Origin of the sequence: Pseudoalteromonas sp. SW0106-04 (assembly GCF_001293805.1) — a bacterium.
Classification (GTDB): domain Bacteria; phylum Pseudomonadota; class Gammaproteobacteria; order Enterobacterales; family Alteromonadaceae; genus Pseudoalteromonas; species Pseudoalteromonas ruthenica.
Map to the genome: position 1 here is coordinate 1 of NZ_BCAI01000008.1, position 115,343 is coordinate 115,343.

General features: G+C 46.8%; 101 protein-coding genes and 3 tRNA genes (1 of these 104 running past the window's edge). 68 read left to right on the forward strand and 36 right to left on the reverse strand.

Annotation, left to right across the window (positions count from 1 at the left end):
• Window positions 1-57: 57 nt before the first annotated feature.
• Together W04_RS10240 and ppc are read right to left on the reverse strand one after the other, a co-directional pair.
• Window positions 58-465, reverse strand: a complete 408-nt coding sequence (locus tag W04_RS10240) for a hypothetical protein (protein WP_053910757.1) — start codon at window positions 463-465, stop codon at window positions 58-60.
• A 454-nt stretch (window positions 466-919) separates the two neighbouring features.
• A complete protein-coding gene (gene ppc, locus W04_RS10250) occupies window positions 920-3,544 on the reverse strand; it encodes a phosphoenolpyruvate carboxylase (RefSeq protein WP_053910759.1) in 2,625 nt (874 codons plus the stop codon).
• Between the two features lie 359 nt (window positions 3,545-3,903).
• Between ppc and W04_RS10255 the strand changes: the two genes are divergently transcribed.
• Window positions 3,904-4,629 (forward strand): tetratricopeptide repeat protein, encoded by a 726-nt coding sequence (locus W04_RS10255; RefSeq protein WP_053910760.1) that lies wholly within the window; start codon window positions 3,904-3,906, stop codon window positions 4,627-4,629.
• Here W04_RS10255 and W04_RS10260 read toward each other — a convergent pair.
• Window positions 4,624-6,606: a serine/threonine-protein kinase gene (locus W04_RS10260; RefSeq protein WP_053910761.1), complete on the reverse strand. Its 1,983-nt coding sequence runs from the start codon at window positions 6,604-6,606 to the stop codon at window positions 4,624-4,626. The two genes, W04_RS10255 and W04_RS10260, sit on opposite strands and share 6 nt — an antisense overlap.
• Window positions 6,607-6,904: 298 nt before the next feature.
• Between W04_RS10260 and tagH the strand changes: the two genes are divergently transcribed.
• From tagH to W04_RS10445, 35 genes are all read left to right on the forward strand, one after another.
• Window positions 6,905-8,254, forward strand: coding sequence for a type VI secretion system-associated FHA domain protein TagH (gene tagH, locus W04_RS10265; protein WP_053910762.1), 1,350 nt, complete (start codon window positions 6,905-6,907; stop codon window positions 8,252-8,254).
• Between the two features lie 24 nt (window positions 8,255-8,278).
• A complete protein-coding gene (gene tssJ / locus W04_RS10270; protein WP_045980643.1) occupies window positions 8,279-8,740 on the forward strand; it encodes a type VI secretion system lipoprotein TssJ in 462 nt (153 codons plus the stop codon).
• A 22-nt stretch (window positions 8,741-8,762) separates the two neighbouring features.
• The gene (gene tssK, locus W04_RS10275; protein WP_045980642.1) at window positions 8,763-10,091 is read left to right on the forward strand and encodes a type VI secretion system baseplate subunit TssK; all 1,329 of its coding nucleotides are present in this window, start codon (window positions 8,763-8,765) and stop codon (window positions 10,089-10,091) included.
• 23 nt (window positions 10,092-10,114) lie between these two features.
• Window positions 10,115-11,440 carry a type VI secretion system protein TssL, long form gene (gene tssL / locus W04_RS10280; RefSeq protein ID WP_022944417.1) on the forward strand — a complete coding sequence of 442 codons (1,326 nt, stop codon included), beginning with the start codon at window positions 10,115-10,117 and terminating at the stop codon, window positions 11,438-11,440.
• Between the two features lie 16 nt (window positions 11,441-11,456).
• Window positions 11,457-14,978 (forward strand): type VI secretion system membrane subunit TssM, encoded by a 3,522-nt coding sequence (tssM, locus tag W04_RS10285; protein ID WP_053910763.1) that lies wholly within the window; start codon window positions 11,457-11,459, stop codon window positions 14,976-14,978.
• Complete coding sequence (tagF, locus tag W04_RS10290; RefSeq protein ID WP_022944419.1) at window positions 14,960-15,682, forward strand: type VI secretion system-associated protein TagF; 723 nt, start codon at window positions 14,960-14,962, stop codon at window positions 15,680-15,682. The genes tssM and tagF overlap by 19 nt, the downstream gene beginning before the upstream one ends.
• On the forward strand, window positions 15,679-16,455 hold the full coding sequence (locus W04_RS10295; RefSeq protein ID WP_022944420.1) for a Stp1/IreP family PP2C-type Ser/Thr phosphatase: 777 nt from the start codon (window positions 15,679-15,681) through the stop codon (window positions 16,453-16,455). Before tagF ends, W04_RS10295 begins: the two co-directional genes overlap by 4 nt.
• A gap of 124 nt (window positions 16,456-16,579) precedes the next feature.
• Entirely contained in the window at window positions 16,580-17,713 is a 1,134-nt protein-coding gene (gene tssA, locus W04_RS10300; protein WP_053910764.1) for a type VI secretion system protein TssA, read from the forward strand.
• 22 nt (window positions 17,714-17,735) lie between these two features.
• A complete protein-coding gene (gene tssB, locus W04_RS10305) occupies window positions 17,736-18,236 on the forward strand; it encodes a type VI secretion system contractile sheath small subunit (protein WP_053910765.1) in 501 nt (166 codons plus the stop codon).
• Window positions 18,236-19,726, forward strand: a complete 1,491-nt coding sequence (gene tssC / locus W04_RS10310) for a type VI secretion system contractile sheath large subunit (protein ID WP_053910766.1) — start codon at window positions 18,236-18,238, stop codon at window positions 19,724-19,726. Before tssB ends, tssC (W04_RS10310) begins: the two co-directional genes overlap by 1 nt.
• Before the next feature lie 45 nt (window positions 19,727-19,771).
• Window positions 19,772-21,295, forward strand: a complete 1,524-nt coding sequence (gene tssC / locus W04_RS10315) for a type VI secretion system contractile sheath large subunit (protein ID WP_022944424.1) — start codon at window positions 19,772-19,774, stop codon at window positions 21,293-21,295.
• Between the two features lie 20 nt (window positions 21,296-21,315).
• Entirely contained in the window at window positions 21,316-22,113 is a 798-nt protein-coding gene (locus W04_RS10320; RefSeq protein ID WP_053910767.1) for a type VI secretion system accessory protein TagJ, read from the forward strand.
• An 11-nt stretch (window positions 22,114-22,124) separates the two neighbouring features.
• On the forward strand, window positions 22,125-22,616 hold the full coding sequence (tssE, locus tag W04_RS10325) for a type VI secretion system baseplate subunit TssE (protein ID WP_045980635.1): 492 nt from the start codon (window positions 22,125-22,127) through the stop codon (window positions 22,614-22,616).
• A complete protein-coding gene (tssF, locus tag W04_RS10330) occupies window positions 22,613-24,439 on the forward strand; it encodes a type VI secretion system baseplate subunit TssF (protein WP_053910768.1) in 1,827 nt (608 codons plus the stop codon). Before tssE ends, tssF begins: the two co-directional genes overlap by 4 nt.
• Window positions 24,436-25,419 carry a type VI secretion system baseplate subunit TssG gene (gene tssG / locus W04_RS10335; RefSeq protein ID WP_052698305.1) on the forward strand — a complete coding sequence of 328 codons (984 nt, stop codon included), beginning with the start codon at window positions 24,436-24,438 and terminating at the stop codon, window positions 25,417-25,419. The genes tssF and tssG overlap by 4 nt, the downstream gene beginning before the upstream one ends.
• Before the next feature lie 17 nt (window positions 25,420-25,436).
• Entirely contained in the window at window positions 25,437-28,049 is a 2,613-nt protein-coding gene (gene tssH, locus W04_RS10340) for a type VI secretion system ATPase TssH (protein WP_053910769.1), read from the forward strand.
• Between the two features lie 273 nt (window positions 28,050-28,322).
• Entirely contained in the window at window positions 28,323-28,802 is a 480-nt protein-coding gene (locus W04_RS10350; RefSeq protein ID WP_022944431.1) for a type VI secretion system tube protein Hcp, read from the forward strand.
• Between the two features lie 77 nt (window positions 28,803-28,879).
• On the forward strand, window positions 28,880-30,712 hold the full coding sequence (locus W04_RS10355; RefSeq protein WP_053910770.1) for a type VI secretion system Vgr family protein: 1,833 nt from the start codon (window positions 28,880-28,882) through the stop codon (window positions 30,710-30,712).
• 1 nt (window position 30,713) lies between these two features.
• Window positions 30,714-32,219, forward strand: a complete 1,506-nt coding sequence (locus W04_RS10360; RefSeq protein WP_053910771.1) for an Mbeg1-like protein — start codon at window positions 30,714-30,716, stop codon at window positions 32,217-32,219.
• A gap of 84 nt (window positions 32,220-32,303) precedes the next feature.
• Window positions 32,304-33,011, forward strand: coding sequence for an ankyrin repeat domain-containing protein (locus W04_RS10365; protein WP_157576392.1), 708 nt, complete (start codon window positions 32,304-32,306; stop codon window positions 33,009-33,011).
• A gap of 334 nt (window positions 33,012-33,345) precedes the next feature.
• Window positions 33,346-34,314 carry a suppressor of fused domain protein gene (locus W04_RS10370; protein WP_053910773.1) on the forward strand — a complete coding sequence of 323 codons (969 nt, stop codon included), beginning with the start codon at window positions 33,346-33,348 and terminating at the stop codon, window positions 34,312-34,314.
• A gap of 186 nt (window positions 34,315-34,500) precedes the next feature.
• Window positions 34,501-34,896, forward strand: a complete 396-nt coding sequence (locus tag W04_RS10375; RefSeq protein WP_053910774.1) for a hypothetical protein — start codon at window positions 34,501-34,503, stop codon at window positions 34,894-34,896.
• An 82-nt stretch (window positions 34,897-34,978) separates the two neighbouring features.
• On the forward strand, window positions 34,979-35,272 hold the full coding sequence (locus W04_RS10380; protein WP_026111034.1) for a PAAR domain-containing protein: 294 nt from the start codon (window positions 34,979-34,981) through the stop codon (window positions 35,270-35,272).
• A 21-nt stretch (window positions 35,273-35,293) separates the two neighbouring features.
• The gene (locus W04_RS10385) at window positions 35,294-36,316 is read left to right on the forward strand and encodes a hypothetical protein (protein WP_053910775.1); all 1,023 of its coding nucleotides are present in this window, start codon (window positions 35,294-35,296) and stop codon (window positions 36,314-36,316) included.
• Window positions 36,307-37,170, forward strand: coding sequence for a hypothetical protein (locus tag W04_RS10390; RefSeq protein ID WP_053910776.1), 864 nt, complete (start codon window positions 36,307-36,309; stop codon window positions 37,168-37,170). The genes W04_RS10385 and W04_RS10390 overlap by 10 nt, the downstream gene beginning before the upstream one ends.
• 16 nt (window positions 37,171-37,186) lie before the next feature.
• Window positions 37,187-41,500 (forward strand): RHS repeat-associated core domain-containing protein, encoded by a 4,314-nt coding sequence (locus W04_RS10395; RefSeq protein ID WP_053910777.1) that lies wholly within the window; start codon window positions 37,187-37,189, stop codon window positions 41,498-41,500.
• Between the two features lie 452 nt (window positions 41,501-41,952).
• Entirely contained in the window at window positions 41,953-42,393 is a 441-nt protein-coding gene (locus W04_RS10405; RefSeq protein WP_053910779.1) for a hypothetical protein, read from the forward strand.
• Between the two features lie 85 nt (window positions 42,394-42,478).
• Window positions 42,479-43,246 carry a ChaN family lipoprotein gene (locus W04_RS10410; RefSeq protein WP_053910780.1) on the forward strand — a complete coding sequence of 256 codons (768 nt, stop codon included), beginning with the start codon at window positions 42,479-42,481 and terminating at the stop codon, window positions 43,244-43,246.
• Window positions 43,243-43,827 carry a hypothetical protein gene (locus W04_RS10415; protein WP_053910781.1) on the forward strand — a complete coding sequence of 195 codons (585 nt, stop codon included), beginning with the start codon at window positions 43,243-43,245 and terminating at the stop codon, window positions 43,825-43,827. Before W04_RS10410 ends, W04_RS10415 begins: the two co-directional genes overlap by 4 nt.
• 240 nt (window positions 43,828-44,067) lie before the next feature.
• The gene (locus W04_RS10420) at window positions 44,068-44,655 is read left to right on the forward strand and encodes a hypothetical protein (RefSeq protein WP_053910782.1); all 588 of its coding nucleotides are present in this window, start codon (window positions 44,068-44,070) and stop codon (window positions 44,653-44,655) included.
• Window positions 44,656-44,862: 207 nt separating this feature from the next.
• Window positions 44,863-45,447, forward strand: coding sequence for a hypothetical protein (locus tag W04_RS10425; RefSeq protein WP_053910783.1), 585 nt, complete (start codon window positions 44,863-44,865; stop codon window positions 45,445-45,447).
• A 67-nt stretch (window positions 45,448-45,514) separates the two neighbouring features.
• A complete protein-coding gene (locus W04_RS10430; RefSeq protein ID WP_231658114.1) occupies window positions 45,515-46,051 on the forward strand; it encodes a hypothetical protein in 537 nt (178 codons plus the stop codon).
• A gap of 400 nt (window positions 46,052-46,451) precedes the next feature.
• Window positions 46,452-47,072 carry a hypothetical protein gene (locus tag W04_RS10435; protein WP_022944450.1) on the forward strand — a complete coding sequence of 207 codons (621 nt, stop codon included), beginning with the start codon at window positions 46,452-46,454 and terminating at the stop codon, window positions 47,070-47,072.
• Window positions 47,073-47,221: 149 nt separating this feature from the next.
• Window positions 47,222-48,052, forward strand: coding sequence for an immunity 49 family protein (locus tag W04_RS10440; RefSeq protein ID WP_053910785.1), 831 nt, complete (start codon window positions 47,222-47,224; stop codon window positions 48,050-48,052).
• Between the two features lie 155 nt (window positions 48,053-48,207).
• Entirely contained in the window at window positions 48,208-48,540 is a 333-nt protein-coding gene (locus W04_RS10445; protein WP_022944452.1) for a carboxypeptidase-like regulatory domain-containing protein, read from the forward strand.
• 24 nt (window positions 48,541-48,564) lie between these two features.
• Here the strand turns inward: W04_RS10445 and W04_RS10450 are convergent, their stop codons facing one another.
• The 5 genes from W04_RS10450 to W04_RS10470 form a co-directional block, all read right to left on the reverse strand.
• On the reverse strand, window positions 48,565-49,941 hold the full coding sequence (locus W04_RS10450) for an aldehyde dehydrogenase family protein (protein ID WP_053910786.1): 1,377 nt from the start codon (window positions 49,939-49,941) through the stop codon (window positions 48,565-48,567).
• A 17-nt stretch (window positions 49,942-49,958) separates the two neighbouring features.
• The gene (locus tag W04_RS10455; protein ID WP_082342207.1) at window positions 49,959-51,971 is read right to left on the reverse strand and encodes a TonB-dependent siderophore receptor; all 2,013 of its coding nucleotides are present in this window, start codon (window positions 51,969-51,971) and stop codon (window positions 49,959-49,961) included.
• Between the two features lie 64 nt (window positions 51,972-52,035).
• Entirely contained in the window at window positions 52,036-52,314 is a 279-nt protein-coding gene (locus tag W04_RS10460; RefSeq protein ID WP_045979015.1) for a hypothetical protein, read from the reverse strand.
• Window positions 52,315-52,402: 88 nt separating this feature from the next.
• Complete coding sequence (locus W04_RS10465; protein ID WP_022944456.1) at window positions 52,403-52,654, reverse strand: hypothetical protein; 252 nt, start codon at window positions 52,652-52,654, stop codon at window positions 52,403-52,405.
• Between the two features lie 53 nt (window positions 52,655-52,707).
• Window positions 52,708-53,112 carry a DUF1761 domain-containing protein gene (locus W04_RS10470; protein ID WP_022944457.1) on the reverse strand — a complete coding sequence of 135 codons (405 nt, stop codon included), beginning with the start codon at window positions 53,110-53,112 and terminating at the stop codon, window positions 52,708-52,710.
• A 176-nt stretch (window positions 53,113-53,288) separates the two neighbouring features.
• On the opposite strand from W04_RS10470, the gene W04_RS10475 reads away from it, so the two are divergent.
• Window positions 53,289-55,316 carry a TonB-dependent receptor gene (locus W04_RS10475; protein WP_157576398.1) on the forward strand — a complete coding sequence of 676 codons (2,028 nt, stop codon included), beginning with the start codon at window positions 53,289-53,291 and terminating at the stop codon, window positions 55,314-55,316.
• A 61-nt stretch (window positions 55,317-55,377) separates the two neighbouring features.
• On the opposite strand, the gene W04_RS10480 is transcribed toward W04_RS10475, so the two are convergent.
• The 4 genes from W04_RS10480 to W04_RS10495 form a co-directional block, all read right to left on the reverse strand.
• On the reverse strand, window positions 55,378-55,902 hold the full coding sequence (locus W04_RS10480) for a response regulator transcription factor (RefSeq protein ID WP_053910788.1): 525 nt from the start codon (window positions 55,900-55,902) through the stop codon (window positions 55,378-55,380).
• The gene (locus tag W04_RS10485; protein WP_053910789.1) at window positions 55,883-57,160 is read right to left on the reverse strand and encodes an ATP-binding protein; all 1,278 of its coding nucleotides are present in this window, start codon (window positions 57,158-57,160) and stop codon (window positions 55,883-55,885) included. The genes W04_RS10480 and W04_RS10485 overlap by 20 nt, the downstream gene beginning before the upstream one ends.
• Window positions 57,161-57,247: 87 nt before the next feature.
• Complete coding sequence (locus tag W04_RS10490; protein ID WP_157576401.1) at window positions 57,248-57,655, reverse strand: DUF4440 domain-containing protein; 408 nt, start codon at window positions 57,653-57,655, stop codon at window positions 57,248-57,250.
• Window positions 57,642-58,949 (reverse strand): amidohydrolase family protein, encoded by a 1,308-nt coding sequence (locus tag W04_RS10495; protein ID WP_053910791.1) that lies wholly within the window; start codon window positions 58,947-58,949, stop codon window positions 57,642-57,644. Before W04_RS10495 ends, W04_RS10490 begins: the two co-directional genes overlap by 14 nt.
• Before the next feature lie 162 nt (window positions 58,950-59,111).
• Between W04_RS10495 and W04_RS10500 the strand changes: the two genes are divergently transcribed.
• Together W04_RS10500 and W04_RS10505 are read left to right on the forward strand one after the other, a co-directional pair.
• Window positions 59,112-60,182 (forward strand): ketoacyl-ACP synthase III, encoded by a 1,071-nt coding sequence (locus W04_RS10500; protein ID WP_026111037.1) that lies wholly within the window; start codon window positions 59,112-59,114, stop codon window positions 60,180-60,182.
• Window positions 60,183-60,277: 95 nt separating this feature from the next.
• Entirely contained in the window at window positions 60,278-60,655 is a 378-nt protein-coding gene (locus W04_RS10505) for an STAS/SEC14 domain-containing protein (RefSeq protein ID WP_053910792.1), read from the forward strand.
• Between the two features lie 38 nt (window positions 60,656-60,693).
• Here W04_RS10505 and W04_RS10510 read toward each other — a convergent pair whose 3' ends face one another.
• Entirely contained in the window at window positions 60,694-62,064 is a 1,371-nt protein-coding gene (locus W04_RS10510; protein WP_053910793.1) for a M17 family metallopeptidase, read from the reverse strand.
• Window positions 62,065-62,136: 72 nt separating this feature from the next.
• Between W04_RS10510 and thpR the strand changes: the two genes are divergently transcribed.
• Window positions 62,137-62,670, forward strand: coding sequence for an RNA 2',3'-cyclic phosphodiesterase (gene thpR, locus W04_RS10515; protein ID WP_053910794.1), 534 nt, complete (start codon window positions 62,137-62,139; stop codon window positions 62,668-62,670).
• Window positions 62,671-62,794: 124 nt separating this feature from the next.
• Complete coding sequence (locus W04_RS10520; RefSeq protein WP_053910795.1) at window positions 62,795-63,940, forward strand: glycosyl hydrolase family 28-related protein; 1,146 nt, start codon at window positions 62,795-62,797, stop codon at window positions 63,938-63,940.
• 36 nt (window positions 63,941-63,976) lie between these two features.
• On the opposite strand, the gene W04_RS10525 is transcribed toward W04_RS10520, so the two are convergent.
• Entirely contained in the window at window positions 63,977-64,378 is a 402-nt protein-coding gene (locus W04_RS10525; protein WP_053910796.1) for a hypothetical protein, read from the reverse strand.
• Window positions 64,379-64,582: 204 nt separating this feature from the next.
• Between W04_RS10525 and W04_RS10530 the strand changes: the two genes are divergently transcribed.
• Both W04_RS10530 and W04_RS10535 read left to right on the forward strand, forming a co-directional pair.
• The gene (locus W04_RS10530; protein WP_053910797.1) at window positions 64,583-67,165 is read left to right on the forward strand and encodes a TonB-dependent siderophore receptor; all 2,583 of its coding nucleotides are present in this window, start codon (window positions 64,583-64,585) and stop codon (window positions 67,163-67,165) included.
• Between the two features lie 108 nt (window positions 67,166-67,273).
• Window positions 67,274-68,773 carry a sulfotransferase gene (locus tag W04_RS10535; RefSeq protein ID WP_053910798.1) on the forward strand — a complete coding sequence of 500 codons (1,500 nt, stop codon included), beginning with the start codon at window positions 67,274-67,276 and terminating at the stop codon, window positions 68,771-68,773.
• On the opposite strand, the gene W04_RS10540 is transcribed toward W04_RS10535, so the two are convergent.
• On the reverse strand, window positions 68,706-69,611 hold the full coding sequence (locus W04_RS10540; RefSeq protein ID WP_053910799.1) for an alpha/beta fold hydrolase: 906 nt from the start codon (window positions 69,609-69,611) through the stop codon (window positions 68,706-68,708). The genes W04_RS10535 and W04_RS10540 overlap by 68 nt on opposite strands.
• A 250-nt stretch (window positions 69,612-69,861) precedes the next feature.
• Here W04_RS10540 and rlmF point away from each other — a divergent pair, with 250 nt between their 5' ends.
• Complete coding sequence (rlmF, locus tag W04_RS10545) at window positions 69,862-70,770, forward strand: 23S rRNA (adenine(1618)-N(6))-methyltransferase RlmF (RefSeq protein WP_053910800.1); 909 nt, start codon at window positions 69,862-69,864, stop codon at window positions 70,768-70,770.
• Here rlmF and W04_RS10550 read toward each other — a convergent pair.
• From W04_RS10550 to W04_RS10600, 11 genes are all read right to left on the reverse strand, one after another.
• A complete protein-coding gene (locus W04_RS10550; protein ID WP_053910801.1) occupies window positions 70,740-71,357 on the reverse strand; it encodes a thymidine kinase in 618 nt (205 codons plus the stop codon). The genes rlmF and W04_RS10550 overlap by 31 nt on opposite strands.
• A 92-nt stretch (window positions 71,358-71,449) precedes the next feature.
• Window positions 71,450-71,671 (reverse strand): hypothetical protein, encoded by a 222-nt coding sequence (locus W04_RS10555; protein ID WP_053910802.1) that lies wholly within the window; start codon window positions 71,669-71,671, stop codon window positions 71,450-71,452.
• Window positions 71,649-72,137, reverse strand: a complete 489-nt coding sequence (locus tag W04_RS10560) for a hypothetical protein (RefSeq protein WP_157576404.1) — start codon at window positions 72,135-72,137, stop codon at window positions 71,649-71,651. Before W04_RS10560 ends, W04_RS10555 begins: the two co-directional genes overlap by 23 nt.
• A gap of 143 nt (window positions 72,138-72,280) precedes the next feature.
• On the reverse strand, window positions 72,281-72,748 hold the full coding sequence (locus W04_RS10565) for a methylated-DNA--[protein]-cysteine S-methyltransferase (RefSeq protein ID WP_053910879.1): 468 nt from the start codon (window positions 72,746-72,748) through the stop codon (window positions 72,281-72,283).
• A 2-nt stretch (window positions 72,749-72,750) separates the two neighbouring features.
• Complete coding sequence (locus W04_RS10570) at window positions 72,751-74,100, reverse strand: DNA-3-methyladenine glycosylase 2 family protein (protein ID WP_053910804.1); 1,350 nt, start codon at window positions 74,098-74,100, stop codon at window positions 72,751-72,753.
• 92 nt (window positions 74,101-74,192) lie between these two features.
• On the reverse strand, window positions 74,193-74,807 hold the full coding sequence (locus W04_RS10575; RefSeq protein ID WP_053910805.1) for a superoxide dismutase: 615 nt from the start codon (window positions 74,805-74,807) through the stop codon (window positions 74,193-74,195).
• A 13-nt stretch (window positions 74,808-74,820) separates the two neighbouring features.
• Entirely contained in the window at window positions 74,821-75,318 is a 498-nt protein-coding gene (locus W04_RS10580; protein WP_040643068.1) for a hypothetical protein, read from the reverse strand.
• Between the two features lie 99 nt (window positions 75,319-75,417).
• On the reverse strand, window positions 75,418-75,909 hold the full coding sequence (locus tag W04_RS10585; RefSeq protein ID WP_053910806.1) for a GNAT family N-acetyltransferase: 492 nt from the start codon (window positions 75,907-75,909) through the stop codon (window positions 75,418-75,420).
• Window positions 75,910-75,940: 31 nt separating this feature from the next.
• Window positions 75,941-78,181 (reverse strand): aminotransferase class V-fold PLP-dependent enzyme, encoded by a 2,241-nt coding sequence (locus W04_RS10590; RefSeq protein WP_053910807.1) that lies wholly within the window; start codon window positions 78,179-78,181, stop codon window positions 75,941-75,943.
• Window positions 78,182-78,368: 187 nt separating this feature from the next.
• Window positions 78,369-79,472: an AI-2E family transporter gene (locus tag W04_RS10595; protein WP_022944479.1), complete on the reverse strand. Its 1,104-nt coding sequence runs from the start codon at window positions 79,470-79,472 to the stop codon at window positions 78,369-78,371.
• Between the two features lie 4 nt (window positions 79,473-79,476).
• Window positions 79,477-79,695, reverse strand: a complete 219-nt coding sequence (locus tag W04_RS10600; protein WP_053910880.1) for a sulfurtransferase TusA family protein — start codon at window positions 79,693-79,695, stop codon at window positions 79,477-79,479.
• Window positions 79,696-79,882: 187 nt separating this feature from the next.
• Between W04_RS10600 and W04_RS10605 the strand changes: the two genes are divergently transcribed.
• The 5 genes from W04_RS10605 to W04_RS10625 all read left to right on the forward strand — a co-directional run bounded on the left by W04_RS10605 (window position 79,883) and on the right by W04_RS10625 (window position 83,522).
• The gene (locus tag W04_RS10605; protein WP_053910808.1) at window positions 79,883-80,551 is read left to right on the forward strand and encodes a hypothetical protein; all 669 of its coding nucleotides are present in this window, start codon (window positions 79,883-79,885) and stop codon (window positions 80,549-80,551) included.
• A gap of 1 nt (window position 80,552) precedes the next feature.
• On the forward strand, window positions 80,553-81,998 hold the full coding sequence (locus tag W04_RS10610) for a M48 family metalloprotease (protein WP_045978996.1): 1,446 nt from the start codon (window positions 80,553-80,555) through the stop codon (window positions 81,996-81,998).
• Between the two features lie 176 nt (window positions 81,999-82,174).
• Entirely contained in the window at window positions 82,175-82,522 is a 348-nt protein-coding gene (gene arsC / locus W04_RS10615) for an arsenate reductase (glutaredoxin) (protein ID WP_053910881.1), read from the forward strand.
• Window positions 82,523-83,074 carry an NAD(P)H:quinone oxidoreductase gene (gene wrbA, locus W04_RS10620; RefSeq protein WP_053910809.1) on the forward strand — a complete coding sequence of 184 codons (552 nt, stop codon included), beginning with the start codon at window positions 82,523-82,525 and terminating at the stop codon, window positions 83,072-83,074.
• Window positions 83,067-83,522: a DUF2069 domain-containing protein gene (locus W04_RS10625; protein WP_045978995.1), complete on the forward strand. Its 456-nt coding sequence runs from the start codon at window positions 83,067-83,069 to the stop codon at window positions 83,520-83,522. Before wrbA ends, W04_RS10625 begins: the two co-directional genes overlap by 8 nt.
• Window positions 83,523-83,589: 67 nt before the next feature.
• Here W04_RS10625 and W04_RS10630 read toward each other — a convergent pair whose 3' ends face one another.
• Window positions 83,590-84,927, reverse strand: a complete 1,338-nt coding sequence (locus tag W04_RS10630) for an ankyrin repeat domain-containing protein (protein ID WP_053910810.1) — start codon at window positions 84,925-84,927, stop codon at window positions 83,590-83,592.
• 108 nt (window positions 84,928-85,035) lie between these two features.
• On the opposite strand from W04_RS10630, the gene W04_RS10635 reads away from it, so the two are divergent.
• A complete protein-coding gene (locus W04_RS10635) occupies window positions 85,036-85,224 on the forward strand; it encodes a DUF2897 family protein (protein WP_053910811.1) in 189 nt (62 codons plus the stop codon).
• Here W04_RS10635 and W04_RS10640 read toward each other — a convergent pair.
• Window positions 85,221-86,585 (reverse strand): YjiH family protein, encoded by a 1,365-nt coding sequence (locus tag W04_RS10640; RefSeq protein WP_053910812.1) that lies wholly within the window; start codon window positions 86,583-86,585, stop codon window positions 85,221-85,223. The genes W04_RS10635 and W04_RS10640 overlap by 4 nt on opposite strands.
• A 106-nt stretch (window positions 86,586-86,691) precedes the next feature.
• Complete coding sequence (gene bamC / locus W04_RS10645; RefSeq protein WP_053910813.1) at window positions 86,692-87,750, reverse strand: outer membrane protein assembly factor BamC; 1,059 nt, start codon at window positions 87,748-87,750, stop codon at window positions 86,692-86,694.
• A 344-nt stretch (window positions 87,751-88,094) separates the two neighbouring features.
• Between bamC and W04_RS10650 the strand changes: the two genes are divergently transcribed.
• Entirely contained in the window at window positions 88,095-88,628 is a 534-nt protein-coding gene (locus W04_RS10650; protein ID WP_045978992.1) for a glycine cleavage system protein R, read from the forward strand.
• A gap of 9 nt (window positions 88,629-88,637) precedes the next feature.
• Entirely contained in the window at window positions 88,638-89,114 is a 477-nt protein-coding gene (gene bcp, locus W04_RS10655) for a thioredoxin-dependent thiol peroxidase (protein ID WP_022944490.1), read from the forward strand.
• Window positions 89,115-89,186: 72 nt separating this feature from the next.
• Here bcp and queE read toward each other — a convergent pair whose 3' ends face one another.
• Complete coding sequence (queE, locus tag W04_RS10660; protein WP_053910814.1) at window positions 89,187-89,852, reverse strand: 7-carboxy-7-deazaguanine synthase QueE; 666 nt, start codon at window positions 89,850-89,852, stop codon at window positions 89,187-89,189.
• A gap of 94 nt (window positions 89,853-89,946) precedes the next feature.
• Here queE and queC point away from each other — a divergent pair, with 94 nt between their 5' ends.
• The 3 genes from queC (at window position 89,947) to W04_RS10675 (ending at window position 92,353) form a co-directional block, all read left to right on the forward strand.
• Window positions 89,947-90,654 (forward strand): 7-cyano-7-deazaguanine synthase QueC, encoded by a 708-nt coding sequence (gene queC / locus W04_RS10665; protein WP_268743718.1) that lies wholly within the window; start codon window positions 89,947-89,949, stop codon window positions 90,652-90,654.
• A 99-nt stretch (window positions 90,655-90,753) separates the two neighbouring features.
• Entirely contained in the window at window positions 90,754-90,984 is a 231-nt protein-coding gene (locus W04_RS10670; protein ID WP_022944493.1) for a hypothetical protein, read from the forward strand.
• Window positions 90,985-91,021: 37 nt separating this feature from the next.
• Entirely contained in the window at window positions 91,022-92,353 is a 1,332-nt protein-coding gene (locus W04_RS10675; protein ID WP_053910882.1) for a diguanylate cyclase domain-containing protein, read from the forward strand.
• Here W04_RS10675 and W04_RS10680 read toward each other — a convergent pair whose 3' ends face one another.
• The 3 genes from W04_RS10680 to W04_RS10690 all read right to left on the reverse strand — a co-directional run bounded on the left by W04_RS10680 (window position 92,354) and on the right by W04_RS10690 (window position 96,588).
• On the reverse strand, window positions 92,354-93,067 hold the full coding sequence (locus W04_RS10680; protein ID WP_197275958.1) for an ABC transporter substrate-binding protein: 714 nt from the start codon (window positions 93,065-93,067) through the stop codon (window positions 92,354-92,356).
• A gap of 131 nt (window positions 93,068-93,198) precedes the next feature.
• Entirely contained in the window at window positions 93,199-95,205 is a 2,007-nt protein-coding gene (gene uvrB / locus W04_RS10685; RefSeq protein ID WP_022944495.1) for an excinuclease ABC subunit UvrB, read from the reverse strand.
• 12 nt (window positions 95,206-95,217) lie between these two features.
• Window positions 95,218-96,588 carry an MATE family efflux transporter gene (locus W04_RS10690; RefSeq protein ID WP_053910816.1) on the reverse strand — a complete coding sequence of 457 codons (1,371 nt, stop codon included), beginning with the start codon at window positions 96,586-96,588 and terminating at the stop codon, window positions 95,218-95,220.
• Between the two features lie 719 nt (window positions 96,589-97,307).
• Between W04_RS10690 and W04_RS10695 the strand changes: the two genes are divergently transcribed.
• From W04_RS10695 to bfr (W04_RS10725), 7 genes are all read left to right on the forward strand, one after another.
• Window positions 97,308-97,384 (forward strand) — tRNA-Asn (locus W04_RS10695).
• A gap of 25 nt (window positions 97,385-97,409) precedes the next feature.
• Window positions 97,410-97,486: transfer RNA gene (locus W04_RS10700), tRNA-Asn, on the forward strand.
• A 20-nt stretch (window positions 97,487-97,506) separates the two neighbouring features.
• A tRNA-Asn gene (locus W04_RS10705) sits at window positions 97,507-97,583 on the forward strand.
• 403 nt (window positions 97,584-97,986) lie between these two features.
• Window positions 97,987-99,810, forward strand: coding sequence for an EAL domain-containing protein (locus tag W04_RS10710; RefSeq protein ID WP_373432701.1), 1,824 nt, complete (start codon window positions 97,987-97,989; stop codon window positions 99,808-99,810).
• 219 nt (window positions 99,811-100,029) lie between these two features.
• Window positions 100,030-102,123, forward strand: coding sequence for a TonB-dependent receptor (locus W04_RS10715; RefSeq protein ID WP_053910817.1), 2,094 nt, complete (start codon window positions 100,030-100,032; stop codon window positions 102,121-102,123).
• A 224-nt stretch (window positions 102,124-102,347) separates the two neighbouring features.
• On the forward strand, window positions 102,348-102,830 hold the full coding sequence (bfr, locus tag W04_RS10720) for a bacterioferritin (RefSeq protein WP_045978988.1): 483 nt from the start codon (window positions 102,348-102,350) through the stop codon (window positions 102,828-102,830).
• Between the two features lie 2 nt (window positions 102,831-102,832).
• Entirely contained in the window at window positions 102,833-103,297 is a 465-nt protein-coding gene (gene bfr / locus W04_RS10725) for a bacterioferritin (RefSeq protein WP_053910818.1), read from the forward strand.
• Window positions 103,298-103,376: 79 nt separating this feature from the next.
• Here the strand turns inward: bfr (W04_RS10725) and W04_RS10730 are convergent, their stop codons facing one another.
• Both W04_RS10730 and W04_RS10735 read right to left on the reverse strand, forming a co-directional pair.
• Window positions 103,377-104,930, reverse strand: coding sequence for a phospholipase D family protein (locus W04_RS10730; protein ID WP_053910819.1), 1,554 nt, complete (start codon window positions 104,928-104,930; stop codon window positions 103,377-103,379).
• Between the two features lie 91 nt (window positions 104,931-105,021).
• The gene (locus W04_RS10735) at window positions 105,022-105,216 is read right to left on the reverse strand and encodes a (2Fe-2S)-binding protein (RefSeq protein WP_022944621.1); all 195 of its coding nucleotides are present in this window, start codon (window positions 105,214-105,216) and stop codon (window positions 105,022-105,024) included.
• Window positions 105,217-105,590: 374 nt separating this feature from the next.
• Between W04_RS10735 and betI the strand changes: the two genes are divergently transcribed.
• From betI to W04_RS10760, 5 genes are all read left to right on the forward strand, one after another.
• Window positions 105,591-106,190, forward strand: a complete 600-nt coding sequence (gene betI / locus W04_RS10740) for a transcriptional regulator BetI (RefSeq protein ID WP_053910820.1) — start codon at window positions 105,591-105,593, stop codon at window positions 106,188-106,190.
• Entirely contained in the window at window positions 106,191-107,654 is a 1,464-nt protein-coding gene (gene betB, locus W04_RS10745; protein WP_053910821.1) for a betaine-aldehyde dehydrogenase, read from the forward strand.
• Between the two features lie 11 nt (window positions 107,655-107,665).
• Complete coding sequence (gene betA, locus W04_RS10750) at window positions 107,666-109,333, forward strand: choline dehydrogenase (protein WP_053910822.1); 1,668 nt, start codon at window positions 107,666-107,668, stop codon at window positions 109,331-109,333.
• Window positions 109,334-109,456: 123 nt separating this feature from the next.
• The gene (locus W04_RS10755) at window positions 109,457-110,674 is read left to right on the forward strand and encodes a BCCT family transporter (protein WP_022944617.1); all 1,218 of its coding nucleotides are present in this window, start codon (window positions 109,457-109,459) and stop codon (window positions 110,672-110,674) included.
• A gap of 8 nt (window positions 110,675-110,682) precedes the next feature.
• Window positions 110,683-111,384 carry a TorF family putative porin gene (locus W04_RS10760; protein WP_138542787.1) on the forward strand — a complete coding sequence of 234 codons (702 nt, stop codon included), beginning with the start codon at window positions 110,683-110,685 and terminating at the stop codon, window positions 111,382-111,384.
• A 29-nt stretch (window positions 111,385-111,413) separates the two neighbouring features.
• Here W04_RS10760 and W04_RS10765 read toward each other — a convergent pair whose 3' ends face one another.
• Window positions 111,414-111,944 carry an isochorismatase family protein gene (locus W04_RS10765; RefSeq protein ID WP_130145775.1) on the reverse strand — a complete coding sequence of 177 codons (531 nt, stop codon included), beginning with the start codon at window positions 111,942-111,944 and terminating at the stop codon, window positions 111,414-111,416.
• 240 nt (window positions 111,945-112,184) lie between these two features.
• Here W04_RS10765 and W04_RS10770 point away from each other — a divergent pair, with 240 nt between their 5' ends.
• Window positions 112,185-115,343 carry the 5' portion of an EAL domain-containing protein gene (locus W04_RS10770; protein WP_053910824.1) on the forward strand. Its footprint extends 1,356 nt past the window's final position, so 3,159 of the gene's 4,515 nt are visible here — the first part of the coding sequence; the start codon lies at window positions 112,185-112,187; its stop codon lies beyond the right edge, outside the window.

Sequence of the window (115,343 nt, forward strand, 5' to 3'; positions counted from 1 at the left end):
AAGAATGAGCGCAAGCCAAGCGTTTTGCGTCCAATTGCCATAATGGCCTTGTTATATTTACTTTATTTGCACACTCGTTGGTTCTTCATTTCTTAGTTCTGACAAATTTTTATCGAAGTCTTTTGATACTTTAGAATACCAATACTCGAGTAATTTAGAATTACAGTTGCTATCAAGAAGCGGTTGAATTGATTCTTCAGCCATTTCTAGCGTGAGTTCGGGATCGCCAATAATTGAGTTGAATTTTTTATACGATACCCGTGTTTTTTCTAAAGTTAATTTATTAATTTCTTCAACTTGCTTTTTCGTCAATGAGTAGGATGTACTGCATTTGGAGTCTACCAACGCAAAAGTAACGTCATACATGTTTAGGTTGCCAATATATTTGGCTAAACGAAGAGCTTGCTGATCTGCATGAGCACTCGATGCGATCATAAAAGAAAGTATAAATTGACTAAACTTCAACGGGTGAACTCCATGTAAACATAACAGCTTATTAGCGTGCATTTCGGGTTAAGCCAAAATTCAAACAACAAAAAGTTAGTCGCACACTTTATATTTATAAGTAATTCATAAAGTTACCAGAGTGGATTGATAATGTCTAAGCAGTATTAGTTTGTGGAAAACAAGCATTGAGATATCCGAGCATAAAATGGCACGATATACAAATATCGAACTTCAACACTTTCATAGGGTTAACTTTAATTTCTACTTATTCGAGCCAAAATTTGCTGTATATAACGAGCCTTATTTTATGCTCCTGGCCTATTTCCGCTCTGATGAGCACCCGCGTTATTTACACAAGGCAAGTAGCCTCTTTGATGGTCGCTCATCGAATATGATTCGGTGTGAATGATGGCCACTTACCACAATGGCGAGGTTCAGATGCGAGACGGCTGATACACCGCCTCACACCTAATTAACCGGTATTGCGCATACCCGCTGCGATCCCAGCCATGGTGACCATTAAGGCTTTATCTAATGCCTGCGAGCTATTAGTGCGGGCTCGTTTCAATAGCTCTACCTGCAGGACATTAAGCGGATCTGTGTAGGGGTTGCGCAATGCAATAGACTCACGCACCCAAGGCTGATGCCCTAATAAAGTGTGCTCTGGGCTTAGTTCTTTGATCAGCGCCACTGATTGCGCTAACTCTTGGCGTAAACGTTCGCCAAAGTGCTGTAACTGCGGCGCCACTAAGTGCTGATCATAATGCGCACTAAGCCAACTATCCGCCTTACAGAATACCATTTCCAACATTTCTAATCGGGTGCGAAAGAACGGCCACTGCTGACTCATAAGTTGCAATGTATGTTCACCGTATTCACTAATCGCCGCTCCTAAACCTTGATAGGCCCCCAACCAAGCAGGCAGCATCAGACGGTTTTGCGACCAAGCAAAGATCCATGGAATGGCCCTTAAGCTTTCCACCCCACCATTAGGGTTGCGCTTAGAAGGCCGCGATCCCAATGGCAACTTACCCAACTCTTGCTCTGGTGTGGCACTGCGAAAGTAAGGTACAAATTCAGGGTTCTCGCGCACAGTCGCACGATAATGCTGGCACGATGCGTCGCTAATTTTAGCCATAACGTCACGCCACTTAGGCTCAGGCTCTGGGGGTGGCAGCAGGTTCCCCTCAAGTACTGCGCTGGCATATAAATGCAGACTTTGCTTTGCGACACTGGCCAGTCCGAACTTGAAGCGGATCATCTCACCTTGCTCAGTCACGCGCAGGCCATTTTTCAAACTCCCTGGCGGTTGCGAGCGCAACGCTTGCGCAGCTGGGGCTCCTCCCCGACCAACAGTACCGCCGCGCCCGTGAAACAGCACGAGCTCAACGCCCTGCTCCTCACTAAGCTGCACCAGGGACTCCATGGCGCTATATTGTGCCCAGCCAGCGGCCATCATCCCTGCATCTTTGGCTGAATCTGAATAGCCAATCATCACATACTGATGGGTGCCTAGGTGTTGGCGATACACATCATCGCTATATAAAGCCTGCATCACTTCAGGCGCACGGTTGAGGTCATCCAGAGTTTCAAACAAAGGTGCAACCGGCATATTAAACTGGCAGCCTGCTTCTTGAAGTAATAACTTAACCGCCAGCACATCTGATGCCTGACGAGCCATGGAAATAATGTAAATGCCAAAGTTTTCGGCGCGATTTTGGGCAATCACTTTAAAGGTGTCGAGAACCTCTTGGCTTTGTTCGCTTGGTTGCCAATTGCGAGGTAATAACGGCCGCTTGCTGGCCAACTCTGCTTTGAGAAACTCTTGTTTGCCTTGCTCATCCCACTGGCAGTAATCACCTAGGCCTAGGTACTCTGTCAGCTCACCAAGCACCTGTGCGTGTCTGTCGCTGTCTTGGCGGATATCCAATTGCGAGAGCTGCAAACCAAAACACCGACAGCGGATCAGCGTATCGCGCAGCTGCCCCTGGGCGATGATGGCCATATTATTGGCCTCTAACGAGCGCTCACAGGCCTTTAACACATCCGTTATCTGAGTGATATCCGTGATGATGTTTTCGCCACGTGGCGACTGCCCAGTTATTTTGGCCTCGAGATACTCGTGAGTGAGTGTCAGCTTTTCACGTAGTTGCTTTAATACGGCACGATAGGGTTCATGGGCTCCTTCAGCCTGTTTAGCTAAAGCATCATCGCAGGCGAACATCGATAATTCACTGATCAGCAGGTTGATGTCTTTAATATACAGGTCCAATGCCATCCACCGGCCATGGTCGAGTACGCTCTGTGTCACACTCGACGTTACAAAAGGGTTGCCATCGCGGTCGCCGCCCATCCATGAGGTAAAACGAACCGGCTTAGCATCACTTGCTAAACCAACACCCAACTCTTGAGTCAGCGTGTCATCGAGCTCACGCACATATTCTGGCACCGCTTGCCACAGGCTATTTTCTATGACCGCGTAACCCCACTTCGCCTCATCCAAAGGCGTTGGCCGTTGTTGACGAATTTCATCGGTATGCCACGCCTGCGCTATTAGTTGGCGCATGCGCGCGTGGAGTTTTTGTTGTTCCTGCGGCAGCAAGTCGCCCAGCTCTAACAGGTTTAAGCAATCACTTAATTGCACGTGTTTGTTAATCAGTGTGCGCCGTGTCACTTCCGTTGGGTGCGCAGTTAATACCAAGTTGATATCTAGTCGTGCGATGGCCTCTTTGATGGTGTGCTCTTGCACATGGCTTTGCTTGAGGCGTAGCAAAGTCTGCTTTAATGGGTCAAGTTCGCAAAAACCCTGGTTACCCGAGCGCGACACAGTATGGTACTGCTCAGCAACGTTAGCGAGGTTGAGGAATTGGTTGAACGCACGCACAACAAGCAGTAACTCATCGTCGCTTAGGGATTGTAGCTCGCTGATCAACGCCTCACGCGCCTGCTCATCGCCACCGCGAGAAGTTTTTGCCAACTGACGAATTGATTCAACTTTGGCCAAAGCCGAATCACCCAATGCCTGAGCAATGGTTTGTCCTAGCATCTGCCCTAATAAACCCACATTACTGCGTAGTGCTGCGTATTGATCACTCATATCCTCACTCCTGTGTCTTTATTTTTATCTTTTGTAGCATGGAAGTGCCTCGCTTTGAAAGGCTAAGAAAAGGAGAAAAACTAATTTGATAATAATTCCTATTTGCACTTGACGCATTAATCTATGCTAGTAATAATCATTATCAACAAGACGAAACGGAGTCTTTTGCTTTCTCTTGGTCTTGTTCATACGCACTCAATGCGATGAAAACTTTACTTGCTACATTGCTCATATCGGTGACGGTAGATATGACCCCAAAAACCCAAGCCTTGCTTGGGTTTTTTTATGGCTAAGCTTTGGACCCATACCAATAAACAGGCTAGAATCATAAAGATACGAGCCATACGCGGAGAACACAGATGTTGCGATACACACTATGCGCACTGACACTGATCAGTGCACTTGCACTCGCGCCCGCAGCACATGCGGGGTTAGAAGAAGGCATTGCTGCGGCCAATGTGGGAGATTTTGAAACCGCCCTCAGCGAGTTTCAATATTTAGCAGACATGGGCTATGCCCCTGGAATCTATCAACTGGCGCAAATGTACGAAAGCGGCCACGGTGTAGCAAAGAATCAACGTAAGGCTGCTCAGCTATATCAGCAGGCCGTGGATAAAGACTATGCAGACGCGATGTTTTCCTTGGCGGTCATGTACCAAGAAGGCCGAGGAGTAAAGCTAGACTTGCAACGGGCGGTCAGTTTATTCAAAGGGGCTGCCGAAAAAGGGCTGGCTGCTGCGCAATTTAACCTTGGCGTTATGTACACCAATGGCGAAGGCGTTATTAAAGATTACCAAAGCGCAATCGATTGGTATCGTAAAGCGGCAGCGCAAAATTATACCTTGGCTCAGTTTAACCTTGCGCTAATGTACTATGAAGGCCTAGGTGTAGCTAAAAGTATCGAGAAATCTTATATCTGGAACACCATCGCGGAATACAATGGCAATGACGATGCCAGTACCAGCCGCAAACTCGACGAGAAAAAATTGCAGCCTGAAGAAATTGAGCGGGCAAAGCAAAAAGCCGACGACATCTATGAAAAGATCCTCGCCGGCCGTTATGCTGGAGAAGGTCGTCGCCTATAAATAAGCTGAGAGTGACTTGTTAATCGAGTCACTTCGCTCTATTAGCTTCTGCGCTGTACGATACATGCGCTTTTGCATTAATGCATGCGCCTTCGACAAATATGCAGAAGCGAGCGATTTCTTCAGTTTTACCATGGGCTGAAAATCTTCTGGTACTTTTTCTGCCAACGTGTTCACTTCTTCTTCCAGTGCAATCAGCTCTTTATGGTCATCCATATTGGTAATGGACACTTCCCAAGCATCAAACTGATCTTGGTAATACGCCGTGGCAGCCTCGTAAGGATACGGTGTATCCGGATTACTCTCACGTTTATTGAAGTACTGTGCTAGCACCGTCATGGCTTCGCGTTTCGCTTCACCTTGTTGCAATAACTGCGCAATTTGCTGGTTTTGTGCAAATACAGCCTCACCGACTTCGGCTAAGGTATCTAAAGTTGCAACGTCGTCTGCTTCAACGGCTGCTTGGTATTGCTCAAGGTATAAAGTAACCCCAGCTTCCATCGGTTGATAATCAAATTCAGGGGCAATGAAGGCTAGATCTTCAGAAAGCTTAACCAAAGAGTTGTCACCGTCCTCGGTTAGACGTCCTTGACTCAATAACAAGTCAATTTTTTCAACCACACCATCGAGCACCGATTGCTGCTCTGTTCGTGTATCTTGAATAAGTTCAGCCAACGCCAGTGAGTCAGGGAAACGAGGTTTGGCCTGATCGTACACGTTAATAATTGCAGTGAAGTTCTTGTATTCTTGCTCTTTATTCTGGCCTGCTAGCTTCGCTTGTTGCTCCAACTGTGCCAGTAACTGGGGCTGGTTTTTGACCACCAAGCCTTGTTTTAGTACTTGGTACTGTGGCGGAATTTCACCTAGTTTACTGAATAGGTTACTTGGCCCCCATCCCATCCACTGGTTAAGTTGCTCATTTTTGGCAACAGCATTGTCGTATTTAGCTTGCAACAAAGCGTAATCACTTTGCGCTTGGGTATGATAAGTAAACCCTAACCCTGCAACTACAGCTACAGTTGCCACCGCAGCCACTGCCGGCATGTGGTTGACAGTCAATAATTTCGACTTGAGTTCGCTAAAGCTCTTAAACCCTGGCTGCGAAATTGATAATGCTTTTTTCAGCGCGCCCCAACGTAGCATCGGCATCGACGCTGGCTTTTTCAGAGTATAAGTCGCTGGCACCTCATTGGCGGCAACACGGTCATAAGGGTGGTTACTCGAGATAAGTTCATAGGCGATACACGCGAACGAAAAAATATCATCTTGCGGTGTCGGCTCTTGGCCATCTAATTGCGATGCGCTGGCGTAAGCTGGGGTGTACCCGGCAACACCATCTTCTGCCTGAGCGCCTTGATAAGCGTAAATATCATCGCCGCGATGGGCGCGAGCAACACCAAAATCTAGAATTTTTACGTCACCTTGGCTGGTGACCATAACATTGGAAGGCTTCAGGTCGGTGTGCACAACACCGTGGGCGTGCGCATAAATTAGCGCATCAATCATTTGCGTGAGAATGGGTTTAGCGTTGGCAAATTTCATGCCCGTTGGCCGTGAACGCTTGATAATTTGCTCAAGTGTCTCGCCCTCAATCCACTCCATAACGATGTAGTGAATCCCGGCCACGCTTGCACAATCATAAACGCGGACAATATTTGGATGCGATAATTGCTGACAACGCTGGGCTTCTTTTTTCAACAGCGCCAATGCTTGCTCTGATTCTGCAAACTGAGATTGTAACACTTTAATAACGACGTGATGTTCGCCATCACTGGTTGAGAGGTGTAGGTCTTTGGCGCGGTAGATATCACTCATACCACCTTGGCCGACAAGTTCCTCCAGCAGATACCGTGCACCTAATTTCAAGCCCTGAAGGTTGGCACTTTGAGCATTCTTTTGTGGGGCGTTACCTGAGTTTGCGATACCAGCGATTTGCGTTTTATCTTGCTCGCTTGCATTTTGCGGCTTGTCATCCATATTGGCTGTCCTTTAATGCGTTCATCCATTCACTGAGCGTTAATATATTAGATTATTAAATAAAAGGCTATAACAGATTGCGGTTTAAATGACCTTTTATACGGTTCAATAGTATAACCACCAGTATAATTGCAAAAACCACCACAATCTCTTAAAGCCACTACAATGGTTACTTGAACTTATGCCACACCGGAGTAAATGTAGCGCTATTAGATACCGTCACTTTTATTGACAAAATCTAACTTAATATTTATCCTCGTGAGCTATTAACGTCGTCTTATGGAATAGAGTAAAGCAAATGGAAGCGACCTTTAACGTTATCAGCTACCACCGCCTATCCCCTGAAATAGAAACATCAAAGACTACCCAAGATAGCTTGGTATTTGGTCGTTCACAGGAGTGCGACTGGCACTTGCCAGATCCTGAGAAAATAATTTCCAGCACCCATGGCCGTATTGAGCGCTCTGGGTCGAACTTCGTTGTTCATGATTTATCAACAAACGGCCTATTTGTTAACCACAGTGTGACCCCTGTAGGCAAAGGCAATCAACAAGCGTTGCAAGATGGTGATGTGCTCAGTATTGGCGATTATGAAATCGAATTTAAACTGGCGCAAAGCGCCGTCGCCGCGCAAAGCGCACCAGTAGCTCAACCATCGCAGCCGAGTATACCTGCGCAGCAAGCTGCACCTGCTTCGAGCACGAATAACGATGATTTGTTTGCAACGCAGATGCAATCCGCAAACGAACTTGACCAATCTTTCCAGATGCCCGGTCTAGAAACACCAGCGAGCGCCCCAGCAACCGGCTCTCAATCCGCAGCCGAAACCATCCCCGAAGACTGGGGGTTAGACTTAGCATTCGGCCAACCTGAGAGCGCGTCCCCTGCGAGTCAGGCAGCGCCTGCGGCTCAGCCAGAGCCACAACCAGCTCCTGCTCCTACGCCGGCACCAACAGCGCAAACGCAACATAGCATCGCTCCGACCCCAGAGCCAAAGGCGCCACAGCAAGCTGCACCACAAGCTTCGGCTGCGCCGCAGCCAGCTCAAGCTCCAGCAGCTGCAGGGCAAGGTGAATTAGCAGCTGCTTTTTTGCAAGGCTTGCAAGTTGACGCGCAGCTTGCGAATGAATTAAACAACGCACAAACGTGGCAACAGATGGGGGAGAGTTTACGACTCCTATTGTTGGGCTTAGTTGAATCACTTAGACAACGCTCCTCGGTGAAACAACAACTGCGCTTGAATCACACTATGTTCCAAGCACAACAAAATAATCCACTGAAGTTTTCAGCAACTTTAGAAGATGTAATCCAGAACTTATACACCCGAAATAGCGCCAGCTTTTTAAATGCTGAGCAAGCTATTGCTGAGGCGTTTAAAGACACTCGCGACCACGATACGGCAATGATGGCCGGGACCGTGGGGGCCATTGAAGGATTACTCGATACACTTTCACCAGAGCGCCTGAAAAGCCAAGCAAACGAACAAGGCGGTCTGAAAAAGGTTTTACCCTATCAATTAGAAGCGAAAAGCTGGCGTTTATTTAGCGCTATGCACCAAGACATGGAAAGTGAAATTGAGCGCAAAGGCAGTGGCGCGCTCGCTGATGATTTTGTTAAAGCTTACGATAGTAAATTAAAAACGCTTTAGATTAGTTATCCTAGAGGAAACAACATGAACAACAAATTATTGTCCGTATTGGTCGTAATTTTTACCTTAGCACTGAGTGCGTGTACTGCGGTGAATAAGATAGTACCGCCCTCCACCGACGTCACCTTTAATGTCGCGGCTGATATCAACCCAGATATTAATCAACGTCCTTCACCTGTTGTGGTTAAAATCTTTGAGCTGAGTTCACGGACAGTATTTGATAATCAAGATTTCTTCACCCTTTATGAAGATCCTGAGTCGGTGTTGGGCCCTGATCTGTTAAAAAAGGACGAGTTAGAGCTACAACCTGGGAGCAAACTTGAGTACCCGATGTCGCTAGATAGAAATACGCGCTATGTCGGCTTTGTTGTAGCCTATCGCGATATTGACCAAGCTCGTTGGCGTGCAGTGTTAGCGGCCGATCCAACTGGCTATGATGATGTAACTGTTAATGTTGAGGAAATTGCTGTTTACGCCAAAGACTAAACAGCACTAAGAGGGAATTTACATGAGCGACCACAGCGCAATCGCATGGACCGAGGGGATGTTCTTACGTCCCCAACATTTTCAGCAAGCTGAGCGCAGCATTCGTCGTGCGATCAACCACAGCAGCCAGCATGTCCACCACTATCCGTGGGGAACTGTGTCGTTGGAAATAGACCAATCCTTGCTACCTTTAGGGCAAGTTCGTTTAAGCAAACTGACCGCCACCCTAGCTGATGGCACCGCCGTTGATATGCCTACGATCGACCCGCTACCACAAGCACTGTCGTTAACCAGCGAAGTACGGGATGAAGTTATCTATTTGGCGATTGCCAGTGATAAAACCAATGGCACAAATATCAGCGCTGATGGTGACGGTATGATCACCCGATACCGTTTCGCTGACCACACCTGTGCCGATGTAAGCTTAGGCAGCGATGCTCAGGAATCTGTGCAAATTGCCGCACTGCACAGCCAACTTAAACGCCATAACGATGATCGAGCTGGTTATATTTGTTTACCTATTGCACGGGTAATCGAAGTATCCGACGAGGGCAACATTAAACTTGATAGCAAGTTTATTGCTCCTACCTTGAATGCCAAAGCGGTTGCGCCATTAACCAGCGTGGTACGCGAAATTCATGGCATGATTAAGCAGCGTGCAGAAGCACTTTCTGCGCGATTAACTCAAGGGCAAGCAGGTTCCACTTCGGTGGCTGACTTTATGATGCTGCAAGTGCTAAACAAGTACCAACCGGTGTTTAGTAACTTTGAAAATATGGATATGTTACATCCATTTATGCTTTATAACCGGGTGATTGAATTAGTCGGTGAGCTCAGTACCTTCAGTACCCGTGATAAACGAGTTCCCGAGCTGCCCCATTACAACCACAGTGAGCTGACTGCTGTGTTTGGTAATTTAATGGTATTAATCAACCAAACGCTGAGCCAAGTACTTGAACAAACTGCACTGGAAATACCCCTTGAGAAAAGCAAGTTTGGTATTTATTTTGGCGCAATTAATGATAAGTCTTTACTTGATAATGCTCACTTTATACTGGCTGTAAAAGCGAACCTACCTAACGAAGAAGTACGTCAGCGTCTACCCGCACAGACGAAAATAGGTAGCGTCGAGACAATTCGCGACTTAGTGAATAACCAAATCCCAGGAATTACTCTTGCGACCTTGCCTGTCGCACCTAGGCAGGTGCCCTATCATGCTGGCTACCATTACTTCCAGCTGGAAAAAGGCAATGAGCACTGGCTTAAGTTAAGCAGTAGTGGTGGTATAGCACTGCATATTTCTGGCAACTACCCTGAACTACAAGTGGCACTTTGGGCCGTTAAGGGATAACTAACCAACAGGATACAATCATCATGGACAAGACGATTTTAAAGCCCCGTCCAGGAAGAAGAGGACTGGCACAAAATAATGGCGAGCCAGCTCCTGCAGGTGCTGGTGCTTCAGGCGCAGCGGCTAGTGCAGACACCTCTAGCGGGGATAAGACTGTAGTCAATGTGAACCAGTCAAAGCCTGTTGCTCGAGTGCAAGGGAACGCACCCATTTTTCAGTCCAAGCTAGTCGATTACGGTGCTGATATTTTTTCGCTGACAGTGGCAATCAATCGTATGAGTCATTGCGATGATGTCGATAAGCTTAAACAACAAAGCATTGATGCTGTTAAGAATTTTGAACAGTCTTTGCGTAACGAGCACCTCGATAGTCAACTTATTGAGTCCGCACGATATTGCGTATGCGCGCTGTTGGATGAGACCGTGCTCAATACGCCGTGGGGCAGCGAAAGTGTGTGGGTGAATGAAAGTCTCCTATCCATCTTTCATAAAGAAACCTTTGGTGGTGAGTACTTCTTCACTTTACTTGATGAGGCACTGCGCCAGTCGAGTCATAATATCGACCTACTCGAACTACAATATTATTGTTTGAATCTTGGGTTCCAAGGCAAGTATCGTGTCAGTGCACAGGGACAATCTGCGGTCGATGATTACCGTGATAAGTTGTATCGCGAGATAAGCCTGATCCGTGGCACTGGTTCAAGCCAGTTATCGATTAATTGGCGCAAACGCATTGCTAACGGCCTAGAGCTACGCCAGCAATTTCCACTCTGGGTTATATTAACCTTATTTGCTGCCCTCGCCCTGGTGGTTTACACCCTTTTTTCGTACCAACTGAATCGTTACTCCGATAATGTTTTCACAGAGCTTGATGCCTTAGTTCCCTATCAATTAGGCGAACAAACCACTGGTGATAGCATGGAAGCCAGTGTGCTGAACCAGTTGTTGCAGACAGAAATTCAACGTGGCGTGCTCAGTGTCACGTCACAATCTGACCGCGTACGTATTCGTATATCCAGTGAATCGCTGTTTGATTCCGGCAGTAATATTGTTCGTGCTGATATGAAGCCGATTATTGCTAAAATTGCCCGTGCCCTTGAAGGCACACAAGGTAAAGTGCTGATCACCGGCCATACCGACAACACGCCGATTTCAACGCCTGAATATCCTTCTAATTGGCACTTATCATTGGCGCGAGCAACGCAAGTTGCCAATGCAATGGCGCAAAATGCGTCGTTAAGTGGCCGCTTATGGCCAGAGGGGCGTGGCGAAGCGGAACCAGTTGAAAGTAATGATACCGCCGCACAGCGAGCCAAAAACCGCCGTATTGAAATTGATCTGCTGTTTTAGTTTCAAGGAAGAGATTATGTCTATCAAAGAAAAAGCGAGGCTGCTCTCGTACAAACTTAAATCTCGAGTTGTAGTAACAACTTTGGGCTTTTTAGCGCTTGCCTTATTGATATGGTTTGGCGGCCCACTCATTGCCATCGCCGGTGCCGTTCCTTTGGCTTCAGCAGCATGGCGGTTAGTGTTAATTTTATCCATTGTCGTCGTGTGGCTGCTAGTGACTTGGTCGAAACGAGTCAAACAGAACAAACGCAATGAACAAATGGCCAATGAGCTCATTGATGGAGATGCTGACGCCAACAGTGATGTGAACGAGGAAATCGACACACTGAAAAAGCGTATGAGTGATGCCATTGATACGCTGAAAACCGCAAAGCTATACAAAAACCAAAATGTATACCAGTTGCCTTGGTATATTATGATTGGCCCACCGGGTTCAGGTAAAACCACTGCTATTAACAACTCAGGTCTTGATTACCCACTGCGTGAGTCCATGGGTATCGACATGATCCAAGGGGTTGGCGGTACTCGCAACTGTGATTGGTGGTTCACCAATAAAGCCGTGCTCATTGATACCGCTGGACGCTATACCACACAAGACAGTCATGCCCGACATGATGCTCGTGCATGGCAAGGTTTTTTGGGGTTATTACGTAAAAACAGACCATTACGCCCCATCAACGGCGTAGTTATTTCCATGGGCATTAGCGAATTAATGCACCAGACCAAGACCGAACGAAATCTTCACGCCCGCGCCATTAAACAGCGTTTGCAGGAACTGCAAAACCAGCTTGGTATGTCGTTTCCTGTGTACGTTATTTTGTCGAAAGCTGATTTGATTGCAGGCTTTAATGAATACTTTGAGTATTTAACTGAAGAAGAAGCAGAACAAGTTCTAGGTGTCACCTTTGAATTGAATACAGCGGATAATGAACAAGCACCGGTGAATCACTTTAACCGGGAATTCCATGCGCTTATTTCTAACCTTGCAGCCAAGCTCAACCAACGCTTGATGCATGAGCGCGACCCGAAACGTCGTGGCATTATTTTTGAGTTTCCTCGTCAATTGCGTGTACTGCAGGGCATCGCCGACACCTTCCTAAAGGAAATTTTCACCCCTAACGCCTACGAGCAGCTGCCTATTTTACGGGGCGTTTACCTAACCAGTGCGACACAAGAAGGTGTACCTGAAGATTTATTGGCCCATAAGAAAGGTTACAGTGCTAACACAGGCGGTGAAAGTAGCCGCGCCTTCTTCATTAAGCGACTATTAGAGGAAGTGGTCTTTCCGGAGCAAAACTTAGCCTCAACTAACCGCCACCACGATAAACAGAACAAGTGGATGCGTATTGGTGCAATATCTACCGCCGCTTGTGCCACTTTAGCGCTGAGTATTAGCTGGTACCTTAGTTACTCATGGAACAAAGAACTCATCAAGTCAACGCAAGGCGCTATTGATGAGTACCAGCTTCTCACGGCTGGTGGGCTGAACGGACAAACCGATTTACTCACTCTCACAAAAGCGCTAAACCGCCTGCGTGATCTGCCTGCAGGATATAGCGACCATATTCCGCTCGCAGACCCATCAGCCGTAGGCTATGACAAAGGCAGCGATCTGAAACAACCATCGGTTGAGGCCTATAAGCGCGCACTATTCGCGCACCTCGCGCCTTATATGGGCGAAGCGATGACCACAGAGATGAGTGAGCACAAAGAACACTTAGGGTATCTGTATGAAACCTTACGCGCTTATCTTATGCTGTATATGCCAGAACGCTTTAAGGCCGAAGATATTCAGGCTTGGTTCGCCGCGTACATTGAGCGCGAGATGCCGGGCGATGCATATATTGCCGACCGACAAGCTCTTAACTCTCACATTGCAACGCTCTTAGCTGAAGGCTTTGAAGGTGTCGACCAAGACCTTGCTGCGGTTAAAAATGCCCGTGTAGAGCTGACTAAACTCCCCTTGGTTGATCGCGCCTACCAACGCCTAAAGACCGACTTTATCGACTCTAGCGTGGCCGACTTCAAACTCAGTGATGTGATCAGCTACAACAGTATGTATGCGTTTAGCTTTAAAAGTGGTCGCGACATAAACACAGGGATTCCAGGGCTCTATACCCACAGTGGTTTCCATGGCATTTTTAACATTGAGAAGAAGAAACTATTAAGCAACTTACTGCATGATAGTTGGGTGTATGGTGATAATCTCAGTGAAGTCGGTGACGATGCCAAAGCACGTATAGAGAAAGACTTAGAGTATCGTTATTTCCGCGACTATATCTACTACTGGGAAGAGTTTTTAGATGACTTAACGCTGCGCCCTTACAGCACCACAGAAGAAGGTGTGCGCGTTACAGAAATACTTTCTGGTCCAGAAGCACCCATTAAGAATATTCTTGCTGCCGTGCAAAAAAATGTCGCGCTCACCAAGATGCCGGTGTCAAAAAACCAAAAAGCAGCTGCGGCTGTAGCGGCTAATGCCGCCGATGTGGCAATGCAAAGCAAGACATCGCGATTAAAGCGCTTACTGCCCAATGAAATGCCAGATATTGAGATGCAACTCCCTGGGGCTGAAGTGGAACAAGCCTTTACAAAAATCCTCGAGGTTGACCCGGATTCGCTAGAAGATATCCAAACCAACTTGCGTAGCCTTAATCGCTATCTTGATAAGCTCGCCAATGGCGATCAGCAAAAGCTAAGCTTTAAAACTAAGGTCGCCAGTAATACCGACCCGAAATTTATTGCGACATTGCGCTCACAAAGCCGCTCTCTGCCCTACCCGTTTGATAACTGGCTAGAAGGCATGACTCACAATGCCGATCGCATTACCAAGGCAAGCGCTAATCAGCACTTAAATGAGATTTGGCGCTCGCAAGTGGTTCGTGAGTACCGAGTTGCCATTGCCGATCGCTATCCGTTTAACCCTATTTCTTCGCAAGAAGTACGGATGCGTGATTTCAGCCGCTTCTTCGGCCCAGATGGTACATTGGATAAATTCTTCAAGCGCTACCTCGCGGCTAATGTTGATACCAGTACCTCTCCGTGGCGCTTTGAGCGTGATATCGGTGTTAGTCAACGCAGCCTAGCGATGTTTGAGCAGGCCTCGAAAATTCGCCAAGCATTTTTCAGCGGAGGCAGTGATAAGCCCAGCCTACAGTTCGGGTTGAAACCTATCTCACTGGACAAAAAGGTCAGTAACTTCCGCTTAGAAATAGACGGGCAAGCGCTTAACTATCGTCATGGGCCGCTGCGTGTAGTCAATATGACCTGGCCAGGGGACAGTGCAGAAAGTGAAACACGCATCGTGTTTACGCCACCAGAGGGCGGGCGCTCAACGAATACCACCTACTCGGGTGAATGGTCACTGTTCAGAATGCTTGACGATATGAGCCAGAAACGTCCAGAAACTAAGGATGATCATCAGTTACATATCGCTTTAAGCGGTAACGAAGCTAAAGTGCAACTGCTACCTAGTAGCACCATTCACCCATTTTGGAGTGCCAACATAGAGAGTTTCAGATGTCCGACCAAGCTGTAAATATGGGCTATTGCGGAAAGGTCCCCTCCCGTGGGGACTTTATTGCGCATCAACTTGAGCGTAGTTTTCAGGTACCTTGGAACGAGTGGTTACAATCAGTGGTGGCGGTAAGTAAAGAGCAGCTTGGTGATATGTGGACTGAGCGTTACCTCACCTCCCCAGTGTGGCACTTTGCCTTATCAAGTGGTGCCTGTGGCGCTAATGCCATGTGTGGCTCGTTTATTCCCAGTGTTGATGCGGTTGGGCGTCACTTCCCGTTTACCGTCGCTGCCATTACCAATAGTAAGCCGCTGGATTGTTACAACAATGACTTTGCAACGCAAGAGTACGAAGATGCGGTGCTCAATGTGCTAGAGGATTCGGTTGATTTGCCCAGTTGGTTTAAATCAGTTAATGAGCAATATCAGCAACCTAAAGCAGACATTGAAGAGCTTTTGCTGACGCGCTCTGGCGATCCTAGCAAAGAGTCGTTAAGCGTCATGCTGGCTCCCAGTGCGGACGCTAACACCTTATTACACAATTTACTGAGCTCACGGTATGCGAACTATTGTCTATGGTGGACACATGGTTCCTGCTTGGTTGAGCCTTGCTTGCTGGTTACGCCCGGATTACCGGCGATAAGCCAATTTTCCGCCATGCTTGATGGACGATGGCAGCACTGGGATTGGAACCATAGTCAAAAATTAGACAGGGAAACTGCATGAGTATTACCAGTTACGCGCAGAGCCACCGTGGTGTAGTGCGAGAGATAAATGAGGATGCGTTAGTTGAGCTTCCACAGCACAATGTTTGGGTCGTCGCCGACGGTATGGGCGGCCACGCCGCTGGCGATTATGCCAGTCAGCTGGTTGTTGATGTGTTAAAGCGCCACCTCGATAGTGTGGGTAGTGGCAACGTCAATTGTAACGTCATCATCGCGGCATTAGAGGATGCCAATACTCAGTTGTACCAGCACAGCCAAGAAAATATGGACGGTAAAACCATGGGCTCGACAGCGGTGGTGCTATTTCTTCACGAACAAAGCTATTACTTCGTATGGGTGGGCGATAGTCGCGGCTACCTATTGCGTCGCGACCGACTCGAGCAGCAAACACGTGACCACAGCCAAGTGAATGAGCTAGTCGATGAAGGTGTTATTACCGAAGAACAGGCTGCCGTCCACCCACTGTCGAATGTTATTACTCGCGCTGTAGGTGTAGCCCCCGAAGTACAGCCAGAGGTTATGCAAGGCAAGTTACAAGATAAAGATGTATTCTTACTCTGTAGTGACGGGCTCACTGGAGAAGTCTCTGATCTCGAAATAGAGAGTTCATTATCCCCACTGAATATTATTGATGCCGGCATGGCACTTATGCACTCTGCGCTGGTGCGAGGAGCGAAAGATAATGTCACCTGCATTTTAGTGAAAAATAATGAAAATCATGTACAAGAGACGAATCAGTGCGATCAGGGTGACAAAACCGTACCGCTCTTCTAATATTTAACTATTGCCAAAAGATAAATAATCACATTTGTACTATATAACCTTGTTTTAGGCACACTTATTATTTATCATGCATAAGACGCAACTAAGTTAAGCAATCAAGGGATTTTGAGCGTATATGTCAGGGACCGATCTTTTCGATTTATCACCACTTGTTAACGCTATCAGCGACGAGCAGCCAACCGGGGTAGACCCGCGTGAGGATGTATCGCCAACGTCAACGTACTACACGTTAAAAGACTTACGTAACACGCTGCGCGCGAATGAGCGCAATGCCCTCATTGACGATGAAAGTATTATCGCTGTTGCGCGAGATTGGCGACCCTTACTTGAACAAATCCCCGACGTCCTTTCACAACAGTGTAAGGACTTAGAGCTAGTCGCTTGGTACATAGAAGGGCTTTGTCGCTTACATGGTTTTGCCGGTTTAAGTCATGGCTTTGAACTTGCCGCACAGCTGATCGAATTATATTGGGATACCCTCTACCCCACCCCTGATGAAGATGACATTGAAGAGCGTGTAGCACCGATTGTCGGTCTCAATGGTATTGACAGTGAAGGCGCACTCATCATCCCATTGAAGAGCATCGCCATGACCGAAGGAGTATCTCAAGGTCCATTCTCGTTATGGGAATATGAGCGTGCTGTTGATTTAGAGCGTCTAGATGAAGAAAAGCGAGAGCGCCGAGTTGAAGAAGGTGCGGTATCGCTAGAGCAAATCACGACCGCCGTCAAAGAAACTCCAACCGAGTACTTTGTTGCTCTTGATAAAGAGATTGATGACTGTTTACAGGCTTTCACGCACCTAAGTGAGGCCATGGACGAGAAAGTAGGTTCGCCCCAACCTACCAGCTACATCACTAAGACTCTCGAACAATGTAGAGCTGCTATCAAGCACCTGGCTGGAGATCGTATCGAAGCCGCAAATGCTGTCGATGAACCGGCTGATGATGAGCAAGCAAGCGATGGCGACGCAGCCGATAGCGAAGAACAGAGCACTTCTGGCGGCAGCAAAGACGTTATTCAGGCGAGCATTAACTCACGCCAAGACGCCATAAAACAGCTGCAAAAAATATCCGATTTTTTTCGTAAGACAGAGCCTCATTCGCCCATGTCTTACACCATAGAGCAAGTAATCCGCTGGAGTGAATTAACACTGCCGGAACTACTTAACGAACTGATATCTGACAATGATGCACGCACAGGTTACTTCAAGTTGTCAGGCATCAAAGTCGAAGATAGCGAAACCTAGAATAATCTGAAAGGAGTTCTCGATGAGTATCCATGATAAGTTGAAAAGAGTAAGGAAGCCTCGCGTCCACATTACCTATGATGTCGAAACTGAAGGTGCAGTGGTCAAAAAAGAGCTCCCTTTTGTTGTTGGTGTTGTCGGTGATTTTTCCGGCCACAATAAAGAGGCACTAAAGCCATTAAAAGATCGCCGTTTTATTCAAATTGACCGCGACAACTTTAACGATGTGTTGAAGCGCATGAGCCCAACGTTGAATCTTAAAGTTGATAACACTTTGGCTGATGATGGCTCCGAAATTGGTGTTGATCTAGAGTTTAAATCGCTGTCTGACTTTGAACCCGCAGCCATTGTGAACCAAGTTGACCCGCTGCGTAACCTTATGGACACACGTAACAAGTTACGTGACTTAATGACCAAAGTTGACCGCTCAGAGGAATTAGAAAACATCCTAGAAGACGTGCTGAGCAACACTCAAAACTTGGATAAACTAGCCAAAGAGTTAGACGTTGAGGAGAAAGAATAATGAGCACGGACGTTCAAGAACAACAACAGGAAGGCGTGGAAGAGCAAAGCTTTTCACTGCTAGAGCAGGCAATTGGCGCTACCAAGCAAACTGAAAGCTCACGCGCTCAGGAGCTTATCAAAACCTTAACTGAAGAAGCGCTAAAAGGCACAGTACAGTGGAATAAAAACCTGACTGTCACCTTTAATGAAGCAATTAAAGTCATTGATGAAGCGATTTCTAAGCAGTTGTCGGCCATTATGCACAATGATGAGTTTCAAAAGCTTGAAGGCTCTTGGCGTGGTTTGCACCACTTAGTGAGCAACTCAGAGACCAATGCCACACTCAAAATTCGTGTCATGAGCTTGAAGAAGAAAGAGCTGCATAAAGATCTCTCTAAAGCTGTTGAATTTGACCAGTCGCAAACCTTCAAGAAAATTTACGAGTCTGAATTTGGTACCCCAGGTGGTGAGCCCTATGGTGCTATCGTAGGTGACTACGAGTTTACTAACCACCCAGAAGACATCGAAACTTTAAGCTTGATGTCAAACGTCTCTGCTGCTGGCTTCTGTCCATTTATTTCAGCGTCATCACCTTCACTGTTTGGTTTTGACTCATGGACAGAATTAAGCAAACCGCGCGACCTTGAAAAAGTATTTGAATCGCTAGAATACACCAAGTGGCGCTCATTCCGTGACAGTGATGACTCACGTTTTGTGACGCTTACCATGCCACGTGTGCTAGCGCGTCTACCTTATGGCGAATCGACTAAACCAGTTGAAGAGTTTGGCTACGAAGAATTTGACGTCGATCCATCGACTTCTCGCTCTGGTAATACTGAGCATGATAATTATTGCTGGACCAATGCTGCGTATGCAATGGCAACAAATATGACCCAGGCCTTCTCAAAATACGGCTTCTGTACAGCTATTCGCGGTGCTGAAGGTGGCGGTAAAGTTGAAGGCCTTCCTACACATATTTTCACCAGCGATGACGGCGACCCAGATCTCAAGTGCCCGACAGAAATTGGCATTACTGACCGTCGTGAAGCTGAGTTAAGTAAACTAGGCTTCTTGCCACTGTGTCACTATAAAAACACCGACTATGCTGTGTTCTTTGGTGGTCAAACTTGTCAAAAACCAAAGGTTTACGATAACCCAGACGCAACCGCCAATGCGGCAATTTCTGCTCGCCTACCTTATATGATGGCAACCTCACGTTTTGCCCATTATCTCAAAGTCATGGCGCGCGACAAAATTGGTAGCTTCATGGAAGCAGAAGATGTGGAAATGTGGTTAAACCGTTGGATCCTCAACTATGTCAATGCTTCAGAAGGGGGCGGTCAGGAAATTCGTGCTCGTTACCCACTTGCTGATGCAAAAGTCAGTGTTAAGGAAGTTCCTGGGGCGCCAGGCTCTTATAATGCTGTGGCATGGCTCAAGCCATGGCTACAAATGGAAGAGTTAACCACCTCTTTACGTTTGGTAGCAAAAATTCCAGAGGTGGGCTAAGCCCTCCTCTATACAAACTCAGTATTTTTGCAAAGGATGATGTGAATGAGTGCTGGTGAGTTTTCATTTGTTAGTCAGGATGTGTTCGAGCAGCAGCAGGAATCTGCTTCTCGACGCCTGCCAAATGATGTCTTTATGGAGCGCTTCGTGCGCCAAAAAGATCCGACTCATGCTTTGCTTTTATGGCTTGAGAATGCGCCTAACGCTCCGCTTCAACGCAATAATGAAAAAGTAGTTGCCTACTTAAGTCGCACTATCGCACTGATTGATGAGCTGTTACAAAAGCAGCTCAATATCATCCTTCACCATCCCAAATTTCAAGCGCTTGAGTCCAGTTGGCGTAATATCAAATACCTCACAGAAGAGGCCGAGCAATACGACAAGGATGGTAAGGTCAAAATCAAACTACTTAATTGCAGTTGGCAAACTTTGACCAAAGATGTCAGCAAAGCCATTGATTTCGATCAAAGCGACTTCTTTAAACAAATTTACTCCAACGAGTATGATAATCCAGGCGGTGAACCTTTTGGTGTCATCATCGGAGATTATCGTATTTCTCATAAGCCACGACCCGGCGTCGCTGGCAACGACATCGATACCCTGCAAGAGATAGTGCGCACGTGCGCAGCTGCTTTCTCGCCTTTCATTACCTCTGCAGAAGCGAATATGTTTGGTGTCGATAACTTTTCCGAACTCGGTTTTCACGTTGACTTAAGCTCTCAGTTCGAGCAAATCGAATATATCAAGTGGCGTAAATTGCGTGATATGAATGATTCTCGATTTTTAGGAATTGCCGTACCCCGTGTATTGATGCGCGCTCCCTATGTTGAGGATGGTCAGCGTAGTGAGGGGTTCAAATTTCGTGAGGTGGTTAATAACCCTGATGAGGATAATCTCTGGGGTAATGCCGCTTATCCGTTTGCAGCAACACTTATTCGTGCATTTTGTAGCTCTGGTTGGTTCGGACAAATTCGCGGAATGCAGCCTGGTCAAATAAACCAAGGAGTAGTAACGAACTTGGCGCAGAGCCCGTTTGAAACTGACTTGTACCAAAAACAGCCGAAGCCTCCCGTTGATTTATTGATCACTGACCGAGCCGAAAAAGCACTCTCTGATAGCGGTTTTATCCCTCTCTCGCCACTGAATAAAAGTGGTAACTTGGTGTTTTTCAGTAACTCTTCCGTTCAACAACCGGCCAACTACGATGGTGTTGCTGCACGTATTAACGCCAAGCTGTCCTCGATGATGCAATATATTTTATGTGTTTCGCGCTTTGCTCACTACATCAAGGTGATGGGCCGTGACCGAATTGGTTCTTATGCGACTCCACAAGCCTGTGAGCGAGACCTGCAGTCGTGGATAAATAATTACACCACCGCATCAGACTCTGCGTCTGATGAAGTGCGCTCTCGTTACCCGCTTTCGAGCGCCCGGGTCAATGTTAAGGAACACCAGGCCAAACCTGGACATTATTACTCAGTGATGCAGCTTCAGCCCCACTTTCAGCTAGACCAGATGGTGTCTAGCATCAAGTTAGTGACCGAGCTCTCACCCACTCACTACGAATAAGGCAAATAGACAGGATTACTATGAAGGAAATATTCGATTACATTCAACAAGGCAAGCTACTTGAAGCGATCAGCTACTGTGAGCAACAGTTGAAAGATGATCCCGTGAACTTTGATATACGCAGCCAATTCATAGAGTTGCTTTGCCTTAACAATGAGCTTGAGCGCGCTGATAAACAGCTTGACTACATGGTTCAGAAAAACCCTGATTTTGCTGTTGGCGCTATGAACTTGCGTCAATTAGTACGTGCTGAGCAAGCGCGTCAAGACTTCTATCAAGGCAAAGCTGCACCAAAACTATTTCATGATAATGATGACCTAGATGCTATTTTCTTGGAGCTACGTATCGCCTTAAACGAAGGCGATAGTGATACTGCACAGCGCCTAGCCAAACAGCTCGAAGAGCAGCGTGCCAACCCTACCCTAGCGATCAATGACGCTCCTTGTACTGATTTTAGAGATCTTGATGATAGCCTGAATAACTACATCGAACTGCTCGGCACCAATGGCGAGTTTTACCTCGCTCGCAGTGAAGAAATTCTCAGCATCGAGTTTAAACAACCCGAGTCACTGGTTGAGCATCTTTGGTTACGCGTAGAAATTGATATTAAAGATGGCCCAAGCGGAGAAGCTCATATTCCTGCTATCTACGGTGGTGATAACAATGAAATCGAGCGTTTGGGACAAGCGACAGAATGGCAACAGTTAGGTGACGAGCTGTACATAGGTCGCGGTCTGAAAATGTGGTTTGTTGATGGTGAAGCCGTGGCTATTAATCAAATCACCACGGTGGCTCAACAACCTGAGCAAGCGGCCTAAAGGAATAAACGATGCGCGTTCGCAGTGACCATCAGCTACAAGCTTCTATTTTAGACAGACTCATCGATGATGAGCCTGATAATCAGCTGAGCACTAGCCGTGGAATGGCAATTAATCTAAAGACTCTACGCGCCAGTGTGCGCCGAGACTTAGAAGCGTTGCTGAACGCGCGGATCCATTGGCATACGTGGCCAAGACAGTATGAAGAGCTTGCCACCTCAGTGTTGACCTACGGCTTGCCTGATTTTTCAAACATGCCTGTTAGCAGCACCGAAGGCCGAGAGCTACTGTGCCAAAAAGTGCGCGACACGATTTTACGCTTCGAACCTCGCTTTATTGAGGTCGAAGTAAGCTGCCTAGAAGATGACTTGCCGCTGGATAGAATCATGCGTTTGCGCATCAATGCGCTGCTTTGGGCAGAGCCAGAACCAGAGCTCATTAGTTTTGACTCAGAAGTGGAACCGATTAATTTGGGAATGACAGTCCAAGAGACCAGCTTATGAATGACGAATTACTAAAGTATTATAATCGTGAACTGGCCTATATTCGTCATATGGGGGCCGACTTTGCCGACAAATATCCAAAGATTGCCGGGCGTTTAAAGCTTTCTGAAGAACAGATTGAAGACCCGCATGTATCGCGCTTGGTTGAGTCTTTTGCATTTATGACTGCACAGATCAGGCAAAAACTAGACGACAGCTTCCCAGAATTAACTGACGCCTTGATGGGTCAACTCTACCCTGATTATCAAGCCCCTATCCCGTCAATGTCTGTCATTAAGATGACTACTGAGAACCTTTCAACAACCGGGGTGGTGCTACCGCGCGACAGTGATGTTGAGTCTGATGTTGAAGGTATGAAAACCTGTCACTTTCGCACCTGCTATGACAGTTATTTATGGCCGGTCGAAGTTAATAACGCGCAGTTTAACAACGCCCCTTTTAGTGCTCCGCGCCCAATTTGGTCTACCACTGCCAAGTCTGTAGTAAAAATTGAACTACAGGGTGAATACAAAGAGGTCGGCCTTAAAGAAACCGAATTAAACAAGCTACGGTTTTATATTAATGGTCAGTGGCACCATAGTTTGAGCATTTATGAATTACTCTTTAAAAGTGCTATTGGCTTTGCCATCGAGGCTGAGGGTCATGAAGCTAAATTCTTCTCAACGCGTCACCTCCAAGAGGTCGGTTTTAGCGACCAACATGCCACCATTCCCTACAGCGACAAATCAGCGACTGGCTATCGCCTGTTGGCAGAGAACTTTATTTTCCCTGAGAAGTTTCTATTCTTCGACTTAGAGGATATCAACCAGTTTCTACCTGAAGATAAAGCAAACTGTAATCTTTACATCTACTTCGATGAAAGCTCTCAAGAGCTTGAGAAACAACTCGGTAAGCAACATTTTCAACTCGGCTGCACGCCCATTGTTAACCTGTTTGAACAGGAGCTAGAGCCTGTTCGCGTATCACTCAGCCAGTACGAGTACAAACTGGTACCGCGCTATATGGACGCGGATATCTCAGAAGTGATTCAAGTTGGTGAAGTCAACGCCTACGACCACAAAGATAACAGTTATCAGGTAACACCTTTTTATGGGCAAACTCACCCGGCTTATCGCGATCAAGATCGACTTTTTTGGCATATTCGCCGAGAGTCTGCATATTGGGCTGGCGGCTTCACCGAGCAAGGCACCGACACCTTTTTCAGCTTGGTTGATAGAGAGTTTGAACATTTTGAGCCAGACAGCGAACATGAAAGTTGGTTAGTTACGATAAAAGCACTGTGCAGTAACCGCAACTTACCGGCCAATTTGCCTTTCGGCGGTGATGAACCGCAGATGCTCGTACCAGAGCGTGCGGATATTATAAAGAAAGTCCGTTGTTTAGTTGCTCCCACGCATGCAGTTCGCCCTGAGCTTAGCGATGCTACACGGTGGCAGTTAGTGTCCCACTTGTCTTTGGACTATTTCTCTGGCCCTGATGCGCTTCGCAAGTTAAAAGAAACGTTACGCCTGTATGATTTTAAGAATGCACCTGAATCGAAAGCGCTTATTGACAATATCCATGGTGTCAAGATTGAGATGACCTCGGCGCGGCTTGTGCAAGGTGGGCGTACGTGTTTTGCCAGTGGCAGCGCTATTACGTTGACCTTTGCAAAGGATGACTTTTCCGGCAGCGGCATGTTCTTTTTTGCTTCGGTGTTGGATCATTTCTTCGCGCAATTTGCCGCCATTAATAGTTTTACTCAGTTGCGGATACGGTTTAAGGATCAAGACAGTATCTATCATAGCTGGCCTCCTCGCTCGGGTAAGGTGCCGCTGTTATGAGTATCGATAGCTTATATAAAACCCCCGGCCAATTTGACTTCTATCAAGCGGTGTTTATGTTGCAAAACCGTGCTGGAAGTCGTGGTCAGAAAGTAGGAGCTGATGCCTTACCTAACCAAGAGTTAGTGCGGTTCAAGTCTGTACAGCACTTAGGCTTTCCAGGCTCCCCTGTTGCTAAAGTCAAACCAGTCGCTTGCGAACAAGGCGGACAGTATCATCAAGTGGATGTGACTTTTATGGGGCTCACAGGCCCAAGCGGAGCGCTGCCTCAGCACTACAGTGAACTGGTGCTTTCTCGTATTAAGCAAAAAGACACCACAATGGTGGACTTTTACGACATGTTTAATCATCGCTTAGTGTCTTTGTACTACCGCGCCTGGGAGAAATATCGCCAAGCAATCAATTACTCTACGCATAGTGAGCATTTTGACCCATTTACTCGCGTATTAGGTCACCTCAGTGGCGGCAATGCACCTTACCGTTTGCATATGGCGGGTTTATTTAGCCGCCGAGTGCGCAGCGCGGTACAGCTAGAGCGTTTGCTCACTCACTATTTAGAACTTGATGTCGACGTAAAACAATTTGTCGGTACCTGGCGACCATTAGCGTCATCAGAGCAGACACGCCTAGGGACAAGAGAAAACCCCGAAGGGCAATTTGCTCGCCTTGGCTCTGAGGCTGCGGCCGGTAAATCCGTATGGGATGTAAATAGCGCCATTGATATTACCTTCCATTGTAAAGATAAAGCCAAAGCACGCGCACTGTTACCACAAGGCCCGTTAAATGGGTTACTCAAAGATATGCTCCATAGCTATTTAGGCTATGCCGTCAAAGCTAACATTAATGTAAAAACGCAATTAAAAAACCTACCTGTTATGAGGTTGGGACAACAGTCTTCAGCCTTGGGCCATGGGGGCGTAACCCTCGCTCGGGAACGGGTACTATCGCGTGATGTTTGTATTCAATTACGCGGACAATAAGGAAAAGGAAAACACCTATGTCATCTATGACCCTCAATAAACTCGTAGAGAAGCTCTCGCCAGAATGTCGAGGCTCCTTAGAAGCAGCGGCTGCGCTGTGCCATAGTCGCAGCCACTTTACCGTGGAGCTTGAGCACTGGTTGCATGCCATGCTGGATAAAAAACTCGATGATGTGCGTATCATATTGGCGAGTTTCAGTATTAATGCTGACAGATTAATGGCCGAGCTAAACCAAGCTTTGGAAAGCTTTAAAACCGGTAACGAGTCTGCACCCAGCTTATCACCACATGTGATCTCTTTATTGCGTCAAACCTGGCTTAACACCAGTATCGAGTTTAACGATACGCAAATACGCAGCGCTTATTTACTTTACACGCTGGTAAAAGACGACACGCTTGGTTCTTTAACAATGCGCCATGCACCGCAATTGGAAAAAATTGACCCTTCTCAATTACTGCATGCGTGGCCCGAATTGGCCGGTCAATCAAATGAAAGTAATCAGCTCGCTGCGTCTACATCAAACTCTGACAAACCGGCAACGCAAGCTTCGGGTAAGACGCCAAGCTTAGATCAATTCACCATTGATCTTACTGCGCAAGCAAAGTCTGGCAAGATTGACCCTATTCTAGGGCGTGATGACGAAATTCGACAAATGATCGATATCCTGACGCGTCGCCGTCAAAATAACCCTATTCTGACTGGTGAGGCAGGTGTGGGTAAAACTGCTGTTGTGGAAGGGCTTGCGCTTCGCATCGCCGAACAAGATGTGCCAGAAGCAATTAAGAATGTGCGTATTCATACACTGGATCTCGCGCTCCTTCAAGCTGGCGCAGGAATGAAAGGTGAGTTCGAAAACCGCTTAAAATCACTAATTAGTGAAGTGAAAAACTCGGCGCAGCCCATCATCTTATTTATTGATGAAGCCCACACTATGATCGGCAGTGGCGGTCAGGCAGGTCAAAATGATGCCGCCAACTTGCTGAAGCCCGCGTTAGCGCGCGGCGAGTTGCGCACGATTGCGGCAACGACATGGGCCGAGTATAAGAAATTCTTTGAAAAAGATGCCGCCCTAACGCGACGCTTCCAAGTCGTCAAAGTCGATGAGCCTGAGCCAAGCAAAGCCATCGCCATGTTGCGCGGACTTGTACCCGTCATGGAAAGCCACCATAGCGTCTTCATATCTGAACAAGCACTGGAAAGTGCAGTGAATCTATCGCACCGCTATGTAAGTGGCCGCCAACTCCCCGATAAAGCCGTTGGTTTGCTAGACACAGCCTGTGCTCGCGTTGCGATGAGCCAAGCTGCTACGCCTGGCCCGGTAGAAAACTTAAACCGCAAAGTGCAGCGCCTTGATGATCAAATGGCCATGTTGACGCGCGAAGCGAATGCGGGCTTAGACCATAGCGCTAAAATTTCCGAATTAGAACAACAAAAGACGGATATCGAAGCGCAGTTAGCCCCGCTCAAAGAGCAATGGCAGCAAGAGCAACAAGCTATAGCCCGTGTTGGAGAAATTCTCAGTGAACTACAGCAAGAACAAGCGGATAAAGAGACGCTCGTTGCTGAGCTCAATGATATTAAGGCCAACCTGAGTGAATATGAGCAAAATATGGTTCACTGGCAGGTCGATGAAGCTCTCATTGCCCAAGTTATTGCTGATTGGACAGGTATTCCTGTCGGTAAAATGCATGAAGATGAGATTAATGCGGTACTTAACTTAGCCGACAGCATGAAAGAACGTGTGGTCGGCCAAGATCATGCGCTTGACCTTATTGCTAAAACCGTTCAAACATCGCGTGCGCAACTTGCTGATGAGAACCGCCCCAATGGTATTTTCATGCTTACCGGCCCAAGTGGTGTAGGTAAAACTGAGACGGCGCTTACACTAGCAAGTGAAGTATATGGCTCAGAAGAAAACGTCACCGTTATTAATATGTCTGAGTTCAAAGAAGAGCATAAAGTGTCATTGCTATTAGGCTCACCACCGGGCTACGTTGGCTATGGCGAAGGCGGTATTTTGACCGAGGCGGTGCGTCGCCAGCCATACAGTGTGGTACTACTTGATGAGATGGAAAAAGCACACCCTGGAGTACAGGATATTTTCTATCAAGTGTTTGATAAAGGGATGATCAAAGACGGTGAAGGCCGTGACATCGATTTTAAAAATACCATTATCATCATGACATCAAACGTCGGCACTGACACCACCATGAACTTGTTCGACGATCCGGAAACAGCCCCATCTATCAAAGGACTGCAAAAGGCGCTACGTGATGATTTACTAGAAGCGTTTAAGCCAGCTTTCTTAGGAAGAATTAACATTGTTCCTTATGTACCTCTGACTGATGAAATGCTCATCGACATTGCCAAAATCCAGCTCGCGAAAGTCGAAAAACGCGTCGCTAAAAACTACGGTGCAGAGTTTAGCTTCGAAAAAGAGCTTACAGATTATATCGTACAACGCTGTCATGAGCCTGGTTCAGGTGCTAGGAACATTCATAATATTCTACAAAATGAAATATTACCGAAACTGAGTGAAGAGTTACTCAACAGCATGACCAGTAAAAAGGACATTAATTCAGTATCATTGACTATCGAAGGTGATGAGTTAGTGATTGAGGTGGCGTAAACCACCTCAAATCGAATTGCAAAAATCAGAATAATATAATTTCTTTATCAATTATATTCTTGTGTTAGATATCGCAATTAAATATAATTTACTCAGCGCATATAAAGATGCACTAGAGAAGGAATTATTTTTTGCTGACAAAGGGATTTATCAGTACCCACCCTTTACTTGCAGTTCAAAAGATAATGAAGTCGAAGCTATAAATTTCCGGTTCGCCGGGAAGTACCCTATCCATTTATGGATGTTAGTAAAATGCAAAAAGGAGCATAAGAAATGCAAGCAAATACTTATCTAAAGTATGGTTCAATTGTAGGCGAAACTACTGCTGAGGATTTCAAAGACAAGATCACTGTTTTGTCTATGGATTGGAATATTAGCCGTGAAATTTCAGCTCACACTGGTACCGCTATGGACCGTGAAGCAAGCGCGACTCGCCTTGGTGATGTAACTATCACTAAACTTCAAGATAAAGCGTCTCCAGACCTTTTCAAAGAAGCAACGATTGGTAAAGGTGTCCCAGCCACTTTCCACATCACTAAGCAAGGTGACAAAGTAGAAGAAATCATGAAAATCGACCTTACTGATGCCATGATCTCTAGCTACAGCGTATCTGTACAAAACGATCGTCCTATCGAAACAATCACCATCAGCTACACAGAAATGATGATGACTGTTAAGCCTACAGACGACAAAAACAGTGTTACTGCGCCGCTTGTATACGGCTACAGCGGTGTTAAAGGTCAACAAATGTAATTTATTTGTTGCCCAACTCAGCTTCGGCGCTCACGCGTCGGAGCTTACTGTATTTTGGATAACAATTGAGGCATGGAATGCAAAAAGCGACACAAGACAAAAATGTAATTAAAATCACCACAGCGGCTGGCAAGGATGCGTTTTACCTCACTAGCTTTAATGCTGCGGAGAGTATGTCCGAGCTGTTTGTTATCTCTGCCAATATGTTTACCATTGGCTCGCAAGTAAGCCATGATGCCGTAGTAGGTAAAGCGGCTGTTATCGAGTTACGCAATGCTAAAGGCGGCGGTGCGGCTCGCCACTTTCATGGTATCGTAAGTCAAATGGTGTCCTTGGGCACACGCACAGCTGATAAAGATGAACAAAAAAATTACATCGATTATCAGGTTACTATTGTGCCTGTTGCTGCGACTATGCAACATCGCCAAAATTATCGAATCTATCAGCAAAAGAAGGTTACGGAAATTGCCGCTGATTTATTTGGTCAACATGGCGTTGCTTTTAGCGATAAAACTAAAAAGAGTTATCCAAAGTACGAGTATTGTGTTCAATATCAAGAGAATGACTTGGAATTTATCCAACGCTTATTCCAGCAAGAAGGTATTTACTTCTATTTTGAACATTCACAAGGCAATCACACTTTAGTTTTCGCCGATGATGAAACCGTCTATGCTGATGTAGCAGACTCACCCGTAGCCCACTCCTCGGGCCATCTTAGTGAATCTCATATCAGCGCTTGGCAAGGTGGCCTCTCGCTGGCTCCGGGTAGTTATAAACGTTTAGGTTATGACTTTGAAAAGCCGAGCAAATACCCAGACGGTGAACAGAAAAAGCCTGAGCTGCCGACACAAAGTAGCGGCGAGGTATTCGAGTACACCGGGGAGGCAGAGTGCAACAAGCGCGCCTCGGATCTCGCTTCAATTCAACTGCAAGCATTACAAAAAGACATGAACCTGAGTAGCGGTAAAAGTGACTGTCGCTCGTTTGTGCTCGGTGGTATCTTTGCCTTTAAAAAGCATGAAGACCCCCGCCTAGAAGGTAAAAAGTTTGTTGTTACAAAATTACGTACCTCTGCCAATGTTCCTAACCAATCAGGTGCTGGCCAAAGTGAAGGCTTAGTCTACTCCAACAGCTTTAGCTGCGTACCTAAAGATACTGTTTATCGCCCTACCCGCAGTTACCAAAAACCCTTAGTTCAGGGTATACAAACTGCACTCGTAACCGGTGATCCAGGTGATGAAATCCATATCGATAAGTATGGCCGCGTAAAGGTGCAATTTGATTGGGACCGCGAGGGTAAAAAAGACTCCAAGAGCTCATGTTGGATCCGTGTAGCTCAAAATTGGGCGGGGAAAAAGTGGGGTGCGTTCTTTTTCCCTCGTGTTGGACAAGAAGTCTTAGTTGAATTTATTAATGGCGACCCTGATCAACCGATTATCAGTGGTGCGCTCTACAATGCCGACTTGATGCCTCCTTATGCATTGCCTGCGGATAAAACCCAAAGCGGTATTAAATCAAGGTCCACCAAAGAAGGTGGTGCCGATAACTTTAATGAAATACGCTTTGAAGATAAAAAAGGCAGTGAACTCCTCTACTTACAAGCAGAGAAAGACCATCACTTACATGTTAAAAACGATCAGAAAGACACCATACTCAATGACCGTTTAAGTGATATAACCAACAACGACACGATCAAAGTCGGCAAAGATCGCAGTACAGATATAGGTAAAAACGACACCCTGAAAGTAGGTGACGCACTTAATATTGAAGCTGGTAAAGAGATTAATATTAAAACCGGCGGCGCGTCTATCACCATGAAAAGTGATGGCAGCATTGATATTAAAGGTACCAATATCAAGATCAATGGCAGTCAAATTGCCCTTAAAGCTGGCGTGATTAAGTTGAATTAATATGGACGCTTACCTTAGCAGCCACAACCAAGAAGCCTTGTTTTCACAAGGTATCGTGGTGTACTGCTGTTTTGGCGAGCCTCACTTAATATGTCGTCCAGAGCATACCCCTGATGATCCTATGCTGGCGCCAGCAATGGCCGAGTTCAGTGCGGGGGTAGTGTTTGCAGAGCAGTTCCTTCAAGACTTGGACCCGTGGCGAAATAATCACCTTATCATTAGTGCGCTTTACGACTATTTAAACTTAACCTTACTAAATGGCGGGTCAAAGCCCCTGCATGTACAGTTGTGCGATGTGGCGCAGGCGATGACAGACGGCCGACTAGTTGTTTATCCACTAGAAGATATTGCCCAGCATCCAAGCGTTGTAAAACGTCAGCTGCAAAAATCTGACAAGACTCGTTCACAGCAATCCAGCGCTGAGCAACCAAAACGTAGTAGTGGTGCAGATTTGGCCAGCCCTCAAGGTAAAAGCACACCTTCTAGCTCAAAAGCTGCGGTTCCAGCCTCAAGCTCGGCCGGTGTAATAGACGGGCCTTCGACAAACACCCCATTACCCCAAGTGGCAGAGGTCCCTGAGCAGTTTGATGCTGTCGCAGCTAGGCAACAACGTTATCAGCAAAGAAAGACTTTAATTGCCGATACCCGCTCGCTACCTGGAGCAGAGCCTGCAGCGCAGCGTCTTGACTTTAATAATGACAATGTCGTTCGTGCTGAGGCCGCTCAATATGTTTATCGCGTTGATGAATACAACCGAGGACATATAGACACGCTGCCAGAACCGCCTGTGGGTTTAAAACACCTCAACGCAGAAAATACACCAGAATTAGCGGACGCGGTATTTACTGATAATGATTCGGGCTTCGGAGCCGCGTTATTTGAATCTGATATTACTGGCGAAAAAATGTTAACGTTCCGAGGAACGAATAACGGTGTAACCGGTGCAGCAGATTGGAAAACCAATTTTATGCAAGGCAGTGGTATGGAAACGACCCAGTACAACCAAGCGATGGAACTTGCACGAAGAGCTGAGCAATTATATCAAGATGATGTCATTATGGTCGGTCACTCTCTCGGTGGCGGGCTGGCAACATCCGGTGTGGCTGTATCGGGAAATAAAGGCTATACCTTTAACTCCTCAGGCTTACACCCGAAAACGTCGGCACGTGAACAAGGGTTGCCTTTAGAAGAAGTATCAAAACTGATTGTTTCTCAAGCGGTTGATGGTGATGTCCTCACCATGGCGCAGAGCTTGCCAGTAAAAGGCATACTCACTGGCGCTGCGGGATATCTGGGGGGCCCTGTCGCGGGCCTTGCTACAGCTGCGGCAATTGCCGGTTTAGACCTAATCCCTAAAGCGTCTGGTGATATGCGCAGTCTGCCAAGCCTTCAAGGTGGCACACCCATAGACCGCCACGGTATGGACCAAGTAGTTGAGGGAATTGAGTCGCAGAAGCAAGAAGATATAAACACCCTTAATACCATTAAAGACAATTACTTAGGCTAGGTGAACATGAAGCTTCTTTTTATTGCTGTGCCTTTGGCACTGATACTGATAGCCTGCATGGCATTGCCTACTCAAGGAAAAAATATGAAAGCTGAACAATTTTTTGAGCCCTCCCATGTAAAGTTGCTCAACGCCATTAAAGCGGGAGATAAGCAAGCCGCGCAAGCTATCATTGATAATGGCGCTGCACTGGATGTACGCGGTGAACATGGTATTACGCCACTATTTTGGCTCGCTATGGAGACGGACAAAGAATCGTTACAGCTTGCGCTAGAACTCGGCGCGAATCCCGACTACCCGGCCCTAGTTAAAAAAGACCGTAACGAACCAAAGAAAGAACAGCTCCTCGCAGCTTTAGCGGGCAGCGACAAAACAGATATGATGGAGGTTTTACTGGAGCATAATGCCTCTCCCAACGGCGTTGATGCCCATAAAAAGCCAGCTATTTTCAATGCTATTGCCAACGATAAAGACGACCAAATAGAGTTACTGCTAAAGCATGATGTTGATCTTAATGCCACAGATGCGATGAACACCAATGCCGCCAACTATGCGGCGCTCATGCTAAAGTATAAATACGCTTTACTATTTATTGCCAAAGGAGCCAACTTCTCTGCGCCCTCAACCACAGGCGGCACGGTTGCCAACAGTATAGAAAAAGACTTGCGTAAGAAATTGGTTCGCCCTGGCACTGATAACTATGAGTATGTAATGGAAATCAAAGAACTACTGATAGAAAAAGGCGTTGCTTTTCCTCCGCCTTCACCGAAAGAGGTAAGAAATAATAACTAAAGACTTTTTAAGAGTAATAAAGGTTCACTTCAATTGATTAGGCAACACTGCAAAAAATGAGAGCGACTTTTTAATTTTTAATAACCAAACCCACTTTCTCATATGTTTTTAACAAAAACTCACTGGACAGCAACTAAACATAAAATAAACCTATTAAAGTCCCATATTAATCAACAATACAGATATATTAAAAGCTACAAATAGGAAAATAAAAACAATATACTCTGAGCACATCCTAGATTCGGAAAAGTTATAAACTTAAGTTTAGGTTTTAAATAATACAATTAAACCATGTCATAGAATGACATCAATCGTAAACAAGGAGAAATAAATAATGTCCCAAACGATCGCACTTTCAGATTTAATAAGTGGCTTGGATGCAACTGAGTTCGCACCTGAAATACCATTTGAGCTAGGTGGTGATTGCCCCTTGGAGAAGGTGTCAGCTTTTCGTCTTACAGATCCATGCGAACATTGGCTATACATAACAACTGGTCTCGCACAGTTTGGTCAAGAGCTTACTTTACGCATTAAATCTTCCGAAGAAGCAGCACCTGAATGGCCTTTCGAGCTGCTTAAAGCTGTAGCACGTCGTGCTTTCGGTCGCGAGGAGCCTATTGAAGCAAATAGTTTCTTACCATTGGGTAGCCCAATTGTTCGTGAAGCAGATTGCTTTTTAACAACACTATTTTTTACTCAAGACTGTGAATTAAAGGGCATGGATAGCATTGACTTTTTGCAGGTTTGTGCCATCACTCATGACGAAGAAATGGCTGCCCGTGGTTGGAAATTAGATAAGTTTGCACAGTTACTAACCCTGCAGGTTCCAAAGAATATTATTGATCTTAAGCGTTTCTCTTTATTAAAGAACGAAAATATAAAGGCGGCATTTCAACGCGGCCGTGATAAAGACGGTTCAGATACACAGTTAGTTCCCTGCGGTCAGATTATGTTTCAAGTAACTGACGCAACCACTGCTTATATCCAAATTGATGCGCTAGCAGCTGAATACCTAGAATCTGTGTTGCCTGGACGTTTACCCCACGGTCAAGATTTAATCATAATCAGTGAAGAACATAACATAAAATTAATCCCTAGCGACACAGCCATGGTTAAAGGTGTCGATGATTGCTGGGCAGAAATATACCTCACTCCGAGCATGTACCAACAAATGATGGAGCAACTAAAACTTCGGGTTCAGGCGTTCTTCTTTGATGAATTTGAGAACATACGTTTTAGCATTAATGACTACCGTATCAAAGACACAGAAGGCAGAACTGTCGGTGTGAAACAGTGGCGTTAGGATTTGCTTTATAGGGGCTACCACAGCCCCTATTCTATATGTTAAGTAAGAAATTATCATAGTAAGCCCACTATAAGAGATCTGTCTAAACTTTAAATCCTGAGCTGTTATTCTCGATGACTCCCCCCAGCTCCCTTTCTTATGTGTTAACCTAGCAACCAAAACCATTATATAGGGACATAAGCTATGGGCATTGATATTAAATATTTACAACGAATCGTCGATGAGGTGCTGAAAGCGTCAGCACTAAAAGACATTACCTGGTCAACCTTAGCCTTGGTTCTTACTCAAGAAGATAAGGGGTTTGCAAATGCTGGCTTCTACTACCAAGACGATGGTTCAGCCACGCCATTTTACGTCAACTCTAATGAGCATTTGGTTCTCTCAGACATGGTGCAGGATATGCAGCAGGAAATTACTCGCCAAGGCCCCTTGCAAATTCAGCAATTATTGGTACAAATTCAACAAAAAAGCGGCTTTTTCAAAGCAGACTTCGAATTTAAAAACCATCAGCGCTGGGACTTTAATACCACGGATCTTGAGCCATTGCAGGCCTTGTTGAAACCTGACTTTTCAGAATAATCAAGCTGGGCATTCAATATACTTGTCGACGCACTATTAATCGGCGATAATATAGCCTTTCAGCGATTAAAAGGATGTGATCATGGGAAAACCCGCTTCCACTTTGACTCATATGCATGTATGCCCCAAGACTAATCCCGGCCCAGTTCCCCATGTCGGTGGCCCTATAATCATGGGCTCAGGCAATGTATTGATTGGTGGTCTGCCAGCAGCCAGAAAAGGCGATAAACTTATTTGCGTAGGTCCGCCGGATACCATTAATTCAGGCTCAGGTTCTGTAAAAATCAATGGTAAACCCGCCGCACGTATGGGCGATGGGACCGCTCACGGCGGGAAAATAGTAGTTGGTAATCCAACTGTATTGATTGGTGGCTAGGCTAAAGGATTGCACTCACGCATGGAAGCTTTGAATACCGCTCAACGTTTGCAAGAACTGGTGTGCTTACAATCACATCCTCTGGCTAATCGTGCCAGCTTTTTAAGCGCCGTTAACCGCTTCACCGTCGAATTGCGCCAGGCCAGCGCGGGTTTGCGAGATTTTTCTGATCCTCATTGCCCTTTTTCACTGAGCATCGGCAGCAAAACGCTGCTCGATGCAGCTTTTATAGTTAGCGATGAAACCAACTTCGAGCAACGAGTGCTTTTTTGCCAGCTATTGATCAGGCTACAACGATTAAGTCTGAAATCTGCACTGAATCAATTGTTACTTAGCGAATCACCAGAGCATCATGTCATCGCTTTAGAGCTGGCTTGGCGAGAGGGGGTGTTAACACATATTCCCGAGTCGGTGTTGCAGCAAATCGACACGACAGACCACAGCGACTATCGCGCGTTGCTCACCGGGCGAACCTTAAGTTGGCAAGCAAACGACAAGCAAGACATATTGACTGCTTGCGAAGAAATACTAGCCCGTTATTCGCTCACGCACCCTTTAGCCCAACTATTTTTCTTGACCTGTTCCAATGATGATATTCAGCGTATTGCCAATACCTGGTCAAAAATCCACGGCCCACAAGACATTGCACACCTATTCATGCTCGCGGGGCTGACAAAGCAGCTTCCTTTGATTTACCAATTACTGTGTGAGGAGCCCAATAACGAGCTTATCAACACCTTCATGAACTGTTACGGCGAGCATGTAGAAACGCTATTTACGCAAGAGCAACTGACCGAAGCTTGGCTTGCTCCCGATACCTTGGGCAACTTTCAAGAGCAACTATCAACAAAGTGGCCAACCTTTTGCGAGCAGGTCAATTTTGCCAATCGACTACTGGCAGGGAAAGACATCTACACGCACCCGCTTAAAGACTATCAGTTCGATGCTATTACGCCTTACTTGGTGGCGCAGCTGTTTAATTTAATGCACAAAAAAGAGAGCCATATAGTTCATCCACTCTCCTTGGGGGTCACATGGCAATAACACTTACAGAGTTCGATATCGCCCTTCCTGGGCTCGAAAGTACCGAAGCAGCACTTCTTCTTAGCGAGCCTATGCCTGTAAGCGAGCAGTCGCAACAGAGCGAGGCAATGCCCTGGCCTATTTCTCTTATTGCACCACTAAACCAGTTTTTAGCCCGCTTTGAGTTTGACCCCGAGGAGCCTATTTTTTGGCTGCTGCCTAACCTCGCTTATGATGAGCAACGCCTAAATACGCTTATTTCAGCCTTAAACGAAGTGGCTCCCAATGGCCGAGCGCAACCAGGCCACTCCCACCCAGTAAACGAGTTTTTCGCGCATGGTGAATCGGCATTGCACTGCGCACTTATTAAAGCGATGCAGCTTGCTAAACATGTCACATTCATTGCCTTAGATGAGCAGATTTTACATCTAAATGAAGGTATCACACACAATAATGGCGCCGCATTCGCATTAGCACGAATACAGTTTAGTGAAACAGGGCTGCACGTGCCCTTTTGTCATGGTGAACCTTGCTTCGATATCGAACAACACAACCCCTTCCCTACTTTACTCAGCCAAGCGGTAAAAGAAGTGCCCGCCCCAATAGAGCACATTGTAGCCCCCGCCTTAGGGGAAGAGCCTTGGCCTAGTGCCTGGCTTGAGGGGTATTTACAACTAAACGGTAAAGTGGTTGAGCAACCAAAGGTGACGCAAAGTGAATACGTTCATGGTCAGCTCGGCGCAGTGTTTGGCCTTTATTCATTTATTGGTATCTATAATGACTACAATTCGAGCATGCATCGTGATATTATTTTACACCTTGGCAGCACGCCCAAGCTCTACCAAGCAACTTCTGTGTATCAATGGATTGATTAAGGAATAACGTAAGAATATGGATATTCGTTCAATTGCCTTTCGCTCAAAACGCGGCTCAGTATTAATTACCCTAGCCAATGATAAAGCCCCTGGTGGCTACGATCCGGTGGCGATAGACACCCCAGATGCGGCAGGCGCCCAAGTCAATCTATTGGCCGAAGATCTGGTCGGCGATATTCATAAACGAATTCAATGTGTGCATATGCTGCGCGCTGCGGGCGTGCATTCGGTTAACACCGCCACCGCGCGGGAAGTCGCCCATGGCCTAAGCTCGGCGTTAGCATCAGGCTCCTTACTTTGTTATAACCAAAAACCGAAACGCAGTATTCAAGTTAGCGACAATACCAACTCGGCCAGTGCCAGTGGCGGCGCCAAAGCACAAAAAGATAAAAAGTCCCAACCTAGTGTGGTTAAAAAAGGCGGTCAATCCGAGGGCAACCCTAACAAAGCCCAAGTCAATGACACGGCCACTGAGCAAAGTGTAGATGAGCAAGAGTGCCGCTCTGATCCTATCTCCATGCTAAGCGGTGAAGAAATTCTTCCGTTGGTCGATTTTACCCTTAACGCACCCATGCCTTTAAAGTGGCAACGCCTATACCGCTCCAGCAAAAGCGATACCAATGTGGGCTTGGGTTTTGGCTGGCGCCATCACTTTGCTCTTAGCATTTTTGAGCGCTACGAAGCGCCACCCAAAGTTGGCCCGAAAACACCCGGGCGCTACTGGCTAGAACTCGTTGATGAGCAAGGCCGCATACATGAGTTTGAGAAAGTAAAACCAGGGCAAACCAGTTACCAGCTTAGCTCACAACTTGCTTTACACTACCAAAACGATGGCAAGCAAACCTTAGTACGCCCTGATGACAGCCATTACACGTTTTTTGCTGGTTCCAAGGCCTGGTTACTCGATAAAATAACTGATGCCAAGGGACAAACACTCAGCTTTTTCTACGATGCCAACGAACGCCTAAGCCGTATTGCTATTAATGATAAGCGCGGTGTAGTACTGCAATATAACGGCGATGATTTATTAACCAAGGTTGCCGCTTATCACATGGATGACAAAGATAAACGTCACATCCATGAGCCGCTGCTTGCTTGTTACCAATACAATGACGCTAAACAACTGGTGGCAGTGACCGATAGCCAGGGCAATATCGAGCGTTACAGCTACCGTGGCGATAATGTTATTAGCAAGCGTACCCGCGCCAGTGGCTTTAGCCACCACTTTGAGTGGCAAGGTGCAGGCGTTGATGCAAAATGTATTCGCCAGTACGGTGATAGCAACACCTACGAATACAGCTTTGAATACCCACGAGAGGGAGTGAGTAAAAGTACCGATAGTCGCGGTAATACCGAAACCTTTGTTCACAACAGCGACGGTAAGCTGGTTGCATACACCGATGCGCGGGGCCACAGCTGGCGGTACCGCTATGATGCCTTCGGCAATCGTACTCATACCCAGCATCCAGATGGCAGCGAAGAGCGCAGCGAATACAACGATCGTGGCCAAAAAGTGGCCCAGTACGATGCTCAAGGCAATAAAACCACCTTTGCTTACAACCAACTGGGGCAGCATGTACTGACTCGCTATGCCGATGGCGGCGAACTCAAGCGCGCGTTTACTGCCATGGGGCTGCTGCAATCGCAAACTCTGCCCGATGGCCGCACCAGCCATTATCAATACAATGATAATAATCAATTGACCACAGTGGTGCATGGCGATGGCCGCAGTGAACAGTTTAGCTGGAGTGCCCAAGGCGAGCTCTTAGCACATCAACAAGGCGATGTCCTAACGCGCTTTAGTTACGACGAACTAGGCCGTGTTAATGCAACTCTAACCAACACTGGTCTATTAACCCAATTCGAGCGCAATGCCGCCGGCCAACTGAGCGCCAAAGTCATGCGCCAAGAAGGCGACGAGCACGTGGCGATTCGTATTGAGTACCATTACGATGCTGCTGGTCGCTTAACGGCGACCACCAACGGTAATGGCGAGCAAACCAGCGCTGATTACGCTGGATTAGCGCAGCCCGAACAAGTGCGTTTTGCCGATGGCAGCCACTTGCGCTACCGCTATGATAAAGAGCGCAACCTGATCGGTATTACCCGCAGTGATGGTGCAGAATACCGCATTGATTACGACGCTAATGAAAACCCAATTCGCACCACGGGCTTTGACGGTCGCGTGCAGCGCTTTGAATTTGATGCTCATAACCGTGTGGTCGCACTCAACGATGCCGACGAGCGCTTTATTAAATTAAAACGAAACGCGCTCGGCCAAGTCATAGAACAACAGGCTGCCCACCCCAATGCCAAAGACAGCACCCTGTGTAACCTGTCCAACTATTTTAGTTATGACAGTCAAGGACGCCTTCAACGCGCCCATAACGGTGCCACCACTCTGACACAAGGGTTCGATCAAGCCGGTAAACTACTGGTAGCGACCCAGGGCCAGCATACCCTTAATTACAGTTATGATGCCTTTGGTCGGCGCAGCGCCTTAACTTTAGCCGACGGCCAAATTCTTAATTATCATTATGACGCCCAAGGCCAATTGGCGCGCATCGAGCTCAATGGGCACACCCATGTCGAGCTCAGCCATCGACATGGTCAACTCAGTGAAATTCACTACGCCAATAACATCACCACCAAGCAAGAGTTTGATTGTTTTGGCCGTCTTTGCGAGCAAGAGTTATCGCACCCAGAAAATGCGCTCTATGCTAAACAAATCTACCAATACGATGGCAACAACCAACTTATAGCTAGTCAGCGCGAGAGCTCATGTAGCGAGCTAAGTAGTGATAAGCAATATCAGTACAACGCCATCAGTCAGCTTATTGAGGTCAACGGCGATCAATCGGCGCGCTACCACTGGGACAGCTTTGGCAACCCGGAGCAAGCAACGGCATCTGATGAACCAGCGCTGCGCCCAGTTGATAAAGAGCACACTTCCCCTGCCCTTAATAACAGCGCCGAGGATGTCTTTACGGGCACAGCCTGTATTGATGACCGCCTATACCACCTTGGCCAGGACGAGTTTGACTATGATGCCTGTGGTAACCAGGTGCACGTGCTTGGCAAAGGGCAGCGCCAACGCTTGGAATACAACGCCTTAAACCAGCTCGCAAGCTTTTATCATAACGATCAGCTGACTCGTTATGAATATGACCCACTCGGTCGACGCTGCGCCAAACTGACCGAGCAAGGGCGCATTGACTATATTTGGGATGGTAACCAACTCCTCGGCGAGTGCCAAAACGGCCAGTATACCTGGTATGTATCACTGCCAGGAGAGTATCAGCCATTACTGCTAATCAACGACAGTGGTGTGTATTATTACCATTTAGACCAACTCGATACCCCGCAGTTTGTGACCAACGCCCATGCCGAGGTGGTGTGGCAAAATAATACCGATGCCTTTGGTTACAGTGAGCAAATCGAGCTCAGCCCAGAACACATTACCCAACCCCTGCGTTTTCAGGGCCAGTACTTTGATGAAGAAAGCGGCTTGCACTATAATCGCTACCGCTACTACAGCCCCAAACAACAGCGCTTTATTAACCAAGATCCGATTGGCTTGGTAGGCGGTATTAACCACTACCAATATGCACCCAACCCCATTAACTGGGTGGACCCACTGGGATTGAGTTGTAAGGAGGGAAAGTGGTCCCAACTCAAACAAGGGCTCGGTAAAGCAATGTTAGTAGGCGCATTTGTGGCCGGAGGTATTGATGCTTCAGTTCAATACACCTTATATGGAAACATAGATCCAGTATCGGTACTAGCATCAGCCGCAGTAGGTTCTATAGCAGGTGGGGGTAGTTCTGTATTTGCAAATGCTGCATCGCTTGGTTTAACCTCTTCAACGAAAGCCGTTGCCTACACAGCTAGTATCTCAGCCATTGCTAATGTTAGTGGTACTGTCACCACAAACCTTATTAAAGAAGAAAGCACAACTTATACAGAGTTAGCAGTGGCTGGAGTAACAGGTTTTGCCGGCGGGGCGATCTCATCAAAGCTTTCTGTATCAACAGCAGAAACATTAGAAAACGGTTTTGGTAACTTAAATAGTGTAGTATCTAATACAACAAGAACCTCAATGGTTGGGAGAACAGAGCTAGCCGGGAAGTCAGCTGGTTATATAGAAGTGCTCAAATTTACTGGTGACTCTTTGTCTAACTATAGTCAAAAAGAGATAACCCAAGCACTAGAGACTCCTATACCTCCAAGCTTGCAAACAGATTCAGATGTAAGTGATACAACGGACGGCATAGTCAATAATTTAGCACTAGAAAACGAGTCAGACTCAGCAAATAAACAGAGTGACTAGAAAGTCATAAAACTCATTTAAAGCACTAGAAATAGATTTAAAATAAAAAATAGCAACCTTCATTTGGTAGGAATAGAAACATGACAAGAGCCGAAAAGGTAAGGTATTTCATAAAGCAAGAGCTAGCGTATTTACCACTTTCAATAATACTATCACTTGTAACACTTTTAAATCATGACATAAACACAGCGGCTAGGATGTTTTTAAATACTTTTTTGTTTTTTCAATTAGTTATAATCATATTAGGCTGGAAGGTTATAACTAAAAAATAAAAATAATGCCTTAGAAATTTGATAACGTCAATTTAAATTACAAAAGCAGGAGACTGGTAAAGCAAGCCCATATACGAATTTACTATTTCACCCCCATGCCATTAGCATATAATTAGTGGCTAAACATTAAAAAGATAATAGTTTTCTATAGGGCATAAACTGATAGTTATGGTATGAAGCATGGCGATAGAATCGGTGGTTATAAAGATGGGGAGTGCTGGCTGTTTGTTATTCGCAGCTTCAAGCCATGCCGCTGTAAGTCATGTACAAGTTGTCTTTGATTGCCGCGCAGACAACCCAACCCCAATTTATGTCGTTGCGAGCAAGGTAGATGACACCTATGCACTCACCCATTTTGAGCACCCAAAATTAAAGCTCGATATTGGGTCTACTGCTGATAGTGTTAATAAGTCGAGTTATCACCGTGCTTTGGTTTCGGACCACAGTATGCATTTTAGTTATGATGAAACTAAGGTTGTTATCAGCGACTATCACAGTGAAGAGCTTGGAACGCTAACCCAAGAGTACTCGGTGACATTCACCCAAAGTGATAACAAGCAATACTGGCTTTGCAATGACAAAAGTGAAAGCACACTTCCAGCGATTGAGGATTTCGACTAAACAATGACTAAAAGACCACAGAAAGTGCCAACCTAAATTCACTTCAGGAAGGCATAAGTAAGTGATAACTATATAAGGAAATAGCATGAATAAAATAAACAAGGATGTAGATTACAAAAAAATGGCAGGGAGCGCTCGTTTGGTGATGCTCGGCGAATCAAGCCATAATCCCGCAATCTATAAGTATGAAGCCATTAAAGCCCTAAGACAGCTAAAAGCTGCAGGCTTTACTCACTTTGCAATAGAAATGCTCCCCCGCTCCATGCAAGAGAAAGTAGAGTTTTATCAACGTACTGGTAAAGGGTTTGGTGAAATACAAAAGTACTTTGATGATAATTGGGCTTGGGGATATACAGTACCTGCTGCTTACGGTGAGCTAGTCAAATCAGCTCGTGACATAGGCCTTAAAATCGTTGCTCTTGACTTAACTTTAGACGAAATGGACAGCATCGACTCATCATGCCCTCCTGAACTAGCTAAAGAAAAAGATTGCTTGGATAGTCACTCTAATAGAAACCAAGCGTGGGTCCAAAATATAAGCACTATTTTGAGGCAAGCTAGTAATAACCGCGTAATTGCGTTTATGCATCGATGGCATGCGCTGAGAGCCACTCCCTACCAAGAAGGCCTTGATACCTTAGTCGTAAAAGAAGGGATATCAAAGATAAGATATATAGATTTTATTGGTGGCATAGCATGTTATTCAAAGCGCAGTTGCGAGGGTCTTTCAGACGAGCAAGGGCGCTTAAAAAGCGAATATTTTTACAGAGAAAGTACTTCGTTTGAAACAGCAATCAAAACCTATCAAGTGCATTTGCCTGAGAAGAACTTAATGCTTGAGGGAACAAAATGATGAAATACTTAACTTTTATGGCCCTTGTGCTTAACTTTAACTCCTACGCTGGTACTTTATTCCCAGATCATGATATCAACGACCCGAGCTTATCCAAGGCCACCGTTATGTTGCAATGTCAAAAAAGCTTAATGTATGCGCCTAGACAGCTAGAGGCTTGGTGCGAAAAAGCGTATGAACTGGGTTATTGGAGCGCTCTTCAGTTTATCGGCTTGCATACTGGAGATGGTAGCCGCTATATCGCGGAAGCGAGAAAACATGCTCAACAAGGCTCTCCTGAAGGCATTATCGCGCTTGCCTATGCCTATAAATTAGGGCGTTTTATTGATAGAGATCTCCAAAAATCTATTGTGTTATTTAAACGATATTTAGATGAATACGGTGATGTCGAGAGTGAGAAAATGAGAGTGGGTAGCACCCATGAGGAGCTGCTTGCTATTTATAAAGAGCTCGGAAATTCGGAAAAAGTCGCTGAGCATAAGCGTTATCTTGAGCAAAGCAAATACGCTGAAGCTAAAAAAGCCATGTTTAAAAGGCAGCTAGAAGAGGCCGGTATTTCTTTGGGCGAGCAAAACCAGTAGTCGTGTCAATAAAGCAAGAAAGCTGCCTTTACTCACGTAAGCTGTACTTTCATTACTAATATGGCCTCAAGTAATTTCCGATAACATTTATCATAAAAACGCGTGGTCGACTCCCGTGTGATTATAGAAAGCTTAGTTGGCTTGCCGATTAAATAGGTTCAGGCGTATAGATTATAATGACGGTTTAGCTTGCTTGAGCAAAAGCTATTGTGAAGGACAATCGGATGAAAGAGCTCAACCATGATAAAGGCAATAGCGGTGCTGCTAGCATTAATATCTAGTACTTTAATCGCAGCAGGCCCTCGCTGGGATCACTCTATCAAGATTGACGATCCTGAACTCACCGTCGAAGTGGCCGCACAGCAGTGCCACAAAAGTTTGATAAATGCACCAGAACTCTTAGAAGCATGGTGCGAAAAAGCCTATAAGATGGGTTACTGGTCGGCTCTGGTACCTATAAGTTTGCATACAAGTGACGGTACTAGGCTGGTAGCAGAGGCCAAAGAAAGGCTAAAAAATAAAGAGCCAAAAGCATACACAGTGTTGGCTTGGCTCTATGGCTCAGGGCAGTTTGTAGAGGAAGATATTGAACGCGCAATATCTTTAAATAAAGAGCTGCTAAATCTAGCTAATGCCGGAGTTACACCAGCAAGAAGAACCTCTGCTCATAAAGAGTTAGCCGATTTATATCAGCTACAGGAAAATTGGCCTGCGGTAATCAAACACGCTAGCTACGTCAAAAAGCACAGCCGCTTTAAGTTTGATATTGATGCTGCTCAAAGACAAATAGCCAAAGCGCAAAAACATACCCAACCAAGCACTCAATGACAATGTAATTTATCGCAGTACTTACTCATACTTAGCTAGTATCCTCGCTTGATTTTTGTAAACAAGAGTCAAGCGAATCACTCCATATTTATTCATAACCGAACAGTATGTTGGAGGCTCAAAGAAATAAGTGGGCAGGAAAAGCGTAAGATACAAGTTGTACACTTTATCGTTATCTATTGGTTACTAAGACAATAAGGCTTTCACATGGTAGTAAACGCTCCTTGGGTAACAGTACCCTTGCTCTTTATTTCGTGTTTAGCGCAAGCAAATTGGCAAGAACCTGACGAAAATGATCCAACACTCACAGCCGACAAACTCATGAGGCTATGCGATAAAAGCTTTTATTATCGTCCCGACAGGGTGCTTTTTTGGTGTGAAAAAGCAGCCGAGGCTGGATTTGCACAGGCACTGCTTAATATTGGTTACCACACCAAAGATGGTTCGCGTTATATTGAAGAGTTAAATAAACGCATTAAGGCAGGTGACTCCGTTGCCCTACTTTCACTCGCTTGGCTTTATGAAAGTGGTACGTTTGTGCTGCGGAACGAGAGTCGCTCCTTAGCTCTTTATAATGATTACCTAGAAGGTATTGATCCTTCACAGCCATGGTATGGGCAAACTCATCTGGATTTAGCCAAAATATATCAAAAGCAAAACAATTGGTCTCTCACTCTAAAACACGCAAGTGTTGCGGCCAAGTATATAAACGATAGTAAAAAACGAGAGTATGCAGCCTCTATTATTGAAGCAGCTAAAGCTAAAATACACAGTCAAAAAGATATCAACTAAGGCCTGTAGAATGTCACCTTCACTAGTTCTCTGTATTATTTTGTTCGCATTATATACGCATATAGCTATGGCAGCAGGCCCTCGCTGGGATCACTCTATTAAGATTGACGACCCTGAGCTCACCGTCGAAGTGGCCGCACAGCAGTGCCACAAAAGCTTGATCAACGCACCAGAACTCTTAGAAGCATGGTGCGAAAAAGCCTATGAGATGGGTTACTGGTCGGCTCTGGTACCTATAAGTTTGCATACAAGTGACGGTACTAGGCTGGTAGCAGAGGCCAAAGAAAGGCTAAAAAATAAAGAGCCTGGCGCTTATACTACGTTAGCTTGGCTTTATGGGTCAGGCCAATTTGTGAAAAAGGATATCGCTAAAGCAATAGCACTTCGTGAGGAGTTACTGGTCTTAGATAAAAGTTTTACCCCTAATCAAATTGCCTTGAACCATATGAAATTGGCAGATTTATATATACAAGAAAGGAACTGGAAGAAAGTAGCTATCCACGCTAAACATGTTCTAAAGCATACCCAATCAAACTTTCAGAAAAAGTATGCTAAGAGACAGCTGGAATCTGCTGAGCGGCATTTGTCCTCAAACGAGCTCTAACTTTTTATGAAGCACTTTCCCCTGCTAGTGTGGCGTGATAAACGCTTAGCTAGCAGGGTACACTTAGTTTAACAGCTAATATAATACGCATTTCATTATTTCAGGCGCTAAGTTAAGCATTCACAAAGAGATAACCTAAACACGACTTATGGCTGAGCGTTTATATAGTAGTCACCCAAATAGTAAATCTATAAGTCTGCTCTATCGTCATCAGTATATAGCTTGTATTTGCCCGTGCACTCAGAGCTAAGCCTTCCATTACCTCACCCATTATTTGCGCTAGATCAAAGTCTTTGCTGAGCAAAGTCTTCAGCGGGTCTGGACCTGATATAGATCAAATTTTTACTGGCCGTATTTGCTAAAGTTTGACCAATACATATAAGAACTCCAAGGACAGACAATGGCGCACTCAGACTTTCATACCCCAGTTGAACCTATGCCGCAGGCTACCGTAACCCCTATTGGCCAAAGTAGTGGCGAGCCTTCCCTGAGTGAGCAACTGCACCTTTACAAGCAACTGTTGCAAGAAAAAGAGCGGCAAATTAAACAGCTAGAACAAGCTCATGCCCCTTTGGTTCAGCAGATAAACCAAGCGGAATCATTAAATAAAAAAGCCCTTGCGCACATGGATAAAATGGCAGAGCAGATGCAGCAAGTGCAAATGCAGGCTAAACGCGATGTGCAAATTGAAATGGCCGAGCTTGAACAGCAACTCGAGGAAGCGAGCACCAGTAAGCATGTAATGAAGCATCATTGCCGTGACTTACAAGAGCGCAATAAAGAATTACATGAGTTACTTAAAGCGTCGAACAGCCAAGTTGATGAACTACAAAGCCGATTAGATAGCCAAAGTATTGATGTAAAAAACCTGCGTGAAGAAAAAGTAAAACTGAGCATGCAAGTCATTGAACAAAGTGAACAGCTTAAACGTTGCGAACGGCAATTAAACGAGGCACTGCACGGTTATTACTCGGGTGTAATGAATAAGAATAAAAAACTCAGTAAAAACTTACCAAGATAGCTAACACGCCCCCGATAAAGGCTCTTGCGGTCATTACCTACTTGATGGCTAAAAGAGCCTTTGCTATTTAAAGTACAGTTGCGTTACTGCGATGGTGTTGTTTACAATAGCGGCTTAAGGATAAGTTCACCCCCGAACAAGGATATGTCATGCTAAATATTGAGCGCCCTACTACAATTTCTGAAATTGACGAGAAGATAAACACCAGCCGCAAAAAGTACCAAGACACCCTAAACTTCGTGCATGTGCAGCGCGATAACCTGATGTGGCTCGCTAATCACGCGCTCACTTTAGCGCAGTACCTTTCATATGAGCAAAGCCCAGAGCACAACGCAGAAGCGAAACAAGCCATTGCTCACTGTGCGCAGGCCTATGCACTATTATTTAGCCTCGCGAACGACCCTGAACGTATTGTAGAGCTAGAATTTAACGGTGAACAGCACGATACCCAGTACAACGGCGTCGGCCTAGTTGAACAAGGCCGGATCAATGCACAGAATTGGCAAGAAGCCGTCTTTTGTGCACTCACAGTACGCGACCACGATGCCCTTTCCTCACTATTAGCGTTTGATTTGTCTCACCTAAGAGAAAGCCGTGCCGTGTGCCCGGAGGTTGAGCTTATGTTGGCCGAGCTGCTGCAAAAAGTGTTGTTGGACAAAGAGGTCTCGCAACCAGAAATCATCGCCCTGAGCCAGCAAATTGCCGCCGACACTAACCCGCTAGTTCAACACTGCACTAACGCCAAATTAAGCCTGATCAATAATGCCTTGATCAGTAAAGCAACTGATTTAGATGAGACCTTCCTGGGTGCATTAAATCACTATTGGCAATACCAAGGTCAGCACCTTTACGCCGACCATGCCCACACTAACTTCTACATGCCTATTGAGCTTTTAGGCACAGCCTGTTTAGTGCAAGACCAAGGCCGCAGTGTAGATATTGATACCGATTTTATGCCACGTTTTTATATTGTTAGTTAGCGTATATTTTTTTGGATTTATCTCAACTGCGTTGACTATATCGCTGTGAGTAAGCTACAGTGCGCAGCTGTATCTAAAATTAAACCATTAACGAAGAGATCCCTGAAAGTTCGTACGAACCTACTAGGAAGTGAAGCCACAGTTAAGGAAAATCCATGAAAAAGCTATCTGTCCTTGCCCTGAGTTTAATGCTTGCAGCGTGTCAAAATACCCAAGCGCCAGCACCTGCTGAGCCACAGACTAATACCGAGCCAAAAGAGCAAGTTGTTGAGGTAGTCAAGCCTGAGATCACGCAGTTAACCGTGAATACCACCCCTTCGGATTCACGCGTAAGAATTATGAATATTCGTCCGAAATACCACGATGGGATAGAGCTGCAACCTGGTGAATATGAGGTTGAAGTGAGTAAACCCGGCTACGAAACCTTCCGCGAATGGGTCATGGTAGAGAATAACACCGTGATTGATATCGAAATTAAACAGCTATAAATACGCTTAGGAGGGGTAACCCTCCTATTTTTTTAAGTAAAGCCAAGTCACTATTTTTAATAACCAAGGCGAGCGATGTAACAACAACTTCGCACGCGGCCACCAATGGGGTGTTTTGAGAACCGAGCGCGCATGGGAAAAAGTATAAAACCCCTCAATACCATGATACTGGCCAAATCCCGATGCTCCTACCCCGCCAAAAGGTAAATCAGTTGCACTGACTTGCATTAGGGTGTCATTCACCGCCAACGTACCACTTTGTACTTGCTCACTCACTTTTTGCCAATGGGCCCGCTTGGTCGCGAACAAATACAATGCCAATGGTTTGGGCTGCGCTTTTAACGCTGCACAGGCGTCTTCAATATGCTCATAAGTTTGGATAGGCAATAACGGCCCAAAGATCTCTTCTTGGCAAACACGCATGCTATCATCGACATTTAAAAGCAGGGTTAACACATGTTGTTCCCCCCCATTAATGAGCTCCAACGCCTTGGCTCCTTTGCTGAGGGCATCCTCTTTTAACGCCTTTAGGCGATTAGCCTGAGCCTGATTAATCACCTTCGTTGGGCGATGGCCTAACTGCGCCACCTCGGCTTTGATGCAAGTGATAAAAGAATCTAATTGTGAGGTATGTAAAAGGACAAAATCCGGAGCTACGCATATCTGCCCAGCATTAGTCGATTTACCAAAGGCAATCTGAGTTGCCGCATGATTGACCTGCGCACAAGGCAACATCACCGCCGGCGACTTACCGCCGAGCTCTAGAGTTAAAGGTGTGAGATTTTCAGCAGCGCTGCGCATTACCTTTTTGCCGATATGACCGGAGCCGGTAAACACAAGGTGATCCCAAGGCTTAGCGCTAAACGCGGCCCCTACTTGTGCATCTCCTTCAATGAAGGCCACATGGCGCTTCAACTCAGAGCTAAGCAATGTTTTTAATACTTGATTCACAGCAGGCGTATATTCGCTCAATTTCACTACCACTCGATTACCCGCTGCTAGGGCAAAAGCAAGGGGCGATAACGCCAAATTCACTGGATAATTCCAAGGCGATACAACGCCCACCACGCCTTTGGCCTCATAATGCACGTGTAATGACGAGGGAAAGTGCGCAAAACCACCCTGGCGCTTTTCCGGTTTAGCCCATTTAGCGAGGTTTTTACGGCAGTAGTCCAATGCCTCTATCGTAGGAAGAATGTCGCTTACCAAGGTGTCAAAGCGCTCGCGATAGCCAAAATCTTCGCTGGCTGCTGCAATCAATGGCTCTTGTGCATCAAGTAGTGCATGCTTCAGCGCTAATAGCGCCTGCTTGCGCTTTACAAGACTCATTATTGGCTCTTGTTCATGGGCTTGTTTAAACTGCGAAAACACCTTATCAAGCACACACAACTGCTCGCTCACTAGAATATCCCTGCTATTTAAAACTGATAAGTATAGGTTAGGCTGGACTGACGTCCGTACCCGGGTACGCGGCCATCAAACACGCGCGCATCGAAGGTATCGTAATCTTTATCGGTAAGGTTTTCTACTTTTAAGCTCAGCCGCGTATGTTCATCCATCTGCCAATGCAGCGCTGCGCCGAGCAACACATACGCACCTTGATAAAAGCGCTTATCATTAGCACCGAATACTTCGACACTATCGCGCCACAGGGCATTCGCGCTAAGTGTCAATGTCTCAAGCTGCATATTCACCGCCACACTGGCAAAGCGCTTAAAGCTTGGACTAATGGGATCATCAAATAGCTGGGTATAATTGATTTGCACATCACTATATTGGCCGAGTTGCGATTGAGCACTCATCTCAATACCCTGCATAGTGGTGCTGAATACATTCGCGAAGGTAAAAGCTTGCTGCTGCTCGTTGACCATCACCAAATCAATAAAATCCTCTAGGGCGTTATCAAACAGCACCACTTCGCTTTTCCACTGTGTGCCTTGGGCTAACCACACCAACTCGGTTGTTTTGATCACTTCAGAGGATAAATCGGCATTACCAGAGGTGATATCATCGTTAGAGTAAAGCTCATTGGTGACCGGAGTACGAAACGACTCGCCGTATTGCGCTTTTAAAACATGGCGAATGTCGCCGCTGGGCAGCTCGTAAATAAGCGAGGCTCGTGGTGACCAACGTGCATCAATACCATTGACATGATCATAGCGCGCCCCGAAAAAGGCAGTGAGCCCGAAATCCGGAAGCTGTTGTTTCACTTGCACATAGCCTGCTTGGGCATCAAAGCGATGCTCTAAATCACTGAACTCACGATAGCGGCTCAGTACTCGCGAGGGGTTTTCATAATACTCACTATTGAGCTCAATAAAGCCTGATTGATCATTGAAATAGCTGGTCACAACGCCGGCTTGAGTTTGTTCGTCTCGGCGCAGCTCTACACCTGCAAATAACATACTGTTGGCATGAAGCTGATGCTGATAATCGCTGACAAACTTAAGCTCAGAGCTTTGCCAGTTAGGACCAACAAAATACGGCATGTTTTCAGGTAGATTAAGACCCTCCACTAAGCCTTGCGCTTCAATATGGTGCTCGGCATAACTCAACTGGGAGGATAAATCGTGATCGCCTTGCAACCATTGATAGGCAACACTGGCGGCGTAATTATCACTGCGATGGCGATTATCAGGACTATACCCGCCTAAATTCAAAAATTCATTCAGCTCAGTACGCTGATAGCGCGCATTGATGGTTAAGTACTCGGTACTAAACTGGGTATTAGCAAAAACAGAATACAGTGGATCACGGACATTATCGGCAACGTCGTAATCTTGACCATTGGTTTTTTCCACCGCGATATTAGCAGAGAATTGCCCCAATGACGTCGCTTGATGCCACTGCCCAGTTAATTGCTGGCGAGCATTCTCACCTATGCCAACACTCAAAGCATTGTTATCTTTACTCAGGATAATATTCATCACCCCTAAAAACGCATTGCTGCCATACAATGCAGAGCCAGGACCGCGAATAAACTCTACTCTTTCAATTAACTGCGCCGGAATATAAGGTGTGTACACTGAGGCCTTACCGAAGGAAACTTCATTTAAGCGCTCACCGTTAATCATCACCAGAATATTGCCACTGTCCAAATGCACGCCGCGCGCATGCTCTTTTGGCACGGCCCCGACCCAGTCGCCCCGAGTCAGCTGCATGCCGGGCACATAATTCATTAATTGATAAGCATTGTGGACACCCAACTGGGCAATTTGTTGGCGGGTAAATAAGGTCACCGAAGAAGGGGCCAAAGATTGGCTTTCTGCACTTTTTGATGCGATATCTACTTGAACATCAAGCAGTTGTTCAAAGCTTAGAGAAAAGAGCTCATCGCTGCTCGCTTGTTCAGCCAAGGCTGGAAAGACAAACGAGCCTACGAGCGTAAAATAGAAACAAAAACGGAACATCGCACATACGGTGTAAATCACTCATAAATTAAATAATTACACCATATTTACATAAAAACAAATGAAGTTTCACGCCAAGGTGTGTTTATGAGGCAGAATGCGCCGCTGCAAGCTTACTGGCTTTACGCGCTTTAATGTATTTATAAATACCAATGAGTGACGCCGCTATCCAGAAAATTTCGATAACGAAGCTGGCCAAGTTAAAGTTATAACAAAGGCTTATTAGCAATAAAATGGCGCCTGATAGGTTCATTAGGTTGTAACCTAAGCCAGTTGCAGGCAGCTTATTCAACTGCAACAAAAAGAATGCACCTACCACTAAAAAGGTGCCCGACATGCCAATAACATCGAACAAAATATCCATTGTTTACTCCAGATGAAAACCAAACCGGGCGAGCTTAACAGTGGCCATTCATACACTTTAAGGACAAATGCCCGTATCCTTTGCAGGCTTATTTCATAAATACTTTTTGGCCAATCATTTTCAGTGCGGGGGTGCCCCTGATCATAGTCTCTCGAGCGAAAACCTGCTGACATTGCGGACAGGTTGCGAGCTGCTCAGTGAAGTCCTCAGTTATGCGTTCGATAAAACATTTAATAAGCGCGCCCTTGCCGCCTTTGCGGTACTTGTAGAGTTTAGTGCGGCACTGCGAACAATGAATATTCACGGTGCGAACGGGGCCCTTTTTGTTCGGTTTAGCCATGCTCCCTCCCTTAAGACAACACAGCCTAGTCTACCATTGTCAGGCGCGATGCTCTAATGCCATAAGCCCAGAATAAGCCCCATCAAGGTAAACTGCACAGTATGGTATCCGGCATTAACTAAAAACAGCTTTAGAGGTCGCTGCTCGAAAACATAGCTAATCCCAAAGGACGTAGCCACCCACCCTAAACCCGCAGCAAAGCCTGCACCTACCGCAAACCCGAGCTCGGGCCGAGGGCCTAAAAATAACGCAAAGATAAAAGCAGCCAAAAGAGAGAGTATAAAGGCGATGGTAAAGACCTTTCCCATTGCCGCATTTTGCAAATCTATGTCCGTTAACCCGCACCCATCTAACCAAGCATTTTTAAACATCAGTGGTGAATACCACACGCCACCTAAGATAAACGTGGCAAGGGCTGCAATTAGCACCGCGATAAAATTAAAATCTGCAAAATTCATAGCGTGGCTCACAAATAATACACTCTACTAAGCGTAGCTCGCGAACACCGTACCAGCAAAATTCGTGCGTTGTTCACTGGAGTGCGACATATTGCCGCACTGTGGCGGTTTGCTATTGCACCTCGTCCCTAAGCAATTGAAAATTCAGACATGCTTTTCAATTCTCAGTGGATATTATGAAGATAAAATCAGCCCTTGGCGCAACCATCACCGCACTTCTCGCAGTCAATAGTCAAGCCATGGAAGTGATCACCGTGCACTCGCAACACCATGATACAGGTGCCCGTTTAATGCAAATACCGGCACAAAAGTTTGCAACCGACACGGCCGATTGGCTCGATGGTGTTGTTGGTGCGGGTGTAAACAAAAATGGCCCGATAACAGGGTTAGCGCAATACCGTGGTATGTTTGCCCAGCGCATTAATGTTGCCAGTAATGGCTTCAACTTTAGTGGTGCAGGCCCCAACTCAATGGATACACCGCTCAGTTACACTCCCGCTATCATCATTGCGAACATGGACATCTATCGTGGTATTGCCCCGGTCAGTGCCGGTATCGACACGCTTGGCGGGGCCATTGACGTAAACATGCGCCGCGCTGAGCTCGATAGCCCATTGACTGTAAATGGCCGCATCGATGCGCAAGATAATGGCTCAGGATTCAATGCGAGCCTCGCTGGGGGCGCTGGCAATAGCCAATTTGCTTGGCTTGCCTACGCAGATACGCGTAACAGTGATGAACAAGACGCCAAGGAACGTGCAATTCCGAACAGTGATTACCAGCGTCACCAGTATGGTGTGCTTACCACGTCGGCCCTAAATCAAGGGCGCCTCTTCGCCAATATTCATCGTACCGATACCAAACAAAGCGGCACAGCCGCGCTGCCTATGGATATTGATTACATCGACACCACACGATTTGAGGTATCGGGTGAGCACGAAATCAGTGACACAACGCTATTATGGGGTGTGGGCTTTCAAGATGGCGAGCATGGTATGGATAACTACCAACAGCGCGCCCTTAGTACCGCGCAAAAAGCACGTTATACCTTGGCTTTAGGACGCAGTACCAGCCTCTTTGCCCACATACAAAAAGGGGCTTGGCTATGGGGCTATGATGGCAGTATCAACCGTCATGATGCAGACGTCACTAATCCAAACAATGACGCGTTTTTCGTGGAAAACTTTAATAATGTAGCTGATGACCGCCATAGCCTATTCACCGAGTACACTTTTAGCCACCGCAAGCTCAACACAACAGTAGGCGCACGATTGAAATACAATGTTGCCGATGCCGATAAGGTAAGCTCCACCATGGCCATGATGATGCCAGCGGTTGCAACCTTACAAACTCGTTTTAATAATGCAGACAAAAGCGTCAGTGATACCACCTTCGATGTAGTCATCAATAATCGCTATACGTTGAATTCACACTCAGACCTCAGTTACGGTGTCGCTATCAAAGAGCGGGCTGCGAGCTATCAAGCGCGTTATTTATGGCTTCCCATGCAAGCAACCGGGGGCCTTGCGGATGGCAAAACCTATGTTGGTAATATCAACCTTAAACCTGAAACGGCGTACCAAACGAATGTGGGTTGGTCATACACCAATGAGCGGCTCTCGATAAAGCCTCAGCTATTTTATCAACGAATTGATAATTACATCCAAGGCACCCCCAGTGAAGACAGTGTGGTGAATATGGTGGCGATGATGATGTCTGGGCAAGGCGCGCTTCGCTTTAGTAATATTGATGCTCACCTTTACGGGGCTGATATGAGTGCTGAGTATCAACTCTCTCGGCAGTGGCAAGTTAATGCTCAGCTTAGTTATGTGCGCGGTAAACGCAGCGATGAGGTAAACGACAATCTCTATCGTATCAGCCCACTTAACGGCCAATTGAGTGCCCATTACTATGCCAATGATTACCAAGTGGCTGCGCGTTGGCGTTTCGCCCAGTCGCAAACGCATGTGTCGCACTATAACAACGAGCTGAGCTCACCCGGCTATGGTGTTGTTGATGTGAGTGTAGATTATGATATCAACAGCCATTGGCAGTTCAATGCAGCGGTTAACAACCTGTTTAATCATAGCTATGCGCCACATCTCAGCGGCATAAACCGTGTTGATGGCCGGGAATTAGATAAAGGCCAGCGTTTACAGGCACTGGGCCGTACTCTCCATCTAGGTGTTAGTTTCTCTTTGTGATAGCTACCAAAGGCCACGTTGTTATTGGCCTTTTTTCTTTTCTAAAGTCTCCTCAGCGAGGTTAATTTGCCACTGGTTTTTTCTGCAACTTACGTTGCAAGGTACGTCGGTGCATGTTGAGTTGACGCGCTGTTTGCGAAATGTTGCCATTGTTGCGCGTCAACACCGCTTGAATATGCTCCCACTCCAAACGCTCAGGAGACATGATCTCATCGTCGTGCGAAACGTGTGAATGCACAATATCATCCTCCAAAGTTGCCAGTAAAAGTGCCATAGACACAGGCTTAGCGAGGTAATCATCAGCGCCGAGCTTCACTGCTTTAACAGCAGTGGCAATACTGGCAAATCCAGTTAGCAATATGATTCGTGCACTCGGCAGCAAAGCGCGCAGCGGAGCAAGCAGTTGCAGTCCAGACTCATTATTTAAATTCATATCCAAAATAATGTGGCTCGGGCGCAACTGTCGTGCTTGGAACAGGGCACTTTGCACACAATCAGCATGTGCCTGCGCTTGGGTGTGCGCTTCTAGGCGCCGCATGAGTGTTCGCGCAAAGGCCAGGTCATCTTCAATCAGTAACAGCTTCATAGCGCCTCTTAGGAATAGTGATATCAATGCATGCACCGTGTTCATTGTTGGCCAATGCCAAAGTGCCACCAATGCGCTCTATCGTGGCGTTGGTTAGCCACAGCGCCACACCAAAACCATCACTGCTCGCTATCACTGCGCTGCCCAAGGAGGCCTGCATCTCAGCGCTAAACCCTCGGCCTTGGTCCTCAATTCGCCAATGAAGAGCAGAGTCAGAGTCGCGAATGGTAATCGTGATACGCTCTGCCCCAACCTCTTCGTTTGCCCGCACAGCATTGGCCAATACGTTGATCACAGCGGCGCTCAACAATGGGTCACTAATAATTTCAATATGTTCACCTTGATGTGGGAGCTGGCAATGCAGTTGCTGAGACGGATAATTCAGCGTGAAGGCTTGGCGTATCTCATCAACGAGCTGTAATAGCGGCTGGTAATGTGGCGCTCTTTCATGAGCATCACGCAGTTGCTGCGCCCGAGCACGAAACAAATCCAACTGCCGCTGACACTGCGTCAAAGGCACCGCCATATCATCAACCACAGGCTGTAACGTCGGACAGTCGGCGCTTAGCTCCCTTGCTTCATCATGCAACAGCGCCAAATTTGCAAGCGGTGTGGCTAATTGGTGGGTCGCTTGCGCTGCAGCGCTGCCCAAAGACACAAGCTGCTCAGCGCGAAGCTGCTCTTCTCGGCTTTGGGCAATAGCGCGCTGTTGTTTTGCCAAAGTGCGAGATAATGCGCTGACTAAAGTGGCGACCACAACTGCACTGAGTACAAAGTTTATCCACATGGCGATAAAATGGTGGCGCATTTGCATGCCATGCTCACCTTGATGATGCAATGGCATCATCATCACTAAGGCCGAGTAAGCAGCAATTGCAATCACGGTTAACAACACCGTTAAACGCCCAGGTAAGGTCACAGCAGCAATCATAACCGGCAACAGCAGCAACGACACAAAGGCATTGGTCGCCCCGCCACTGTGCATAAGCAGCAAGGTTAAAAACAAGATATCAGCTAATAATTGCCACACTACGGTGGCGGCGCCCACCGGTGCGCGACTATGGATGCGTTGTCGTAGCACCACCACACTCAGCAGCTGAAATAGCGACTCCACGGCGATGATGCTCAACAGCGGCAAAAGTGCTAACGCAAAATCAAGCACATAGTAAGCAATGAGCACCGCCAGTAATTGCAGTGCAATGGCGACACTGCGTAGCAATAACACACGGCGAATACTGGATTGTAATAGCAGGTCCAAAATAACAGCGCTAAGAGGGGATGAATAACGAAAGTCTATCGTTATTCTGGCGCTGAGAAAAGCAAAGAGTGGGTGACTACGGCGACGTTACCGGCTTAACTGGAAGGCCTCACAAGGCGTGCCTTGGTGGTAAACTAAACGCCAATCTTGGTTGCTATTCAGACACCATATCGACATCCTTACAGAGTAGTGCCATTGCCCTCCTTTGATGCGTCTAAGCGCACCTCGGTAAGAAAGCTGGGCGACATCAGCGCCCAACATGCGCCCTTCAAAATCTTGATTGTGAAAGGTGGGTTTTCGTCCCTTGGCTTGCTCTTTTGGTAGCCGAGCAAGCACATTGTCCTTATCAAAGCGCCGGCCGTCGGCCGACACCTCGATAAAACGTTCATCAAGCAATTCATTTAATCGCGAGGCATTGCTGCGCACCTCCTCACTCATTAAAGTTCTTTCTAACTCAATTAGTTGCGCCAACGTTTGCGCTTTAATCTTGCTCATGATGTTTGATGACTTTCCCTTCTTTCATGACAAAGGTCACTGCGCTTAGTTGCGAAATATCCTTTAATGGCGACTGCGCAACAGCAATTACATCAGCGTAGTATCCGTTTTGCAATTTGCCAACTTCCTTACCCATATTCAATAGCTTAGGCGCTTGCTCTAAACTAGTCGCCAACGCTTCACGGGGCGACATACCATACTCAACTAACAATGCAAATTCGCGGGCGTTATCTCCATGGCGGGATACCCCTGAGTCGGTACCAAATGCGATATTCACGCCTTCATCTAAAGCCCGTTGGAATGATGCTTTCACCACCGGGGCGACCTGCGTTATTTTGTCTACTATAGCCTGAGGAACCTTATGATTGTGCTTCACTTCCTCACTCACAGAGATCCCTGCTAACAATGTCGGCACTAAGTAAGCACCCGTACTTTTAAACAGCGCCACCGTTTCATCACTGGCATAAGAGCCGTGTTCGATAGAGTCGACTCCGCTGCGAAGTGCAGCTGCAACACCTTGGGCGCTGTGTGCGTGAGCTGTCACAGGGCGACCAAGGTTATGAGCAGTATCAACAATCGCCTTCATCTCCTCGTCAGTCAGTTGCTGATTGAGCCCCGCCTGAGTGTTACTCAATACCCCGCCGGTGGCAGTGATTTTGATAACTTGCGCCCCGGCTTTAACTATCTCGCGCACCGCCCGTGTGCAATCATCGGCGCCATTGCACACGCCCATGCGTGGAGCAAACGCATCAAGCACCTCTTGTCTATACCCATGTAAATCACCGTGGCCGCCCGTAGGAGTCACCGCCTCACCTGCAGCAATAATACGTGGCCCCTGTATCACGCCATTTTCTACTGCTCGTTGCAGCGGAAAAATCACCTCGTTATAACTGCCTAAATCACGTACGGTAGTGAACCCCGCGTTGAGGGTATTGCCAAGGAATTGCGTAGCACGTAACGCCTGATCGGCCTCGACCTCCTTCAACCACCTTTCAGGGTCAGCCTGGGGATCACGTTCAAAACTAATATGCACATGCAAATCTATTAGCCCCGGCATTACAAATTGCTCTTTAAGGTCAATAATATGCGCGTCGGCCAAGCCTAACGTCTGAGCACTGACATAGCCTTCATGAATGCCCTGGACACGACCGTCTACTACTTCCAGGGTTTGCCGCTCAAGAACATCGGCATTGGCCGCTGGGAGTAATTTACCGGCATAAATCAATGTACTTTGCGCCCAAGCGCTTGCGCTTGATAACGCCAAAAGTAAGCTTGCACATGTGATGAGTTTCATTGTTTTTCCTTGGTTATTATTTTCTTTTACCTGAACATACTTTGCCGGTGCAAACCAGTATAACTCGACCAAAACGCTGCATTTTGGTATAAAGTTGCCATAGCAAAGAGATCGGGCCAGATGAATAAACAAACGTCCGACGCAGCAACCTTAGGAAGTTTTATGCACTATGCAGAGATCACTGGCTGGGGCAAATGTATCCCACCAGCACGCATTACTAACGATGACATTGCCACCGTGGTTGATACCTCAGATGAGTGGATCAGCTCTCGCACCGGTATTAAAGCCCGCCATATTAGCCACGTAAGCACTGCTGAGCTTGCAACCGTGGCCGCCCAACGCGCGTTAGATTGTGCTGGCGTTGACGCCGAGCAGCTTGATCTCGTGCTGGTTGCCACCTGCACACCAAGTACCATGGTCGCCAACACAGCCTCGGAAGTGCAACAACGCTTAGGCGCCAAAGGAGCCGCTACGTGTGACAGTAACGCCGCTTGCTCTGGTTTTTTATATGCGCTGCAAATGGCCACGGCACAAATCCAGGCAGGCATGATTAAAACCGCTGTTGTAGTCGCCGCCGAGCGCATGCTGTGGTATGTCAATTGGGCCCTGCGTGACAGTGCGGTGTTATTTGGCGATGGCGCGGGTGCGGTGGTGTTGCAAGCCAGTGAGCAACCATTAGGGTTACTCGCGAGCAAAAGTGGCTGTGACAGCAGCGACCGTTCAATTTTGCATATTAGTAACTTTGGCACCAACGTGAACAAATACCAGACCATTGGCGGGTCTGATTTAAACTTTGTTGGCCCGGAAATCTTCAAACGTGCCGTCAAAGGCATGAGTGTAGCCTGCGACGATGTGTTGAGTCAGGCACAACTTAGCCTCGATGACATCGATGTATTAGTACCACACCAAGCGAACTTACGAATTATCCAATCAATTCAGCAGCGCTTAAAAGTAGACGATGACAAAGTGATGGTTAATATCGATGAATACGGCAATACCTCCGCAGCAACCATTGCCATTGCCTTGTGTGAGGCTGTAGAAAGAGGGATGGTCAAACCTGGCGCGAATATCATGTCAGCCGCCTTCGGCGCAGGCCTGACTTGGGCAGCCAGTTACATAAAGTGGGGTGAGCGTGTAACTCCAGTGCGTGACAGTCAAGCGGCTTTACCTGAGTGCTCGCAAACTGGGTTAGAGCTCATTGCCGAGGCGGTAACGGCCTGCCAACAAGGTTAATGCGACTATGGGCTGCAATGGCGGCCCAATTACTTTAAAACTTTCATAAATGCCGCTATGGTTACCTTGAGCGTAAGCTATATAGGAACAGTGTTATGGCTAAAGACGGTTTGAAAGTAGATATAGAGCGCCACCAGCAGCGCATCTATATCGCCTTAGTACTGACCGGTACGTTGAATCATGAGCATTATCAACTACTGACGCCATTATTCGCTTCGGCCTTGGCTGATATTGACGAGCCCATTGTCGATGTTTTCATCGACGCCAGTCAGCTAGACGGTTTTACAACACGAGCTATGTGGGATGACTTCAAGTTAGGGGTTATTCATCGTAAGCAATTTAAACGCATAGCCTTGTACGGCCATAAACGGTGGCAAAGCTTCGCGGCAAGTGTTGCAAATTGGTTTGTTAGTGGCGAAGTTAAATATTTCGACGACCCTCGCGCGGCAATCGCCTGGTTATCTGAACATTAAAAAAGGCCGCTTACGCGGCCTATTGTGTAACTTTTTTCTTAGCTACCAAAGCGCTGTTGCAACATGGTGTATGCAGCACGAATACCATAGGCCTCACCACCAACCGGGCGACCTGGTAGTGCGCGCACATTCCACGCCATAACATCAAAGTGTACCCAAGGTGTTTCTTTGGCAACAAACTCTTGCAGGTAAAGCGCTGCGGTTATGGCGCCGCCAAATGGGCCTTGTGAGCAGTTGCTCATATCCGCCACGTCGCTTTTCAACAAGTTTTTATACTGAGCAAACAGTGGCATACGCCATACTGGGTCTTGGCTTTGATAACCAGCCTCTGTCAACGCCTGAGCGATGTCATCATCGCTACTGAAAAAACCGGGTAACTCGGTGCCAAGAGCAATTCGCATAGCGCCGGTGAGGGTGGCGAAATCCATAATAAGATCGGGGTTATCTTGCTGCGCTTCATCAAGCGCATCGCACAACACTAAGCGACCCTCGGCATCGGTATTGTCAATTTCAACGGTAATGCCTTTACGAGTTTTAACCACATCACCTGGGCGAAACGCATTACGTGATACCGCATTTTCGACTGCAGGAATTAACACCCGTAGCTGCACGTTTAACCCAGCTGCCATGATCATATTAGCAAGGCCCAATACATGCGCTGCACCGCCCATGTCTTTTTTCATTAATCGCATACCCGCCGCAGGCTTTAAATCTAGACCGCCGGAGTCAAAGCATACGCCTTTGCCTACTAAAGTGATTTTGGGCGCTTTTTTATCACCCCAGCGCAAATCAAGCAATCGCGGCTTGTTTTCACTGGCACGACCGACCAAATGAATGGTCGGATAGTTTTGCTCTAATAGCTCATCACCGATCCACTGTGAGAATTGGCCATCGTAACGCTCAGCTAAGTCGCTCATGACTTCACTTAAGTGTTGAGGCATCATATCCGCCGCAGGCGTATTAACAAGGTCGCGCACTAAGTTTGTCGACTCAACACTGGCTATCAGCTCATCGAACAACGCCTTATCGGTTATGAGTAAACGCGCTTTCGGTGAATTCGTTTGTTTATAGCCAGTGAATTGATAGCCACCGAGCGCAAAACCCAGGGCAATATCACGTTCGTTGGCGCAGTCAGTCAGTTGATAATCGCCCTCTGGTAACTTGTTCACACTGTCTCCAGCGGCCCACACACTTTGCTCATTATCGCTGACTAAGACTGCCAGTTTAGGTTCGCCATTGTCGGTATTTGGTACAACACATAGACCTTGACCTCCACCGAGTGAACGCAATACCCAAGTTCGGGTAAAGTCGTCCTGTTGCTCAGACCATGTCTCTAAGTTGTTTTGATTGATAACATAAAAAGGGATTGGCGCGTTATCCTTACGCGGCGTATTTACCAAAAGATTCATTGCAGACTCATCGTTGGTTGCTGATAATATTCAGCATATCAAGTTCGCCTTATAATTGGTATAGGATGAGTAATGGCGTCTTCACTTTCCAGCCGACGGTTGTTTTTTGCTCTGGGCTTAAGCAACGAGGCAAAGTCTTCACTCGCGCACTGGCTACAACACCATGTCATCGCCGATAAAGCCTTTACGCAACCACGAAACTGGCACTTAACCCTGTTATTTCTTGGCAATACCCCTTCGAATACGGAGGCTGCGCTGATTAAAGAAGTGAGAGCTCTGCAGCTTAGGAAGTTTAACTTAAAGGTGGCAGACATCGATTGGTGGCCCAGTAATGGCATTTTTCACCTTCGCCCCAGCTCACCACCTAACGCGTTATTCACACTGCACAATGGCCTCAAAAAGATAGCACAAAAACATCATATTAAAGATCCGCACCGGCGCTATCGCCCCCACATCACCCTAGCAAGAAACTGCAAAGCGATGCCCACAGTTGCTCAACCGATGCCAGCTTTTGACATGCAAGTGCATAGGTTTACATTGTTTGAGTCGACCCGTGATGAGCAAGGCTTGGTCTATCGCCCGATTGAACATTTTACGCTGTATTAGCGTGCTTTTAAGCAAATACATTGAGACTCTGAGGATGGCACACTATGCTAAAGGTAACCGGTTCCCTACATCGCATTACCAGTCAGAACCACGACTTTGAATTATCTATTTTCAAGGATCCATCATGACGCGATTTATTTACTTTCTTTTACTTTTTTCTTTCGTTGCCCAAGCAGAAAATGTGCATGTCGGCGATTTTGGCGCCACAGCCAATGATCAACAAGATGACAGCGTAGCGATACAAAGCGCCCTCGACTCACTGGCCAAAGGTGACACGCTTATCTTTGCTGAGGGCACGTACGATGTGTGCGCCACCTTAGTGTTGCAACACAGTGAGCAAATCACTTTGCGCTCTTTTACACAGAGTAAATTAAAAAAGTGTGCAAACTTTTCTGGAGAATACTTGCTTTACGTTAAACCAGCGCAAGACTTCACCTTGAGCTCGTTACATTTTCAAGGACTCCATAACGGTCACCAAGTTAGCACCTGGGGCAAACAAGGCGTGTATATCGCCTCGGCTACAAACGTAAAAATTATCGGCAATGAGTTTAGCAACTTTGGTGATGCCGCTTTGCGAGTGACTTCCGGGCCTGAAGCCGATTATTTCACTACCAATACCCGTGAAGTCATGATCGCCAGCAACCGCTTTAGCCAGTGTCGGCAAGTGACAACAACACAAGCACAGACAAACTCTTACGTGGGAGGGGTGAATGATATTGTGGTGTTGGACAATGAATTTGAGAGTTGTACCCTTAAGCTTTCAACTCGTGCGCCAGCACAAACTGCGAATGTGTTGTTCAATACCTTTAAGGATATTAACAAGACCGCATTTGAGGTGAGCTACTACTCAGATCTGTGGGTCGCTCATAATCGCTTTATGAACATTGATGGGTTTGTTATGAACTTATACCCGAACTCTCAAGCTCCCCGACAAATTCCATGGGATAATATTATGTTTGAGAAAAACTTTATTCATAACACCCGATTTGGTCTGCGCCTAAATAGCCTTGGCAGAGAGCAACTGCGCCCTGTGTATGCGTTGACCGTGCGCGATAACCGTTTTGAGCAAGTTCACTTCGCCGAGGAAACCAACTGGCGTGATATTGTGCGAACCTACAGCTACTCTGATCACGCTTCTTTCGATGGAGTACATATTTCTGGAAACGAATATGAACTCGCCCCGGACAGCGATTTTCTTTACATTGATCCCCTTAGTCGCAATGTGTATATCGACAACAACACAGCCCTGCCCACCCAACCGGGCAGTTAGCTGAGCGCCGCCTAGTTGGGCACGTCAGTGTCTAAACTAGCCCTCGGGAGGGGGACTGTCGTCGCAGCGGGATGAATTCTTAGCAGGTGGTTTAGGGTGACTGAACGAGCTAGGTAACACCTCAACCCCTACCAGCTTGGCAATTTTAACAACAAGGGGGATGGTAATAGGAGCAAATGGCAGTATTGCAAACACGCCTAAACCCAGCCCCTTTAAAATATCTACAAACTGTTCATTTGCCACTTTGAGTTCATGCTTAGTGGCGTTACCACGCGTGTAGCGTCGGTAAATATCCAGCATCTCTTTTGTTTCTTGGCGTTCTTGCGCCAAGGCCCACTTCACCGTCACCATCGCGCGACGTAATTTCAATTTTTGTCGCCGCCGAGAAATAAGCAGCACGCGGATTGGAGCGCGATGGAATAAACGATAGATGCGCATAAGGTCTTCACTAAGTAGTTACTAAATGATTGTCACACAGATAACCCCTAGACGCTAGCACCATACAATTTCTCCCACTTAGGTCTAATATTTTGTAACAAAAGTTATTGTTGTGTTGAATCTATTGTAAACAACATGTATAGATACCTTATACACAATGACAACAAAGAATCATAAATCTGTATACTAACTGGGGGATACAATATGAAGTTGAAATACAGAACTCTGCAAGCAGCCGTTCGCTGCGCACTTCTTTCCACATCAACGGTAGCGCTGCTACACACCGGTAATGCACTTGCTGAAGACGAGAGCAATGCTGAAAAAACGAAAAATATTGAAAAAATCGCCGTCGTAGGGTCACGTGCTGCACCACGCTCTATCGGTAGTTCTCCTGTTCCGGTTGACATTATCGGCGGTGAAGAGCTCAGTAAGGTGGGTAATTCCGATATGTTAGAAGTGCTTAAAGGCACTGTTCCATCATTTAATGTACATAGTAATCCTATCAGTGACGCAGCAACGCTTGTGCGCCCTGCCAACTTGCGAGGTCTCCCCTCTGATAGCACACTAGTCTTACTCAATGGCAAACGCCGCCATCGCGCCTCGGTCATCGCATTTCTAGGCGGTGGTATTAACGATGGTGCACAAGGCCCTGATATTTCAGTGATCCCAAGCATCGCGCTGAAACAAGTAGAAGTATTGCGCGACGGTGCTGCGGCGCAGTACGGGTCGGATGCAATTGCTGGGGTAATGAACTTCGTGCTTAAAGATGCCAGCGAAGGGGGTACGTTTGAAGTACGTCATGGGCAATACTACGAAGGCGACGGTGATAGCACTCAAATTGCCGGTAACATTGGTTTACCGTTCACTGATAACGGCTTCGCTAACTTAAGCTTCCAATATAAAAATGCTGACGCGACAAGTCGCAGTACTCAGCGCGCTGACGCGATTGCGTTAACAGCGGCGGGCGTGCCGGATATTGACGACCCAGCACAAATTTGGGGTACCCCAGAGATTGAAGACGACATTTCCATTTTTGGTAATGTTGGCTTAGAGCTAACCAATGATGATGAGTTCTACATGTTCGGTAACTATTCTGAGCGTGATGTTCGTGGTGGCTTCTATTATCGTAACCCGCATACACGCCCAGGTGTGTACTCCAACGATGGCGGTGAAACGCTGCTGGTGGGTGATTTAACTGGCGATATGAGCGGCAACTGTCCAACCAATATCCAAATCGACGATAACGTACTGGACAACCCAGAGTACATTAATGGCGTAGCTAATAACCCAGATTGCTTTGCCTTTAATGAAATTCTGCCTGGTGGTTTTACGCCAAACTTCGGCGGTAATATCGTTGACACCTCATTCACAGCAGGTGTGAAAGGTGAGTTTACCGATGGCTGGCTCAAAGGTTGGCTCTATGATGCCAGTGGCTCAGTGGGCTATAACGCCTCACGCTACTTCCTCTATGACACCGTAAATGCCTCTTTAGGTCCGCAAACACCGCGCGATTTCTCACCAGGTAAATACGAGCAGTTAGAGAAAACATTTAACTTCGATATCACCCGGACCTTTGATTGGGGCTTGTATTACGATGCCAACGTTGCCGGTGGTATTGAGTGGCGTGAAGAAACCTTCACCGTGATCGCTGGCGATGAAGATTCATTTGAAATCGGCCCGCTAACAGAGCAAGGCTTCAGTATTGGTTCTAACGGCTTCCCTGGCTTTAAGCCTTCACAAGCCGGTGAATTCACACGCCGCAACTATGCTGCCTATATTGATATCGAAACACCATTCACTGAGAACTTTTTAATGGGTTGGGCGCTGCGCTATGAAGATTACGACAGCTTTGGTTCAACAACTAACTACAAAGTAACGGGTCATTACACTATTAACGACATGTTCTCATTGCGTGGTTCATTAAGCACTGGTTTCCGTGCGCCTACTGTTGGGCAAGCGAACGTTAGTAACGTGCAAACGAACCTAAGCAGTGGCGTGTTGGTTGATTCGGCGCTGTTACCACCAACTAACCCGATTGCGGTTCAGCTCGGTGGTGAAGAACTACAGCCGGAAGAGTCTGATAGCTATACCTTCGGTGCGGTTTACCAAAACGGTGATTTCTATCTAACCATGGATTACTACAACATCGATGTAGAAGACCGTATCAGTCAATCAGAAAAAATCGTGCTTAGCGATGAAGATAAAGACATCTTAAAACAAGCAGGTGTGCCGAATGTCGACCAACTTGCACAGGTCAGTTTCTTCACCAATGACTTTGACACCACCACTGAGGGTGTTGATATAGTAGCCAACTACAGCACTGATTTACTCGATGGTTTCTCAACCTTTAGCTTGGCGTACAACTGGAATGAAACTGAAGTGACCAGCTTCAGTGATATTACCGGTGACTTTAAAGTACAACGCCTAGAGGAAGACCTACCTAATCATCGTGGTACAGCAACTTGGTCACAACAATGGGATTCATTCTCTGGCTTTGTGCGCGTGAATTACTTCGGTGAGTACCAAGGTGTTCATGTTGACTTCGACCAAACAGCTAAAATGGCCGATGCCGCAGTAACAGTTGATGCGGAGGTGACTTACTACCCCACCGAAGCCATCGGTCTATCTGTGGGTGCACAAAACATCTTCGACCAAGAGGCAGAGCCTTTAGATTTCGAGGACCGTACAGGTATTCCTAATAACAATTGGGGTGGCTTGTACTATGAAACCTCGCCGTTTGGTTTCAATGGTGGCTATTACTACGTAAAAGCGACTTATAGCTTCTAATAGAAGCACATTAACCACATCACAGGCGGGCATAAAGCCCGCCTTTTTTATGCTTGCGTCGACACAGGCCGCACGGTATGTTGAATTAAAAAGCTTTACCGAATCACTATGACTATTTTAGAGCGCGCTAATCAGCTGCTAAGTGAAAACAAACTGAAGGAAGCCGAGTTTCATTTTAAATCGGCGCTTGAAGCCGACCCGAATCAAGGCGAAGCACTGTTTGGTTTGGGTCGCATTGCCATCCGCTTAGAGAAATACCCTCAGGCAGTCTATTTGCTACAAAAAGCCTGCCAAAGGCTCCCTAAAGTACTCGACCCTTTATTTGCGCTTGCCGATGCATTTGACGGCCTAGAGAAACGAAGTGATGCTTATGAAGTACTGCACTACTGCACCAAAATTGCTCCTCATAACGGCGAGTCCTTTTATCGCTTAGCCCTGCACCATCTTACCTATGGCTATATCAAAAAAGCTAAGCAGGCTCTGCTCAATGGCTTGGGCTGCCCAGATCACCCGGTCACCCCATACATATACTATGAGTTAAGCCAACTGAAAGGTAATAATGTTACTTCTAAACAGATTGCTCATATGCACACTCTGCTTAGCGCAAGCCGTAGCACGCAAGCCAAAGTGGTGCTGCATTACAGCTTGGCAAAAAGCTATCATAACAGTGGTGACAAAACTCAGGCCTTTGCTCACTATCGTTTAGCCAATGAAATGCAATATACCTTGTGTACGCCTTTGGGTGAGGGCTTCGAGCAGTACATCAACATGCTTATAGCGCAGTTTTCAACAACCTTTATTACTGAGCAACAAGACACCTTAAAAGCCAGCTTTATTCCGGTGTTTATTGTTGGCATGCCACGGACGGGTTCCACCCTGTTAGAGCAAATGTTGTGTCAGCACCCAAGCATAGCAAGCCTAGGTGAAAACGACGTTATTAGCGCCAAACTGATGGCTTATTTGAGCGCGGTCAATGAAGCTCCTTTCCCACAATGCATGGCCAATACAAACACCGATAACACCGATATTCGTAACCGGCTGCGACAGATGTACGTTGATGAACTCACCAAGCATCAACTCGCTCACCGTGTCGTGATCAATAAACTCCCCGCTAACTTTCAGGCTCTCGGAGCTATTCAAGCACTGATGCCAAATGCCGTGTTTATCGATTTGAGACGTAATTTCCAGCCCATGGCTTGGTCGGTATTTTGTCATTACTTTGGCGCCAATGAACCCTTTTTCTGCCATATGGACACCTTAGCTCGTTACTACGAAGGCTATGATAACTTGATGCAACACTGGCGAGACACATTGGGGGAAAACCTGATCACGATACATTACGAACAATTAGTGCAAGAACCTGAACAGTACCTACGTAAAATATTCAGTAAACTGGAGTTAAGTTACACACAACAATGCTTGCGCTATTTTGAATCACATCACGCGGTGACGACCTTGAGTCGCCATCAAGTGCGTGAACCCGTCTATAAAGATGCGAACAAAGCTTACAAAGACTATGAGCAAGCCTTTAGCGAATGCTTTAGCCGTAGCGTGAAAACCAGGCCAGTACATCCTGAAACTGATCCCGCTGCGCTTGGGGATGAGTAAGCATGTCAATATGGCCATAGTCATGGTGATGGCCATGACTGCGCCCGTACAACTTAAATTCTTGGATGCCACAACCTGACTCTTGCATAAACTTCTTTATATCTATGGGTTGTGCCAGCGCTTTATCCTTAACCCCTGCGATGTGCAACGTTGGCGGTAACGCCAAGCGTTTAATGGCATGGCCATAATCAAAACCATCGTCGCTATCAATCCAAGGCCTTACCTTTGCCCACTGCATACTTTGATAGTGTGATTTAACGGTTTCATCATCACTGCCCCACTTCAGTTTACGCGCAGGCAAATAGCCATATTTCTTCGCTTTTTTTGGTGCCAACCAATACCACACCAAATTACCTTTAAGGAATTTACTAGGGTGACGGTTATACAATGAGCGCTTGGATCCAAAGTACGCACAGGCGCTGACTTTCTTTATATACTCAGGAAAGCGAGCAAAGACACTGTTGAATAACACTCCGCCCCAAGAGTGAGCGACCCAAAAACGAGGGAATTCACCGGCATGCTTCGTTATTTTGCTTAAAAACGCTGGGATTTCATGACATATGGCCTCGGTTTGCCCATAACTGGCCCCAGGGCCTATTGATGGCTTACTTTCGCCACGACCACATAAGTCGGCGACATAACATCGATATCCATGTTTAGCTAAAAAAGGCGCTAATCCTTTATTCGAATGCGTATAAAAAATCTTGCCATTTTCAACAGCACCATGCATAAAAAAGATGGCTGGACCTGTGGCGTTATCTTGCGCAATATAACGCAAATGCAGGGTTTGCTGCTCACTGTAATCAATATATACCGACTGTTGAATAATATCGCTCATACTTGATATTGCTTATTCTTTTTTACTCATCGTACCAGCATCAAATGTTATCAACAAGTAACATAATTCAGTCACTATTTAGCCACAACAGCTATGCTCGCATGGTGAATAAGTCTGTAGTGTAAAGAAAAGTCATGAAACTAAAAATGAGCAATATGAGCGTATGTAACGCTCTTAGTCCATCACAAAGCACTACAGCAACAAGGTGATTTTCTCTATAATGGGGCTTTTAGCCGAATAGAGTTTGCCCTTGCATCCGAAGAACCGTCACGCCAACGGCTATGATTTCGACGCCTTGTGTCGAAGCTTACCTAGTTTAGAGAACCACATTATTACTCGGCGCGATGGCCAGCCAAGTATCGATTTCAGCGATCCGAACGCGTTAAAAACACTCAACCAAGCACTGCTTAAGCACCATTATCACATTGATATATGGGATTTACCCAGCGGCTTTTTATGCCCCCCGGTTCCCGGGCGAGCCGATTATGTGCACCACTTACACGACCTACTTGCCAACGACAGCGGCTTAGATGTCGCGCATCATAAAGTAAGGGTATTGGATGTGGGGACCGGCGCATCGCTCATTTACCCTATCTTAGGTCATAAACTATTTAACTGGCAGTTTGTTGCCAGTGATATCGACCCCCAGTCTGTCAAGCTCGCTAAGCAGTTAGCACAACTCAATCAATTACCTATCAAGGTACAACAACAAAAACGTCCAAGTAGTTATTTTAACGGCATAGTTAAAGCCCAAGATACCTTAGTCGCCACCCTGTGCAACCCACCTTTTCACGACAGCGAACAAAGCGCACAGGCCGGAAGCGAGCGCAAATGGCGTAATCTGAAAGGCCAAGCAAAAGGGGCGCACCTCAACTTTGGCGGTCGTGCCAATGAGCTATGGTGCCAAGGTGGCGAACTTGGCTTTGTGCGCGATATGATTTTAGAAAGCAGCCATTATGCCGAGCAGGTACTGTGGTTTAGCTCATTGATTTCAAAAAAAGACAACCTCAGGGCCCTCAAAAACACCTTGCGTAAGGCTGGGGCCATCAATATTGAGGTGGTGAATATGGCCCAAGGGCAAAAAGTCAGCCGCTTTCTTGCTTGGAGCTTTATGCCACAGAGTGAACGTCAAGCACGCTTAGAACAATTGCTTTGCTGAGTGGTACTCGGGTCATTGAGCGCTTGCTTATAATGTTTACGACACACGGAAACATAGCGCTCGTTACCACCAATTTGCACTTGGTCGCCACTGGCAACCACCGCTCCTTCGCTGTCATAGCGCAATACGTGGTTGGCTTTGCGGCCGCAGTGGCATACGGTTTTTAGCTCCACCAGCTTATCGGCCCAGGCTAATAAATATTGTGAACCGACAAAAAGTTCGCCAAGGAAGTCACTGCGTAGGCCATAGCATAAAACGGGTATGCGTAACTGATCGACAACCTCGGTCAGCTGCCACACTTGTTGCTTCGACAAAAACTGGCTTTCATCCACCAACACACAATTTACCGGCTGGATTTGGTGCTGCTGTTGGATAAGTGCAAACACATCAGACTCACCGTCAAAGACATAGGCATCGGCCTGCAAGCCAATTCGCGATGCAACCTTCCCAACACCTGATCGGTCGTCTATCGCGGCAGTCATAATCATAGGGCGCATACCGCGCTCACGATAGTTAAAAGCCGATTGCAATAACGTTGTGGACTTTCCAGCATTCATCGCCGAGTAGTAGAAATAGAGTTGAGCCATAGTGATTGTTATCCATTTTTTTCGCGCGCCAAGCTTACACTAAGGCTTTAGGAAAGTCATATCTCCTCTTAGAGAGCTTTAAACAACAAACACTAATCGCGAATTTGTAGATAGCGTCGGTAAATAGCCGTGGTATCCAAGCCTTTTAGCGCATCCCATATACGTTCCACTCGGTGAGGGTGTGCCTGGTAAAATTTTGGTGCGAAGATAAGATAGCCATAGTGCACATCGAAAGGCGGATAAAGTGGGCTCACCCCTTGGATATCGGCGGGCTCAACGTATAGGTTCTGATTACCGACTTGGCAAAAATCCATCACTGCGTGTACACGCCTGTTTGCCAATAGCCGGTAAGCGTCTTGCTGCAAAAAAAACAAAATGCACAAAAACTGGCTGATCGTTTAAGCGCTGAGCTACAGCGTAACCATGCGGCAAGGCAATCGCCACGCCTTGCTGTTGCAAATAGTGTCTTCTTGGCCAGAACTCATGAAATTCACGATTGCCAATAAAGCAACTACCCACTTTACTCAGTGCACGACCTGTATCAACGTCATTGTTAATCATAGGATAACGCAGCCGAGAGAGTCGTTGCTTTCGATAGCTGCCTATTAATGCTTGCGCTTCGCCCTTTTCGACCATATCTAAACAGCGCTTCCAAGGTCTGCGAATAAATGCAAAACGCACGTTCTCTAGGCGTGACTGTAATTGTTGGATCACTTCGATATTAGCACCGGGGTTGTGGGTAGGCACCTCTCGGGTTTGTCCCATGTAAAACGGCACCACCTCTTTGTCCTCATAACAGAGGGTTATTCGCAGATTGCTGTTAGCTGCCAATGCGACGCGGCAACAAACAACTGTTATAACCACCATAAAAAGGAGGAACCGGACCATTTAAGACCACTTAGCTGGATTAATTGTGTTTTAGTTTAGCCGTCGCAGTGGGCCTGTTCAAACGCTAGCAACCATTGTTTCTTGTCCACCCCACCGGCATAGCCAGTCAACGTGCCGTTACTGCCGATAACGCGATGGCAAGGCACGATAATACTGATAGGGTTTTTGCCATTCGCCGCGCCGACGGCACGCACTGCATTTGGGTTATCTAATAACTTGGCAATATCACCATAGCTGCACGTAGTCGCATAACTTATCGTCATCAATGCATTCCACACCTGATTTTGAAAATCAGTGCCGGCGACATCAATAGCCACATCAAATTTTTGCCGAGTACCATCAAAGTACTGCTGTAGCTGATAGAGTGCTTGATTTAGCAAGTCGTTGTTGCAACTAAGGCCATTTTGGGCACGGCCCATATCAAAACCGACATAGCACAGGCCATGATCGGTCGCTTGGATTAACAAGGCGCCTATCGGCGTCCCTAGCGTTGTTTGGTACATAGTCATAATTGTTGCCATAGCTGAAAGGTTAAATAAGAACGAAACGGTGCACAGGCCTCGGGATTTATGTTCGGCAGGTGTTGCAGCGCTTTTTTGACCCCCAAGTCCCCCCCTAAATAGATATCAGGGTCGCTCAGACCACGCATCTTCGCATAGTTTACAGTCCAAGGGCCGATACCTTTTATGGTTAACCAAGCGTCTATATCGTCAATACCATGGCTGCTCACATGCCGGGCTAAATCAATAATCGCCTGTTTACGCCTTGCTGGCATTTTAAAAAAGCTAAGCTCACTTTGCGCCACTTGGTGAGCCCTTGGAAAATAGCGCCCTTCATCACCGAGCGATGCCACCAAGGTTTTGCTTAACTGTCTTGCAGCACTCACGCTGACTTGTTGCCCTAACACCGCCCTGATGCCCGCTTCGAACGGCTCCCAAATGCCTGGCAGCCTGAGCCCTTGTTTAAGCGGCAGACACTCCCCGAAAGCACGATGCAGTTGCTGATTGATCACCTCGGTATCGGCATCCAAATCTAAAACACGGCGAATGTTCGCCACTACAGCCTGTAAATGAGACCAATCCGTGAGGGTAATATCAACCCAAAAGCCCTGTTTCGCCCGGTCAAAAACAGCATTAAACTGGCCTTTACAGGATGCATACTCAAAGGTGCGACCATAGCTGTTAGAATCAACCCACTCTACAGGGTCGACCGCCCGCTTTGCTAAAAACTGTTGCATGGCAGGCCAGTCATAAGGCGGGCGAAAACTTAAAAACAAATTAATATGCTGCTGCGCAGGCGACGTTCGACTACGAATATCACTCGGAGTGAGCTTTAGAAGCTGTTTAAATGCATCATTGAAGCGCCGAACACTGTTGAAGCCTGAAGCGAATGCAATGTCAGTAATTTTTAGCTGTGTTTGCTGCAATAGCTGTTTGGCAAACTGGCACTGAACAAACTGTGCGTATTGGCCAGGTGCGATACCATAATGTCGTTTGAATAATTGACTTATATAACTTTGCGACACCCCTAGGCGCGCCGCCAGCGCGGGTAACCCGCCCTCACGCCATTGCCCTTGATCAATTAACTTTTTGCCACGCAGTGCGGTTGTTTGCGCGCCCAGCCAAGGGTAACTGCCTGGGCTGGCATCGGGGCGACAGCGCAAACAGGGTCTAAAGCCGGCTAAGGCTGCCTGATGTGCATGCTGATAATACTGCACGTTATGCTCTTTTGCCGCAGGGGCTGGGCAAATAGGCCGACAATAAATGCCGGTACTACGCACTGCAACGTAAAAGAGCCCATCAAAGCGCTTGTCACGGCTCATCCGGGCTGTTTGGCAGATATCTGGGGGATACATGCTTTACACTCACTTTACTTTAAGTCTTGTGATCAGCTTATCGTAAAATGCGTGAATACCTAGCCAGATTTTACACTCAATATAAAATTAACTTAGCGCCCTGTCGCTTGATGAAAAAGCGCCTCCACCGCTGGCCAATCGATGACCTCATAAAAGGCTTCAATATATTCTGGTCGGCGGTTTTGGTACTGTAAGTAGTATGCATGCTCCCATACGTCCAAACCTAGAATAGGCGTTAATCCATCCATTAGTGGGCTATCTTGATTGGCACTGTTGACCACTTGAAGTCGATGGCTACTATCAACCACCAGCCATGCCCAACCACTTCCAAACTGCGTTAATGCCGCCTGCGTAAACTGCTTTTTAAATGCCTCCCAGCTCCCTAAGTCACTTTTGATAGCCTGAGCTAACGCACCTTGTGGCTGCGTGCCACCTGAGGGGCTCATCACTTGCCAAAACAAACTGTGATTGGCATGCCCACCGACGTGATCACGGATCGCAGGTCTCAGTGCCTCATCTATCTTAGCGATGTTATGCAACAACCAATGTGCCCCTTTGCCCTCATATTCGCTGTCTTTCAAAGCGTCATTGGCCTTATTGATGTAGGTTTGGTGATGTAAAGTATGATGAATTTCCATGGTACGGCCATCAATATGAGGCTCCAGGTCATCATAGCCGTAAGCTAATTCTGGAAGTTGAAATGCCATCGTCACTCCTTATTTAGTGAAAAGTGGGGTGTGTAACACTGTGCTGATTAAGCGCGTGTTGTAGTTGCTTATGAGTTTCAGGGTTGGGGCCATAGAGCTTGGCGAAGTGCATCAGTTGCGCATACGTTTTATCACTATGGATAGCACCGATGTGCATGACACTTGGGTCAGAGTGCTGACGCAACGCCAGCATATTGGCATGCACTTGAGTAAGAGTGTGTGCAGCGCCACTTAGGTTACCAAGGCGAATGTAAGTATCTGCGAGGTTGTGGGCAGCCACTACCATAGCAGGGCTACATTGCGCCAATGCTTGGCAACGCACGCCCTCATCTTTTAACGTTAAAAATTGCGCCATCAAGCGATAGCTAAGTTGGTAAGCAACAGTGTATTTATCTCTGGCGAGGTGCCACTGCTTAGCGTTGAATGCGTGATTACCGGCTTGAATATCGACTTGCCAAGGGGTGAGTGCGGATTGCACCCAAGGCAAGTCAGTTAATGGAGATTGGCTCATACTGATTTACATTCACGTCACTGTGGGTCATACCACTACCTTAAACACAGATAAACGTTAATGCAAATCATTTTTATTTATGGGTTTAATTTACTAACCTCATTGCGCAAACTGGTGCAGCTGCTCACCATCTAAGCGATAGATAATCCACTCACCTTGTGCTTGCGCGCCGATACTCTCATAAAAGTCAATCGCTGGCTTGTTCCAATCGAGCACCACCCACTCAAAACGGCCACAGTCTTTTTCAATCGCGCGACGGGCAAGAAATTGCATCAATGCCTTGCCTGCACCTCGACCTCGCTTATCTTCGCTAACATATAAGTCTTCAAGGTACAGGCCATTGCGGCCCAACCAAGTGGAATAATTGAACAAGTACACTGCAAAGCCGATTGCCTCAGCATCAGGCGCCTCACTGTCAAAGCAAATCACACTATGGGCGGTCGCTCCTTCACCGAACAATGTGCGCTCAATGTCCTGCTCAGTGGCAGTGACCGCGTCCGGCTCTTTCTCATAAATAGCGAGTTGATTGATAAAATGATAGATAAGCGGCACATCATTGATCACCGCATCGCGGATAAACACTTGACTCATAAAGGTTCCTTGGACTGTGAATACCCTTCCATCATACAAGCGCGAGCCCACCTTGCAAATTATACACGTGCTCAAAACCCAAGGCTTTTAAGTTACTGATAGCCTGCCCAGAGCGATTCCCTGTACGGCAGATCAATACATAGTGTTTACTTTTGTCCAGCTGTTGCGTCAACAACGCATTCGCGAGCCGACTAAGTGGGATATTAATGAGCTGTTCTGGCGCTAACGTAAATAGGCTGCGAATATCCGTTGCGCCGTGTTCATAGGGTTCACGTACATCAAGTACCACAGTACTATCGCTGTGCTCATGCAGTAACTGCTGCAACTGCTGTGCGCTCAGCTGTGCCCCACTTGCCTTGGCGGGCGCTAGGCTAAAGCCACATAAGGCGCCGCATTGCTCGCCTTGGCGTTGATCTAACTGATTTTTACGCAAAGCAAACTGCTCATGATCAATATCCCCTAGCAATAAGGCTGCCAACAGCTCACTGGCTTGGCACTGTGCCTGCCAGGTCATGGCAAAGCACTGTTCGTAGTCGTGCGCTGGGCAAATAACCGTGTTTTGTTCAAGTAATTGACTGAGCAATTTCAGCGACTGCGCCATTTGCTCGCAACTGGCATCGTCAAATTGAGTACTGCCCAGCCCACCCCAAACAAGCAAATCGCCACAGAAACAGGCTTCAATATGCTCGTTTTGAGAAAGTAAATAACTGACACTGTCACTGCTGTGCCCTGGCGTGGTCACACGGCTTAATTGGTGTGAGCCAAGAGCAATAGTATCACCATGAGACCACCCAAGCTCGCCACTTGCATCGACTTCTAGGCGCTGAGCCAACAGCGAGCGTGCGGAGTCTTTATCTTGATGTCGGTGAGTTTCTAGTACGGCTTTGACCCGCAATTGCTGCTGCTTAACTAACCGAGTCAGGCGAGGCACCAATTCAACAATGGGGTCGATGATTACTGCGTCATTATTGTCAGCGACAAATAGCCAACAACAACTGCCTTGATGGCGCAATTGTGTAAGCCCCAGTGCACAGACCTCTTGCTCTGGCTGATGAGCATCAGAGACGACGAGACAATGATTAGTAAGCACTGGTTTTAACGCACAAATGCGCTCACAGGCCAAAGCGATATCTGCAGCGCTGGCAGCTGGACCAAAAGACATACGAATGGCGTTTTCGCTTTGCCAGTCGCTAACACCCATGGCATCAAGTACGAAACTGCGCGATGCCCCAGAGCTACAGGCTGAACCACCACTAACGCGGATCCCCGCAGCATCGAACAAATCCATCACCTCTTTAGAGGTCAGGCTATTAACGCAAAAGTTCAGTGTCGTCGGCACCGTTGATGCTAAAGGCGCATTAAAGGTGATATCACCAAAGGTTTGCTCTAAGGCACTAATAAGTTGGTCGCGGTATTGATGCAAGGTGCACAAAGGTTTGAACACCGCTTGCTTGGAATCTAGCAGTAGTTCAAATAGTTCATACAAACCGGCGATACCGGGTAGGTTCTCTGTTCCTGAGCGCATACCACTTTCTTGACCCCCTCCGGCGATGAATGGGGTATAGGGGCTATTTTCGCGAATATACAAAAAGCCTATTCCCTTAGGTGCGTAGAGTTTATGCCCAGAAAAAGGGGCATAATCAATTGTGGTATCACTTAAGGCCAACGATTGTTTACCAAGAGCTTGAACGCAGTCGACCATCCAAGACACGTGCGGATTATGCGCTCGGATCACTTTCTCGAGTGCACCTAAGTCTTGATATACGCCGGTTTCATTATTCACCGCCATAGTACATATCATTAATGCTTGGCCCACGTGCTCTGCAATAAATTGGCTATCTAGCAAGCCATCTTTGTCCACCGGAATCGCCAAGACTTTTGCCCCAAGCCCTAATACTTCGTTCCAGTGTTTCAGGGTATTTGGCACGGCCTTGTGCTCAGTCGCCCCATACAACAATACACTGTGCTCGGTGGCTTTATGACGGTTTGCCAGCAGCGTGGATACCACTGCCGTTTGAATTCCCTCGGTCGCACCTGAGGTGAAAAGAATATCGCCACTTTGCGCACCTATCACCTGGCGTGCCTTATTGCGCGTTTGCTCCAATAAATATTTCGCTTGTACACCGGTTATATGAGAGCTTGAAGGGTTTCCAAAACACACTTGCATGGTATGTGACACCACATCGGCAATACACGGCAGCACCGGGGTGGTGGCATTGGCATCAAGATAAACCAGATCTTGGCTAGGCTGGGTGAAGAAACGCTGCGACATAAGACACTATATTACTATTAGCTATAACTTATAACCATTGTACACATAAGCACTCAACGCAGTAAGACTAATTTGTTCGAATAAACCGAGGTTTTATGAGTTTATCGTATAACTCGTGCGGCAACAGGGGGAGCTTGTTAAGAGTAAAAATAGATTGCTGCATAGAAGCAGCAATCTATCGATGTTTTTAATCGTTGTTCATTTCCTCGACTAACGCTTTGGGCATGCTTTGATGGGGTTCATCAGCACTGCTAGACCACGCATTAATAAGCGCACGTACCAGTGACGCCAGTGGGATTGCGAAAAAGACCCCCCAAAAGCCCCATAGGCCACCAAAAAACAGCACCGCAACGATAATAAAGACCGGATTCAAGTCCACTGCTTCTGAAAAAAGTAAGGGCACCAGCACGTTGCCATCAAGTGCTTGAATAATGCCGTAAGCCACGAGCACTGACCAAAACTCGCTACCGAGTCCAAACTGAAACAACGCGACAGCAGCCACTGGAATAGTCACCAACGCCGCACCAATAAAGGGAATAAGGACTGAAAAGCCCACTAACACACCCAGCAGCGCCGCGTACCGTAGGTCGAAAATGGTAAACACCACAAACGACACACCACCAACAATCACAATCTCAAACACTTTACCTCGGATATAGTTCATAATTTGCTGGTTCATTTCTATCCACACCTGATGGATTAAACGGCGTTGTTTGGGCAGCAGCGAACTCATGCTTTGGACCAGCTGCGCCTTATCCTTGAGCATGAAAAATATCAGTAGTGGCACTAGTATCAAATAAATCAGCCATGCGGCCACATCTTTAAGTGAGGTTAAAGAAAATGACACCAAGGTTTGCCCAAGCTCCACCGCTTTTGACTCTACACTGCTGACCACCGAACGGACCTGTTCGGGCGAAATGAGAGTTGGGTAGTCTATGGGCAAGTGCAACAAATAATGTTTTCCTTGCTCAAGCATGGTTGGCGCCTCTTGTACTAGATTACTGGTTTGTTGCCACAGCACGGGCCCAATCCCAAATAAGCTGCCAATAACTAACGAGCAAAATAAGGCCATCACCACCACGGTGGCCAAGAGTCGTGATAGACCCAAGCGCTGCAAGCGAGCCACTGGCCAGTCTAAAAGGTATGCCACCACCACTGCGACTAACGCAGGCATCAACAAGTTACCGAAGAAGTAGAGAATGGCAAACGCTGCAACGAGCAGCAGCAGTAAGGTGACAGAGTGAGGGTCAGAGAACTTTCTTTGATACCACGAACGCACGTATTCGAACACGAATTTAAATCTCCACTATGAGGCGGTAAAACGATGGTTGCCGCTGCAACGCATAGCTCAGCCCTTGGTTTTTCAAGTACCGTTCTATATCGGTAAATTCTTGAGTGTTGGTATTCAACAATAATAATAAACGACGATGGTCACCCTGAGCACGCTTTAGCGCGAGCTTAAATTGCACAAACTGCTGCGGACACCGTAACGACCGTAAATCAACTTCCACCATTATATTCACATTACCTTGCTTGGCGCTTAACACTTGTTATCGATGCTAATATGTCGCTGAGATTAAGCGTAAAAAGAAATAGTTAGTCGATGATACCGATTCCTTAATCATACCGTAAAAAAGCTTAAAAGGTTTACGACATTCGTTTATGCTTAATACTATAAGGCGAAAATGAAGGAAGCGTGTCATGGCGACGTCGCATAACAAAGCTAGGCTGCCTGCCAATCCGACCTTAAAGGAAATCAATTGGTATAAAAAACAGCTTAACTGGGGTGAACTGCCGCCTTTTTACCATATGGTGTCACAAAGTCTCAGTGAATCTGAAAACCTGCTAGAGCACGGGTTTGATACAGCTATCAAGCGCTTACTCGATAAACGAAATTGGAACCTGAAGACACTCGGTGGGCAGGAAGATCATAATGGCATTATCCACTGCGATAACAAGCCGCGTATCGGTTTACATCAAAGCTTTACCGAGCGAGGCTTTGAGCTCAGTGCTTATGCTTATGCTGGCGACGAAAAAATTCGTCATTACGTGCGTGATAATGCCAAAATGGAATTCGATGTATGGGATCCGGCGACCATGGAGCATGTGATCCGCATCGGCCAGTTGCACAAATTCATCGCGTTCTTCTTTGATAATGGTGATGAAGCCGATAAAGCTCTGATCATTCATGCCCATAAAGTCGTGCATGACACGGTTGAATTGTTACGTCGCGAATTGAACGTTCAAGCCTACAACGGAGTCTCAATAAAAGAGTTCTACAAAATGTGCGAAAAGCACCACAACACTGGCGGTAGTGAGTTCGCACTGGCTAGGTTGATGGAGCCAGATGATTATAACCACAAGGAATAATATGCCTTTTAAACGTATCTTGTTGTCCTGTGCTTTATTGAGCACAACGTTTATGCCAGTAAAGGCACAAAATACCTTTGAGTTGCCAGATTTAGGCACCTCGGCTTTGCAGGTACTGCCCATTGAAAAAGAGCGGGCTATTGGCGATGTGATGATGATGCAAATTCGCGGTTCATCGCCGGTCATCGACGATCCCGTGCTTGATGAGTACCTCACTACGCTTGGCAATAAGCTTGTCTCCCACGCCGACGATGTGCGTTTTCCATTTTCTTTTTTCTGGATAAATAACAAAGATATTAACGCATTTGCTTTCTACGGCGGTCACGTTGGCGTCCATACCGGGCTAATCGCTCAAGCAGATAACGAGAGTCAATTGGCGTCTGTACTGGGGCATGAAATTGCGCACGTGACTCAGCGTCACCTGGCAAGGCGTTTACAACAGCAAAAAGATAACTCTGGGGTCACTATTGCCGGGCTGATTGCCGGTATACTAGCGACCGTTGTTGCCCCCGATGCCGGCATGGCCATTATTTCTGGAACCCAAACACAAAGCGCACTGAGCCAGCTTAGCCACAGCCGAGGGGCTGAACAAGAGGCCGATCGAATCGGCATGCGCACCTTATACGAAGCTGGATTTGACCCTCATGCTTCTGGCGAGTTTTTAACAAAACTGGCCGCGCAAATTCGTTACCGCCAAAAACCGCCGGTATTTATTCTTACCCACCCATTACCACAAAGCCGGATCAGTGATGTCCGCTTGCGTGCACAACAATATGAAAAGCGTCAATATGGCCAAAGCTTAGAGTTCTACCTTGCGAAAAGCCGTATTCTGGCCCGCTACGGTTATGACTCACAACAAGCACAAGAGCAGTTTAATAAACTACTGCGGGAGAACGCCTATGGTGACAAGTCAGCATTGCATTACGGACTGGCGCTGACCTTAATCGACCAGAAAAAGTTCGACCAAGCATGGCAATACCTCGCCCCCTTGTTGGAACGCGCCCCGAGTAATCTTTTTTATTTGGATACGCTAACCGATTACTATGTTGGCAAGGGCGAACCAGACAAAGCCCTTGAGCATTTGCGCCCGTTTCATCAATTGCGGCCAAACAACCAAGTTATAACCTTAAACTACGCCCACGCTGCAATTGAAGCCGAGGACTATGCGCTGGCCACTGAACTGCTGCGTAGTTTTACCTTGGAAAAACCAGACCACTTTTTGGCTAAGCAGCTGCTTACCACTACCTATCGACGCCAAGATGACAAAGCAGCCTACCATGAGGCCAATGCTGATTTAATGGCTCAAGTGGGGGCGTATATGAAAGCCGCTGATGAAGTTCAAAAAGCCCTAAATCATATTGAACCAAATGAAGCGATTAAACATAAGCGGCTGAAGGCATTGTTAGCACAATACCGGCAAATGCAAAAAGAGCTCGCTCGTTTATAACGCATATGCCACCTCGGTGGCGCAAATTGAAGCAACAAGGTGTGCGCCTCTATCAACGGGCGCACGTATCTTTTACACTATAGATATAAATTTATCGGCCCGCCTGCACTGCCAAGGCCAATATGGTTGTGGCCAGCTCACAGCAATCAAGGGCAAAACATCCGCAAGAGGAAGCTATGTCTATCGTTATTTATCACAATCCACGTTGTTCTAAATCACGCCAAACTTTGGCCCTAATCGAAGAAAAAGGCGTAGAGCCAGAAGTCATCAAGTATTTAGACGATACCCCCAGCGTAGAGCAACTAAACACACTAGTACAACAATTAGGCTTTAGCTCTGCCCGCGAATTAATGCGTACCAAAGAAGACACGTACAAAGAGCTTGATTTTAAAAACCAGCATGACGAACAGGCGCTGTTAAATGCCATGCATCACAATCCAAAGCTTATCGAACGTCCTATTGTTGTAAATGGCAATAAAGCCGTTCTTGGACGTCCTCCTGAAAATGTCTTGGAGCTGCTGTAAATGGCACCTATTTTAGTGCTGTACCATTCTCGAGGTGGCAGTGTTCGCGCATTGGCCGAGGAACTTGCCGACAGCATTGAAGCACAAGGCGTTGATACGCTGATACGCTGCGTCAGTGAGGATGGAGCGCACCCTCAAGTAGACTTAGTCGAACTGAGCCAATGTTCTGCGTTGGCTTTTGGCACGCCGACTCGCTTTGGCATGATGGCCTCGCAAGCAAAAGCGATGTGGGAGCAAACCAGCGAGATGTGGCTTAAAGGCGAACTCATTGATAAGCCAGCCTGTGTGTTTACTTCTTCAAGTAGCATGCATGGAGGCAATGAGGCGACTTTGCTTAACTTGGCCACGCCGCTACTGCACCATGGCATGTTACTGGTGGGGGTGCCTTATGACGTCCCGGCATTGAGTAGCACCACCTCAGGGGGCGCGCCTTACGGCGCAAGCCATGTATCTGGGGCGCACAATAACGCTCAATTGAGCAACGATGAAAAACAGATATGCCAAGCTCTGGGCAAGCGCTTAGCAACATTAACGAGAAAGCTTAATGACTGATATTGCAAAAAAACCGATCACTAAACGCTACCAACTTTTGGCGTTGACCGGCTACATTGGCCTGCTAATTCTAATGCCGCTGTGGATGTTTGTCTTGGTACCACGCACTGACTATTCACTGGCATTTACGTTTGGTTTGTATATTCTGCCATTGTTACTGCCATTGAAAGGCATTATTCAGGACAAACCTTACACCTATGCTTGGGCCAACTTTGTGGTCATGATTTATTTTATTCATGGTTTTACCTTGTTGTGGGTCAGCCCCGACGAGCGCCTTTGGGTCATTCTTGAGTTAATACTCTCAAGCATGATGTTTGTAGGTTGTACTTACTATGCCCGCCATCGCGGTCAAGAATTGGGACTAAAAGTAGGTAAGCTTAAAGATGATCTAGCCCAGGAGAAGGCGGCACAAGAATATCATCGCCAAAACCACCACAAAGATAGTTAGTAAGCTCGCAAACAGGCCAGAGCACTGCGCTTTGGCATGTTTGCATAAGAACGACCTAAAAGTGCCTCTACCCCGCCAGCTGACTTAAAAACGCCAACGCAACGACCGATAACAGACCTAATTGGGCCACCAAGGATAATACCGAGCCTATGCGAATAACCCCTAAACCAAAGGGGTGTTTTAGCTGTGGATACAACGCACAGCGCTTTAAGCTGATAGCAAAAAATATCGCCACCATGGAAAACATCGTCAACGCGATGGTGAGCTCGCTTTTATGCTCAATGCTCTCATCAAAAAAGAAAAACAGCTGCAACGGTAGCAACATCACCACTAAAGCATGCAATACATGCACCTTGGCAACACGCATGTACTGCCCCTGTGGTGAGAGCTCTTTAATTCCAAATTCACGCTCCATTAGGCGCACCAGCTCTTTGCGGTTGCGCTCTACGGCGTAACGATAACAACTGAGCCCAGCGTTATTTTTAGCGTGAAAGTTAGCCCCAGCGCGCAACAACAACTTCAAACAGGCGCTGTTATCGGCTGCTACAGCATAGTGCAAAGCAGTATTGCCATGCTCATCTTTGGCATCCATCGAGGCATCGCCGAGGATAGCTTCAAGCACCGCCACAAAGCCTTTCTCAGCGGCCAGCATCAATGCGCTTTGTCCTTGCTCGTTATATTCGCTGCCTTTCGCACCTTGCTCAACAAAGCGCATAGCCAAGCTTTGTTTAGCATGCTCACTTTGTAAGTGTGCCAATAGCGCTTGCTCGAGCAGATGCTGCAAATTATCGTCGGTCGATAGGTGCTGCAGTAAGGTGAAGAAGTCTTTACCTTGCACCAATTCGGCTTTGGCGGCATCGAGCACGGTGTCTTTATCCGCTGCACACTGTGGTAAAAACGCAGAGAACTTGGCTCGAAAGTCTACTTCCTGCCAGACCAGCATAATATCCGCACTGGAGAGCAGCGCGCCGCGAGCCAGCAACTGCTCCAACAGCGAAAAATAGCGCTGTTCAAATAACAATTGCGCCAATGACATCGGCGACTCTAGCGCTAACTGGGCATTTACATCGGCATATTGGCTCAAACGTTCAAGCAAAAACTCGCTTATTTGCTCGTTGGTGTATTCATTATTTAGAAAATACTCTCGCGCGGCGTTAATATATTGATGGGCCTGCTCATCAAAGTCACTGATATGCTGGAAAGTACACTCGTCAAAAGGGTCTCTTGGCGCCAACCATACCAGGTAATAAATAGGCGGTAACACCGTGGTGCTGACATTATCTTCGATTTTAGTACTACACGCCGGCCACGCCTCAAGGGCGTCTAAAATAAATGCGCCGTTTTGCTCAATAAGCCCCTTGAGTAATAACGGATAGTGTTCAGGCCAAATTAGTACCTTTTCCATTGCTTGGGAAAACTCCACTAAATGTTTGTTAATGTTGCATGGCAACGGTGGTGTCAGTTATAAAGGGCACAGCCTTACCCTTCACTTAATACATGAGCGAACAGTGCAATGCAAACTTGGCAAGTTATTCTAATTATCGTCGCCGTTTTTGGCTTCGTCGGGAGCAACATAGCGCTGCTCAAATACTCCGCCAAACTGGATATGAAACGCCTAAATCAAGACCCTGTTGAGAAAGCGAGACAGCGCCTGAAAGAAAAGCAACGCAGTGCCCAAGATGAGCACCGCGACAAAGACTAAGCCACTAGCCAGTTTGCCATTAGCGTGATCACCGGTAAGGTGATCAGCGTTCGCAATATAAAAATAATAAATAGCTCAACTATATTCACCGGTATTTTACTACCCAATAGTAAGGCCCCCACCTCTGACATGTAAATCAGCTGCGTGACACTCATGGCGGCTATGATAAAACGCGTCACTTCACTGTCAATATTCGAAGCCGCTAGAATCGACGGTATAAACATATCTGCAAAGCCAACAACGATGGTTTCCGATGCTTTGACGGCCTCGGGGATCCCCAATAACTCGAGGTAAGGAATAAAAGGCTTACCTAGCCACGTAAAAACTGGGGTATATTCAGAAATGATCAAAGCAAACGTACCCACCGCCATCACCACAGGCAACACGGCAAAAGCCATGTCTAATGCGTTGTGCACACCTTCTTGTACCGTGCCCTTAACCCCTTTGGCATGGCGCGCCTTGTGCAAGGCCATATCCAAAGACTGACGCCAAAGGTTTTTCTGCGCCGAGTGCGACTCATCATCTTGATTTTGAGTACTGCCGTCCACGTAGGTGTTCTTTTTCAAGCTCAGTGGTGGAATACGTGGGAGAATGAGCGCGCATACCACACCAGCGACACATACCGTCAGGTAAAACGGTGCAAATAAGTGCTCTAATCGTACCTGCCCAATCACCACAAAACAGAAGGTAATCGACACTGCTGAGAACGTAGTGCCGATAATGGCTGCCTCACGCTGGGTGTAATGCTTGTCCTCGTATTGGCGCGCAGTCATCAAAATACCGACACTGCCATCCCCTAACCAAGATGCCGCACAGTTTACCGCGCTGCGCCCCGGCACGCCAAAGAGCGGCTGCATAATTTTCGTAAACAGCGTGCCTACCAATTCTAATAACCCAAAATTAAGTAGCAACGGCAACAAAAAACCGGCCAAGATAAACACCGTAAGCAATAGCGGTAGCAGCTCATTCATAACAAATGCGCCGGTGTTCTCGGAATGAATCGCCACTGGACCTAATTCAAAATAGGTCATCACAATAAACACCATGCCCAGAAGGCGTACCACCAGCCACACGGGCGTGACAACAAACAGATGCCGGATTAATGTGTTATCAAACAACGACCGAGGTTGCACGGTACTCATAAGTAAAGAGAGCAACCCGGTTCCACAGATAATTATTAGCAATAAGGTACTGGCTATTGGCGCTAACCACACACGCAGCATATCAGCCAAGATTGCCACAGTGATTTTTATCTCCCCATCCCAAGGAATAGGCACCATAAACAAAAATACCCCTATCAAGGAGGGGATAATGAAGGTCAGCAAAGTGCTGGCCATTGAACGGGGTTGGCTTGTTGTCATAATCGTTACTTGTTCATTGTTATTATTAGCCCATTTACGGGGCTCTATACATGAAAAAAGGAAAAGAGCACGACACTCTTTTCCTTCATGGCCTGCTTATCAGGCGTTATATTTGAATGCCTCGGGTTCGCAGCGCTTGCACCAACGCTTGTTGCAAGTCGTTCATGGTGCCGGGTTGCAACACTTCACCCTCTTTATCCATCCAGGTAATGCTGGTACCACCCTCGCGCGTAGTACTCATCAAAATTTGATATTGCCCATCTTCAAGCGGTAGCTGCATGGCTTCCTCGCCCCAGATAGAGTCCCAAACGCTGGCTTCTGGCTTGGTGTAATCTGCAATGATTCGCCCTGAGTCTACGTCCACCTCGACAATGGTGAATTGCAACCGCTCCAAGAAACCTGCAAAGCGTTCAAACACAACATTGTAAGCTTGCTCTGTGACCAGTGCCGCATTGCCTTTGTTGTCAAAACCCATATCCAGAGAAATGATCCCTTGGCGCTGGCGCAGCTCTACTTTTAATTGGCGATAGCGATAATCAAACTCCGAAATGACCGCGTTGAGCGCACGGGTTTCAAGACGCTGCTGTAATAGTGGCGTCAAAGGCACATCGTCTGAGCGATAGTCCACCATTTCTGCGCGCAAAGCAGCAGTGCGCTGATGGTCTTTCTCTTCGATGATGAACTTGTAACGCTGCTCAGCGACTATCTCGTCATCCCATAACCAGCCTTCTTCAACTCGCACGATTGAAAACCAATCGGTTTCCACGGTACCGATTAACTTATCAGCACTCACTGCTTGCGTGTTGTAGTCAGATAAAACGCCTTCAATTGCGTGCCAAATAAATTCATCAAGATCTTCGATGCCTTCGTTTTTATCAAAATATACACGGGCCAACTTCTCGTTTTCATCCAGCCAACTGCCCTCAGCAAGCGGCATTATTTGCATCGGCGGCTTTGTTGCTTTGGCTTGTTCGCTATTATCGTAACGGGCAACATCCATCTTATAGGTCGGGTCTTGGCGCGGTGCATCAAGCCCTTCAGGGGCCACCACCGGTTCATTGGTACGGTAATTCCGGGGATGATGTGCTTCGCTGGTAAAAATACCGCATCCGCTTAAACTGACTAAGGCACTTAACATCAATGCTTTAGGGATCCAATACTGCACGTTGTCTATCTCCTATGCTCACCTTTTTTTATTCTACGGACTTTGAGTCGGTGAGACGTAATTGGTTCAGTGTCAGGTTAAAACTTGGTGCACTTACAACTGATCCATTGACCATTGCAAGCGGTATTAAGCAGAGTATCGACACTCGCCACCGCTCATCTAAATCAGCGGTATGGCAAAAATTTTCACTATGGTACTTTTACATTGCTGTAAAAACAAGAAAGACGCCGTGCAAATGCGAATAAACTCGGTCACGGCTAAAAGTTGCGCGTAACACCGCTGGTTGTGCTAAACTGCGCGGCCATCTAAAGGTTTTCGTTTTCTCTTAGCAAGGGTCGAACAACATGGCTGAATTAGCCAAACAACAACTAGTGATCACCGCCATAGGTGAAGATCAACCCGGTGTAGTCAGCGCACTAACGCAATTAGTCAGTGACTGTAACTGTAATATCACCGATAGCCGAATCGCTATTTTAGGCAATGAGCTTACTTTCATTATGTTGCTGTGCGGCGACATGGCGGCCATCAGTCGCGTAGAGCATACCCTGCCAGCCACAGGCATGGAGCTGGGCTTATTAACAATGATGAAGCGCACTTCAAGTCATAATGCAGAGCAATATGGTGGCGGCTATAACCTCGAATATCACGGCGTTGACACCCCCGGTACGCTGAGCCAAGTAACAGGCTACTTTGCCGAGTACGGTATTAGCATCTGTTCATTAAAATCAGACACCTTCGATAAAGAAGAACAGGCATACATGCGCTGCGAGCTTGAATTTAACGTACCGCAAGAATTAGATATAGACGCGTTTAAAGTATCATTTGAGGCGTTATCGCAACGCCTTGAAATTGATTACATTTTCAGACGAATAAGATAAGGAATCACTATGAATACCTTACAAGCAGGCGATAAAGCCCCTCTTTTCAACCTTCAAGACCAAGACGGCAACCCTGTCAGCTTAGAAGCACTCCTAAAAGAGCATCAGGTGTTAGTTTATTTTTACCCTAAAGCGCTTACTCCTGGGTGTACTGTGCAAGCCGAACAATTGCGCGATCACAAAGCGGCTCTTAGCGAGCACAATACGGTTGCTGTAGGGATCAGCCCTGATCCGGTCAAAAAGCTGAAAAACTTTGAAACTAAAAAAGAGCTAAACTTCCAGTTGCTCAGCGATGAAGACCACAAAGTTGCCGAGGATTTCGGGGTGTGGGGCTTGAAAAAGTTTATGGGCAAAGAATACGACGGCATCCATCGTATCAGCTTCCTTATTGGCCAAGATGGCAATATCAAACACGTATTCAACAAGTTTAAAACTAAAGAACACCACCAAGTGGTGCTCGATTATTTGCAAGAGCATAATGCATAACGCAAAAAAGCCCACGGTATGTGGGCTTTTTGATAACCTCAGTATGCTGCAGCGCTATGCTCGTGAGCGAAGTTAATTAATACCAATATATTTATGGACTTGTACTGATAAACGCCAGTTTTTCTGAATGCAGGTATCAATTGCCAGCTTGGTAGCTTTCGCTTTTTGGCTAATGGGCTGTAGGTACACAAGCTTAGGTGTCACACCTGTTTGCGCAAATAGGGCCTCAAGCTCATCCACGTGTTTTTGCATCGCTACTGGGTGCTTAATTTCATCGGCGCGTTGCATGGCGCTGGCCAGCACATCGTACCCACCACGCATATTAATTTTCGGCGACACTGTCACCCAAGTTTGCGCCGGAGCCTTTATGGCAAAGGTACCGCTAGTTTCTATTTGCGTGGAATACCCATGTTCATGCAATAGCTCACACAGCGGGTTTAAATCAAATAAGCAAGGTTCGCCGCCGGTGATCACCACATGTTTGGCAAGATAACCGCGCTGTTGAAATAACACCAGTACGTCTTCGGCGCTGGCATGAGCCCAATGTTGAGAATCTGCTTTTTTCTCCACTGTTTGTTCAAGGCTTACAACGTAGCTATCACTTGCATCCCATGTCTGTTTGGTATCACACCACGCGCACCCTACAGGACACCCTTGCAAACGCACAAAAATAGACGGTGTACCAGTGTAACTGGCTTCCCCTTGGATGGTTTCAAAAATCTCATTAATTTGGTACAAAAAACTTACCTACTGCTCATACTTTACATTAGCGTGTGACATTTACAGCCCCCGTATTCGGGAATAATTGTGATCCACTCTCAAACCCTGTAGTATACCGCGCCCGAATGCAAACCTCTATGATAAAAGGCTAGAAGGCACCATGGCAGAAAAAGTTGTAGTTATTTATTCCGGCGGCATGGACTCATTCACTGTGCTTAATAAGGCACGCATGCAGGGGCACGAAGTGTATGCGCTCTCCTTTAACTATGGTCAGCGCCATGTTAAAGAGCTTGAGGTTGCAAAAGCAGTCTGTGAGCGCCTTGGGGTGGATCATAAAATCGTTGATATTTCTGCCATAAATCAATTGATTGGTGGCTCGTCTTTGACCGACGACATCGATGTTCCCGAAGGCCATTATGAAGAAGAAAGCATGAAAAGCACGATAGTGCCGAACCGCAATATGATTTTGTTGTCGCTCGCTGTCGGTTATGCTGTCTCACTTAAGGCCAATAAAGTCTATTACGGCGCTCACTCGGGCGACCATGCCATTTATCCAGATTGTCGTCCTGAATTTGTGAAGAAAATGGATGACGTATGCCGTATTGCTAATTATGACGAAGTCGAAATTGTCTGCCCCTACTTAGATAGCAGTAAGATTGATATTCTCCGTGACGGCTTGGCCATGGACTTGGACTACAGTCAAACATGGACCTGCTACAACGGCCGTGAACAAGCCTGTGGCAAATGCGGTGCTTGCCAGGAGCGCTTAGAAGCGTTTGCGGAAAATAACGCAACGGATCCTCTCCCCTACGAGTCTTAACCCTGCTTGTTGACCACTGATGATTGTAAAATTGTCAGTGGTCATACTGAATTTTCCCGTTATACTGAACAGTAGATCAAATTAATAGGGAATTATTTCATGTACATAGCGCTGATGTTGGTGGTAGCCGCCCTTGTTATTGTCGCCACGGTAATGGTGGTGGATGTTCGTAATAAACAAAAAGCGCTGAACGCACGTGCTGGCCGCGAAAATGAGCAGCTCACAACCATGAGCAAGGAGCTTTCCCAACTCAAAGAACGTGTACAAATATTAGAAAAAGTTGTGACAGATAAGGGATTTAGCGTCGAACAAGAAATAAATAACCTATAATGCACCCAGTTGTGTGCTATTTGTGGCTGCCGCTACCATGAGCGTCAAGCGTTTATACCTTTATATCTTTGCGAGCCTAGCGTATTTTTGCGTGGCTGGCTTTGGTATTCACCTACTCACTTCGGCATATTATGAAAAACAAAAAGCAGAGAGTGAGCAACACCTGCGCGAGCAAACGGCACTTGTCCGCAACAAAATAGAAACCACCATTTTCAAAGATGTATTCGCCGCTGAAAGCTTGGCGACCGTGGTCGCCCTAAACCCTGAGCTGGCCATTGCTAATTGGCATACCATCGCCGCTAAGACCCTAGAACAATCGCAATTGGTGCGCAATTTAGGGCTTGCTCCCAATGACACCATCAGCCACGTATTCCCATTAGAAGGAAATCAACGCGCCATTGGTTTTAACTTCAAATCCAGTCCTGAGCAATACGCCACCGTGGTTAAAGCGCGACGAAGTAAAAAGGTGGTCATTGCAGGCCCTTTAGAGCTAGTGCAAGGCGGCCAAGCGATCATCGCACGATTCCCTCTTTTTGATGACTACCCCGTCAACGCCCATTATTGGGGCACTCTCAGTGTGGTTATGGATTTAGCCACACTGTATAAACAGGTCGGTATCAAAGATACTGAGCACTTGCATATCGCTTTGCGTGGGGTGAATGCATCGGGTGCCGAGGGCGAGGTATTTTATGGCGATGCGAGCATCTTCAGTAATCCTGACAGCACCGCCAGCATCCAACTTCCTAATGGCCGCTGGCAACTTGCGGCCCGCTATAGCATTCTCAGCAACCACGATGATAATGCCCAACTACTGGGCGCCATCAGTATCGCTGCTGTCATTATACTGTATTTTTCTGTCGCGATACTGGTGCGGGCATACCACCTCACTAAAACAATGTCTTTGCAGGATGAGTTAACCAAGCTGGCAAATCGGCGATATATCATGCAACGCCTTAATACTTTGGTCAATGACCCACAGCAAGAAAAGAAGTTTGCCATCATCAGTATTGATTTAAATGAGTTTAAACAAGTAAACGATAACTTTGGTCATGCGGTGGGGGATGCGCTGCTAGTTCATGTTGCCCGAGAACTAGAAACTGCACTACGCGACGCCGATGTGGTTGCCCGCCTTGGCGGTGACGAGTTTTTAGTGCTTTTATATCGTATAAATGATCCGGATACGGTCGCACAAATTGTCGAAAAAGTGCGCCGCCATATAGAAAGTACTCCCCTCGCCCATGGCGATTTATTTATCTACCCTTCACTAAGCTGCGGTTACAGTTGCCATACCGAACAAACACTGGATATTGAAGCTCTGCTAAACGAAGCAGATCAACGTATGTACAGCGACAAAGCGCAGCAAAAATAATCAGTGGTTGATGAGCTCAGCCAAAGCGGCATCCATTTTCACTATAAAATCATATTTAAAAGGGTAGTTACCGCGTTCGTCCCGCGCATAGCCGATATGGGCTGAGCGTGTCATTAACACATGCTGCACAGTCAAATTCTGCGCCTTTATAGCAAGTTCAGGGTGTCGCTGCACTATGAGTTCTAATTCATACTCGCTTGAACGGCGGTCATTCACGTAGCACTCAATTCGTTGCTTTAGTAGCTTAAACAAATTTGAGCGGGTATTGGCATTGCGCCATACTCGCACATCGCCGCGCTGCTGGGCTGCACGCACTGCATGGTCGAAAATTAAGTACCCAGCGTTGACACCAATATTAACCGCTGGGCCCGTTTTGCCAGCTAATGCTGACGGTAAATCAGTATCGTTGTGGCACAGTGCGACCACTGTTTCTTGCTCAAGTGGCAGCGAATACATATCGATAAAGGGACGCTTTTCAAGATGTTTATAGGGCGGTAATATCGCAAACGCAGCGCCTTGCTCAAGTTGCTGCAGCGCCCGTTTCCAAGGCATTGGCTTTAATACAACCTCATAGCCAGTAAGGGATTTAGCAGCGCTTTGCACCAATACAACGTAATCGCCTTGCAAAGTGCCTTGGCGAACATAAGTGTAAGGCGGATAGCTTTGATCAACCAGTATTTCAACGCGTTGCGGCTGCGCAAAAACCGGCGCCACGCAGCACATAACAGCGCAGCCGAGAAGTGAAAAACACGCTTTTAAAATCAACGTGTGCCAACCGCTTTTGCAGGAATAATATCCTTAGTTTATAGTCTCCAACGAACTAATATGCAAGGAGCCGATGGCCACTAGCTATGAATAAGCTGCTGCTGTAGTTCGTGCACTTGGTCGCGTACTTTGGCCGCTTTTTCAAATTCTAAATCACGAGCAAATTCGTGCATTTGTGCTTCTAGGCGACTAATTTCTTTAGCTATTTCACTGGCATCCATTGTCGTGCCAGCCTTTTTCGATGCCGGTTTAAGGCGTGCCTGCGCCGCTTTGTTTTGTACCTCTTCGCCGGTATCCATCACATCGGTAATACGTTTTTTCAGCGCTTGCGGGGTGATCCCATGGGCTTCGTTATGGGCTATTTGTTTTTCTCTACGGCGGTTGGTTTCATCCATGGCTTGACGCATTGAACGAGTGATCACATCACCATATAAAATAGCACGGCCGTTAATATGGCGGGCTGCACGGCCAATGGTCTGAATAAGCGAGCGCGCTGAGCGTAAAAAGCCCTCTTTATCGGCATCCAAAATAGCGACCAATGACACTTCCGGCATGTCTAACCCCTCTCGCAGCAGGTTGATGCCAACGAGCACGTCAAATACCCCTGCCCGCAAATCGCGAATGATCTCCATGCGCTCTACGGTATCAATATCAGAGTGTAAATAGCGCACCTTCACATCGTGGTCGCTAAGATAATCAGTGAGGTCTTCCGCCATTCGCTTAGTTAGGGTGGTCACTAAAACCCGCTCGTTCACTTCGACACGTTTATATATTTCAGAGAGCAAATCGTCCACCTGAGTGGCCACGGGACGCACTTCTATTTGCGGGTCGACCAAGCCAGTAGGACGGATCACCTGTTCAGCAACTTCGCCTGCGGATTTGTCTAGCTCATAATCCCCTGGGGTGGCAGATACATAGATAGTCTGGGGCATAATGGCCTCAAACTCTTCAAACTTGAGCGGTCGATTGTCCATTGCCGAGGGCAATCTAAAGCCATACTCGACAAGGTTTTCTTTGCGCGAGCGGTCGCCGCGATACATAGCCCCCACTTGTGACACGGTAACGTGAGACTCATCGATGATCATCAAAGCATCATCCGGGAGATAGTCCAGTAAGGTTGGCGGTGGCTCGCCTGGCGCCCGACCCGACAAGTAACGGCTGTAGTTTTCAATGCCACTGCAATAGCCAAGCTCTTGCATCATTTCAATATCGTACTGGGTGCGTTGCGCAATTCGCTGCTCTTCAATCAGCCGGTTGTCATCAAGCAAGCGTTGGCGGCGGCTTTTCAGTTCGGTTTTGATATTCTCAATAGCCGCTAATATTTTCTCACGGGGTGTAACGTAATGTGTTTTTGGGTAGATGGTGGCGCGCACAAGGTTTTTTTCCACATGACCGGTGAGCGGATCGAATAAGCTTAAGCGCTCTATTTCATCATCAAACATCTCGACGCGTACGGCAATATCATCGGACTCAGCGGGGAAAATATCAATCACCTCGCCACGCACGCGATAGGTGCCCCGGCTGAAGTCCATATCATTACGGGTGTATTGCAACTCAGCTAAACGCCGCAACATATCACGTTGGTCTATGGTATCTCCGACTTTCAATAGCAGCATCATTTTCATGTAGGAATCAGGATCGCCAAGACCGTAAATGGCGGAAACGGAAGCCACAATCACCACATCGCGCCGCTCTAATAAGGCTTTGGTGGCCGACAACCGCATTTGCTCAATATGCTCGTTAATGGAGGCGTCTTTTTCGATAAAGGTGTCGCTTGCAACTACATAGGCTTCTGGCTGGTAGTAGTCATAGTATGAGACGAAATATTCCACTGCATTATTGGGAAAGAACTCTTTCATTTCGCCATACAGCTGCGCCGCCAGCGTTTTATTGTGCGCCATGATAATAGTCGGGCGATTAAGCTCAGCCATAATATTAGCCATGGTAAAGGTCTTGCCGGTACCTGTTGCGCCGAGCAAAGTTTGGTGAGCCAGTCCCGCTTCTAGCCCTTCGACCAACTGGGCAATGGCGCTAGGTTGGTCTCCACTTGGCGAGTAACCTGATACCAATTCGAACATATCTTTCACTAACAAGACTCCTTATTGTTGGCTGTGGCGTTTAAGCTCGTGTGTGAACCATAAGTACGCAACGACGGCAGTAAACAGATTACCCATTGCCGCGCCAATAAATAAACCGGTTAAGTCGGCGATTAAACTGCCGACATAAGCAATCGGCACATAAAATACAAACAACCGAATTACGCTCAAAACGAGTGCATTCATCGGCCTGTGTAAGGCATTAAACGAGGAGTTAGTTAAAATAATAACGCCTTGCAGGCCATACGATAGCGGTAAAATGTAAATAAATAAGCTGATCAACTCCCGCACTTGGCTCTCACTGGCAAAAGCGAGCGCTATCCAATGACCCACAGCTAACAGTAATAAGTAGATGAGAAATTGCCAAATAAGGACAAACTGCAAGGTTTTTTGGTATGCCTCGCGCACCCGCTCTATTTTCCCGGCTCCAAAGTTTTGGCTGATAAACGGCGGTAATGTCATTGACAACGCCAACACCACCAATGATGCTATCGACTCTATCCGGCTGCCGACACCGAACGCAGCCACTGCGGGTGCTCCAAAGGTAGCGACGATAGCAGTCATAACGGCCATCGCTAAAGGCGTTAGCATATTTGCACCCGCCGCAGGAAAGCCTATTTTTAAAATCTTCCGTGTTGCCCCATAAAAACTCTGACTGCGGCACTGACTGCTCAGTAGTTTACGACGCACAATGAGAATATGCAGCACCAAAATAACGCCAACAACCCAAGAGACCGCACTAGCAATGGCCGCGCCTTGGACACCTAACGCCGGAATTGGGCCCCAGCCGAAAATCAACACAGGATCAAGTATGGCATTGATAAGTCCAGAGCCGCCCATGATAAGGCTAGGCGTCTTAGTATCGCCATTCGCGCGCAAAATAGCATTGCCAATCATGGGCGTGACTAATAGCACACTGGCTAGAAACCAAATATGCATATATTGGTCGATGATTGGTAGCAACTGTGCTTGGGCCCCAAGAAGCTTAAACAACGGCTCGCTAAAGAAATAACCTGCTACCGATAACAAGAGCACAAGTATCGCTGAAACGATGAGCGCAACCGTGCCATCAAAGCGAGCTTGAGCCTGCTCACCCGCTCCCAATGCTTTAGCTATCACCGCTGAAGTCCCAATCCCTAAACCAATAGCGAGGCTAATAACAGTAAATGTCACAGGGAAGGTAAAGCTAATTGCCGCTAAAGGTTGTGTACCTAGCATACTAATAAAAAATGTATCAACTAGGTTAAACATCATTAGAAAAATCATGCCAAAAATCATCGGCACAGTCATTTTCGTTAAAGTCGGTACAATGGCAGCGTGAAGAAGCTGAGAGGGTTGCGCATGATCAGAAGAATGAGTTTCGGCTGTAGCCATATCGACGCTTATTGCTGCTAATTCCAAATCCCCATTCTAAAGCATCAAAGCATCCCTCGCTACGCCTAAATGGTGCATAAAAAATGATCTTTTTCTAAATTTGGCTGACTTGTTTGTGCAAAAGCATGTAAAAAACAAATTATTTACAGCATGTATACATTTTAGGGATGAAATGACTTTTTTTTACACAGTAAGATGAATACATTGTCAATTCAGATTATAACAAACGCTCTTTAAGTAACGCCAGAGAATATATGGACAACCCATTGATTTTAAATAAAAATATTTTTTACCCTTTTCCCCTTGCAATCTTACTCGCTCTCTGTCGATACCGATAGCTACTGCCCTTGCCCTATTCATAAACAGACTTATCCACAGATTTCGTGGATAAGTTACGCCACCCCTTTAATTATAAGGGGTTAAGCTAATATGCTCGTTTTTTACTGAGTTTACGTTCATCTTCGGGCTGTTTGCACCAAGAGCCATGAAAGTATAAGTTACTGACAGGCTCGATTTTTTCCCTTTGTCAGTGTAATTACTGATGAAATCGCTCTTCGACAAGCGCAACGCGGCCCCAAATAGAGCCTATTTTGCGCGCTAAGCAGTCAATTTGAGTGAAAAAGCGCCGAACAGTCTACTTTTTTTATTTTTAGAGTTTTTATTGGTTGACACTTTAGGGCGCGGTCATTAATATTTCGCCCCGTTGAAAGGCAGGCGCTTCCCCCTTAGCTCAGTTGGTTAGAGCGACGGACTGTTAATCCGCAGGTCCCCCGTTCGAGTCGGGGAGGGGGAGCCAAATCTTTCAGCAATAAGGTAATTGTTCCCCCTTAGCTCAGTTGGTTAGAGCGACGGACTGTTAATCCGCAGGTCCCCCGTTCGAGTCGGGGAGGGGGAGCCACTACTTACCTTTGAAATTGTTCCCCCTTAGCTCAGTTGGTTAGAGCGACGGACTGTTAATCCGCAGGTCCCCCGTTCGAGTCGGGGAGGGGGAGCCAATTTTCACTCATCTCCTCTTTCTAGACAAACTCATCTTTGTAAACTACTCTTTGTACTGTGTTTTTTCTCAAGCCGTGCTATATTATTGCGCTGTTAGTCAATGATTTATAACAACTCATTGCACCAAGGTTGTATGTAATAACGGTTAAATTACACTAGTAGAGATTAGGCCGCTGTGATAATTCGCCGTCTCACATGGCACGCTCGCGCATGTGAATGGACTCTTTGCCAAAGTTCAGTCGCGATTAGGATTTATCGTTTAGCTGGTTAAATAATAAGGATAAAGCTAAGTTGAAACGGTTCACCCTCTTACAATTTTCTTTATGGCTACTGGCATTGTGTGCCGGTATCATCGCTAATGTGATGGTTTTTCATTCTTACAGTGTGGAAAAGCAAGAACACATGCAGGTAAGCTTGCAGCGGTATTTAGATAGCCATCCGCAAATTACCGTCACCGATGCTCCCGCTATGGCAGAGCAATTGTTTGCCACCATGAACTTGAAAAACCTATGGCTAAGAGATGCCGAAGGTGAGGTATTAGCAAACAAAACACATCGTCAGAATAGCGCACTACTTTCACAAGTTGCTCAGTCTCAGTTCAACAGTGTCCGCAGCCAGTACGCGGTCAGCAGCAATGGTGAGCTGCGCATAGAGTTTATTGCCGATTTAGACGATGTAGCGAAAACATTTGAAGTTGGGTTACTGTATTTTGTATTAGTCATATCCCTGCTCGCACTGTTGCCTATCGCTAGTTTAAAAACGGCGTTCGTGGGATACCGCCGCCATGTGGCTGATATGATTTCAGCGATAATCGACCAATTTGTCAGCAATGGCGTGGTGCCGGATACCAGCAGCCGTGCATTCTCTGACGATAGTCAAAAGCAACGATTAGCCAGTCAAATCTCCCCTGCCCTCAATCGCCTATCAACATACTTAGGCTCGCAACTCGACAATATTGCCAGCTCGGCAGTGGAAATAAAAAAAGAGGCCTATAAAGACGTCGTCACCGAACTGGGTAACCGCAACATGTTCGTGGAGTATTACGAACGTCACATTGAACACGTTCAAGGTGATTGTTTTGGCTGTATCGCCTTGGTACGAGGCACCGAATTGCAGCACATCAACCAGCGCAGCGGTTATCAGCAAGGCGATGAGTACATTCGCAGTATTGCTGAGATGCTCAGCGCCGTGGTCGGCAGTTATCGTGGCAGCAGCGTATTTCGCCTTAACAGCTCAGATTTTGCCGTGGTGTTACCTAATATTCCGCTAAAAGAAGCGGAGCGCTTTGCTAATAATGTTCAGTCTAAGCTAAACCAGTATCAGAAAATCCATGATCTAACCTCTGTCGCTTACACCGGCATCGTCTCCTACGAGCAAAATAAACCCCTAGGCGAGCTCCTGGCGAATGTTGATGTGGCGATGAATATTGCCCAGAGCAAACAAAATAACGCTTGGCACATTCAACGCCAAGAGGATATGAGTGCCAGCAGCAATCAAGGGTCGCAAAATTGGCGCAAAATGATCAATGACTTACTCGATAAGCAAAGTGTGACCCTAGTGATCCAAGCCATTATGCCGCTAGGTAAAAGCAACAATGCCTACTCAGAGATTCAGGCGCGATTTCGCGATGAGGAAGAGCATATCTTACCGACCTCTTCGTTTATGGCGATGGCCGATCAGTTAGGAAAATCGGTTGAACTGGATCAGATGATCATCGAACATGCTTTTCGGGCAATGAAAAGTAAAAACCTCAATGCACAGTATTTTGGGCTCAACGTGTCAGCCGCAAGCGCACATGACGATAAATTTGTGATCTGGCTTGAGCGTCGACTCATGAAAGAAGGCGAATTAGCAGCTCGTCTCATCTTTGAGATTTCAGAGCTGGGACTGCAACAAAACATCGGCGCAAGCAAACGCTTTATTACCATGCTGCATCGCGCAGGCGCCCGTATTACTGTAGAGAAGTTTGGCGTAGGGCTAACGTCATTTAAATTTTTCCGAGAGTTAAAGCCAGACTTTATCAAAATGGATGCCAGCTACACGCGCGGCCTAGAAGACGATAAGAATAACCAGTACTTCATGCGATTAATGGTTGATTTAGCGCACCGTATCGGCGTTAAAGTATTCGCTGAAGGCGTAGAGAGCCAAGAAGAGAAGCATATTATCGAGCAGCTTTGTCTTGATGGTGCACAAGGCTACTACATTGAAAAACCTCGGGAGCTGTAACACAGCTCCTTTCCTACACTTCCCCCCTCTAAGAGCAGATATGCAACACCGCGTGTTAAAGCAAGTTTGCTCTGCTCGCAATGTATAAGTTAGCGCGATTGAATGCATATGGTCGGATGACATCTGTTTCACCTTGTTATCATTAGTGATATTAATTATCATTCGCCCCTCTATTTTATACAACAAGGACAATACGTGCGCTTTCCCTTTTCTCTAATTATGCTTGCTCTCAGTGGCAACGTCATCGCCAAACAAAATAACAATGAAAACTTAGAACATATTATTGTGACTGGTAGCCGTGTCATAGAAAATATTGATGAAGTGCCAGCATCGGTGACGGTGATCACTCGAGAACAAATTGAGGCCCAGCTTAAGGTTAATCCAGAATTACAAAACCTGTTGCAAATGATGGTGCCAGGCATGGCGCCAAGCACAAATAGCTCAAGTAACACCGGGCAAACGTTGCGCGGCAGAGCGCCCTTAGTGATGATTGACGGTGTCCCTCAGTCCACGCCGCTGCGTAATGGCTCTTTGGGCATTCGCACACTCGACCCAAGCGTTATTGAACGCATTGAAGTCATCAAAGGGGCCACCTCAGTATATGGCAATGGCGCTGCAGGCGGAGTGATCAATTACATTACCAAAAAGCCGACAACGGCTGATGATTTTAGCGCAGAGCTTGATATGTCAACACGATTCAGTGCCGTCAAAACTGATGAAACCTTAGGTGCACGCATCGAGGGCTCGGTCAGTGGCAGGGCTGACAAGTTTTCTTATTTAGCGACAATCAGCTATGAAGAAAATGGCGTACAGCGCGACGCCGAAGGCGATATTCTCGGCTTGCAATACGGACTCAGCGACGTACAAACGCACAATTACTTCACCAAATTAGGTTACGACTTTGATGCAGATAAGGCCCTCGCCTTCACTTACAACTACTATAAGTCGCAACAAAAAACAGATTTAGGCGATGTCTTTGGTAACGTCAATTCTGGCGATAAATCCTACGCGATTCATGTGCCGCCAGCACAGCAAAAGCAAGGCCGTCCCCAAGGCCCAAGTGGCAACACTAATGCCATGCTTAAGTACACCGATAACGCTATCTTCGCGCGCACCGCACTGACGCTAGACTTATATGCGCAAGATATTGAAAACGTGTTTTTCTTCTCTCCAAATCTTGCCAACCCAGATGAGGGTTATGATGGCGGTCAGTCGATCATTGCCTCGCAGAAACAGGGCCTGCGCGCCACGTTGAATACCTTGATAGATTTTGATAACACCGAAGCCACCTTTATTTATGGTATTGATGCGCTGCAAGACACCACATCTCAACCCTTAGTTGATGGCCGTGAGTGGGTCCCGGAAATGGACATGAGCAACCTTGCCGGCTTTTTTCAAAGTAAATGGGTGATGTTTGATGACTATGTTATCAAAGCCGGTGTACGCCATGAGGACATCGACCTCGAAGTTGATGACTATCGCACCCTTAAACTGTGCCGCAACGCCCAGCAATGCTCTGTGGCGTTCGAAGTGCGTGGTGACACCCTCAATTACACAGCCACCACCTACAATGTCGGGCTAAAATATAATGCGTATGAGCAATTTAGTCCGTTTTTTAGCTACTCTCAAGGTGCAGATATCTCGGATATTGGCCGCTTGCTGCGTAGCGCAACTGTGGATGATATTGCTCTGATCCGCACTGAAGCCGCACTTATCGACAATTACGAAGTGGGCTTTACGTCGGTACTTGATAGCCTGCGAATTGAAGCGTCCTTATATCGCAGCACCTCTGATTTGGGAACCACTAACCGTTTTGATGAAGCCACTGGCGTATACATGCCTGTACGTGCTCCACAGGAGATTTGGGGGTATGAAGCGCTATTGGATTACCGTTTTCACCCTGCTTGGCGAGCCACTGCCACCTATTCTTATGTTGAAGGCAAAAACACGGCTGAAGATATTTATCTCGGAGGCAAACAAATTAGTCCACCCAAGGCGACTGTGAACCTACAATGGCAAGCTACAGATGATGCCGCGCTCACGTTATCAACCTTATACGTGGGAAGCCGCAAACGGTTTACCGCCAACGATGCTGGCGAGTATGTTGGCGATCAAGGGCCGATTGACGATTATTTTGTCATCAACCTCAGCGGTAACTGGCAATTCAATCCAAGCGCCAATGCCTATTTCGGCATCGAAAACCTTCTAAACCGCGATTACTACCCAGCAAGAGCGCAAGCTTACACCTATGGCGGCTACAATATAAAAGGTTTAGGCACCACAATCACCGCCGGTATCCATTACCAATTCTAAGGCGGCAATAAGCAATACAGATGTATCAACAATGCAAAGCCGGTTTACCGGCTTTTTTATTCTGCTTGCCTCACTACGGTTAAAAAAGAATCACTCACAAGCATTAATCGAAACTTGAATGCGAATACTTTTTAATTGTAACCCTATGATTTATATATAAAAATTTGATTTATTCATAAGATCGACTACACTAGGGCTACATCTTTCTAAGGAGATTATGGCAAATGCAAGGTAAACAACGAGTTATAGACGCATTCAATAAGCTGCTTGCAAACGAGCTGGCCGCAATAGACCAATATTTCATTCATTCGCGCATGTACGAGGACTGGGGTTTAAATAAACTTTATGAGCGTTTAGAGCACGAGCGCGACGAGGAGACGCAACACGCTGACTGGCTTATCAAGCGTATTTTATTTTTAGAAGGCGTGCCCGATTTAACTAAACGTCGAGCTCTGCTTGTTGGTGGCAACGTCAAAGAGATGATGGCCAACGACCTTAAGCTTGAGCTTGAGGTTGTACAGTGTGTTAAAGAAACCATCAAAATTTGCGAAGAAGAACAAGACTATCAATCTCGCGAAGTACTTGAGAAGCTCTTGTTTGATACCGAAGAGGACCATGTTTATTGGCTTGAACAGCAACTGGGTCTTATTGAGAAGATCGGTATTCAAAATTATCAACAATCGCAAATGGGTGAGTCTGAGGCTTAATTATGAAAGGTGATAAAGACGTCATTGCAGCCTTAAACCAAGTGCTCGCAAATGAGCTAGTAGGCATTAATCAATATTTTTTGCATGCGCGCATGTTTAAAGATTTTGGTTTTAGCAAGCTAGATAAAGCAGATTACAAGGTGTCTATCCAGAAAATGAAAAATGCCGATAGACTTATCGAGCGCATTCTGTTTTTAGAGGGGCTTCCTAACCTACAGGATTTAGGGCGCCTGCGTATTGGTGAAAATGTTGAAGAGATGATAGCTGCCAACATGCACTTTGAGCTGCAGTCATTAAAAGACTTGCAGGCAGCGGTAAAGCTTGCCGAAGAGCGTTTAGATTACATCAGCCGTGAGGCGCTAGATGCAATTCAAAATGAGCAGGAAGAGCAAATAGATTGGCTGGAAACGCAGCAACATCTAATCAAGGCCACGGGCCTCGAAAACTATCTGCAATCGCAGATGTGATCCTTGCCGCGCCTGATCTTCATTAAAAAAAGCCGCTAAGTTGCGGCTTTTTTATTTAAGTGTGGCCAATTTATCTGTGCTATAGAACATCTTCTATCGGCAATAAAGACATAAGCCATACTTTAAACCGCAACCATGCACTGGTATCAGGCTCAGTGGTCAATCGCTGTTGGTTCTTTCTGTCTTGCCACACAATATCGCCCTGCTCATCTAGGCTTAGCTGCCACGCATATTTAGGCATTTCCGTTGTGATCCATCGACTTAATAAACGATTCATACGCTCGGAGTGAATCAACAACCCTTGCTCTGTGTTTAAATTAAACGAGCGCGGGTCTAGATTTAGCGAACCTACAAATATTTTGTCATCATCCATGGTCATGCTTTTGGCGTGCAAGCTGGCAGTGGAAGAGCCACGAAACCCTTTACGCTTCGGTTGCTGCGCGGCTAAGTCCAGATTACGCTTAAGCTCCCATAATTCGACGCCCATAGCCAACAGCTGCTGGCGATAGTCGGCATACCCAGCATGCACAACCGGCACATCGGTAGCGGCAAGCGAGTTGGTAAGAACAGTCACAGCAACCCCCTGCTCACGCCATTTCTTAATGAGCTCTAATCCTTTATCTTTGGGAATGAAATAAGGGGAGATAATGTTCACGCGCTGGCGAGGCTCTCCCATGGCTGCAAACAGCTTCGGTGCCATGTGCGTACTATTACTACGGCTATCGGTTAACAGCTTATTAGGGTCATCCACATACAACTGCGCTTCTGCCCAGTCCATAGACAGCTTACCGTTAACCAATGTTTGTACTAAAGTGGACTCTTTAAGCCTTTGAATATAGGGGCTTTCGTTGTGAAATGCGGTGCTAACGTAACGACTTAGGCGGCTTGATAACTGCGCCAAATCTTGGCTGTCAGCACTGCGAGACAATTCATTGATATCCTCAGCGAGTGGATGATTCCAATATAAGTCGAAAGCCATGGTTGCCTTATCAACGATTGGGCCGACACCCAATACGTCAAAGTCAACAAATTGTGAGTTATGATCACCGGAAAAATAGGCATTGCCAATGTTCCGCCCCCCAGTAATGAAGAGCTCGCTGTCAACGATAAAGCTTTTATTGTGCATACGCCGCGATACACGGGAATAATCAGTGATAAAACTCAAGAACCGCAATCGCCTGTGATTCAAAGGATTAAACAGTCTTACCTCAACGTTGTTATGCACCGCCAAAGCACTTAAATCTTGCTCTAGGTTCGCTTGAGATAGGTCATCAAGTAACAGGCGAACTCGCACGCCACGCTCGGCAGCACGCAATAAATAGGCACTCAACAGCTGTGAGGTTTCTTCGCGATGATACAAGTAGTACTGAAGATCGACAGAGTATTGTGCTGTCTCTATCAGCGCAATACGTGCAGCAAAGGCATCCAGGCCATCAATCAAGGGATAAAACCCCGACAGTTCAGGGCTGGGCTGTTCGTCTATAACATTCGATATCAAAGCTGTTCCCTTCGCAGTCATGGAATAACTGGCATTGTCTAAGTTGTGCACGTTATACGCTTTAGGGGCTACGCAACCGGCAACAACCACCACGGCAAAGACAAGTAATAAACGCGCGTTGATAAGGGCATCCATTGTGATTACCTAAGCAACGTAGTCTATCGTTACTATAACAAATTCAGGGGGATATAAAAGGAGGTAGGAGGTCCACACGTCGCTATGGGGATTAAGCGACGTCGTCAGTCACATCAACAATATCAATCAACTTTTGGTTAAGGATTTTTTTGGTGCAATTGCAGCATTTGCCACACTGCGAACCGACCTTTAGTTCTTTTGTAAGATCGCGCATTGAGCGGGCTCCATCATCAATCGCCTGCTCAATTTTTTTGTCTGATACACCATGACATAAACAGATATACACGAATACAAACCACTCTCAATTGCGTTATTGGCTTAGTTTAATCTAAACAAAAATAGTTATCAATAAAAAATTGTTGCTGTTTTATTGCGCTATCTACACTTTGCTAACAAGCAATTAGACATCTAATCATTGGTGCTGATAAAAAAATTTTCTATCTCTATTCTCAAGCTGTATCCGCCACAAAAAAAACACTCAGGGAGACCTCTAAACCATTGTTTAAAAATGATATTTACCAACTCCCTGACCAGTAAAAATCTGCCTCCTAGTCAATGCAGATCTTTGCCTACGTTTGGATCTGAACAAACTCTGAAACTTGATCATTTCAGCTCAAACTATTAATCTTTATTTTAATTGAACGGTCAATTAATAAAAATATGCCTAAAGTCGGAATGGAACCTGTGCGGCGTCAACAGTTAATCGACGCCACTTTAAACTCAGTTGCTGAGCTTGGCTTACATGCCACCACCATCAACAGCATTAGCAAACGTGCCGGATTATCCTCGGGCATCATTAGCCATTACTTTGGTGGTAAACAAGGTTTGATTGAAGCAACGGTGCGTTACTTATTAACCCAGCTGAAAATTAACTTGCTGGCGAAGACCACCGCTGACGACAGGCTCAGTCCGCGAGAGCGATTAAACTTAATTGTTGAGTCCAACTTTGCACCCGTACAGCAACAGCATGATAGCACCCGAACTTGGCTGAGCTTTTGGGCGCAGTCACTGCACGATCCTGCCCTATTCCGACTGCAGCAGGTCAACAGTCGTCGCTTACGCAGTAATTTACAGGTGTCGTTTAACACCCTGATGCCACGCGACAAAGCCAAGCAGGCCGCTGAGTTGGCCGCAGGCATGATTGACGGATTATGGCTACGCTGTGTACTCAGCCGCGGCGAAGCCGATGACTTTCATCACGCTGAGCAGTTAAGTAAAAGTTATATCGATACCCTGATAGCGCAATTTGGAGAACAGTAAATGTCTTACCCTCGCTTACAAAATTTTATTGATGGTGCCCCCATGGCCAACGCCAATGGCGATGTGTTTGATGTCATCAACCCTGCAACTGACGAGGTCATCTATCAGGTCGAAGTGGCCGATGAGCATATCCAGCAGGCCGCCATCGACAGCGCTAAAGCTGGTTTCGCGCAGTGGTCAGCAATGCAGCCTATCGAGCGTGCCCGCATTTTGCACAAAGCGGTGGCATTGTTACGCGAGCGTAACGATGAGCTGGCAAAAATTGAAGTATTAGATACAGGTAAGCCATGGCAAGAAGCCGAGTGCGTCGATGTAGTCACCGGTGCCGACGCCATTGAGTACTTTGCCTCATTAGCGCCCACCGTGGTCGGCCAGCAGCAAGAGGTGGCCGGCGATTTTTATTACACCCGCAAAGAGGCGTTAGGGGTGTGTGCCGGTATCGGCGCATGGAACTATCCCCTGCAAATCGCGTGCTGGAAATCTGCACCGGCCTTGGCCGCAGGTAACGCCATGATTTTTAAGCCTTCGGAAGAAACCCCGAAAGGCGCCAACATGTTAGCGGAAATTTTCATTGAAGCCGGCGTACCAGCAGGCGTTTTCAATGTCGTCCATGGCGCCGCTGAGGTGGGTCAGTGGCTTACAACCCACCCAGAAATCGAGAAGGTCTCTTTCACCGGCGAAGTGGGCACAGGTAAAAAAGTAATGCAAAGCGCCGCCAGCAACTTAAAAGACGTCACCATGGAGCTCGGCGGTAAATCGCCACTGTTGGTATTTGATGATGCCGATATTAGCGAAGCGGTCAGTGCCGCGATGCTTGGCAACTTCTACACCCAAGGTGAAGTGTGCACCAACTGTACTCGCGTGTTTGTGCAGCGTGGTGTTTATGAGCAGTTTATGAGTGAACTGCTCGAGCGCACACAAAAGAATATTATTGCCGGCGATCCTTTAGACCCTGAAGTGAACTTAGGCGCGCTGATCTCGAAAAAGCATCAACAGCTCGTGCTTGAGTACATTGACAAGGGCAAACAAGAAGGGGCTACCGTTGCCATCGGCGGTCATGCACTGACCCCGACAAGTGCGCCGCAAGGCTATTTTATTGCCCCAACCGTGTTTACCGATTGCGATGACAACATGACTATTTGTCGCGAAGAAATCTTTGGCCCGGTTATGAGTGTCTTAGTGTTTGATGACGAGCAAGAAGTCATTGAGCGTGCTAACAACACGCCTATGGGCCTGGCCGCTGGCGTAATGAGCCAAGATCTACGCCGCGCCCACCGTGTGATCCACCAGCTTGAAGCCGGTATTTGTTGGATTAATGCTTATGGCGCCTCACCAGCAGAGATGCCTGTGGGCGGCTATAAGCTATCGGGCATCGGCCGCGAAAACGGCTTAGAGGCTATCAACCAATATCTGCAAACGAAATCGGTGTACGTGGGTATGAACCAACTTGAGAGCCCGTTTTAAGGAGGTGCATCATGAACAGCGAATTTGATTATATTATCGTTGGCGCCGGTTCAGCAGGTTGTGTACTTGCAAACCGCCTGAGTGCCGATAGTAACAACCGGGTGTTGTTACTTGAGACCGGCGGCAGTGATAAAAGTATTTTTATTCAAATGCCTACGGCGCTGTCTATCCCTATGAATACCAGCAAATATGCTTGGCAATTCCACACTGAGGCAGAGCCGTATTTAGATAATCGCAAAATGCATTGTCCTCGCGGCAAAGTACTCGGTGGCTCATCATCTATCAACGGCATGGTGTATGTACGCGGTCACGCCAAAGACTTTGACGAATGGCAACAACACGGTGCACAAGGCTGGAGCTATCAGGACTGCTTACCTTATTTCAAAAAGGCCGAGCAGTGGTACCTCGGCGGTGACAGCTATCGTGGTGGCGATGGTCCATTGGGCGTAAATAACGGCAACAACATGAAAAACCCGTTGTATAAAGCCTTTGTTGATGCCGGTCAGCAAGCAGGCTATGCCTTTAGCAAAGATTATAATGGTGCACAGCAAGAGGGCTTTGGCCCTATGCACATGACCGTAAAAGACGGCAAACGTTGTTCGGCGGCGCGTGCCTATCTGGATCCGGTCAAAGAGCGTAGCAATCTCACCATCGTCACTCATGCGAAAGCGCAAAAAGTGTTACTAGAGGGCAAACAAGCTCGTGGCATTCAGTATCGCGTTGGTGGCAAAGTTCATAAAGCCATGGCCAACAAAGAAGTGATTTTAAGTGCCGGGCCCATTGGCTCTCCACATTTGTTGCAGTTGTCTGGCATCGGTGACAAAGCCCATTTAGATAATGCCGGTATTCCCTGTACACACCATTTACCCGGTGTGGGTCAGAACCTGCAAGATCACTTGGAGTTTTATTTCCAATTTAAGTGTAAGCAACCTATTACCCTCAATGGCAAGCTTGGGCTGTTTTCAAAAGCCATGATCGGGGCCCGCTGGTTATTATTCAAAGATGGCTTAGGGGCGACCAACCACTTTGAATCATGTGGCTTTATTCGCTCTAAAGAAGGGGTTGAGTGGCCTGATCTACAGTATCACTTTTTACCTGCGGCGATTCGTTACGATGGCAAGAGTGCCTTCGCTGGCCATGGCTTCCAAGTCCATATTGGTCACAATAAGCCGAAAAGTCGTGGTCATGTGTTGGTTAAAAACAGCGACCCTGACTGTGCGCCAAAAATTCAATTTAATTACCTTCAACACCCGGACGATATCGAAGGCTTTCGTGCCTGCGTGCGCCTAACGCGCGAAATTATTAATCAAAATGCATTTGATGCATTCCGCGATGAGGAAATTCAACCGGGTACTGATGTGCAAACAGATGAGCAAATTGATGCCTTTGTGCGCCAAGCCGTTGAAAGTGCCTACCACCCTTCTTGCTCGTGCAAAATGGGTGAAGATGAAATGGCCGTGGTTGATAGTCAGGCAAAGGTACATGGTGTTGAGGGTCTGCGTGTGGTTGACTCCTCAATTTTCCCGACCATTCCTAATGGCAACTTAAATGCGCCCACCATTATGGTAGCGGAAAAGGCAGCCGACCATATCTTAGGAAAGACTCCGCTTGCGTCGCAGCATGTTGAAGTGGTCAACGACCCGCAATGGCAGCAGCGACAGCGTAGCCAAACTCTGTAACTAATACGATTTCACAAGGCTTTCTTGGTGCAGCTCAATAGCTGCGCCCTGGGCGCCTTATATTTTAAAAACAACAAAATGGAGAAAATATGAACTATTTCTACTTATATTGGGAGGGTGATAATGACTTTATGGCTTAGTGCTGGCATTTTATTTACCCTACTCGCTATCGTCTTTATCTTGGCGAAATGGGGGAATGTGCAGTGCGTGGGTGTCACCCCAGTACGAACCTTCACCTTTATTGCTATCTTGTTCACCTCCGGCCTGGATGTGGGACTGATCATGTTCCCATTGACCGAGTTTGGCGGTTATGCAGACATAAACGCAAGCCCAGAATATGCATTCACTAATCCGCTCGCCATTGAGTTTGGTTTTTGGGGCTTTTTCATCTGGAGTTTTTACTTCCTCACCTGCTTTTATTTCTGCGTAATTGAGCCCAAAGTAAAGTTCTTTGAGATCCCTTGGGTGAAGTTTATTAATAACGTGGTGATTATTGGCACTTGTGCCTTTACCGCTTCATTATTGTTGGCCAACTTACCATGGTATTTGCCTAGCATCGGTGATGGCGAGAGCATCATTCCGTTATTTTACCTCATCGTCTTTGCCGCTATTGCCTTTTCTGTTTACTCCAGTACCGACATTAAATATGTACGTGTATTGAGTGTATCCACGACGTGGGTCTTTATTGGTCTTATCGCCTTTATGTGGGGCAGCGCCTTCTTATGGGGTGATAGCGCCATGGGTGAGTACGCTCAGTCAGTGGCCATGCTGGGAGGCTATTTCGGCAACATCCACGAATTTATCTTCCCTATCAATGATTACCACGCCTTCTACCTGTTTTGGTGGTTCGCATGGAGCATCATGATTGGCCAATTTACCGCCCGCTTTGTCGGTGGTCTTAAAACCTATCAGGTGCTAGCAGCAATGTTGATCTTCCCCTCTATTCCAATTGCGCTGTGGTTTGCGGTGTTATACCACTATCACGATGCAGGGCTAGATACGACGGGTATCCGTAACTTCGCCATGGTGTTTGTCGGCATTATCTTCGTGATCAACTCGTTGGACTCATTAATCCGTCTTTATAGTGACAACCTCAATCTGACGACTAAGCGTCTGGGTAAATGGCGTTACATGGGCTTTCATTTTCTAGCCTTAGCAGCGCTGACACTGTTGTTTACTTTTGACTTCTTACAAATCCAATGGGTCGGTGCCTTGGTAATTGGTCTATTCTTTAGTTGTTTAGGCTACATTTTGTACACCAAATTCAAAACCGTGAGCAACATCGATAGCTCACCAAAAGAAAACCGTCTTGATTATAAAAAAATAGAATCCGTACATTAGGAGCAATGATGAGAAAAACAATTTACTCTTTAAGCGCAATCTCGTTAATGATGGCCTCACAGGTCGCATTGGCTGATTGGTCAGCAACAATTACTGGTGCTAGCGACTACACCTTTAATGGTGTAAGCCAAACTGAAAACGACCCAGCGCTGCAAGGGAGCATTGATTACGCTGCCGATAACGGTTTCTACGCCGGCAGCTGGGCGTCAAACGTCGACTTTGGCGATGGCACTGACTTAGAATGGGATTTCTACGTCGGCCAATTTCGCCAGTTGAACAACCAGCTGTCTGTGGATTATGGTATCGCTTATTACAGTTATCACGGCGCATCTAGCTCCAGTGACGGTAACTATTTTGAAGCCTACACCAAATTTGCCTATGACTCGCAACTGGGTACTACCGAGGCCAACTTCTGGTACACCTGGGATTACTTTGGCACCGATGCTGGCCATGTTATCTCCATGCTAGCTCATAACTATGCACTGGCAGAGGGTCATAACTTGCGCTTAAGCGTAGACGCGTCAAACTCGCTAGATGGCGATAAGTTCGCGTGGCAAGCGGATGGCAAATCCTACGTACATTACCGTCTCGCCTATCAAACCTCCTATTCAGGCTTTGATTTCGAGTTGGCGGCAGAAGATACCAACCTTGATAGCGAATACGCTGATGAGCGCTTGGTACTGTCAGTGAGCAAAACGTTCTCACTGTAAATCCCCACAATGGGCGCCGACCATGGCGCCTATTTTATTAACGCTAAAACCTCTTTAAATTGCGGATGCTCGCAACTGTGCATCCATCCGAATATAGCCGTTTCTGCAGAGCATACCTGCACGCCAGCTTGACGCAGTTGCAAAAGCGCCCATTGTTTGTTTTCTTGTTTTCGTGAACACACCGCATCGGCTATCACACTCACTGTGTAGCCCTTGGCCAATAAATCCATTGCCGTGAAGTAGACACAGACATGACTTTCCATACCACATAAATAGATGTGCTGGTGCGAGCCTAATGCTTGCTCAAAATCTTTATGCTGGGCGGCACTGAACGTTGTTTTGGTAATATAGTTGGCGTTCCCTATTTTAAGTTGTGCATCGGTTGGCCCAAGACCTTCAGGGTATTGCTCTGTCACCACACAATGAATATCAAGGCAGTGACTGGCGCTAAGTAGCAACTGCACCTGAGCACGTATATGGGTGTACTCGCTCATAGCGGGTGCTAACTTAGCCTGCATATCAACAACCACTAAGGTTGCATTTTGTGCATTATTGTTCATTAAACGCTCCACTTTGTTCCTTTTTGTTTTCCGAAATTCATCATAAGGTGTGGTTTTTTCAAAGTAAAATTATAAAGATATAGTGACGAACCAAGGTTCTATGCTAAATTTATGTATTATTGTTAACGATTAGTTGATGCCTAAATGCCCTGAGGGATTTAAGGCTAATATGTTGGTTTCAACTTCAATTGGGGTCAGCCATTGCGTCGTCTACATAGCGCATGTATTACTGTGCTTTTCATGCTTTTGCATTTATTTGCTACACCCTCACAGGCACACGTCAACGATGCTGGATACGGCTATCAGCTCCAACGTTTATCCACTGATGAGGGCTTGTCTCAGGGCTCGGTTAGTGCCATAGCCCAAGACGATTTCGGCTATATGTGGTTCGCCACAGGGCGCGGTTTAAATCGCTACGACGGCTATAAGGTAACGCTTTTTGAGAGCCAACACTCGGCACTAAGTAGTGACTTTATTTTGACCATGCTTAAACTAGCAAATGGCAAACTACTCGTGTCGACGCAGTTCAGCGGCGTGTACTTGGTCGACCCGGCCACGCTCACTTCCGAGCAAATCATTGCCAACACCCTTAGTGAACACAAGATAGACTATGTTGCCGTCTCTGCCATCGCTCAAGATCCCCTGAACCCTGAGCGAGTTTGGCTTGGCTTAAATCACCATATTTTCAGTCTCGATTTAACCGATAACTCACTCACTCATGCCTTTAGTATTACCAATGAAACCCATATCATCCGCGCCTTGCTGCCACACCAAGATGGGCTTTATGTCGGTGCATCCAATGGCCTTTACCATTACCAACAAGGCCGAGTGAAGCAAATTAACTACCTACCCAAGAGCGAAGCGCCGAGCGGCGATCAGCAAAACGTGAAACTGTTGCGCTTTGACAGTGAATTTGGCCTGATGATCGGCACGGTAGAAGGCTTGTACAGCATGAGCCTCTCAAGCCCCAACACATTTAAAACATTATTGCCAAGCTACAACATATGGGGCTTCCAACGCTATGGGCTTAATGACTTTATCGCCACAGATGAGGGCTTAAAACAATTTAGTCGGCAATCTTTGCGCGCACAAACACTGGTCCAATTTAGTAAATCGCGTTTTGCTGTCAGCGACAACAGTATCCAAGTACTCTTTCGTGATAAAGGTGGCATGTTGTGGCTTAGCTCTCGCTCCCAAGGAGTATTCTCGTGGTCGCCGCTGTCTATGCGTTTTCGCCAGCGAACGCTTCCTAGCGGCCAATATAAACATGGGCATATCGCTTGGGGGATGCATGAGCAGGCCGATGGTACATTGTGGGTGGGCAGCGATAACGGCCTCAACCGTCTCAGTGCCAATGGTGAGAGTGAGGCATATTTGGTCAATAAGGACGATAAGCTCGCCATTGGCCAACAAACTATCTATCGTATTTTTCCAGCCACACATCAACCAGACTCGCTATGGTTAGATTCGAGCTACGGCAGTGAGCTATTTAATACTAAAACCAACACTTTGACACACCCGTTAGAAAAAGCAGATAGACCACAAAGCTTCGACCCCCAGAGTTACTATGGCGGGCTTGTGCAGTTACCTGACAATCGGGCGTTTTTTATCGCGCCCAGTGGCTTTTATATGTATGACCCCGAGGCTAACCGCATTACCGATGTGCCAGCACTGAATCGCGCGCTTTTGCCTGATTTAGCCACGCACTTTCTATCGCCACTGCCTAATCACCCGAACGACCCACTGCTTAGTCATAGCGGTACACTTTATCGCTATGACACCTCGCGCCAACAAGTTGAGGTGGTTTATGAATCCGCCAACACGAATCCACAGCACTTTAATTATATTGATGGCTGGACGGTCGATCAGAATAATTCCTTGTGGTTGAGCATCGATAACGAGGGCTTAGTTGCTCTTGATATGGAAACACTTGAGGTTCGCGCCCGAATAGGCCTTGAACAAGGGTTAAAGAACCTTGGCGTGTATACGCCAGTGGTGGATGATTTAGGTTACTTGTGGTTTGGTTCCAACAACGGCTTGTATCGATTAAATATAAATTCTGAACACGTGCGCTATTTTACCGTAGAAGATGGCCTATCCGCATCGGAGTTTAACGCCTTTGCGGTACTTAAGCGAAACAATGGCGAGCTAGTATTTGGTACCGTAAAAGGGTTATTGGAAATAGACCCGACAGACTTCGTCTCTGGCAACACCCAGTATATTGCACCACCACCGCAAATCACAGATATTGATTTATTATCTCGTTCAATCGATTACTCCCCTATCAGTTATATTGATAAGCCGCTGCAGTTACAGCACGACGACCTAGGGCTGACAATATCCTTTTCTAGTTTTAACTTTTTACACCGCAGCCAAGTGCGCTACCGCATTAGTTTATCGGGTGCGAGCGACTTTACTTATAACGATTACAAAGACAACACCTTACAGTTTGCTAAACTTAACCCCGGGCGCCATGAACTAAGCATTCGTGCTTTCGACCCTGTCTCCGGCAAGTACTCACGTGAGGCGCGTCTTATTGTTAATGTGGCCTACGCACCATGGCGTTCGCCGCTTGCAAAAACCATGTATGCCTTGCTCACCATTGCGATTATTGGCGCTTGGCTGATGTACTTACGCGCACAACAACGCAAACTACGTGACGCCCACAGTGTAGCGGTCAACTCGCAACAGCAAACCAACCTAGCTCTGCAAAGCAGTAACAGCGGGGTGTGGCACTACTATGTATCTGAGCGCCAATTTGCGCAGCGGCGTCTGAGTGACGAGCTCGGTTATGCTAACAGTTTTTTGAGCTGCTCATTTGAGCAACATGCCGAACTTATTCATCCTCATGATGTGGAGCGCTATCGTACCCAGTGGAAGCGCTTTTTAAAACAAGGAGAGCAAGGCACTTGGGAGTGCACCTATCGCATTGCTCACAGCAGTGGTGAATGGCTGTGGTATCACGAAGTTGGGCGCATTACCGAATGCGACCTACAGGGGCAAGCGCGAGTAGTATCAGGCATCTATACCAATATCACCGACGCGAAAGCCTCAGCGCAGCAAGCCACAGTATTAGGTGAAGCCATCAGCCAGATCAGCGATTGGTTACTGATTTTAGATGAGCATATGCAGCCGTTCTCGGCCAATCATAGTTTCCTGCAAGCCTTTGCCAGCAAACAAGCGCCACAACTTAATATTCAGCCATTTGTGCGTGCTCTAGGTAAACACAAATATAAGAAGTACATGAGTATCATCGGCCGCCTAAAAGCGGGGCAGAACTGGCGCTGTGAAGAACAGATTCGCACCAAGCATAACCGCCACCATCCGGTGCAAATAAGCGTCACTGCGGTGTGCCGTGATAATAACGACAACCGTGATGAGGTGAGCTACTACGTCATC

Excerpts from the sequence above, each read along its gene's own strand:
- ppc (WP_053910759.1), bottom strand. The coding sequence starts at position 3,544 with ATGAGTGATCAATACGCAGCACTACGCAGTAATGTGGGTTTATTAGGG.
- W04_RS10255 (WP_053910760.1), top strand. The coding sequence starts at position 3,904 with ATGTTGCGATACACACTATGCGCACTGACACTGATCAGTGCACTTGCA.
- W04_RS10260 (WP_053910761.1), bottom strand. The coding sequence starts at position 6,606 with ATGGATGACAAGCCGCAAAATGCAAGCGAGCAAGATAAAACGCAAATC.
- tagH (WP_053910762.1), top strand. The coding sequence starts at position 6,905 with ATGGAAGCGACCTTTAACGTTATCAGCTACCACCGCCTATCCCCTGAA.
- tssJ (WP_045980643.1), top strand. The coding sequence starts at position 8,279 with ATGAACAACAAATTATTGTCCGTATTGGTCGTAATTTTTACCTTAGCA.
- tssK (WP_045980642.1), top strand. The coding sequence starts at position 8,763 with ATGAGCGACCACAGCGCAATCGCATGGACCGAGGGGATGTTCTTACGT.
- tssL (WP_022944417.1), top strand. The coding sequence starts at position 10,115 with ATGGACAAGACGATTTTAAAGCCCCGTCCAGGAAGAAGAGGACTGGCA.
- tssM (WP_053910763.1), top strand. The coding sequence starts at position 11,457 with ATGTCTATCAAAGAAAAAGCGAGGCTGCTCTCGTACAAACTTAAATCT.
- tagF (WP_022944419.1), top strand. The coding sequence starts at position 14,960 with ATGTCCGACCAAGCTGTAAATATGGGCTATTGCGGAAAGGTCCCCTCC.
- W04_RS10295 (WP_022944420.1), top strand. The coding sequence starts at position 15,679 with ATGAGTATTACCAGTTACGCGCAGAGCCACCGTGGTGTAGTGCGAGAG.
- tssA (WP_053910764.1), top strand. The coding sequence starts at position 16,580 with ATGTCAGGGACCGATCTTTTCGATTTATCACCACTTGTTAACGCTATC.
- tssB (WP_053910765.1), top strand. The coding sequence starts at position 17,736 with ATGAGTATCCATGATAAGTTGAAAAGAGTAAGGAAGCCTCGCGTCCAC.
- tssC (WP_053910766.1), top strand. The coding sequence starts at position 18,236 with ATGAGCACGGACGTTCAAGAACAACAACAGGAAGGCGTGGAAGAGCAA.
- tssC (WP_022944424.1), top strand. The coding sequence starts at position 19,772 with ATGAGTGCTGGTGAGTTTTCATTTGTTAGTCAGGATGTGTTCGAGCAG.
- W04_RS10320 (WP_053910767.1), top strand. The coding sequence starts at position 21,316 with ATGAAGGAAATATTCGATTACATTCAACAAGGCAAGCTACTTGAAGCG.
- tssE (WP_045980635.1), top strand. The coding sequence starts at position 22,125 with ATGCGCGTTCGCAGTGACCATCAGCTACAAGCTTCTATTTTAGACAGA.
- tssF (WP_053910768.1), top strand. The coding sequence starts at position 22,613 with ATGAATGACGAATTACTAAAGTATTATAATCGTGAACTGGCCTATATT.
- tssG (WP_052698305.1), top strand. The coding sequence starts at position 24,436 with ATGAGTATCGATAGCTTATATAAAACCCCCGGCCAATTTGACTTCTAT.
- tssH (WP_053910769.1), top strand. The coding sequence starts at position 25,437 with ATGTCATCTATGACCCTCAATAAACTCGTAGAGAAGCTCTCGCCAGAA.
- W04_RS10350 (WP_022944431.1), top strand. The coding sequence starts at position 28,323 with ATGCAAGCAAATACTTATCTAAAGTATGGTTCAATTGTAGGCGAAACT.
- W04_RS10355 (WP_053910770.1), top strand. The coding sequence starts at position 28,880 with ATGCAAAAAGCGACACAAGACAAAAATGTAATTAAAATCACCACAGCG.
- W04_RS10360 (WP_053910771.1), top strand. The coding sequence starts at position 30,714 with ATGGACGCTTACCTTAGCAGCCACAACCAAGAAGCCTTGTTTTCACAA.
- W04_RS10365 (WP_157576392.1), top strand. The coding sequence starts at position 32,304 with ATGAAAGCTGAACAATTTTTTGAGCCCTCCCATGTAAAGTTGCTCAAC.
- W04_RS10370 (WP_053910773.1), top strand. The coding sequence starts at position 33,346 with ATGTCCCAAACGATCGCACTTTCAGATTTAATAAGTGGCTTGGATGCA.
- W04_RS10375 (WP_053910774.1), top strand. The coding sequence starts at position 34,501 with ATGGGCATTGATATTAAATATTTACAACGAATCGTCGATGAGGTGCTG.
- W04_RS10380 (WP_026111034.1), top strand. The coding sequence starts at position 34,979 with ATGGGAAAACCCGCTTCCACTTTGACTCATATGCATGTATGCCCCAAG.
- W04_RS10385 (WP_053910775.1), top strand. The coding sequence starts at position 35,294 with ATGGAAGCTTTGAATACCGCTCAACGTTTGCAAGAACTGGTGTGCTTA.
- W04_RS10390 (WP_053910776.1), top strand. The coding sequence starts at position 36,307 with ATGGCAATAACACTTACAGAGTTCGATATCGCCCTTCCTGGGCTCGAA.
- W04_RS10395 (WP_053910777.1), top strand. The coding sequence starts at position 37,187 with ATGGATATTCGTTCAATTGCCTTTCGCTCAAAACGCGGCTCAGTATTA.
- W04_RS10405 (WP_053910779.1), top strand. The coding sequence starts at position 41,953 with ATGGCGATAGAATCGGTGGTTATAAAGATGGGGAGTGCTGGCTGTTTG.
- W04_RS10410 (WP_053910780.1), top strand. The coding sequence starts at position 42,479 with ATGAATAAAATAAACAAGGATGTAGATTACAAAAAAATGGCAGGGAGC.
- W04_RS10415 (WP_053910781.1), top strand. The coding sequence starts at position 43,243 with ATGATGAAATACTTAACTTTTATGGCCCTTGTGCTTAACTTTAACTCC.
- W04_RS10420 (WP_053910782.1), top strand. The coding sequence starts at position 44,068 with ATGATAAAGGCAATAGCGGTGCTGCTAGCATTAATATCTAGTACTTTA.
- W04_RS10425 (WP_053910783.1), top strand. The coding sequence starts at position 44,863 with ATGGTAGTAAACGCTCCTTGGGTAACAGTACCCTTGCTCTTTATTTCG.
- W04_RS10430 (WP_231658114.1), top strand. The coding sequence starts at position 45,515 with ATGGCAGCAGGCCCTCGCTGGGATCACTCTATTAAGATTGACGACCCT.
- W04_RS10435 (WP_022944450.1), top strand. The coding sequence starts at position 46,452 with ATGGCGCACTCAGACTTTCATACCCCAGTTGAACCTATGCCGCAGGCT.
- W04_RS10440 (WP_053910785.1), top strand. The coding sequence starts at position 47,222 with ATGCTAAATATTGAGCGCCCTACTACAATTTCTGAAATTGACGAGAAG.
- W04_RS10445 (WP_022944452.1), top strand. The coding sequence starts at position 48,208 with ATGAAAAAGCTATCTGTCCTTGCCCTGAGTTTAATGCTTGCAGCGTGT.
- W04_RS10460 (WP_045979015.1), bottom strand. The coding sequence starts at position 52,314 with ATGGATATTTTGTTCGATGTTATTGGCATGTCGGGCACCTTTTTAGTG.
- W04_RS10465 (WP_022944456.1), bottom strand. The coding sequence starts at position 52,654 with ATGGCTAAACCGAACAAAAAGGGCCCCGTTCGCACCGTGAATATTCAT.
- W04_RS10470 (WP_022944457.1), bottom strand. The coding sequence starts at position 53,112 with ATGAATTTTGCAGATTTTAATTTTATCGCGGTGCTAATTGCAGCCCTT.
- W04_RS10475 (WP_157576398.1), top strand. The coding sequence starts at position 53,289 with ATGAAGATAAAATCAGCCCTTGGCGCAACCATCACCGCACTTCTCGCA.
- W04_RS10480 (WP_053910788.1), bottom strand. The coding sequence starts at position 55,902 with ATGAAGCTGTTACTGATTGAAGATGACCTGGCCTTTGCGCGAACACTC.
- W04_RS10490 (WP_157576401.1), bottom strand. The coding sequence starts at position 57,655 with ATGAGCAAGATTAAAGCGCAAACGTTGGCGCAACTAATTGAGTTAGAA.
- W04_RS10495 (WP_053910791.1), bottom strand. The coding sequence starts at position 58,949 with ATGAAACTCATCACATGTGCAAGCTTACTTTTGGCGTTATCAAGCGCA.
- W04_RS10500 (WP_026111037.1), top strand. The coding sequence starts at position 59,112 with ATGCACTATGCAGAGATCACTGGCTGGGGCAAATGTATCCCACCAGCA.
- W04_RS10505 (WP_053910792.1), top strand. The coding sequence starts at position 60,278 with ATGGCTAAAGACGGTTTGAAAGTAGATATAGAGCGCCACCAGCAGCGC.
- W04_RS10510 (WP_053910793.1), bottom strand. The coding sequence starts at position 62,064 with ATGAATCTTTTGGTAAATACGCCGCGTAAGGATAACGCGCCAATCCCT.
- thpR (WP_053910794.1), top strand. The coding sequence starts at position 62,137 with ATGGCGTCTTCACTTTCCAGCCGACGGTTGTTTTTTGCTCTGGGCTTA.
- W04_RS10520 (WP_053910795.1), top strand. The coding sequence starts at position 62,795 with ATGACGCGATTTATTTACTTTCTTTTACTTTTTTCTTTCGTTGCCCAA.
- W04_RS10525 (WP_053910796.1), bottom strand. The coding sequence starts at position 64,378 with ATGCGCATCTATCGTTTATTCCATCGCGCTCCAATCCGCGTGCTGCTT.
- W04_RS10530 (WP_053910797.1), top strand. The coding sequence starts at position 64,583 with ATGAAGTTGAAATACAGAACTCTGCAAGCAGCCGTTCGCTGCGCACTT.
- W04_RS10535 (WP_053910798.1), top strand. The coding sequence starts at position 67,274 with ATGACTATTTTAGAGCGCGCTAATCAGCTGCTAAGTGAAAACAAACTG.
- W04_RS10540 (WP_053910799.1), bottom strand. The coding sequence starts at position 69,611 with ATGAGCGATATTATTCAACAGTCGGTATATATTGATTACAGTGAGCAG.
- W04_RS10550 (WP_053910801.1), bottom strand. The coding sequence starts at position 71,357 with ATGGCTCAACTCTATTTCTACTACTCGGCGATGAATGCTGGAAAGTCC.
- W04_RS10555 (WP_053910802.1), bottom strand. The coding sequence starts at position 71,671 with ATGGATTTTTGCCAAGTCGGTAATCAGAACCTATACGTTGAGCCCGCC.
- W04_RS10565 (WP_053910879.1), bottom strand. The coding sequence starts at position 72,748 with ATGTACCAAACAACGCTAGGGACGCCGATAGGCGCCTTGTTAATCCAA.
- W04_RS10570 (WP_053910804.1), bottom strand. The coding sequence starts at position 74,100 with ATGTATCCCCCAGATATCTGCCAAACAGCCCGGATGAGCCGTGACAAG.
- W04_RS10575 (WP_053910805.1), bottom strand. The coding sequence starts at position 74,807 with ATGGCATTTCAACTTCCAGAATTAGCTTACGGCTATGATGACCTGGAG.
- W04_RS10580 (WP_040643068.1), bottom strand. The coding sequence starts at position 75,318 with ATGAGCCAATCTCCATTAACTGACTTGCCTTGGGTGCAATCCGCACTC.
- W04_RS10585 (WP_053910806.1), bottom strand. The coding sequence starts at position 75,909 with ATGAGTCAAGTGTTTATCCGCGATGCGGTGATCAATGATGTGCCGCTT.
- W04_RS10590 (WP_053910807.1), bottom strand. The coding sequence starts at position 78,181 with ATGTCGCAGCGTTTCTTCACCCAGCCTAGCCAAGATCTGGTTTATCTT.
- W04_RS10600 (WP_053910880.1), bottom strand. The coding sequence starts at position 79,695 with ATGGTGGAAGTTGATTTACGGTCGTTACGGTGTCCGCAGCAGTTTGTG.
- W04_RS10605 (WP_053910808.1), top strand. The coding sequence starts at position 79,883 with ATGGCGACGTCGCATAACAAAGCTAGGCTGCCTGCCAATCCGACCTTA.
- W04_RS10610 (WP_045978996.1), top strand. The coding sequence starts at position 80,553 with ATGCCTTTTAAACGTATCTTGTTGTCCTGTGCTTTATTGAGCACAACG.
- arsC (WP_053910881.1), top strand. The coding sequence starts at position 82,175 with ATGTCTATCGTTATTTATCACAATCCACGTTGTTCTAAATCACGCCAA.
- wrbA (WP_053910809.1), top strand. The coding sequence starts at position 82,523 with ATGGCACCTATTTTAGTGCTGTACCATTCTCGAGGTGGCAGTGTTCGC.
- W04_RS10625 (WP_045978995.1), top strand. The coding sequence starts at position 83,067 with ATGACTGATATTGCAAAAAAACCGATCACTAAACGCTACCAACTTTTG.
- W04_RS10630 (WP_053910810.1), bottom strand. The coding sequence starts at position 84,927 with ATGGAAAAGGTACTAATTTGGCCTGAACACTATCCGTTATTACTCAAG.
- W04_RS10635 (WP_053910811.1), top strand. The coding sequence starts at position 85,036 with ATGCAAACTTGGCAAGTTATTCTAATTATCGTCGCCGTTTTTGGCTTC.
- W04_RS10640 (WP_053910812.1), bottom strand. The coding sequence starts at position 86,585 with ATGACAACAAGCCAACCCCGTTCAATGGCCAGCACTTTGCTGACCTTC.
- W04_RS10650 (WP_045978992.1), top strand. The coding sequence starts at position 88,095 with ATGGCTGAATTAGCCAAACAACAACTAGTGATCACCGCCATAGGTGAA.
- bcp (WP_022944490.1), top strand. The coding sequence starts at position 88,638 with ATGAATACCTTACAAGCAGGCGATAAAGCCCCTCTTTTCAACCTTCAA.
- W04_RS10670 (WP_022944493.1), top strand. The coding sequence starts at position 90,754 with ATGTACATAGCGCTGATGTTGGTGGTAGCCGCCCTTGTTATTGTCGCC.
- W04_RS10675 (WP_053910882.1), top strand. The coding sequence starts at position 91,022 with ATGAGCGTCAAGCGTTTATACCTTTATATCTTTGCGAGCCTAGCGTAT.
- W04_RS10690 (WP_053910816.1), bottom strand. The coding sequence starts at position 96,588 with ATGGCTACAGCCGAAACTCATTCTTCTGATCATGCGCAACCCTCTCAG.
- W04_RS10710 (WP_373432701.1), top strand. The coding sequence starts at position 97,987 with ATGCAGGTAAGCTTGCAGCGGTATTTAGATAGCCATCCGCAAATTACC.
- W04_RS10715 (WP_053910817.1), top strand. The coding sequence starts at position 100,030 with ATGCTTGCTCTCAGTGGCAACGTCATCGCCAAACAAAATAACAATGAA.
- bfr (WP_045978988.1), top strand. The coding sequence starts at position 102,348 with ATGCAAGGTAAACAACGAGTTATAGACGCATTCAATAAGCTGCTTGCA.
- bfr (WP_053910818.1), top strand. The coding sequence starts at position 102,833 with ATGAAAGGTGATAAAGACGTCATTGCAGCCTTAAACCAAGTGCTCGCA.
- W04_RS10730 (WP_053910819.1), bottom strand. The coding sequence starts at position 104,930 with ATGGATGCCCTTATCAACGCGCGTTTATTACTTGTCTTTGCCGTGGTG.
- betI (WP_053910820.1), top strand. The coding sequence starts at position 105,591 with ATGCCTAAAGTCGGAATGGAACCTGTGCGGCGTCAACAGTTAATCGAC.
- betB (WP_053910821.1), top strand. The coding sequence starts at position 106,191 with ATGTCTTACCCTCGCTTACAAAATTTTATTGATGGTGCCCCCATGGCC.
- betA (WP_053910822.1), top strand. The coding sequence starts at position 107,666 with ATGAACAGCGAATTTGATTATATTATCGTTGGCGCCGGTTCAGCAGGT.
- W04_RS10755 (WP_022944617.1), top strand. The coding sequence starts at position 109,457 with ATGACTTTATGGCTTAGTGCTGGCATTTTATTTACCCTACTCGCTATC.
- W04_RS10760 (WP_138542787.1), top strand. The coding sequence starts at position 110,683 with ATGAGAAAAACAATTTACTCTTTAAGCGCAATCTCGTTAATGATGGCC.
- W04_RS10765 (WP_130145775.1), bottom strand. The coding sequence starts at position 111,944 with ATGAACAATAATGCACAAAATGCAACCTTAGTGGTTGTTGATATGCAG.